Annotated in this window: 112 protein-coding genes and 1 tRNA gene (2 of these 113 only partly in view); 73 read left to right on the top strand and 40 right to left on the bottom strand. The window is 64.8% G+C overall.

Annotated features, from left to right (window positions below):
• A protein-coding gene (locus AC2TZ7_RS17000) for a type I glyceraldehyde-3-phosphate dehydrogenase (protein WP_489865106.1) crosses the window boundary here: on the top strand, positions 1 to 695 show its 3' portion. Its footprint begins 280 nt before the window's first position; only the last 695 of its 975 coding nucleotides appear in the window; the start codon falls outside the window, past its left edge; it ends in the stop codon at positions 693 to 695.
• 57 nt (positions 696 to 752) lie between these two features.
• Here AC2TZ7_RS17000 and AC2TZ7_RS16995 read toward each other — a convergent pair whose 3' ends face one another.
• Complete coding sequence (locus AC2TZ7_RS16995; RefSeq protein WP_078541880.1) at positions 753 to 1,472, bottom strand: Bax inhibitor-1/YccA family protein; 720 nt, start codon at positions 1,470 to 1,472, stop codon at positions 753 to 755.
• 134 nt (positions 1,473 to 1,606) lie between these two features.
• Complete coding sequence (locus AC2TZ7_RS16990) at positions 1,607 to 1,837, bottom strand: DUF1127 domain-containing protein (protein ID WP_489865105.1); 231 nt, start codon at positions 1,835 to 1,837, stop codon at positions 1,607 to 1,609.
• Positions 1,838 to 1,949: 112 nt separating this feature from the next.
• Between AC2TZ7_RS16990 and AC2TZ7_RS16985 the strand changes: the two genes are divergently transcribed.
• On the top strand, positions 1,950 to 2,798 hold the full coding sequence (locus AC2TZ7_RS16985; protein ID WP_489865104.1) for a LysR family transcriptional regulator: 849 nt from the start codon (positions 1,950 to 1,952) through the stop codon (positions 2,796 to 2,798).
• Here AC2TZ7_RS16985 and AC2TZ7_RS16980 read toward each other — a convergent pair.
• Entirely contained in the window at positions 2,789 to 3,757 is a 969-nt protein-coding gene (locus tag AC2TZ7_RS16980) for an NADPH:quinone oxidoreductase family protein (protein ID WP_489865103.1), read from the bottom strand. The two genes, AC2TZ7_RS16985 and AC2TZ7_RS16980, sit on opposite strands and share 10 nt — an antisense overlap.
• Positions 3,758 to 4,152: 395 nt before the next feature.
• Here AC2TZ7_RS16980 and AC2TZ7_RS16975 point away from each other — a divergent pair, with 395 nt between their 5' ends.
• Both AC2TZ7_RS16975 and AC2TZ7_RS16970 read left to right on the top strand, forming a co-directional pair.
• A complete protein-coding gene (locus tag AC2TZ7_RS16975) occupies positions 4,153 to 4,515 on the top strand; it encodes a helix-turn-helix domain-containing protein (RefSeq protein ID WP_098411661.1) in 363 nt (120 codons plus the stop codon).
• Between the two features lie 146 nt (positions 4,516 to 4,661).
• Positions 4,662 to 5,480, top strand: coding sequence for an inositol monophosphatase family protein (locus tag AC2TZ7_RS16970; RefSeq protein ID WP_489865102.1), 819 nt, complete (start codon positions 4,662 to 4,664; stop codon positions 5,478 to 5,480).
• Positions 5,481 to 5,612: 132 nt separating this feature from the next.
• Here AC2TZ7_RS16970 and AC2TZ7_RS16965 read toward each other — a convergent pair whose 3' ends face one another.
• Positions 5,613 to 6,596 (bottom strand): Hint domain-containing protein, encoded by a 984-nt coding sequence (locus AC2TZ7_RS16965; protein WP_489865101.1) that lies wholly within the window; start codon positions 6,594 to 6,596, stop codon positions 5,613 to 5,615.
• A gap of 211 nt (positions 6,597 to 6,807) precedes the next feature.
• Here AC2TZ7_RS16965 and AC2TZ7_RS16960 point away from each other — a divergent pair, with 211 nt between their 5' ends.
• The gene (locus AC2TZ7_RS16960) at positions 6,808 to 7,587 is read left to right on the top strand and encodes an SDR family oxidoreductase (protein ID WP_489865100.1); all 780 of its coding nucleotides are present in this window, start codon (positions 6,808 to 6,810) and stop codon (positions 7,585 to 7,587) included.
• 96 nt (positions 7,588 to 7,683) lie between these two features.
• Positions 7,684 to 8,784: an ABC transporter ATP-binding protein gene (locus AC2TZ7_RS16955; protein ID WP_098411657.1), complete on the top strand. Its 1,101-nt coding sequence runs from the start codon at positions 7,684 to 7,686 to the stop codon at positions 8,782 to 8,784.
• Between the two features lie 4 nt (positions 8,785 to 8,788).
• On the opposite strand, the gene AC2TZ7_RS16950 is transcribed toward AC2TZ7_RS16955, so the two are convergent.
• Genes AC2TZ7_RS16950 through ccmI form a run of 3 tightly spaced genes read right to left on the bottom strand, consistent with a single transcriptional unit; the run spans position 8,789 to position 11,072 of the window.
• Positions 8,789 to 9,034 (bottom strand): DUF1289 domain-containing protein, encoded by a 246-nt coding sequence (locus tag AC2TZ7_RS16950; RefSeq protein ID WP_078520289.1) that lies wholly within the window; start codon positions 9,032 to 9,034, stop codon positions 8,789 to 8,791.
• Positions 9,031 to 9,504, bottom strand: a complete 474-nt coding sequence (gene ruvX / locus AC2TZ7_RS16945) for a Holliday junction resolvase RuvX (protein ID WP_098411656.1) — start codon at positions 9,502 to 9,504, stop codon at positions 9,031 to 9,033. The genes AC2TZ7_RS16950 and ruvX overlap by 4 nt, the downstream gene beginning before the upstream one ends.
• Positions 9,501 to 11,072 carry a c-type cytochrome biogenesis protein CcmI gene (gene ccmI / locus AC2TZ7_RS16940; RefSeq protein WP_489865099.1) on the bottom strand — a complete coding sequence of 524 codons (1,572 nt, stop codon included), beginning with the start codon at positions 11,070 to 11,072 and terminating at the stop codon, positions 9,501 to 9,503. The genes ruvX and ccmI overlap by 4 nt, the downstream gene beginning before the upstream one ends.
• 192 nt (positions 11,073 to 11,264) lie before the next feature.
• Between ccmI and AC2TZ7_RS16935 the strand changes: the two genes are divergently transcribed.
• The 5 genes from AC2TZ7_RS16935 to AC2TZ7_RS16915 all read left to right on the top strand — a co-directional run bounded on the left by AC2TZ7_RS16935 (position 11,265) and on the right by AC2TZ7_RS16915 (position 16,974).
• Positions 11,265 to 12,509, top strand: a complete 1,245-nt coding sequence (locus AC2TZ7_RS16935; protein ID WP_134330696.1) for a sarcosine oxidase subunit beta family protein — start codon at positions 11,265 to 11,267, stop codon at positions 12,507 to 12,509.
• Between the two features lie 91 nt (positions 12,510 to 12,600).
• Complete coding sequence (locus AC2TZ7_RS16930; protein WP_489865098.1) at positions 12,601 to 12,924, top strand: sarcosine oxidase subunit delta; 324 nt, start codon at positions 12,601 to 12,603, stop codon at positions 12,922 to 12,924.
• Positions 12,921 to 15,875 carry a sarcosine oxidase subunit alpha family protein gene (locus AC2TZ7_RS16925; RefSeq protein ID WP_489865097.1) on the top strand — a complete coding sequence of 985 codons (2,955 nt, stop codon included), beginning with the start codon at positions 12,921 to 12,923 and terminating at the stop codon, positions 15,873 to 15,875. The genes AC2TZ7_RS16930 and AC2TZ7_RS16925 overlap by 4 nt, the downstream gene beginning before the upstream one ends.
• Positions 15,868 to 16,419, top strand: a complete 552-nt coding sequence (locus AC2TZ7_RS16920) for a sarcosine oxidase subunit gamma (protein WP_489865096.1) — start codon at positions 15,868 to 15,870, stop codon at positions 16,417 to 16,419. Before AC2TZ7_RS16925 ends, AC2TZ7_RS16920 begins: the two co-directional genes overlap by 8 nt.
• A 63-nt stretch (positions 16,420 to 16,482) precedes the next feature.
• On the top strand, positions 16,483 to 16,974 hold the full coding sequence (locus tag AC2TZ7_RS16915; RefSeq protein WP_489865095.1) for a hypothetical protein: 492 nt from the start codon (positions 16,483 to 16,485) through the stop codon (positions 16,972 to 16,974).
• Between the two features lie 181 nt (positions 16,975 to 17,155).
• Here AC2TZ7_RS16915 and AC2TZ7_RS16910 read toward each other — a convergent pair whose 3' ends face one another.
• Both AC2TZ7_RS16910 and AC2TZ7_RS16905 read right to left on the bottom strand, forming a co-directional pair.
• Positions 17,156 to 18,745 (bottom strand): hypothetical protein, encoded by a 1,590-nt coding sequence (locus AC2TZ7_RS16910; protein ID WP_489865094.1) that lies wholly within the window; start codon positions 18,743 to 18,745, stop codon positions 17,156 to 17,158.
• Positions 18,746 to 18,964: 219 nt separating this feature from the next.
• The gene (locus AC2TZ7_RS16905; RefSeq protein WP_489865093.1) at positions 18,965 to 22,399 is read right to left on the bottom strand and encodes a pyruvate carboxylase; all 3,435 of its coding nucleotides are present in this window, start codon (positions 22,397 to 22,399) and stop codon (positions 18,965 to 18,967) included.
• A gap of 190 nt (positions 22,400 to 22,589) precedes the next feature.
• Between AC2TZ7_RS16905 and AC2TZ7_RS16900 the strand changes: the two genes are divergently transcribed.
• A complete protein-coding gene (locus AC2TZ7_RS16900; RefSeq protein WP_489865092.1) occupies positions 22,590 to 24,038 on the top strand; it encodes a TrkH family potassium uptake protein in 1,449 nt (482 codons plus the stop codon).
• Here the strand turns inward: AC2TZ7_RS16900 and AC2TZ7_RS16895 are convergent, their stop codons facing one another.
• On the bottom strand, positions 24,039 to 25,961 hold the full coding sequence (locus tag AC2TZ7_RS16895; protein WP_489865091.1) for a trypsin-like peptidase domain-containing protein: 1,923 nt from the start codon (positions 25,959 to 25,961) through the stop codon (positions 24,039 to 24,041).
• Between the two features lie 222 nt (positions 25,962 to 26,183).
• Between AC2TZ7_RS16895 and AC2TZ7_RS16890 the strand changes: the two genes are divergently transcribed.
• From AC2TZ7_RS16890 to glmM, 8 genes are all read left to right on the top strand, one after another.
• Complete coding sequence (locus AC2TZ7_RS16890; RefSeq protein WP_489865090.1) at positions 26,184 to 27,131, top strand: glycine--tRNA ligase subunit alpha; 948 nt, start codon at positions 26,184 to 26,186, stop codon at positions 27,129 to 27,131.
• A complete protein-coding gene (locus AC2TZ7_RS16885) occupies positions 27,128 to 27,604 on the top strand; it encodes a DUF6446 family protein (RefSeq protein WP_078541861.1) in 477 nt (158 codons plus the stop codon). The genes AC2TZ7_RS16890 and AC2TZ7_RS16885 overlap by 4 nt, the downstream gene beginning before the upstream one ends.
• A 1-nt stretch (position 27,605) precedes the next feature.
• A complete protein-coding gene (glyS, locus tag AC2TZ7_RS16880; RefSeq protein WP_489865089.1) occupies positions 27,606 to 29,849 on the top strand; it encodes a glycine--tRNA ligase subunit beta in 2,244 nt (747 codons plus the stop codon).
• Positions 29,850 to 30,014: 165 nt separating this feature from the next.
• Entirely contained in the window at positions 30,015 to 32,555 is a 2,541-nt protein-coding gene (locus AC2TZ7_RS16875; protein ID WP_489865088.1) for a putative PEP-binding protein, read from the top strand.
• A 256-nt stretch (positions 32,556 to 32,811) separates the two neighbouring features.
• A complete protein-coding gene (locus AC2TZ7_RS16870; protein ID WP_489865087.1) occupies positions 32,812 to 33,492 on the top strand; it encodes a cell wall hydrolase in 681 nt (226 codons plus the stop codon).
• A gap of 114 nt (positions 33,493 to 33,606) precedes the next feature.
• Positions 33,607 to 34,527, top strand: a complete 921-nt coding sequence (locus tag AC2TZ7_RS16865; protein ID WP_489865086.1) for a dihydroneopterin aldolase — start codon at positions 33,607 to 33,609, stop codon at positions 34,525 to 34,527.
• Between the two features lie 40 nt (positions 34,528 to 34,567).
• Positions 34,568 to 35,587 carry a dihydropteroate synthase gene (gene folP, locus AC2TZ7_RS16860; protein WP_489865085.1) on the top strand — a complete coding sequence of 340 codons (1,020 nt, stop codon included), beginning with the start codon at positions 34,568 to 34,570 and terminating at the stop codon, positions 35,585 to 35,587.
• Positions 35,584 to 36,927, top strand: coding sequence for a phosphoglucosamine mutase (gene glmM, locus AC2TZ7_RS16855; protein ID WP_489865084.1), 1,344 nt, complete (start codon positions 35,584 to 35,586; stop codon positions 36,925 to 36,927). Before folP ends, glmM begins: the two co-directional genes overlap by 4 nt.
• Before the next feature lie 127 nt (positions 36,928 to 37,054).
• Here glmM and AC2TZ7_RS16850 read toward each other — a convergent pair whose 3' ends face one another.
• Positions 37,055 to 37,447, bottom strand: a complete 393-nt coding sequence (locus AC2TZ7_RS16850; RefSeq protein ID WP_489865083.1) for a hypothetical protein — start codon at positions 37,445 to 37,447, stop codon at positions 37,055 to 37,057.
• Positions 37,448 to 37,608: 161 nt separating this feature from the next.
• Here AC2TZ7_RS16850 and AC2TZ7_RS16845 point away from each other — a divergent pair, with 161 nt between their 5' ends.
• Positions 37,609 to 38,214, top strand: coding sequence for a hypothetical protein (locus tag AC2TZ7_RS16845; RefSeq protein ID WP_489865082.1), 606 nt, complete (start codon positions 37,609 to 37,611; stop codon positions 38,212 to 38,214).
• Between the two features lie 64 nt (positions 38,215 to 38,278).
• On the opposite strand, the gene ilvC is transcribed toward AC2TZ7_RS16845, so the two are convergent.
• The gene (ilvC, locus tag AC2TZ7_RS16840; RefSeq protein ID WP_489865081.1) at positions 38,279 to 39,397 is read right to left on the bottom strand and encodes a ketol-acid reductoisomerase; all 1,119 of its coding nucleotides are present in this window, start codon (positions 39,395 to 39,397) and stop codon (positions 38,279 to 38,281) included.
• 29 nt (positions 39,398 to 39,426) lie between these two features.
• Between ilvC and AC2TZ7_RS16835 the strand changes: the two genes are divergently transcribed.
• The 7 genes from AC2TZ7_RS16835 (at position 39,427) to ureC (ending at position 43,873) form a co-directional block, all read left to right on the top strand.
• Positions 39,427 to 39,885, top strand: coding sequence for an Lrp/AsnC family transcriptional regulator (locus tag AC2TZ7_RS16835; RefSeq protein WP_489865080.1), 459 nt, complete (start codon positions 39,427 to 39,429; stop codon positions 39,883 to 39,885).
• Complete coding sequence (locus AC2TZ7_RS16830; protein ID WP_098411635.1) at positions 39,882 to 40,343, top strand: Lrp/AsnC family transcriptional regulator; 462 nt, start codon at positions 39,882 to 39,884, stop codon at positions 40,341 to 40,343. Before AC2TZ7_RS16835 ends, AC2TZ7_RS16830 begins: the two co-directional genes overlap by 4 nt.
• 138 nt (positions 40,344 to 40,481) lie before the next feature.
• Positions 40,482 to 41,306, top strand: coding sequence for an urease accessory protein UreD (locus AC2TZ7_RS16825; protein WP_489865079.1), 825 nt, complete (start codon positions 40,482 to 40,484; stop codon positions 41,304 to 41,306).
• Between the two features lie 9 nt (positions 41,307 to 41,315).
• Positions 41,316 to 41,618: an urease subunit gamma gene (locus AC2TZ7_RS16820; protein ID WP_075776945.1), complete on the top strand. Its 303-nt coding sequence runs from the start codon at positions 41,316 to 41,318 to the stop codon at positions 41,616 to 41,618.
• 59 nt (positions 41,619 to 41,677) lie between these two features.
• The gene (locus AC2TZ7_RS16815) at positions 41,678 to 41,857 is read left to right on the top strand and encodes a hypothetical protein (RefSeq protein WP_152844786.1); all 180 of its coding nucleotides are present in this window, start codon (positions 41,678 to 41,680) and stop codon (positions 41,855 to 41,857) included.
• A gap of 4 nt (positions 41,858 to 41,861) precedes the next feature.
• Positions 41,862 to 42,167 (top strand): urease subunit beta, encoded by a 306-nt coding sequence (locus AC2TZ7_RS16810; RefSeq protein ID WP_078520264.1) that lies wholly within the window; start codon positions 41,862 to 41,864, stop codon positions 42,165 to 42,167.
• On the top strand, positions 42,167 to 43,873 hold the full coding sequence (gene ureC, locus AC2TZ7_RS16805) for an urease subunit alpha (protein ID WP_489865078.1): 1,707 nt from the start codon (positions 42,167 to 42,169) through the stop codon (positions 43,871 to 43,873). The genes AC2TZ7_RS16810 and ureC overlap by 1 nt, the downstream gene beginning before the upstream one ends.
• Positions 43,874 to 43,881: 8 nt before the next feature.
• Here ureC and AC2TZ7_RS16800 read toward each other — a convergent pair whose 3' ends face one another.
• Positions 43,882 to 44,226: a hypothetical protein gene (locus AC2TZ7_RS16800; RefSeq protein ID WP_489865077.1), complete on the bottom strand. Its 345-nt coding sequence runs from the start codon at positions 44,224 to 44,226 to the stop codon at positions 43,882 to 43,884.
• Between the two features lie 70 nt (positions 44,227 to 44,296).
• On the opposite strand from AC2TZ7_RS16800, the gene ureE reads away from it, so the two are divergent.
• The 11 genes from ureE (at position 44,297) to AC2TZ7_RS16745 (ending at position 54,483) form a co-directional block, all read left to right on the top strand.
• Positions 44,297 to 44,827 (top strand): urease accessory protein UreE, encoded by a 531-nt coding sequence (gene ureE, locus AC2TZ7_RS16795; RefSeq protein ID WP_489865076.1) that lies wholly within the window; start codon positions 44,297 to 44,299, stop codon positions 44,825 to 44,827.
• Positions 44,820 to 45,458: an urease accessory protein UreF gene (locus AC2TZ7_RS16790; protein WP_489866837.1), complete on the top strand. Its 639-nt coding sequence runs from the start codon at positions 44,820 to 44,822 to the stop codon at positions 45,456 to 45,458. Before ureE ends, AC2TZ7_RS16790 begins: the two co-directional genes overlap by 8 nt.
• A 9-nt stretch (positions 45,459 to 45,467) precedes the next feature.
• The gene (gene ureG / locus AC2TZ7_RS16785; protein ID WP_098411628.1) at positions 45,468 to 46,094 is read left to right on the top strand and encodes an urease accessory protein UreG; all 627 of its coding nucleotides are present in this window, start codon (positions 45,468 to 45,470) and stop codon (positions 46,092 to 46,094) included.
• A 288-nt stretch (positions 46,095 to 46,382) separates the two neighbouring features.
• Positions 46,383 to 47,663 carry an urea ABC transporter substrate-binding protein gene (urtA, locus tag AC2TZ7_RS16780; protein ID WP_255266562.1) on the top strand — a complete coding sequence of 427 codons (1,281 nt, stop codon included), beginning with the start codon at positions 46,383 to 46,385 and terminating at the stop codon, positions 47,661 to 47,663.
• Positions 47,664 to 47,721: 58 nt separating this feature from the next.
• Positions 47,722 to 49,704: an urea ABC transporter permease subunit UrtB gene (gene urtB, locus AC2TZ7_RS16775; RefSeq protein WP_489865075.1), complete on the top strand. Its 1,983-nt coding sequence runs from the start codon at positions 47,722 to 47,724 to the stop codon at positions 49,702 to 49,704.
• A gap of 94 nt (positions 49,705 to 49,798) precedes the next feature.
• Positions 49,799 to 51,022, top strand: a complete 1,224-nt coding sequence (gene urtC / locus AC2TZ7_RS16770) for an urea ABC transporter permease subunit UrtC (RefSeq protein WP_489865074.1) — start codon at positions 49,799 to 49,801, stop codon at positions 51,020 to 51,022.
• Between the two features lie 26 nt (positions 51,023 to 51,048).
• The gene (gene urtD, locus AC2TZ7_RS16765; RefSeq protein ID WP_489866836.1) at positions 51,049 to 51,789 is read left to right on the top strand and encodes an urea ABC transporter ATP-binding protein UrtD; all 741 of its coding nucleotides are present in this window, start codon (positions 51,049 to 51,051) and stop codon (positions 51,787 to 51,789) included.
• A 16-nt stretch (positions 51,790 to 51,805) separates the two neighbouring features.
• Positions 51,806 to 52,501, top strand: coding sequence for an urea ABC transporter ATP-binding subunit UrtE (urtE, locus tag AC2TZ7_RS16760; protein WP_075776995.1), 696 nt, complete (start codon positions 51,806 to 51,808; stop codon positions 52,499 to 52,501).
• Between the two features lie 195 nt (positions 52,502 to 52,696).
• Positions 52,697 to 53,170, top strand: a complete 474-nt coding sequence (locus AC2TZ7_RS16755) for a c-type cytochrome (protein WP_489865073.1) — start codon at positions 52,697 to 52,699, stop codon at positions 53,168 to 53,170.
• 89 nt (positions 53,171 to 53,259) lie between these two features.
• On the top strand, positions 53,260 to 53,754 hold the full coding sequence (locus AC2TZ7_RS16750; protein ID WP_489865072.1) for a DUF6647 family protein: 495 nt from the start codon (positions 53,260 to 53,262) through the stop codon (positions 53,752 to 53,754).
• A gap of 165 nt (positions 53,755 to 53,919) precedes the next feature.
• Entirely contained in the window at positions 53,920 to 54,483 is a 564-nt protein-coding gene (locus tag AC2TZ7_RS16745) for a CHAP domain-containing protein (RefSeq protein WP_489865071.1), read from the top strand.
• Positions 54,484 to 54,502: 19 nt separating this feature from the next.
• Here the strand turns inward: AC2TZ7_RS16745 and AC2TZ7_RS16740 are convergent, their stop codons facing one another.
• The gene (locus AC2TZ7_RS16740) at positions 54,503 to 54,904 is read right to left on the bottom strand and encodes a hypothetical protein (protein ID WP_152844794.1); all 402 of its coding nucleotides are present in this window, start codon (positions 54,902 to 54,904) and stop codon (positions 54,503 to 54,505) included.
• 27 nt (positions 54,905 to 54,931) lie between these two features.
• A complete protein-coding gene (locus AC2TZ7_RS16735) occupies positions 54,932 to 56,134 on the bottom strand; it encodes a pyridoxal phosphate-dependent aminotransferase (protein ID WP_489865070.1) in 1,203 nt (400 codons plus the stop codon).
• 82 nt (positions 56,135 to 56,216) lie between these two features.
• Here AC2TZ7_RS16735 and AC2TZ7_RS16730 point away from each other — a divergent pair, with 82 nt between their 5' ends.
• The 5 genes from AC2TZ7_RS16730 (at position 56,217) to AC2TZ7_RS16710 (ending at position 59,191) form a co-directional block, all read left to right on the top strand.
• Positions 56,217 to 56,594 (top strand): helix-turn-helix domain-containing protein, encoded by a 378-nt coding sequence (locus AC2TZ7_RS16730; RefSeq protein ID WP_078520249.1) that lies wholly within the window; start codon positions 56,217 to 56,219, stop codon positions 56,592 to 56,594.
• Positions 56,594 to 56,869, top strand: coding sequence for an FAD assembly factor SdhE (locus AC2TZ7_RS16725; protein WP_078601651.1), 276 nt, complete (start codon positions 56,594 to 56,596; stop codon positions 56,867 to 56,869). The genes AC2TZ7_RS16730 and AC2TZ7_RS16725 overlap by 1 nt, the downstream gene beginning before the upstream one ends.
• 131 nt (positions 56,870 to 57,000) lie before the next feature.
• Positions 57,001 to 57,510, top strand: coding sequence for a MarR family winged helix-turn-helix transcriptional regulator (locus AC2TZ7_RS16720; protein ID WP_489865069.1), 510 nt, complete (start codon positions 57,001 to 57,003; stop codon positions 57,508 to 57,510).
• 102 nt (positions 57,511 to 57,612) lie between these two features.
• The gene (locus AC2TZ7_RS16715; RefSeq protein ID WP_489865068.1) at positions 57,613 to 58,785 is read left to right on the top strand and encodes a serine hydrolase domain-containing protein; all 1,173 of its coding nucleotides are present in this window, start codon (positions 57,613 to 57,615) and stop codon (positions 58,783 to 58,785) included.
• A 16-nt stretch (positions 58,786 to 58,801) separates the two neighbouring features.
• Entirely contained in the window at positions 58,802 to 59,191 is a 390-nt protein-coding gene (locus AC2TZ7_RS16710) for a DUF2237 family protein (protein ID WP_489865067.1), read from the top strand.
• A 3-nt stretch (positions 59,192 to 59,194) separates the two neighbouring features.
• Here AC2TZ7_RS16710 and epmA read toward each other — a convergent pair whose 3' ends face one another.
• Positions 59,195 to 60,235 (bottom strand): EF-P lysine aminoacylase EpmA, encoded by a 1,041-nt coding sequence (epmA, locus tag AC2TZ7_RS16705; RefSeq protein WP_489865066.1) that lies wholly within the window; start codon positions 60,233 to 60,235, stop codon positions 59,195 to 59,197.
• Between the two features lie 99 nt (positions 60,236 to 60,334).
• Here epmA and efp point away from each other — a divergent pair, with 99 nt between their 5' ends.
• On the top strand, positions 60,335 to 60,904 hold the full coding sequence (efp, locus tag AC2TZ7_RS16700; RefSeq protein WP_098411617.1) for an elongation factor P: 570 nt from the start codon (positions 60,335 to 60,337) through the stop codon (positions 60,902 to 60,904).
• A 66-nt stretch (positions 60,905 to 60,970) separates the two neighbouring features.
• Here the strand turns inward: efp and AC2TZ7_RS16695 are convergent, their stop codons facing one another.
• Both AC2TZ7_RS16695 and AC2TZ7_RS16690 read right to left on the bottom strand, forming a co-directional pair.
• Positions 60,971 to 61,861, bottom strand: a complete 891-nt coding sequence (locus AC2TZ7_RS16695; protein WP_489865065.1) for a DMT family transporter — start codon at positions 61,859 to 61,861, stop codon at positions 60,971 to 60,973.
• Positions 61,858 to 62,682 (bottom strand): alpha/beta fold hydrolase, encoded by an 825-nt coding sequence (locus AC2TZ7_RS16690; protein WP_489865064.1) that lies wholly within the window; start codon positions 62,680 to 62,682, stop codon positions 61,858 to 61,860. The genes AC2TZ7_RS16695 and AC2TZ7_RS16690 overlap by 4 nt, the downstream gene beginning before the upstream one ends.
• Positions 62,683 to 62,745: 63 nt before the next feature.
• Here AC2TZ7_RS16690 and AC2TZ7_RS16685 point away from each other — a divergent pair, with 63 nt between their 5' ends.
• Positions 62,746 to 63,336 carry a hypothetical protein gene (locus AC2TZ7_RS16685; RefSeq protein ID WP_489865063.1) on the top strand — a complete coding sequence of 197 codons (591 nt, stop codon included), beginning with the start codon at positions 62,746 to 62,748 and terminating at the stop codon, positions 63,334 to 63,336.
• 7 nt (positions 63,337 to 63,343) lie between these two features.
• Here the strand turns inward: AC2TZ7_RS16685 and AC2TZ7_RS16680 are convergent, their stop codons facing one another.
• The 6 genes from AC2TZ7_RS16680 to fabA all read right to left on the bottom strand — a co-directional run bounded on the left by AC2TZ7_RS16680 (position 63,344) and on the right by fabA (position 67,691).
• Complete coding sequence (locus AC2TZ7_RS16680; protein WP_489865062.1) at positions 63,344 to 64,015, bottom strand: haloacid dehalogenase type II; 672 nt, start codon at positions 64,013 to 64,015, stop codon at positions 63,344 to 63,346.
• A 51-nt stretch (positions 64,016 to 64,066) separates the two neighbouring features.
• Positions 64,067 to 64,591, bottom strand: a complete 525-nt coding sequence (locus AC2TZ7_RS16675; RefSeq protein ID WP_489865061.1) for a pyrroline-5-carboxylate reductase family protein — start codon at positions 64,589 to 64,591, stop codon at positions 64,067 to 64,069.
• The gene (locus AC2TZ7_RS16670) at positions 64,588 to 64,836 is read right to left on the bottom strand and encodes an NAD(P)-binding domain-containing protein (RefSeq protein ID WP_489865060.1); all 249 of its coding nucleotides are present in this window, start codon (positions 64,834 to 64,836) and stop codon (positions 64,588 to 64,590) included. Before AC2TZ7_RS16670 ends, AC2TZ7_RS16675 begins: the two co-directional genes overlap by 4 nt.
• Positions 64,837 to 65,103: 267 nt before the next feature.
• Positions 65,104 to 65,892 carry an enoyl-ACP reductase FabI gene (locus AC2TZ7_RS16665; protein ID WP_078547986.1) on the bottom strand — a complete coding sequence of 263 codons (789 nt, stop codon included), beginning with the start codon at positions 65,890 to 65,892 and terminating at the stop codon, positions 65,104 to 65,106.
• A 28-nt stretch (positions 65,893 to 65,920) separates the two neighbouring features.
• Positions 65,921 to 67,150, bottom strand: a complete 1,230-nt coding sequence (gene fabB, locus AC2TZ7_RS16660) for a beta-ketoacyl-ACP synthase I (protein ID WP_489865059.1) — start codon at positions 67,148 to 67,150, stop codon at positions 65,921 to 65,923.
• A 31-nt stretch (positions 67,151 to 67,181) separates the two neighbouring features.
• Positions 67,182 to 67,691: a bifunctional 3-hydroxydecanoyl-ACP dehydratase/trans-2-decenoyl-ACP isomerase gene (gene fabA, locus AC2TZ7_RS16655; RefSeq protein WP_078520236.1), complete on the bottom strand. Its 510-nt coding sequence runs from the start codon at positions 67,689 to 67,691 to the stop codon at positions 67,182 to 67,184.
• A gap of 151 nt (positions 67,692 to 67,842) precedes the next feature.
• Here fabA and irrA point away from each other — a divergent pair, with 151 nt between their 5' ends.
• Positions 67,843 to 68,268, top strand: coding sequence for an iron response transcriptional regulator IrrA (gene irrA / locus AC2TZ7_RS16650; RefSeq protein WP_078520235.1), 426 nt, complete (start codon positions 67,843 to 67,845; stop codon positions 68,266 to 68,268).
• 164 nt (positions 68,269 to 68,432) lie between these two features.
• On the opposite strand, the gene AC2TZ7_RS16645 is transcribed toward irrA, so the two are convergent.
• The 7 genes from AC2TZ7_RS16645 to AC2TZ7_RS16615 form a co-directional block, all read right to left on the bottom strand.
• Entirely contained in the window at positions 68,433 to 69,380 is a 948-nt protein-coding gene (locus tag AC2TZ7_RS16645) for an AEC family transporter (RefSeq protein ID WP_489865058.1), read from the bottom strand.
• Positions 69,380 to 70,183 (bottom strand): MBL fold metallo-hydrolase, encoded by an 804-nt coding sequence (locus AC2TZ7_RS16640; RefSeq protein ID WP_489865057.1) that lies wholly within the window; start codon positions 70,181 to 70,183, stop codon positions 69,380 to 69,382. Before AC2TZ7_RS16640 ends, AC2TZ7_RS16645 begins: the two co-directional genes overlap by 1 nt.
• The gene (locus AC2TZ7_RS16635) at positions 70,180 to 70,998 is read right to left on the bottom strand and encodes a TatD family hydrolase (RefSeq protein WP_489865056.1); all 819 of its coding nucleotides are present in this window, start codon (positions 70,996 to 70,998) and stop codon (positions 70,180 to 70,182) included. The genes AC2TZ7_RS16640 and AC2TZ7_RS16635 overlap by 4 nt, the downstream gene beginning before the upstream one ends.
• A gap of 22 nt (positions 70,999 to 71,020) precedes the next feature.
• A complete protein-coding gene (locus tag AC2TZ7_RS16630; protein WP_489865055.1) occupies positions 71,021 to 72,145 on the bottom strand; it encodes a DNA polymerase III subunit delta' in 1,125 nt (374 codons plus the stop codon).
• A 99-nt stretch (positions 72,146 to 72,244) separates the two neighbouring features.
• Positions 72,245 to 72,859 carry a dTMP kinase gene (gene tmk / locus AC2TZ7_RS16625; protein WP_489865054.1) on the bottom strand — a complete coding sequence of 205 codons (615 nt, stop codon included), beginning with the start codon at positions 72,857 to 72,859 and terminating at the stop codon, positions 72,245 to 72,247.
• Between the two features lie 6 nt (positions 72,860 to 72,865).
• Positions 72,866 to 74,041: a D-alanyl-D-alanine carboxypeptidase family protein gene (locus AC2TZ7_RS16620; protein ID WP_489865053.1), complete on the bottom strand. Its 1,176-nt coding sequence runs from the start codon at positions 74,039 to 74,041 to the stop codon at positions 72,866 to 72,868.
• A 15-nt stretch (positions 74,042 to 74,056) separates the two neighbouring features.
• The gene (locus tag AC2TZ7_RS16615) at positions 74,057 to 75,022 is read right to left on the bottom strand and encodes an SPOR domain-containing protein (RefSeq protein ID WP_489865052.1); all 966 of its coding nucleotides are present in this window, start codon (positions 75,020 to 75,022) and stop codon (positions 74,057 to 74,059) included.
• A 182-nt stretch (positions 75,023 to 75,204) separates the two neighbouring features.
• Between AC2TZ7_RS16615 and AC2TZ7_RS16610 the strand changes: the two genes are divergently transcribed.
• The 11 genes from AC2TZ7_RS16610 to AC2TZ7_RS16560 all read left to right on the top strand — a co-directional run bounded on the left by AC2TZ7_RS16610 (position 75,205) and on the right by AC2TZ7_RS16560 (position 85,578).
• Positions 75,205 to 75,294 (top strand) — tRNA-Ser (locus tag AC2TZ7_RS16610).
• Between the two features lie 372 nt (positions 75,295 to 75,666).
• The gene (locus AC2TZ7_RS16605) at positions 75,667 to 76,827 is read left to right on the top strand and encodes a transporter substrate-binding domain-containing protein (RefSeq protein WP_489865051.1); all 1,161 of its coding nucleotides are present in this window, start codon (positions 75,667 to 75,669) and stop codon (positions 76,825 to 76,827) included.
• Positions 76,824 to 77,480: an ANTAR domain-containing response regulator gene (locus tag AC2TZ7_RS16600; protein ID WP_489865050.1), complete on the top strand. Its 657-nt coding sequence runs from the start codon at positions 76,824 to 76,826 to the stop codon at positions 77,478 to 77,480. Before AC2TZ7_RS16605 ends, AC2TZ7_RS16600 begins: the two co-directional genes overlap by 4 nt.
• A gap of 41 nt (positions 77,481 to 77,521) precedes the next feature.
• Positions 77,522 to 78,757 carry an urea ABC transporter substrate-binding protein gene (locus tag AC2TZ7_RS16595; RefSeq protein WP_098411602.1) on the top strand — a complete coding sequence of 412 codons (1,236 nt, stop codon included), beginning with the start codon at positions 77,522 to 77,524 and terminating at the stop codon, positions 78,755 to 78,757.
• 106 nt (positions 78,758 to 78,863) lie between these two features.
• Positions 78,864 to 79,736 carry an ABC transporter permease subunit gene (locus AC2TZ7_RS16590; protein ID WP_078520226.1) on the top strand — a complete coding sequence of 291 codons (873 nt, stop codon included), beginning with the start codon at positions 78,864 to 78,866 and terminating at the stop codon, positions 79,734 to 79,736.
• A 1-nt stretch (position 79,737) separates the two neighbouring features.
• Positions 79,738 to 80,808: an ABC transporter permease subunit gene (locus AC2TZ7_RS16585; protein WP_489865049.1), complete on the top strand. Its 1,071-nt coding sequence runs from the start codon at positions 79,738 to 79,740 to the stop codon at positions 80,806 to 80,808.
• Entirely contained in the window at positions 80,808 to 81,524 is a 717-nt protein-coding gene (locus tag AC2TZ7_RS16580; protein ID WP_038079765.1) for an ABC transporter ATP-binding protein, read from the top strand. The genes AC2TZ7_RS16585 and AC2TZ7_RS16580 overlap by 1 nt, the downstream gene beginning before the upstream one ends.
• Positions 81,517 to 82,230 (top strand): ABC transporter ATP-binding protein, encoded by a 714-nt coding sequence (locus tag AC2TZ7_RS16575; protein WP_078541793.1) that lies wholly within the window; start codon positions 81,517 to 81,519, stop codon positions 82,228 to 82,230. Before AC2TZ7_RS16580 ends, AC2TZ7_RS16575 begins: the two co-directional genes overlap by 8 nt.
• Positions 82,231 to 82,275: 45 nt before the next feature.
• On the top strand, positions 82,276 to 83,274 hold the full coding sequence (locus AC2TZ7_RS16570) for an acetamidase/formamidase family protein (RefSeq protein ID WP_078570139.1): 999 nt from the start codon (positions 82,276 to 82,278) through the stop codon (positions 83,272 to 83,274).
• Between the two features lie 228 nt (positions 83,275 to 83,502).
• Positions 83,503 to 85,041, top strand: a complete 1,539-nt coding sequence (locus AC2TZ7_RS16565) for an amidase (protein ID WP_489865048.1) — start codon at positions 83,503 to 83,505, stop codon at positions 85,039 to 85,041.
• Between the two features lie 231 nt (positions 85,042 to 85,272).
• Positions 85,273 to 85,578, top strand: a complete 306-nt coding sequence (locus AC2TZ7_RS16560; RefSeq protein ID WP_078520220.1) for a DUF4342 domain-containing protein — start codon at positions 85,273 to 85,275, stop codon at positions 85,576 to 85,578.
• A 75-nt stretch (positions 85,579 to 85,653) separates the two neighbouring features.
• Here the strand turns inward: AC2TZ7_RS16560 and AC2TZ7_RS16555 are convergent, their stop codons facing one another.
• From AC2TZ7_RS16555 to AC2TZ7_RS16535, 5 genes are all read right to left on the bottom strand, one after another.
• Positions 85,654 to 85,788 (bottom strand): zinc-binding dehydrogenase, encoded by a 135-nt coding sequence (locus AC2TZ7_RS16555; protein ID WP_489866835.1) that lies wholly within the window; start codon positions 85,786 to 85,788, stop codon positions 85,654 to 85,656.
• A gap of 24 nt (positions 85,789 to 85,812) precedes the next feature.
• On the bottom strand, positions 85,813 to 86,730 hold the full coding sequence (locus AC2TZ7_RS16550; protein WP_489865047.1) for a zinc-binding dehydrogenase: 918 nt from the start codon (positions 86,728 to 86,730) through the stop codon (positions 85,813 to 85,815).
• Positions 86,731 to 86,836: 106 nt separating this feature from the next.
• The gene (locus AC2TZ7_RS16545) at positions 86,837 to 89,131 is read right to left on the bottom strand and encodes an Orn/Lys/Arg family decarboxylase (RefSeq protein ID WP_489865046.1); all 2,295 of its coding nucleotides are present in this window, start codon (positions 89,129 to 89,131) and stop codon (positions 86,837 to 86,839) included.
• Between the two features lie 129 nt (positions 89,132 to 89,260).
• Positions 89,261 to 89,992, bottom strand: a complete 732-nt coding sequence (locus AC2TZ7_RS16540) for an anti-sigma factor (RefSeq protein WP_489865045.1) — start codon at positions 89,990 to 89,992, stop codon at positions 89,261 to 89,263.
• Positions 89,989 to 90,543 carry a sigma-70 family RNA polymerase sigma factor gene (locus AC2TZ7_RS16535; protein WP_078520217.1) on the bottom strand — a complete coding sequence of 185 codons (555 nt, stop codon included), beginning with the start codon at positions 90,541 to 90,543 and terminating at the stop codon, positions 89,989 to 89,991. The genes AC2TZ7_RS16540 and AC2TZ7_RS16535 overlap by 4 nt, the downstream gene beginning before the upstream one ends.
• Positions 90,544 to 90,803: 260 nt before the next feature.
• Between AC2TZ7_RS16535 and AC2TZ7_RS16530 the strand changes: the two genes are divergently transcribed.
• The 6 genes from AC2TZ7_RS16530 to minE all read left to right on the top strand — a co-directional run bounded on the left by AC2TZ7_RS16530 (position 90,804) and on the right by minE (position 96,071).
• Complete coding sequence (locus tag AC2TZ7_RS16530) at positions 90,804 to 91,583, top strand: DUF4394 domain-containing protein (protein WP_489865044.1); 780 nt, start codon at positions 90,804 to 90,806, stop codon at positions 91,581 to 91,583.
• Positions 91,584 to 91,790: 207 nt separating this feature from the next.
• On the top strand, positions 91,791 to 93,107 hold the full coding sequence (locus AC2TZ7_RS16525) for a hypothetical protein (RefSeq protein ID WP_489865043.1): 1,317 nt from the start codon (positions 91,791 to 91,793) through the stop codon (positions 93,105 to 93,107).
• A gap of 3 nt (positions 93,108 to 93,110) precedes the next feature.
• Positions 93,111 to 93,920 carry a COG3904 family protein gene (locus AC2TZ7_RS16520; protein ID WP_489865042.1) on the top strand — a complete coding sequence of 270 codons (810 nt, stop codon included), beginning with the start codon at positions 93,111 to 93,113 and terminating at the stop codon, positions 93,918 to 93,920.
• A gap of 230 nt (positions 93,921 to 94,150) precedes the next feature.
• On the top strand, positions 94,151 to 94,915 hold the full coding sequence (gene minC, locus AC2TZ7_RS16515; protein ID WP_134330750.1) for a septum site-determining protein MinC: 765 nt from the start codon (positions 94,151 to 94,153) through the stop codon (positions 94,913 to 94,915).
• Positions 94,912 to 95,754, top strand: a complete 843-nt coding sequence (gene minD / locus AC2TZ7_RS16510; protein ID WP_078520208.1) for a septum site-determining protein MinD — start codon at positions 94,912 to 94,914, stop codon at positions 95,752 to 95,754. The genes minC and minD overlap by 4 nt, the downstream gene beginning before the upstream one ends.
• Positions 95,751 to 96,071: a cell division topological specificity factor MinE gene (gene minE, locus AC2TZ7_RS16505; protein ID WP_489865041.1), complete on the top strand. Its 321-nt coding sequence runs from the start codon at positions 95,751 to 95,753 to the stop codon at positions 96,069 to 96,071. Before minD ends, minE begins: the two co-directional genes overlap by 4 nt.
• 7 nt (positions 96,072 to 96,078) lie before the next feature.
• Here the strand turns inward: minE and AC2TZ7_RS16500 are convergent, their stop codons facing one another.
• From AC2TZ7_RS16500 to AC2TZ7_RS16485, 4 genes are all read right to left on the bottom strand, one after another.
• The gene (locus AC2TZ7_RS16500; RefSeq protein ID WP_489865040.1) at positions 96,079 to 97,002 is read right to left on the bottom strand and encodes a DMT family transporter; all 924 of its coding nucleotides are present in this window, start codon (positions 97,000 to 97,002) and stop codon (positions 96,079 to 96,081) included.
• 134 nt (positions 97,003 to 97,136) lie between these two features.
• The gene (locus tag AC2TZ7_RS16495) at positions 97,137 to 97,301 is read right to left on the bottom strand and encodes a hypothetical protein (RefSeq protein ID WP_168173966.1); all 165 of its coding nucleotides are present in this window, start codon (positions 97,299 to 97,301) and stop codon (positions 97,137 to 97,139) included.
• Positions 97,298 to 98,416: a YeeE/YedE thiosulfate transporter family protein gene (locus tag AC2TZ7_RS16490; RefSeq protein WP_489866834.1), complete on the bottom strand. Its 1,119-nt coding sequence runs from the start codon at positions 98,414 to 98,416 to the stop codon at positions 97,298 to 97,300. Before AC2TZ7_RS16490 ends, AC2TZ7_RS16495 begins: the two co-directional genes overlap by 4 nt.
• A 14-nt stretch (positions 98,417 to 98,430) precedes the next feature.
• Entirely contained in the window at positions 98,431 to 99,372 is a 942-nt protein-coding gene (locus AC2TZ7_RS16485; RefSeq protein ID WP_489865039.1) for a sulfurtransferase, read from the bottom strand.
• Between the two features lie 306 nt (positions 99,373 to 99,678).
• Here AC2TZ7_RS16485 and AC2TZ7_RS16480 point away from each other — a divergent pair, with 306 nt between their 5' ends.
• The 9 genes from AC2TZ7_RS16480 to deoC form a co-directional block, all read left to right on the top strand.
• Positions 99,679 to 101,352 carry an FGGY-family carbohydrate kinase gene (locus AC2TZ7_RS16480; RefSeq protein WP_489865038.1) on the top strand — a complete coding sequence of 558 codons (1,674 nt, stop codon included), beginning with the start codon at positions 99,679 to 99,681 and terminating at the stop codon, positions 101,350 to 101,352.
• Positions 101,353 to 101,486: 134 nt separating this feature from the next.
• The gene (locus tag AC2TZ7_RS16475; protein WP_489865037.1) at positions 101,487 to 102,221 is read left to right on the top strand and encodes a DeoR/GlpR family DNA-binding transcription regulator; all 735 of its coding nucleotides are present in this window, start codon (positions 101,487 to 101,489) and stop codon (positions 102,219 to 102,221) included.
• A gap of 132 nt (positions 102,222 to 102,353) precedes the next feature.
• The gene (locus AC2TZ7_RS16470; RefSeq protein WP_098411587.1) at positions 102,354 to 103,409 is read left to right on the top strand and encodes an autoinducer 2 ABC transporter substrate-binding protein; all 1,056 of its coding nucleotides are present in this window, start codon (positions 102,354 to 102,356) and stop codon (positions 103,407 to 103,409) included.
• Between the two features lie 76 nt (positions 103,410 to 103,485).
• Positions 103,486 to 105,000 carry a sugar ABC transporter ATP-binding protein gene (locus AC2TZ7_RS16465; RefSeq protein WP_489865036.1) on the top strand — a complete coding sequence of 505 codons (1,515 nt, stop codon included), beginning with the start codon at positions 103,486 to 103,488 and terminating at the stop codon, positions 104,998 to 105,000.
• Positions 104,997 to 105,974 (top strand): ABC transporter permease, encoded by a 978-nt coding sequence (locus tag AC2TZ7_RS16460; RefSeq protein ID WP_083078192.1) that lies wholly within the window; start codon positions 104,997 to 104,999, stop codon positions 105,972 to 105,974. The genes AC2TZ7_RS16465 and AC2TZ7_RS16460 overlap by 4 nt, the downstream gene beginning before the upstream one ends.
• A gap of 16 nt (positions 105,975 to 105,990) precedes the next feature.
• Positions 105,991 to 107,013 (top strand): ABC transporter permease, encoded by a 1,023-nt coding sequence (locus tag AC2TZ7_RS16455; protein WP_489865035.1) that lies wholly within the window; start codon positions 105,991 to 105,993, stop codon positions 107,011 to 107,013.
• 1 nt (position 107,014) lies between these two features.
• A complete protein-coding gene (locus AC2TZ7_RS16450; RefSeq protein ID WP_489865034.1) occupies positions 107,015 to 108,109 on the top strand; it encodes a DUF4432 family protein in 1,095 nt (364 codons plus the stop codon).
• The gene (rbsK, locus tag AC2TZ7_RS16445; protein WP_489865033.1) at positions 108,102 to 109,034 is read left to right on the top strand and encodes a ribokinase; all 933 of its coding nucleotides are present in this window, start codon (positions 108,102 to 108,104) and stop codon (positions 109,032 to 109,034) included. The genes AC2TZ7_RS16450 and rbsK overlap by 8 nt, the downstream gene beginning before the upstream one ends.
• 104 nt (positions 109,035 to 109,138) lie before the next feature.
• Positions 109,139 to 109,455, top strand: the 5' portion of a protein-coding gene (deoC, locus tag AC2TZ7_RS16440; RefSeq protein ID WP_489866833.1) for a deoxyribose-phosphate aldolase. It continues 691 nt past the right edge of the window; 317 of the gene's 1,008 nt are visible here — the first part of the coding sequence; its start codon is at positions 109,139 to 109,141; its stop codon lies beyond the right edge, outside the window.

Genomic DNA, 109,455 nt, shown 5'->3' with positions numbered 1-109,455 from the left:
TGGAATGCACCGGCCGCGCCGACAGCCCGCAGATCGCAGGGCAGGGGATCGCGGGCGGGGCTACCCGCGTGCTGATCTCGGGACCTGCGAAAGCGGCCGAGATCACAGTGGTTCTGGGCGCGAATGACGCGGCGCTGAACGGGCAGAAGATCGTCTCCAACGCGAGCTGCACGACGAATGCGCTGGCGCCGCTTGCGCGGCTGATCGATGCGGAATTCGGGATCGTCACCGGCTCGATGACCACGGTGCATTGCTATACCGGCTCGCAGCCCACGGTCGACAAACCGCGCGGCCCGATGGAGCGCTCGCGCGCGGCCGCGCTGTCGATGGTGCCGACGACGACCTCGGCGGGCAAACTGATGGAAGAGGTGCTACCCGATCTCGCCGGTCGTCTGATCGCGCAGGCGGTGCGGGTGCCCACGGCCTCTGTCTCGGCGGTCGATCTGGCGGTGACGGTCGAGCGCCCCGCCACGGTTGAACAAGTCAACGCGGTGCTGCAAGGCGCGGGTGGCGTGATCGGCACGACCGGGAAGCCGCTCGTTTCCACCGATTTGCGCGCGCGCCCCGAGAGCATCGTTATGGCACTGCCCGAGACGCGCGCGACCCAGCATGGGCTGATCCGGGTCTTCGGCTGGTATGACAACGAGTGGGGCTTCTCCAACCGGATGCTGGATATGGCGTTGCGGATGGGCTGACACGAAAAAGCCCCGCCGGATGGGCGGGGCTTCGTGTCGTGTTCGCTTGGGCGCGGATCAGTTCCGGTTGCCCATGAATTGCAGCAGGAACATGAACAGGTTCAGGAAGTCCAGATAGAGCTGCAGCGCGCCGATGATGGCGGCTTTGCCCATGAACTCCGAGTCGCTGGCCGCGAGCTGCAGGTAGGTGTTCTTGATGTTCTGCGTGTCGTAAGCCGTGAGGCCCGCGAAGATCAGAACGCCGATCACCGAGATCGCGAAAGCCATCGCCGAGGAGGCGAGGAAGATGTTCACGATCGAGGCGACGATCAGGCCGATCAGACCCATCATCAGGAACGAGCCCATCGCGCTCAGGTTACGCTTCGTGGTGTAGCCGTAAAGCGAAAGACCCGCGAAGGAGATCGCCGTCACGAGGAAGGTCTGTGCGATCGAGATGCCGGTATAGGCGGCGAAGATGAAGCTGATCGACAGCCCCATAAGCGCGGCATAGACGAAGAACACGATCTGCGCCGTGCTGGTCGACATCTTGTTGATCATCGCGCCGAAGGCGAAGACGATCGCCAGCGGAGCCAGCATCACAACCCATTTGAGGCCCGAGCCGAAGATCGCGGCAACGAGCGCCGGGTTCGTACCCACACCAAACGCCACGGCCCCGGTCACCAGCATCGCCAGCGACATAAGCCCGTAGACCTTGTTCATATGTGCGCGAAGACCCTCGTCAATCGCAGCCTGACGCGTGCCCGCCTGGGGGGTCCGCATCGTTTCGAAATCAGCCATCAGCACCTCCAACTATATCTCCCGGTCGTCCCTCGGACCGGTTTCGGTACCGATATTGGCAGAGCGGCCCCGAAATTCAAGATTTGGGGCTGCTCGAAAATGCCTCGTTTCACACTGTTTTTGCGTCTTTTGTCTCAGCGGCCCGCGCGCCAGTGATCGGGGGCGTCCCAAATCCGGCGCCGTGCCTCGAATGCGGCCTCGGTCTTGCTCAGCCCGAGATCGTCGAGAAGCCTTGGCTCAAGGCGCTCGAGTGCCCGGCGCGATCGGTGATAGGCGGCCATGCGGGCGAGGGTCGCAAAGAAGCCGCTCCGGGCGGGACGGGCAGGGGCGCAGCAGGCGGCGTTGCGACGGGTCAGGAAGGTCATCGTCTCATCCTCCGTGGCAGATTTTGTGCAAAGAAGGATGGCGCAAGTTTATTGATGATGAAAACGAATGATTGTGCTAATAAGCATCACGAAACGTGATGGATGGGCGGACATGGCGCAAAACCTCGATATCGCAGCGCTGCGGGCGCTTCTCACGGTTGCCGAGACCGGGTCGGTGACGCAGGCGGCCCGACTTCTGAACCTGACGCAATCGGCGGTCTCGATGCAGATCCGCCGGTTGGAGGAGGCGCTCGACAAGGGGCTCTTCGACCGGGCGAACCGCAAAATGGCGCTGACCCGTGCGGGGCGCTCGCTTCTGGACCACGCCCGCCGCATCTGTGCCGAGAACGATGCGGCGCTGGCGCGGCTGCGCGCGGCGGACGCCGAGGTGACCGTGCGGTTCGGTCTGCCCTATGATCTGGTCAGCCCGCAAATGCCGGGCCTGCTGCGCGCGATGGCCGAGCAATGGCCGATGATGCGCCTGCAGCTTGTCTCGCGCCGTTCGTCAGTGCTGCGCCGGATGTTCGACGCGGGTGAGCTGGATATTATCCTGACCACCGAAGACAATCCCGGACACGAGGCCGAGGTGCTGGCATCCGATGATCTGGTCTGGATCGGCGCGCAGCTCGGGCGGGCCTTTTGCGAGCGCCCGCTGATGCTGTCGATCGAGGAGCGCTGCGCCTTCTACGACGCGGCACTGGGGGCGCTTGAATCGGTCGGGATCGAGGCGAAATCCGCTTTCGAGGGACAATCGGACGAAATGGCGAGCGCAACGGTGGCTGCCGATATGGGCGTCGCGGTGCGTCTGTCGCGGTTTATCCCGCTGGGCTGCGTGGCCTTGGGGCCCGAGAGCGGCCTGCCGGCGATCGGCCGCTCGCGCATCTGTTTCTACGATACGGGCCGATTGACCGGCGACCCGGTCGATGCGTTTCGCGCCATGCTTCGCGAGGCTTATGCCTGAGCGCCGATCTCGATGACCAGCTTGCCGGTGGAGCGGCGCGCGCGCAGATCCTCCAGCGCGTCCGGGATCTGCTCCATCGGATAGGTCGCGCAGATATGCGGGGTGAGGCCACCCTGCGCGAACCAGTCGAACAGCCGCGCCATCGAGCCGGTCAGCACCTGCGGGTCGAGCTTGAGATAGCCACCCCAGTAAAGCCCATGGATCGCGACGTTCTTCACCAGCGCGTGGTTGAGCGGCAGTTTCGGCTGGCTGCCGCTGGCGAACCCGATCACGAGGTAACGCCCGCCGGGCTTCAGCGCGCGGAACGCCGCTTCGCCCGCCGGGCCGCCGATCGCGTCATAGACCACGTCGCAGCCGCCAAGCGCCTTGATGGTGCCCTTGAGGTCGTCGCTCTCGCTGTCGAGCGTCTCATCGGCTCCGGCATCCCGCGCGATTTGCTGCTTCGCCTCGCCGCGCGCGCAGGCGATCACCCGCGCGCCCATCTTCTTGCCGATCTCGACCGCGGTAAGGCCGACACCGCCAGCCGCGCCCAGAACCACCAGCGTCTCGCCCTCGGCGAGGTCTGCGCGCGTCTCCAGCGCCACATGGCTGGTGCCATAGGCGATCTGGAAGGCCGCAGCCTGCGCGTAGCTCATCGCGTCCGGCATCGGGGTGCAGCGGCTTTCCGGGAAATTGCCCGCCTCCGCCAGCCCGCCTTGGCCCGCAAAGACCGCAACGCGCGTGCCCGGGGCGAGGGTGCAGCCTTCGCCCGCCGCGATGACCTCTCCCGCGAGCTCCATTCCGAGCGTGAAGGGCGGGGTGGGGGTGTCTTGGTATTTCCCCTCGATCATCAGCAGGTCGGCGAAGTTCAGGCCGCAGGCCCGGATGGCCACCTGAACCTCGCCCGGCCCCGGCGCGGGCAGGGGGATTTCGATCAGCTCGGGGCGTTGCCCGGGGGCGGTCTGAACATAGGCGCGCATCGAATGCTCCGGCAGGTTGTGTCTCAAGGCAGGGTGGCCATCGAAGCGGACCCTACGTCGCCCGTGATAGACCGGGCGGCCGATCGGGGCCAGCCCGCATGTCTGAGAGCCGGGCGCGACGTTGCGGCCGCCCCGACGATCGAGTTGACTTGCGAATCAATCCTCTGTGAGAGGGCAGTTAGCGCCACAGGTTTCCCTCGCGGCACCTGAGTCGCTGATTTGCAAATCGCAAAACACGCGGAAGGCGAATAGCGAGGGACCTATCCTTTAGGTTAGGTGTGCTGTGGAAAGCCGCAAAATCCCTGTCTTTTTGGACAGGTTTGCGATTTTACCCGCGCAGGCCACACTCAGCGCACGGTAGTTTACGGGTGAAATTGGCTTAAAGGGGAAAGAGTATGAAGCATCCGGTTGATGTCCACGTGGGCAAGCGGATCCGGCACCGGCGCTGGATGATTGGGATGACCCAACAACAGCTCGCGGATAAGGTTGGGATCAAATTCCAGCAGATTCAGAAATACGAAACCGGGATGAACCGCGTTTCGGCATCTCGGCTCTGGGATATCGCGGATGCGCTCGACGTTCCGATCTCGTTCTTCTTCGAGGGGCTCGCGGAAGACAGCGGGATGCAACCGGAAGTGGCGGGGGATATTCTGTCCGACAAGGAAGCGCTCGCGCTCGTGCGCTCCTATTACGCGATCCCGGAGGCGCAGCGCCGCCGGCTGTTCGAATTGGCCAAGGTTCTGTCCGACGCGGCCTGAGCGCCACGCGGACGAGTTTAGGCGCAACTGGCGACCGAATGTGGGGCGGTCGGCAGCTTGACCCGGAGAAGGGGGGCGGTTACCGCTCCCCTTATCTCATTTCTGGGGGTCGGTTGCGGTGACGGCGCGGCCCGGGGAGGACACCGATGCTTGATCTCGATACCGATACCCGCGCGGCGCTCGCCGCGCTGGCCAATGACCTTGCCGATTGCGCCCGTCGCGAGACCCTGGCGCAGTTCCGGCCCGTGGGCGGGATCGGTGCGGATAACAAGCTCGAAGGCGGTTTCGATCCGGTGACCGAGGCCGACCGCTCCGCCGAGGCCGCGATGCGCGCCCTGATCGCGGAGCGCCGCCCGCAAGACGGCATCTACGGTGAAGAGCATGGCGTGACCCGTGGCGAGAGTGGCCTGACCTGGGTGCTCGACCCGATCGACGGCACGCGCGGCTACCTTTCGGGCACTCCGACTTGGGGCGTGTTGATCGCGCTTTGTGCCGAGGAAGCGGATGGCCCCGGCGCGCCGATGATGGGCGTGATCGACCAGCCCTATATCGGAGAGCGTTTCACCGGCGGTTTCGGGCGCGCGACGCTCGAGGGGCCGCATGGCGGGCGCGATCTCGGCGTGCGCTCCGGGCGCGGGCTCGACAGCGCGACGCTTTTCACCACATTCCCCGAAGTCGGCACGCCCGACGAAGGCGCGGCCTTCGCGCGGCTGTCGCAGCAGGTGCGGCTGACGCGCTACGGGATGGATTGCTACGCCTATGCGCTGCTCGCCGCCGGTCAGATCGATCTGGTCGTCGAGGCGGGGCTGCAGCCCTATGACATCGCGGCCCCGATCGCCGTGATCGAGGCGGCGGGCGGTCTTGTGACCAACTGGCAGGGCGGTCCGGCCCATCGCGGCGGACAGGTGCTTGCTGCCGCATCGCCCGAGATTCACGCCGCCGCACTCGACGTGCTGAACGTCTAACGTCTTCCTCTTGGCAAAAATATCCCGGGGGGTGAGGCGGGATCAGCGGCCTTCCGGTGGAAGGACGCCCCGCCGAACGCCCGAAGCGGAAGCGCAGGGCAGAAAAGAGCGGGGGCAGCGCCCCCTCGACCCTCAGTCCTTGCGTTTGCGGAACAGCTTCTCGCGTCCGATCCGGTCCAGCAACTCGCGCGTGGCTTCCGTGCCGAAATGCTGACGATGGGCGAGGTCGGGCAGGCGGTTCGAGATCTCGCGCCCCAGTTCCTCGGGAAGCAGCGAGAGCGTTGCCTCCGAGACCATCAGGCTCTCCACCGGGATGCCCTCGGCATAGATGATTTCGTGCCGGTCGAAGACCAGCGCGTAGTAATCGACGAAACCGCCCTCGCGCTGCCAGACATTCTCGCCATCGACGAGGTGCTTGGCCTGCACGAGGATTTCCGACGTGTCGCCGAGCTTGTGCACGCCGCGGCGATAGAGGAACACGCGGTGATGGGGCGAGATCACCAGATCGCCCTCATTGCCCAGCACACCCGCCGAAATCACGACCGGCGCGAAAGATCCCAGCGCGCGCATCGTCGCCTTCGCCACCAGCTTCACCGGTTGCGGGCCATTGTCGCGGGTCAGCACCCGCGCGCCCGGCGTCAGTTGCTCGATCGGCATCTGCGCGCCACCTGCCAGCGTGATCATCGTCCCGGTGGTGAAGGCCACGCAGACGAGGTCCGACAGCAGCGCCTCGCCGGGATCTTCGCTGGCTTCCAGCAGCGTGTAATCGAAGCGCGCCGCCATCGGCGAAAGCGGCAGCGCATAAAGCGCGTCCGTTGCGTCGTGGCGGATCATCAGGATGTCGACCGTGTCGCCCTCGGGCGTGATCAGCAGGTGCCGCGCGATCAGCGCGAGCGCATCGCCCGGCGCGCCGATCTCGGAGCCTTGCGCCACGGTCGGCGCGGTGCCTTGCTGGGCCAGCACGAGGCGACGCGGTTTGGCGGCGCGATGAAGCTGATAGATGTCGCCGGGTTCGCAGTCTTCGGCAAGACCGAGCGCGTCGCCCTGATTGGCCCCGGAGGTGACCCAGATATCCTCGGCCTCGAAGACGTGAACGATCTGGCTCGGGTTTGACACGCGCTCTTCCTCGCCCTGCCGGGCCGTCTGAAACTGATGGATCGCATCGGCTTACCGCGGGCCGCTCCCGATGGTCAAGCGGCGACAGCGCGCTTGTCCTCCCCCGCGCGCAAGCTACTGTCCGAGGCGAAGCTGGCAGGGTGGCGCGCGGCGTTTCGCGCGCGGGCCCGGCCGGAGCACGCCGGAGAATGACTGAAAAGGAGAGGGCGCGATGGATCTTGGGATCAAGGGCCGCAAGGCGATCGTATGTGCGGGGTCGAAAGGGCTTGGACGGGGCTGCGCGATGGCGCTTGCGCAGGCGGGCGTCGAGATCGTGCTGAACGCGCGCGGCGCTGATGCGCTGGCCGCGACCGCGAACGAGATCATGGCCGCGACCGGCGTGACCGTGACGCCCGTGGCTGCCGACATCACCACGCCCGAGGGCCGGGCGGCGGTGCTGAGCGAAGCGGGCGAGGTCGATATTCTGGTGACCAATGCGGGCGGGCCGCCTCCGGGCAACTGGCGCGACTGGTCGCGTGACGATTTCATCGCGGCACTCGATGCCAATATGCTGGCCCCGATCGCGATGATGCAGGCGGTTCTGCCTGCCATGATCGAGCAGCGCTGGGGCCGGGTGGTCAACATCACCTCGCAATCCGTGCGTGCGCCGATCGCGCAGCTCGGCCTGTCGAACTCTGCGCGGTCGGGCCTGACGGGTTTCGTTGCGGGCACCTCGCGGCAGGTCGCCGAATATGGCGTGAACATCAACAACCTGCTGCCGGGTCTGCACGCGACCGACCGCGCGGTATCGCTCGATACCGGGGCGGCGAAGGCGAAGGGCATCTCGGTCGAGGAGGCGAAGGCGCAGCGCGAGGCGACGATCCCGGCAGGCCGCTACGGCACGCCCGAGGAATTCGGGGCGACCTGCGCTTTCATGTGTTCGGTTCATGCTGGGTTCATGGTCGGGCAGAACGTGATGCTCGATGGCGGGCTGAACAACATCTCGATCTAAGCCGGGTCTGCCGGGCCTACCGGGCTTGCTTGGAGGGCGGGGGGCTGTTATCTCCCGCCCTGCATTGCCTGACACTTTCGGTCGAGATTTCGCTGTATGAGCGCACAATTACCCCCTCCGCGCCTCGAAGTTCGCGCGCTTGGCCGCGTGTTCGACGGGCGGGCCGTCGTCGATGACGTGTCCTTCGCGATCCCCGCAGGGCAGGTGACCTGTCTGCTGGGGCCTTCAGGCTGCGGCAAGTCGACGACGCTGCGGCTGATCGCGGGCGTCGACATGCAGGATACGGGCGAGATCTACGTCGATGGCAAGCTGATCTGCGACACGGTGTTCCGCATCCCGCCCGAGCAACGCGCGATCGGGCTGATGTTTCAGGACTTCGCGCTGTTTCCGCATCTGACGGTGGCCGAGAATATCGCCTTCGGCCTCAAAGGCGATGCGGCGGCGAAGCGCGCCCGCGTGACGGAATTGCTCGAGAAGGTGCGGCTCACGCGGCATCGCGACAGCTATCCGCACGGGCTATCGGGCGGTGAGCAGCAGCGCGTGGCGCTGGCGCGTGCGTTGGCGCCCCGGCCGCGTATCCTTTTGATGGACGAGCCTTTCTCGGGGCTGGACGAGCGCCTGCGCGACGATATCCGCGACGAGACCCTGGCGCTTCTGAAAGAGGAAAACACGGCTGTTCTGCTGGTCACGCATGAGCCGCATGAGGCGATGCGGATGGCCGATGAGATCCTGCTGATGCGCGGCGGGAAGATCGTGCAGCGCGGCGCGCCCTATAACCTTTACAACGCGCCGGTGGACCGGGCTGCGGCGGCGTTCTTCTCGGATGTGAACGTGCTCAAGGGGCAGGTGCAGGACGCGCTGACCGTGACACCCTTTGGCGATTTCCTGACGCCGGGCCATGCGGACGGGACCGAGATCGACATCGTGATCCGCCCGCAGCATCTGAAGATCGATTTCGACCGGGCAGGGCGCGGCCCGGCCCCGACGCCGCAGGACGGCACGCCCGCGCGTGGCGTGGTCGAACGCGCGCGCTTCTTGGGCCGCGAGAGCCTCGTCGAGTTCCGGATGGATTTCGACGGCACGATTCTGCGCGCCAGCGTCCCCAACGTCTTCCTTCCGAAGCCCGGCACGCCGATGTGGTTGATGATCCGCCGCGATCGCTGCTTCGTTTTCCCGGCGAAAGAGGCCGGCGCTTAAGCGCTCAGCGGTCTTGTCGGCCTGCGCGTCCGCCCCGGCGTTTGCGCAGTTGCGGCGCGCGCTCGGGCAGTTCCGCCATCACTTCGCGGCGCGCTTCGGGCGTCATCCGCGACCATGCGCCGATTTCTTCCATCGTGCGGTAGCAGCCGATGCAGATCCGCGCCTCGGGGTGGATCTGGCAGAGCTTGACGCAGGGGCTCTCGATCTCGGCGCGTTTCCAGATGCCGTCGCTGTCGGAAGGATTGTTCATGCCGCCCCCAGATAGCGCAGCCGATCCAGCGCGCCTTGCAGGATGAAGCTGGCCGCGACGTGGTCGATCGCCTCGGCGCGTTTGGCGCGCGACATGTCGGCCTCCAGCATCGCGCGCTCGGCGGCGACCGTGCTCAGCCGTTCGTCCCAGTAGCCGATCGGCAGATCGGTGAGGCGGGTGAGGTTGCGGGCGAAGGCGCGGGTCGATTGGCAGCGCGCGCCCTCGGTCCCGTCCATGTTCTTCGGCAGGCCGAGGATCAGACCCTTCAGCTCGCGCTCCGCCACAATCTTCAGAAGCGCCTCGGCGTCGACGCCGAATTTCTTGCGTTTGATCGTCGAGAGCGGCGTCGCGACCGAGCGCAGCCCGTCGGACACCGCGACGCCGATGGTCTTGGTGCCCAGATCGAGCCCCGCGACCCCGCCCATGCGGGGGATCGCTTCGGCGAACTCTTCGATCGTCTCGCAGATCATTCCGCCACACCTGCCGATTTCGCCGCCGCCTCGACCTGAGCCAGCGCATCCGGGTTGTCGGCCAGCGCCTGCTGCGCCTCGCCCCAGGCTTCCTTGGCGCGGTCCGTTTGACCCAGCGTGGCGAGCGACGAGATCACGCGGGCCCATTCCTGCGGCGTGCCGCCGTCGGTGGTCAGCCGGTCAAATAGACCATCGACCATGCCCTGGATCATCTGCTGACGCTCCTCGGGCGTCATGGACTGCGCGTCCTTCATCTGCTGGGCGCTCGGGCCCGGCAGGGCGGGTGCCGCTTGCGGTGCGCTTTGCCCCGCGGAGGCGCCGCCCATATCCTTGAGCGCCTGGCCGGCCGGGGCCTGATGGGCCGCGTCGATCTTCGCCATATCTTCCGGGCGCGAGCCGAATTTGCCCTTCGCTTCGCCATAGATCGCATCGGCACGGTCGACCTCGCCGATCATGCGCAGCGACGAAATCAGACGTGCCCAATCATCCGCGCTGCCGCCTTCCTGCGCGAGCCGGTCGTTCAGCCGCTCCACCATCGAACGGATCATGTCCTGACGGGCCTCGGGCGACATATCCGCCGCCGCCGCGACATCGGCCTGCGACGGGCCGGGGGCGCCGCGCGGTCTGGGCGGGGTGTAGTCCTTCTCGCCCGCGAGCCAGGCCAGCTCGTTGATGCCCTGCCGCATCATCGGCACCCAAGGGTCGCTATTCTCCGAGTTGCGCAACGCGCTGTCCCAGAAGCGGAACGCCCGGTCGGCACGCCCGTTCTGCAGCATCATCAGGCCGACATAATAGAGCGACAGCCCGTTCTTCGGATCCATCTTCAGCGCGGTCGCGAAGACTTTCTCCGCCTCAGGCGTGATCATCCCGCCTGCGGCCACGGCCATCATGTCGCCCAGCTCGGCGTAATCCTGCGCCGTCGCAGAATCGCCCTTGATCGCGACGAGACGCTGTTGCGCCTTCCACGCGGCATCGAAGTTGCCCAGAGTCGCCTCGTTGCGCGCCAGCAGTTCGAGACCTTTCGGATCGTTGGGCTTTTTCGCCACCGCTTCGCGCAGCTTCTTCATCAGTGCGAGGAATTGCGGATCGGGATTGGATGGGGGGGTCGCACGCGTTTTCGCGACCTTCTCGGCCTCGGCCTGCGAGGGGCGGCTGTCATAGAGCTTGTCGGCATCTGCAAGACGCACGCCGATCGGCTGGTCTTCGTAGCCGCCCTGACCGATGTAATCGTAAAGCGCGAATGCCCCGCCGAAAATCACCACGCCGCCAAGCACGACTGCGATGGTCGCCCCTTTCGGCGCACGGCCCAGATCGGAGCCCGCCTGCGCCTTGCGGTCGGCCTCGAGCATCCGGCGCGAAATTTCCAGCTTGGCGCGGTCAGCTTCCTCGCGAGAGGTGACGCCGCGTTCGACGTCGCGCTCCAGATCGCGCAGCTGGTCACGATAGACCTGCACATCGTAAGCGGCGGCGGGGGCCATCTCGTCCTCGCCGCGCCCGCGCAACAGCGCGAGGGCGAACAAAAGCGCGATGACCGCGACGAGCGCGGCGGCGATAATCCAGAACAGCATGGCGTCTCCTCATCCTTCGTTCCCCATTTAGGCGAGATGAGGCCGCGCCGAAAGGGTCTAGCGCGTGAATGGAACCCGATGTCGCAGGCCCATGTCGCTTTTTTCCCTGCGATGCCGCAACAGGGGGGCTTTCGTCCGCCGCCCCGGTCCATCACAAAGGCGATAGAGTCGAGACTGCTCGGAGGCGCGCTCATGAAACGCTATTCGATGTTTGCCGTTGCGCGTGAGGCGATGCGCTTCCATCGCGGTTGGGAGCGAGCCTGGCGCTCGCCCGAGCCGAAGAAACGCTACAAGGTCATCGTCGTAGGGGCGGGCGGGCATGGCCTCGCCACCGCCTATTACCTCGGCAAGGTGCATGGCATCACCGATGTCGCGGTGATCGAGAAAGGCTGGCTGGGCGGCGGCAATACCGGCCGCAACACCACGATCATCCGCTCGAACTACCTGCAGGATCCCTCGGCCGCGATCTACGAGAAAGCCCGCGCGCTTTACGAGGATCTGAGCCAGGATCTGAACTACAACGTGATGTTCTCGCCGCGCGGTCTTCTGATGCTGGGTCAGACCGAGCATGAGGTGCGCGGCTACAAGCGCACGGTGCACGCCAACCGCCTGCAGGGCATCGACACCGAATGGATCGGACCGCAGCAGGTCAAGGATCTCGTGCCGATCATCAATATCGACGGGCCGCGCTACCCGGTTCTGGGCGCGCTGCTGCAAAAGCGCGGCGGCACGGCACGGCACGATGCGGTGGCCTGGGGCTATGCGCGGGCCTGCTCGGACATGGGTATGGATATCATCCAGAAATGCGAAGTGACCGGCGTGCGCACCGAGGGCGGCAAGGTGCAGGGCATCTCGACCAGCAAGGGCGAGATCGACTGCGAACAGCTCGCCATCGTCGTCGCGGGGCACTCCTCGGTCATGGCCGAAATGGCGGGCTTCCGTCTGCCGATCGAGAGCGTGGCGCTGCAGGCCTGGGTCTCCGAGCCGATCAAGCCCTGCATGGATGTGGTCGTGATGGCCAACACCGTGCATGGCTACATGTCGCAATCCGACAAGGGCGAGATGGTGATCGGCGGCGGCACGGACGGGTTCAACAACTACACCCAACGCGGCTCGTGGCACCATGTCGAGGAAACCACCCGCGCGCTGGTCGAGACCTTCCCGATCATCTCGCGCCTCAAGATGCTGCGCCAATGGGGCGGCATCGTCGACATGACCGGCGACCGCTCGCCCATCCTGTCGAAAACGCCGGTCGAGGGCATCTTCGTCAATTGCGGCTGGGGCACCGGCGGGTTCAAGGCGATCCCGGGCTCGGGCTATGGCATGGCCGAGCTGATCGCGCGCGGCCACTCGCCGCTGACCGACCAATTCGGGCTCGACCGCTTCCGTGAAGGCCGCTTCATCGACGAAAGCGTCGCCGCAGGGGTGGCGCACTGATGACCTCCCTTACTCCTTCCTCTTGGCTCAAATATCCCGGGGGTCCGGGGGCAGAGCCCCCGGCGCTCTCCAACTGCGAGGTGCATCCCAAATGCTGACCCTCACCTGTCCCTGCTGCGGCGTCACCGCCGAGGAAACCGAATTCGCCCCGGGCGGCGAAGCGCATCTCAAGCGCTTCGGGCCGGGCTCGTCGGATGACGAGTTCGAGGGCTACCTGTTCGCCCGCAAGAACCCCAAAGGCGTCCATTTCGAGCGCTGGCGGCATGCCTATGGCTGCGGCAAGTGGTTCCTGGCTGCACGCGACACCAACACGCTCGAGGTTTTCGCCGCCTACAAGGCGCAGACCACCGAGCCCCCCGCCGATGTGATCGCGAAGATCAAAGCGAAACGCCCCGACTGGGAGGGCTATAAATGAGCACGCGTCTTTCCAAGGGTGGTCGTCTGATCGACCGCGCCAAACCGCTCGCCTTCACCTTCAACGGCAAGCCGATGCGTGGCTTTGCGGGCGATACGCTGGCCTCGGCGCTGTTGGGCGGCGGTCAGGTCATGGTGGGCCGGTCGTTCAAGTATCACCGTCCGCGCGGCATCGTGGCGTCCGGCGCGGAAGAGCCGAACGCGCTCGTCGGTCTGGGTCGCAACGCGCGGTTCGAGCCAGATCAGCGCACCACCACGACCGAGCTGTTCGAAGGCGCCGAGACCACCAGCCAGAACCACTGGCCGTCGCTCGACTTCGATATCGGCGAGATCAACAACACCTTCTACAAATTCCTGCCTGCGGGTTTCTACTACAAGACCTTCATGGCGCCGCGCGCTGCGTGGAAACACCTGTTCGAGCCTATCATCCGCAAATCGGCGGGCTTGGGCGGCGTGCCGAAAGAGGCCGACCCGGATCGCTACGAACAGGTCTATGCCCATTGCGACGTGCTCGTCGTGGGCGGCGGCGTGGCGGGTCTCGCCGCGGCGCTGAAAGAGGGCCGCGCGGGCAAGCGGGTCTGGCTGATCGAGCAGACCCCGAACTGGGGCGGGCGCACGCCGGTCGATGGCGGTCAGATCGACGGTCATGACGCGCAGAACTGGATCGACAGCGCGCTGGTCGAGCTGTCCTCGATGAAGAATGTCACGATGCGCACCCGCCTGATGGCAGCGGGTCTGCACGATCATGGCTATGTCATCGGCTACGAGAACCTCGCCGACACCACCCCCGGCGATGGCCGTCCGCGCCACCGTCTCTGGCGCATCCGAGCGGGCCACACGATCACCGCGACCGGCGCGATCGAACGCCCGCTGGCCTTCGCGGGCAATGACGTGCCGGGCGTGATGCTGGCCTCGGCGGTGCGCGACTATATCGTGAACTGGGCGGTCTCGCCCGGCGATCGCACGGTGCTCGTGACCAACAATGACGACGCCTATCGCACGGCGCTCGCGATCCTCGATGCGGGCCTGACGGTCTCGGCCGTGGTCGATGCGCGCGAAGAAACCCATGGCGCGCTGCCCGAAGCCGTGAAGGCGCGCGGCGTGCGCGTGCTCGAAGGGCGCGGCATCGCGAAAGTGCTGGGCCGCAAGGGCGTCTCCGGCGTCGAGATCTGCGCACAGGCAGGCGAGGGCGGTGCGGTCGAGATGATCGACTGCGATTGCGTCGCGATGTCGGGCGGCTGGTCGCCGGTCGTGCATCTGTGGTCCCATTGCGGCGGCAAGCTGACCTGGGACGATGCGCGCGCGATGTTCCGCCCCGATCCCAACCGTCCGCCGACCGGCGCGGACGGAACCGGCATGGCGACGGTCGTGGGGGCCGCCAATGGCGATCTGACGCTCTCCGAGGCGATGGGCGGTCTGGGTATCGGCGCAGCCTCCGAGGAAGAAGCGCCGCTCGCCCCGGTCTGGATGATGCCGGCGGGCGCGCCCGACGCGCTGCGCTTCAAGAGCTTCCTCGACTACCAGAACGACGTGAAGGTCTCCGACGTGCAACTCGCCGCCCGCGAGGGCTACGAGTCGGTCGAACATACCAAGCGCTACACCACGCTCGGCATGGCGACCGATCAGGGGAAACTGAGCAATATCAACGGGCTCGCAATCCTCTCGGATGCGCTTGGCCAACCGATCCCGGCCACTGGCACCACCACCTTCCGCCCGCCCTACACGCCGATCTCGCTCGGCGCTGTGACGGCGGAGGCCAAAGGCGAGCTGTTCCAGCCGCTGCGCCGCACCCCGATCCAGTCCTGGCACGAGGCCAAGGGCGCGCATTGGGAACCGGTTGGCCATTGGCGTCGCCCCTATTGCTACCCGAAATCGGGCGAGAGCCATCGCGACGCGGTCAATCGCGAGATCAGCAATACCCGCAAGAATGTGGGCATGCTCGACGCCTCGACGCTGGGCAAGATCGTGGTGAAAGGGCCCGATGCGGGGAAATTCCTCGACATGCTCTACACCAACATGATGTCGACCCTGCCGGTGGGCAAATGCCGCTACGGGCTGATGTGCAACGAGAACGGCTTCCTGATGGATGACGGGGTCGTGGCGCGGCTCGACGAGGATACGTGGCTGTGCCACACGACCTCGGGCGGGGCCGATCACATCCACGGCTGGATGGAAGACTGGCTGCAATGCGAGTGGTGGGACTGGAAGGTCTATACGGCCAACCTGACCGAGCAATACGCCCAGATCGCCGTCGTCGGCCCGAAATCGCGCGAACTGCTGGAGCGTTTGGGCGGCATGGACCTCTCGAAAGAGGCGTTGCCCTTCATGAAATGGACCGAGGGCAAGCTGGGCGCTTTCGACGCGCGCATCTTCCGCATCTCCTTCTCGGGCGAGCTGAGCTACGAGGTCGCGGTGCCCGCGAGCCAAGGCCTCGCGCTGTGGAAGGCGCTCATGACCGAGGGCGAGGCGCTTGGCGTCATGCCCTACGGCACCGAGGCGCTGCATGTGATGCGCGCCGAGAAGGGCTTCATCATGATCGGCGACGAGACCGACGGCACCGTGATCCCGCAGGATCTGGGGCTGAACTGGGCGCTTTCGAAGAAGAAGGCCGACTATCTGGGCAAGCGCGCGCAAGAGCGCAGCCACATGACCGACCCGAACCGCTGGAAGCTGGTCGGCCTCGAGACGCTCGACGGCTCGGTGATCCCCGATGGCAGCCACGCACCCGCCGACGGGTTCAACGCCAACGGCCAGCGCAACACGCAAGGCCGTGTCACCTCGACCTATTACTCGCCGACGATCGGCAAGGGGATCGCGATGGGGCTGGTGCTGAACGGGCCCGACCGGATGGGCGAGGTGATCGAGTTCACCGGTGAGGGCGAGGAAATGGTCAAGGCGCGGATCGTCGATCCGGTCTTCTACGATAAGGACGGGGAGAAGCAGAATGTCTGAGGCCGTCAGCGCCCTTTCGGGCCAGACCCACGAAGGTTTCGTCACCGTGTCCGAGGCCGGGCTGGTGGGCATGATCTCGATCCGTTCCGACCTGGGGGCCAAGGGGCTCGCCAAGGCGCTTAAAGCCGAGGGACTGCCCGTCCCCGGCCCGCGCCGGATCGAGACTGTCGATGGGCGCTCGATCGCTTGGATGAGCCCGGATGAGCTGTTGCTGATCTGCGCCCATGACGAGGCGCCCGCGCTGACCGACCGGCTGGCCAAGGCGCTTGCCGGGGATCACGCGCTGGTCGTCAACGTCTCCGACGCCCGCGCGATGTTTACCATCCGCGGCCCGAAGGCGGATCAGGTGGTGATGAAGCTCTCGCCCGCCGATATCGCGACCCTGCCAGTAGGCGAGATCCGCCGCTCCCGCACCGCGCAGGTCGCCGCCGCCTTCTGGCGGTCGGACGAGGATGCTCTCTCGCTTGTGTCTTTCCGCTCTGTTGCGGGCTATGTTATGGGATTGCTTGAAGTTTCCGCCCGCGAGGGCAGCGATCTATTTTAATCTCAGGCCAGTGGTTTCGTATGATGCGGGCGGTGCTGCGCCCGTGTCATTTTTTGAGGCCATATGCTCCGTTTCTTCTTTCTTTCTCTTTGCGCAACCTGTCTCAGCGGCCCGGTTCTGGCCCAGAACACGCAGCTAAAACTGCCGGTCGGCACCGAGCTGGTCGACTGCCTTTTCAACACAGGCCACTTGTCGACTTCGACGCCGCACCACCTCGACCTGTTTCGTGAGCCCGGGCAGGATTGGCAGGTCTTCGACCAGTTCCTCAACTATTACCACCTCAAGCCGCAGCCGGTTCAGGTCATGGTCGACAATCCGAAGCGCACGACCTTCGGTTGGACGGTCAAGAGGCTCGAGTCGAAGGTGAACCATTACGCACCGCGGATCGAATTTCGCGTGACCCTCGTCAAGTCCAATCGCCAGGCGTCGATTTCGATGCGCCCGCAGGGGTATCGGGTCGAAACGGCCTGGGGCTCCTGCAAGCCGGTTCAGACGATCCAGGCCGGGGCAGGGGGCGCCGCCTCTTCGCAGCCGAATTGCGACAAGAGATCGTAAAAAGAGGGAGGCACCTCCTTCGCCATCTGAAGAACGTGCAGACGGTTGTCGGTGGCGCATCACGCAAATGACGACGCCTCAAGACTGGACGCGTGCGGAGACCTGTTGTGACGCCGCGAGTGTGAGGTCCAGCCGTCGACAGTGACCTTTGTCCCTCGAGCTTCATGCGCGAGCTTGTCGCTCAGGGCACAAGGACGTCCTCGGACGCCGCCAAATCTGGGTGCTGCGTCCTGAGTGCGACGCGCGTTTCGCTGGCTTTTCGGCGCGCGGCTGTCAGCTCCGCCATCGCCTGTTGGTCCTCGATACGCCCTAGATCGCCACCGCCAAATTCATAATCGAAGGGGATGTCGTGAAGATCAGGATCGACCTGGAAAATAATATCGTTAACGGCAAAGCTGTTTTTGCGATAGCCTTCTTCGATTGAAAGAGACAGGGATATCAAATGTCGACTGTTGAAGGGCGACATGAAGAAATTCCGCGTAAGTGCGGGGAAAATGAGCCCGATTGTCGAGCTGTAGTAAATTTCGAGGAACATAAGGTCGACTTGGCGTTCCGCAGCGTTTTCCGGAAGCGTTTCGACCCAGTTCTGATACTCGGGTAGAAACGTCCTGTATGTCTTGCGGTCGAACGCTTTGCCCGGAACGATCAGTAGACGTTTGACTTGCCAGCGCAGGTTATTTCGTCCGTCCTCGCCCAGCTTGTCGATGAACACGGCACGCAACAAGTCGGTTTGGTGGCCGCGCAGGATCACCATCCTATCCTCGAGGCATTCATGCAGCCCATGAGCGACTTCTCGGGTCAGCTTTTTCTTGAACCCGAGCGCGGCATGGAATTCGGCTTCGAACCGCGAAACATCCTCTTCAGAGACCTTGATAGTCCGCTTGTCGTGGATCTCATGGTCGACCTGCAGGACCTTCGCAAGTGTTCCAGCGATCGTTGCGTCGATCCTGCTCGCGTAATTATGGATATGCGTGAAAAATTGGTCGAAGCCCGCGAGGTTCGTGCGCGATATCGAAGCGAGTAAGCGGCTATCCTGCCCTCCCGATAATGGGAGCGCAGTTTTGAAGTTGGCGTTGATCTCCTCGATAACCTTCGATGTTCGTTGAATTATTTCTCCATAGATTTCATCATGCGATCGATCTGTCGTGAAATCCTCGTCGCGCGGCCAAAAGCGAGTTTCGGAAAAGTCATTGAAATCGAGATAAAAATTCGGATTACCGCGACGGACATCCTTATCGTAAGTGTGGAACAGGCTGTAATTGCCTTCGCCGCGCTCGATGAGAGAATGGTCGTATAGCGGATGAGGTTTCGCATCGCGTTCGATGCAAAGGGCAAGGCTTGAAGCGACCTGTCGCTCTTCACGGTCATAGACCATGCCATTCATGCCGACTGCGTCACTGTAAAACCGTTTTGAAACGCCTTTGGCAATAAACACATTATACCGACCGGAAACGTAAAAGAGCCAGTCTTCGAAATCCTCGAAGAAGCTATCGCGATCCAAATCCAGTAACGCGATTTGGTGAGTGCCCTTCACCAAGGTCTCGTTATCGACACCGATGCCGATGAAAAGGCCGATCGCACGGCCCTTGGCGTCTTCCAGCTTCGAAACGCACACACCGTCGCCGACATGAAGGTGCCAGCCGCCGAAACTGTAACGCTTCAGGAGCGTGTCCGTAATCTCACGTTGTGTCAGGAGATATTGCCAGCGTGAGATTTTTTCGAAATTGACTCCTGCTTTCGCGCAGTCGGACTCCGCTCTAATCGTCGTCATTCACAAATCTTTCTGAAAATAATGAATAGATTAAGATGCCGGTAAGATTCGTTACGATCCTATAATCCCGGACGGCCTTGTCAACGCTGCCCGTAGGGCGGTCGACAAGAAACAGGGGTCTCCGTGTCGCCAACGACGTTCAGGGTCTGATCTGGCCGATGAACGAAACGCGCGCCGGGGCGGGGCCTCGGCGCGCGTTTTTGTTTTGGGGATCGCGGATTACTCCAGCTCGATCAGAAGATCCTTCGCGTCGATCTGGGCGCCCGGCGAGACATGGATCGCCTTCACCGTGGCTTCGCGGTCGGAATGGATGCCCGTCTCCATCTTCATCGCTTCGATGGTCAGGAGCATATCGCCCGGCTTCACCTTCTGGCCGACATTGACCGCGATCGAGGCGATCGAGCCCGGCATCGGCGCGCCGATATGGTTCGCATTGCCCGCCTCGGCCTTCGGCTTCGCTGCCGTCGTCGCCTTCACCGCGCGGTTCGGGACGCGCACGGCGCGGGGCTGGCCGTTGAGTTCGAAATAGACCTTCACCTCGCCCAACTCGTCGGTCTCGCCGGTGGTGAGATAGCGGATTTCGAGCGTCTTGCCGGGGTCGATCTCGGCGGAGATCTCGTCCTGCGGCTCCATCCCGTAGAAGAAGACCGGGGTGGGCAGGGTGCGCACCGGGCCATAGGCTTCGTGGCGGCTCGCGTAATCGGTGAAGACCTTGGGATACATCAGGTAGCCCGCGAGATCCTCATTGTCGATTTCGCGCCCGTCGAGCTGATCGGAGACCTCCTTGCGGGCGGCTTCCAGATCGACCGGGGGCAGGTTCTTGCCGGGGCGCTCGGTCGAGGGACGCTCGCCCTTGAGCACCTTCTTCACAACCCCCTCGGGCCAGCCGCCGGGCGGTTGGCCGAGATTGCCGCGCATCATGTCGATCACCGAATCCGGGAAGGAGACGTCCTTGGCCGGGTCGAGCACGTCTTCCTTCGACAGCCCCTGCGCGACCATCATCAGCGCCATGTCGCCCACGACTTTCGAGGACGGCGTAACCTTCACGATATCGCCGAAGATCTGGTTGGCGTCGGCATAGGCCTGGGCCACCTCGTGCCAGCGCTCTTCCAGCCCCAGCGAGCGCGCCTGCGCCTTGAGGTTGGTGAACTGGCCGCCGGGCATCTCGTGGAGATAGACCTCGGAGGCCGGGGCTTCGAGGCCGCTCTCGAAGGCCGCATATTGGTGGCGCACGGCCTCCCAATAGTTCGACATCATGCGGATCGCGTGGATATCGAGGCCGGTGTCGCGCTCGGTATGGGCCAGCGCCTCCACGATCGAGCCGAGACAGGGTTGCGAGGTGCCGCCCGAGAAGGCGTCCATCGCCGCATCCACCGCGTCGACGCCAGCATCTGCCGCCGCGAGAATGGTCGCGCCCGCGATTCCGCTCGTGTCATGGGTGTGGAAGTGGATCGGGATATCGACCTCTTCCTTCAGCGCCGCGATCAGCTTGCGGGCGGCGGCGGGTTTCAGCAGGCCCGCCATATCCTTGAGACCCAGCACATGCGCGCCCGCGGCCTCCAGCTCTTTCGCCATGCCGATATAGTATTTCAGGTCATACTTGGCGCGGTCGGGATCGAGGATATCGCCGGTGTAGCAGATCGTGCCTTCGCAGATCTTGCCGCTCTCGATCACCGCATCCATCGCGACGCGCATATTCTCGACCCAGTTCAGCGAGTCGAAGACGCGGAACACGTCGACGCCGCTTTCCGCCGCCTGCTTGACGAAGAACTGCACCACGTTGTCGGGGTAGTTCGTGTAGCCCACGCCGTTCGAGGCGCGCAGCAGCATCTGGGTCAGGATGTTGGGCATCTCTTCGCGGATGTCGCGCAGGCGCTGCCACGGGCATTCCTGCAAGAAGCGATAGGCCACGTCGAAGGTCGCGCCGCCCCAGCATTCGACCGAGAACAGGTCGCTGAGGTTCGAGGCATAGGCGGGGGCGGCCTTGATCATGTCGATCGAGCGCATCCGGGTCGCCAGCAGCGACTGATGGCCGTCGCGCATCGTGGTGTCGGTCAGTAGAAGCTTCTTCTGCGCCTTCATCCAATCGGCGACCGCCTTCGCGCCTTCCTTCTCCAGCAGGTTTCGGCTGCCCGGTTTTGCCTCATCCCTGAAGGCGGGCAGGCGCGGCGGTTTCGCCTCGGCATGGGGTTTGTTGCGGCCCGCGGTCTCGGGGTGACCGTTCACGGTGATATCCGCGATATAGGTCAGGATTTTGGTGCCCCGGTCGCGGCGCTGCTTGAAGTCGAACAGCTCCGGCGTCGTGTCGATGAACTTCGTCGTGTAGCTCATGTCGAGGAAGGTCGGGTGCTTGAGCAGGTTGATGACGAAGTCGATATTCGTGCTCACCCCGCGGATACGGAATTCGCGCAGGGCGCGGTCCATCCGGCGGATCGCCTGATCGGGGTCCTGCGCCCAGGCGGTGACCTTCACCAGAAGCGAGTCGTAATAGCGGGTGATGACGCCGCCCGCATAGGCCGTGCCGCCATCGAGGCGGATGCCGTTGCCGGTGGCCGAGCGATAGGCGGTCAGGCGGCCGTAATCGGGGATGAAGTTGTTCTGCGGGTCTTCGGTGGTCACACGGCATTGCAGCGCGTGGCCGGAGAGTTCGATCTCGTCCTGAGACTTGGCGCGGGTGGCTTCGGCCAGCGTCGCGCCCTCGGCGATCTTGATCTGGGCCTGCACGATGTCGATGCCGGTGACCTCTTCGGTCACGGTATGCTCGACCTGAACGCGCGGGTTGACCTCGATGAAGTAGAACTTGTCCGAGTCCATATCCATCAGGAATTCGACCGTGCCGGCACATTCGTAGCCGACCGCCTGACCGATCTTCAGCGCGAGCTGGCAGACCTCTTCGCGCTGTTCGTCCGAGAGATACGGGGCAGGGGCGCGTTCGACGACCTTCTGGTTGCGGCGCTGTACGGTGCAGTCGCGCTCGTAGAGGTGATAGAGATTGCCATGCGTGTCGCCCAGAAGCTGCACCTCGACGTGGCGCGCGCGGATGATCATCTTCTCGAGATAGCCCTCGCCATTGCCGAAGGCGGCTTCGGCCTCGCGACGGCCCTCGCGGACCTTCTCGACCAGTTCGTCCTCGCCCAAGATCGGGCGCATGCCGCGTCCGCCGCCGCCCCAGCTGGCTTTCAGCATCAGCGGGTAGCCGATCTCTGCGGCTTCTTTCTTGATCGCGTCGAAATCCTCGCCCAGCACCTCGGTCGCGGGGATGACCGGCACGTCGGCCTTGATCGCGACCCGACGCGCCGAGGCCTTGTCGCCGAGCGCGCGCATCGTTTCGGCCTTCGGGCCGATGAAGGTGATGCCGGCGGCGTCGCAGGCTTCGACGAAATCGGGGTTTTCCGAGAGCAGGCCATAGCCCGGGTGGATCGCATCGGCGCCGCTTTCCTTGGCGACGCGGATGATTTCCTCGATCGAGAGATAGGCGCCGACGGGGGAGAGGCCCTCACCGATGCGATACGCTTCATCGGCCTTGAAACGGTGCAGGCCCAACTTGTCCTCTTCGGCATAGACGGCGACCGTCTTTTTGCCGAGCTCGTTGGCGGCGCGCATCACTCGGATGGCGATCTCGCCACGGTTGGCCACGAGGATCTTGTTGAACATAGCGTTCTCCCTGTTGTCGAAAGTGGCGCTACGGTAGCGTTGCCGCGCCGCAGCGCAAGGGCCTACCTGCAAAGTTGGGCAAATTTACTGACCAAACCGCTCGGGTTTGCAAAGTCACGCTGCGCCACTGCAAGTCCGTCCCGGCCCGTCTGGGATTGACTAGACCGGCGCTCTGGGCAAGGTGGGGCGCATGATCGATCTGCGCCCGGTTGGATATATCATCGGAATGCTGACATCCGTGCTGGGGCTGACGATGCTTATCCCCGCAGCGGTGGATTTGGGCTATGGTGCCGCGCATTGGCTGGTCTTCGTCGAAAGCGCGGTGCTGACGACCACGGCGGGGGCGCTGCTGGCGCTGGCCTCGCGCGACGGGCTGGCCCGGACGCTGTCGATCCATCAAAGCTTTCTACTGACCTCGCTCGTCTGGCTGACGCTGCCCTTCTTCGGGGCGCTGCCTTTCATGCTGGGTGCGCCGCATCTGTCGCTGGTCGATGCCTATTTCGAGGCGATGTCGGGCCTGACCACGACCGGCACTACCGCGATTCCGCATCTCGACGGGTTGCCGCCGGGGGTGAACCTCTGGCGCGGGCTGCTGCAATGGCTGGGCGGTCTGGGGATCATCATCGTCGCGATGATCTTCCTGCCGGTGATGAAGGTCGGCGGGATGCAGTTCTTCCGCTCGGAAGGGTTTGATACGCTTGGGAAAATCCTGCCGCGTGCGATGGACATCTCGACCGCGCTGATCCGCATCTATGTCGGGCTGACCATCGCCTGCGCGCTGACCTATCTCGGCCTCGGGATGAAGGGGTTCGACGCGATCATGCATGCGCTCACCACGATGAGCACGGGCGGGTTTTCCAATTACGACGCCAGCTTCGCCACCTATAAGGGCGCGCCGGAATACGCGGCCTCGGTCTTTATGGCGCTGGCGGCGATGCCGTTCATCCGCTTCGTTCAGGTGATGCGCGGCGACACGATGCCGCTCTGGCGCGACCCGCAGGTGCGCGCCTTCCTGCGCTGGATGGGCTATGCGATCGCGATCATCGTACTCTACCGGATGATCCGCCATGAGGCGTCCTTCTGGCCGACGCTGCGCGAGGTGACGTTCAACGTGGTCTCGACCTTCACTGGGACGGGCTATGCCTCGGAGGACGTGACCCAATGGGGGCATCTGGCCTTCACGATCCTGCTGATTTCCGGGCTGATCGGGGGCTGCACGGCCTCCACCGCCTGTTCGGTCAAGGTGTTCCGCTACCTGATCCTTCTCGAAGCGATCAAGGCGCAGATCCAGCGGCTCTACTCGCCGCATCGTCTGCTGAAGGTGCAATATGACGGCCGCCCGGTCGAGGATAGCGTGGTCAACTCGGTGATGGCGTTCTTCTCGTTGTTCATCCTGATTTTCGGGATGCTGATTATCGCGCTGACCTTCACCGGCCTCGGGACCGAGACCGCGATGACCGCCGCCTGGACCTCGATCGCGAATATCGGCCCCGCTTGGGGGCCGGAGATCACCGCGAACGGCTCGGTCGCGGATTTCCCCGACAGCGCGAAATGGCTGATGAGTGCGGCAATGTGCCTCGGGCGGCTCGAACTGATGAGCGTGCTCGTGCTGCTGCTGCCGCGCTTCTGGCGGGGCTGATCACTTCCAGCAGGAAATCTGCACCACCATCCCGTCCGCGATCTGCTGCAGGTCTTCGGGGTCGCGGTTGACCGCGATACCTGCCGCTTTCGGGGTGAAACCATTGTCCGACAGGCCCGGCGCCATCGCCTTCGCCTGCAGCGCGACGGTCAGGTTGTCGGGCAGCACGCGGTTGGCGTTGTCATTCGAAGGCAGCAACATCCCCACGACCGCGCCGGAGCCGTCGAGAACCGGTCCGCCCACATCGCCCGCGCGGGTCTGCGCCTCGATCCGGGCCTGATTGTCTTGCCCTTCCAGCCCCTTGAGGGCGGAGAGGGTGCCGAAATTCAGCACCGGCGCGGAGAGCGCTTCGGGATAGGAGAAGCCCGCCACCGCCACTTTGCTCCCGGCCATCGGGGCATCGGGGTTGAACTTCGCGATTTCCTTCGGCGCCAGCGTGTCTTTCGGGGTCAGAACCGCATAGCCCTTGGCGCCGCCGTCGAAGCTGAGCGACGCAGGGTGATCCTCGATGGTGATCCGCCCGCATTGGTCGAGCCCCTCGGCGGCGGTCAGCACATGGCCATCGGCATCGATGAAGAAGCCCGAGCGCGAGAAGATCGGCGCGCGCTTCTCGATGCCTGCCATCAGGGCGGCCCGCGTCACCGACATCGGCTGGCCGAGCGTCGCGTCGAGCGACGAGGTCCCGATGGGCGTGAAGCTCTTTTTCATCGCGTCGAGCACGCGGGCCCTGCGCTTGTCGTTCCCGGCGGGCCAGACCAGCGTGAAACCCTTGATCTGCCCACGCGAGAGTTCCGCATGGGTGTAGGACTGCACCGCGCTGTTCTGGCCTTCGATGGTGAAGCTGTTGCCGCGGATGTTGCGCTCGCCCCCCGTCGGTACGATTTCGAGCGTCTGCATCGCGTCATAGAGGCCGCGCAGCCGCGCCGCATCGCCGGGCTGCGAGATCAGCAGAACCTGCACGCCGCTGCCATCCTTGGGCGTGTAATTCACGAAGGGCGCGTTGTAGCGGTCGAATTTCACCAGCCCCATCGGCAGGTCGATCCGGATGCCGGCCTGATCTTCGGTCACGGTCTGCAGCCCCAGCGCCGCGCGCTCGGAGGCGACCTTGTCCAGAAGCGCCGCCTGCTGGGTCGAGGACAGCACGCCGGTCGGCTCGTAATCGTTCTTCATCTGCCAGTCGGCGATCGAGCTGCGCGTACCGCGGCCGAAAATCCCGTCGATAGCGCCCTGATAGCTGCCTTCCCATTCCAGAGCTGTCTGGATGTCGCGCTTGGTCTGCGGATCGAGCGCAGCCTCCAGTCGACGCGAGTCCCGCAGCGTCTCGACCGGTTCTGGCGCGGGCGTGACCTCTTGCGGGGCGGGGGCGGCGGCTGTGGCGTCGGGGCTCACCGGCTCAGGCGCGGTTGCGGTGTCTTGCGCAGGCGTGTCCGGGGGCGTGGTCTGGCCATCCGATTGCGCGGTCGCATCCGGCCCGTCCAGCGGCTCCACGTCGATCGGGGCGGGCATCGGCGCGCCGCGCACGTCGCTTTGGGTGTCGGCCTGCGGGGCGGGCTGTTCGGGCGCCTGCGCGGGGGCGTTCAGGGTCGCGCCAACCGGCCAGAACTGCTGGCGGAAGTTGTTGCCATCGGCTACGAAACTGTCGCGCGGGATCAGCCCCTCGCGGCGCAGAACCCGGCGGCGCGCATTCGCCTCCGCATCATCGGCAAAGGGGCCGAGCGCGATCGCATACCAACCGGAATCGAGCCGGAAACCGGTCGTGTCGGGGAACATGCCCGCCCAGTCGCGGGCGCGCGCTTCGGCTTGGGCAAGCGAGCTTTTCGCCTCGATCTGCACCCAGGCTTCGGCCCAAGCCGTGCCGGTCCAGAGCATGCCGGTGAGGCTGGCGCCGACGACGATCGAAACTGTCCGTGAAATTGCCCGCATTGCTGCCCCCGTAATACCTGCTTTTCCCTCGACCTTAGCGCAACGAGGGGCGAGGTCACCCCCCGAACGCCCCCGACCGGGTCATGAAATCCGCCGTTGTGGGGCGGGAGCCGCAGCATTGCCCGTCGAGTGGCGCAGATCGTCCGCCCTAATCCTTGCAGGGCGTTGACGCCCCCGCGCCCCTTGCCTAGAGAGAAGGCGCTTCAACGGAAGGTGCGAAATATGGCAAACCCGGACGCCCCGAAATCCTTTCAGGAAATCATCCTGCGCCTGATGAGCTATTGGGCCTCGAAAGGCTGCGCGGTGATGCAGCCTTATGACATGGAAGTGGGGGCAGGCACCTTCCACCCGGCGACGACGCTGCGCGCGCTCGGCTCCAAGCCCTGGGCGGCCGCCTATGTCCAGCCCTCGCGCCGTCCGACCGATGGCCGCTATGGCGAGAACCCGAACCGCCTGCAGCACTACTATCAGTATCAGGTGCTCATCAAACCGAGCCCGCCGGACCTGCAGGAGCTGTATCTCGGCTCGCTCCGCGCGATCGGGATCGACACCGAACTGCACGATATCCGCTTCGTGGAAGACGACTGGGAAAGCCCGACGCTCGGCGCGTGGGGGCTTGGCTGGGAGGTCTGGTGCGACGGTATGGAAGTCAGCCAGTTCACCTATTTCCAGCAGGTCGGCGGCCATGACTGCAAGCCGGTCTCGGGCGAGCTGACCTACGGGCTCGAGCGTCTGGCGATGTATGTGCTGGGCATCGATCACGTCATGGATATGCCCTATAACGACCCGTCCGCGCCGATCGCGCTGAAATACGGCGACGTGTTCCGCCAGACCGAGCAGGAATATTCGCGCTGGAATTTCGACGTGGCCGATACCGAGACGCTGCTGCGCCATTTCGAGGATGCCGAGGCCGAATGCGAACGTATCCTCGCCTCGCCCGAGGCCGACGATGCGGGCCGCAAGATCATCATGGCGCATCCGGCCTACGACCAGTGCATCAAGGCGTCGCATCTCTTCAATCTGCTCGACGCGCGCGGCGTGATTTCGGTCACCGAGCGTCAGGCCTATATCGGTCGCGTCCGTGCGCTGGCCAAGGCCTGCGCCGACGCTTTCGTGCAGACCGAAGCGGGCGGGGCCTCGCAGAATGAAGCCAACGAGGCTGTCGCGTGAATGGTAAGCTCATCGGAGGCGGCATCGTGGTAATCGCGCTCGTCTTCGGCGCGGTGGTCTATTATTCGCAGGAATACGGTTATTACGACGAGATCGCGCCGGGCTCCGACGCGGCGAAAGTCTCGCTGATGGAGCTGGACGGTACGACGCAGGACCCGTTGCAGGCCGAGGGCTACAAGGGGATCGACGCGGACAGCTCGCCCCTGCGCTACCGCGCCTGCTTCGACACCGATCTGTCGATTGCAACGGCGACCGAGACCTATGAGGTCTATGACCGACCGACCCCGCTGATCGGCCCCAAATGGTTCGACTGCTATGACGCGAAAACCATCGGCGCGGACCTCGAGGCAGGCCGTGCGGTGGCCTTCCTGTCGCAACACAACATCCACCCCGGCGTTGACCGCGTCGTGGCTCTTTATCCCGATGGCCGGGCCTATGTCTGGCACCAACTGAACGACGAAGCGGAGAAATGACATGCCCGATCTTCTGATTGAACTGTTCTCCGAAGAAATCCCCGCGCGGATGCAGCCCAAGGCCCGCGAGGATCTGAAGAAACTGATCACCGATGGCGTCGTCGAGGCAGGTCTGACCTATGCCTCCGCCGGCGCTTTCTCGACCCCGCGCCGCCTGACGCTGACCGTCGAGGGGCTGACCGCGAATTCGCCGACCCTGCGCGAAGAGCGCAAGGGCCCGCGCACCGACGCGCCCGAAAAGGCGGTCGAGGGCTTCCTGCGCTCGACCGGGCTCACGATGGATCAGCTCGAGGCGCGCGACGACAAGAAGGGGCAGGTCTATTTCGCCGTGATCGAAAAGCCGGGCCGCCCCGCGACCGAGATCGTGGCCGAGGTGCTCGAGAAAACGATCCGCAACTTCCCCTGGCCGAAATCCATGCGTTGGGGCGAAGGCAGCCTGCGCTGGGTGCGCCCGCTGCATTCGATCCTCGCGATCCTGACCGACGAGGCCGGCGCGACCGTCGTGCCGCTCGACGTGGATGGCATCAAAGCCGGCGACACCACGCGCGGTCACCGCTTCATGGCGCCCGACGTGCTTCAGGTCTCGGGCTACGAGAGCTACGCCAAGCAGTTGAAGGCCGCCAAGGTCATGCTCGACCCCAATGAGCGCGCCGAGGCGATCGACCACGATGCCGCGCAGATGGCCTTCGCCAAGGGCTGGGAAGTGGTGCCGGACAAGGGCCTTCTGGCCGAGGTCTCGGGCCTCGTCGAATGGCCCGTCACCCTGATGGGCGAGATCGACGGCGAATTCCTCGACCTGCCGCCCGAGGTGCTGCAGACCTCGATGAAAGAGCATCAGAAATTCTTCTCGGTGAAGAACCCCAAGACCGGCCGGATCGAGGGTTTCGTCACCGTCGCCAACCGCGAGACCGCCGATCACGGCGCGACCATCCTCGCGGGCAACCAGAAGGTGCTCTCGGCGCGTCTGTCGGATGCCAAGTTCTTCTGGGAAAACGACCTGCGCACCGTTCAGGCCCACGGGCTCGAAGGGATGGGCGCGGGGCTCGACGCCGTGACCTTCCACAACAAGCTGGGCTCGCAGGGCGACCGCATCCGACGCATCGAAAACCTCGCGCGCGAAATCGCGCCCTTGGTCGGCGCGAAGCCGGACCTCGCCGCCGAAGCCGCCCGCGTCGCCAAATCCGATCTGCGCTCGGAAATGGTCTATGAATTCCCCGAGCTGCAGGGCGTGATGGGCCGCTATTACGCGCAAAAAGCGGGGCTGTCCGACGCCGTCGCCGATGCCTGCCGCGACCACTACGCGCCGCTGGGCCCGTCCGATGCTGTGCCGTCCGAACCCGTCTCGGTCGCCGTCGCCTTGGCCGACAAGATCGACACGCTGACCGGCTTCTGGGCGATCGACGAGAAACCCACGGGCTCGAAGGACCCATTCGCGCTGCGTCGCGCCGCGCTGGGTGTGATCCGGTTGGTGCTGGCTAATGAGATTCGAGTGTCGCCTACTGCCATATTCTTTAAAATGATCGCTTCTGGGATTATTGGCCAGAAGGTCAACCAGGATCCTATCGCGAGGGTGGCGCAACAAGAATTCCCCGCCATCGAAAATTCAAAAGTCCAACTTGCGGTTCACGAAATGAAAATCGCAGCGTTTGAAGATGTGATTGAACGATTGGAATCTAAAGATTTTTCTCGTGGGGTGGCGGAGAATGCCGTTCAGAAGGCAAACGACCTCCTCTCCTTCTTCCACGACCGCCTCAAGGTCCACCTGCGCGATGCGGGGATCCGTCACGACGTGATCGACGCCGTGCTCGCCATGCCGGGCAGCGACGATCTCACCCTCGTCGTCAAACGGGCCGAGGCGCTGTCGGACTTTTTCAAGACCGACGATGGCGAGAACCTGATCCAGGGCTTCAAGCGCGCGAACAACATTCTCACGCAGGCCGAGGAAAAGGACGGGGTGGAATACAGCTTCGGCGCCGATCCGAAATTTGCGGAAACGGACGAGGAAAAAGCCCTCTTTGCCGCGCTCGACGCCGCCGAAGCCAAGATCGCCCCAGCGATGGCAGACGAAGATTTCGCCGCCGCGATGTCCGCGATGGCCGACCTGCGCGCGCCGATCGACGCGTTCTTCGAAGCGGTGCAGATCAATGCCGATAACCCGATCCTGCGGCGCAACCGTCTCAACCTGCTTTCGCGCATCCGGCAGATCTGTCTCGATGTGGCTGACCTCACCAAGATCGAAGGCTGATCCTTCCTCTTGGTGGAAATATCCCCGCCGGAGGCGCCCGCACGGCGCCTCCTGTCGCAGGGGTGGGACAGGGCGGGCGTGTGACGCGGCGTATCCTGTCCGAATGTCACACTTGCGAGGGCGGGGAATCAGCCTATCCTGCGTCGAGAGAGAAGGCGCGCTGCAATGCAGAAACCCGTTGAAAACGCTGATTTTGTGACACTTACGCCTTCGGCCTCGGTCGATAAGGCGCGTCACGGCTGGCGCGCGAAATGCCTTCAGCGGCTGATCCGGCTCGAACTTCCCGTCCCGAAAACCGTCGCTCTGCCCGCGGAAACCGTGCGCGCGATCGCGTCGGGACAGGTCTTCGACATGGCGGCGATCGCGGATTGCTTCGGGCCGGAGATGCTGGTCTCGGTCCGGCCGAGCCCGGAAAATCCCGAATGGGGCGGGCCGGGCACGGTGCTCAATGTCGGCATGAATGACGACATGCATGCGGTGCTGTCCAACACGCATGGCAGCGAGGCCGCCGACGCGCTCTATCTGCGCTTCGTACAGCTCTACTCGCTCCATGTGGCGCGGCTCGATCCGGATATGTTCCAGCAGGAGCCCGGGCCAGGCGCGCTGGAAGCGGCGCTCGATGCCTATGAAGAGGAAACCGACGAGCGGTTCCCGCAATCGGGCGCCCAGCAGCTGGCCGAGGTCCTGCGCTCCATGGCGCGGGCCTGGGAGGGCACGACGGCACGGCTCCTGCGGCAGGCCAAGGGCGCGCCACCCGATGCGGTGCTGGGGCTTCTGGTGCAGGAGATGGCGCTGGGGATCGGGCCGGGCCTGTCGGGCTCGGGCACGATGCAATTCGTCGATGGCGTGACCGGGGCGCCGCAGATCACCGGGCGCTTCCGCGGCCAGAGCCAGGGCCGCACCAGCGCGGTCGAGACGCTCTATCTGACGTGCGACCCGCGCGGGGCCTCGCTCGAAGAGGAGGATGGCCGCGTCTTCGACACGCTGAAGGATTACGGCGCGCGCTGCCGGGTGAAGCTGCGCGAAGAGATGCAGATTGAGTTCACCATCGAGAGCGGCAAGGTCCATGTGATCGATGCGGTGCGGGTGCCGCGCTCGTCGCGGGCTGCCGTGCGCATCGCGGTGGCGCTGGCCAATGACGATGTGATCTCGCGCGAGGATGCGCTGCTGCGGGTCGAGCCGCGCGCCATTACCGAGCTTCTGCACTATCAGGTCGATCCGCGTGCGCCGCGCGACGTGCTGGCGCGCGGGATCGCGGCCTCTCCGGGGGCGGCGACCGGCAAGATCGTGTTCTCTGCGGCCGCCGCGCAGGCCTCTGCGGCGCGCGACGAGCCCTGCATCCTCGTGCGCCGCGAAACCTCGCCCGAGGATATCCGCGGCATGCATGCCGCCGTCGCCGTGCTGACCGAACGCGGCGGGATGACCTCCCACGCGGCGGTGATCGCGCGCGGTCTGGGCCTGCCCTGCATCGTCGGCGCGGAGATCGAGATCAACAGCCGCGAGCGTCAGTTCCGCGGTCCCAAGGGGCGGCTGTTCCGCGAGGGCGACACGGTCACGCTCGACGGGACCAATGGCGAGGTGCTGGTGGGGACGGCGGAGATGCTCGCGCCCGCGCTGGATGACGGGTTCCGCACGCTTCTGAGCTGGGCCGATCTGGTGCGCGATATCGGCATCCGCGCCAATGCCGACACGCCGGAGGACGCGCGCACCGCGCTGATGTTCGAGGCGGACGGGATCGGGTTGTGCCGGACCGAGCATATGTTCTTCGACGAAGACCGCCTGACGGTGATGCGCGAGATGATCTTCGCCGACGGGCCGGAGGATCGCCGCGCAGCTCTCGACCGGCTGCTGCCGATGCAGCGGGACGATTTCGGGGCGCTGTTCGAGTTGATGAAGGGGGAGCCGGTCTGTATCCGTCTCTTCGACCCGCCGTTGCACGAATTCCTGCCGCATGACCGCGAGGGGATGCGCGAGCTGGCCGAGGCGCTGGACCGTCCGCTGTCGGAGGTCACGCGCCGGGTGGAGGCCCTCTCGGAGTTCAACCCGATGCTGGGGATGCGCGGCGTGCGCTTGGGCGTGACCGTGCCCGAGATCTACGACATGCAGGCCCGCGCGATCTTCGAGGCCACCGTGGAGGCGCTCCGTCGGGGCGCAGAGGTGGTGCCGGAGATCATGATCCCGCTCGTTTCCGCCTCGCGCGAGGTCGAGATCGTGAAGACACGGGTCGATGCGGTCGCCGCCGCCGTGCGCACCGAGACCAAGGAAGATTTCACCTACCGCCTCGGCGTGATGGTGGAGACGCCCCGAGCGGCCCTGCGCGCCGGTGAGATCGCCGAACACGCGGCCTTCCTGTCCTTCGGGACCAATGACCTCACGCAGATGACCTACGGGCTCTCACGCGATGATGCGGGGCGCTTCATGTCGACCTATGTGAACCAGCAGGTCTATAGCGAAGACCCGTTCCATATCCTCGACGTTGAAGGGGTAGGGGAGTTGCTGCTGATCGGGGCCGCGCGCGGACGCACCGCCCGGCCCGATGTCACGATCTCGGTCTGTGGCGAACATGGCGGAAACCCCGAATCAATCGCCTTCTGCCGGGCTGCGGGCTTCGATTATGTCTCCTGTTCGCCTTTCCGGGTGCCGGTCGCCCGTCTCGCCGCTGCCCATTTCGCACTCCTTGCGCCGCGCGGTCGATCTTTTCCCTAGAGGTAAGGTCACAGAAGCGAAATTTTGGCCGTTTTTCTCAAATACCATTGGCAAATCGGCGCGCGTCGCGCTATGCGATTCGACAGGGACATCGCACGCAAATCACCGTGCATTTTGGCAAGATTCCGCCGTGACTCCGTAGGGGGTCGCGCATTTTTTCGTGAAAACCTAGACATGGATAGCTTCCTCGGGTAAGCGGTGCGCCGTCGCGGCTCAATGGGGGGTGCGCGGCGATTGACCTTATCGGAAGAAAACCATGTCACTGCTGAAAAGCTGGACGGGGGGTGCTGCCATCCTCCTCGCCCTCGCCGGAGGCTTGCGTGCCGAAGTCACGGTAAGCCAGTCGAACGACCCCACCGAGGTCGCCGAACAAGGACTGATGTCGGTCCTGTGGACGGAGCGCTCCGCGATGAGCGCGATCGACAAGCGACGCGTCACCGCGCTCACCATGGCGCCGGAACGGTCCAGGAAACAAGCGACCATGCCGGAAGTCCTGTCTGCCAAATGGCTGTCCGCGCAACCCGCTGCCAAGGGTGGCGAGCAGTTCCAATGCCTCTCGCAGGCGCTTTACTTCGAAGCGCGTGGCGAAGGCGTGAAGGGCCAGCAGGCCGTCGCCGAGGTCATCCTGAACCGTGTCGACGATCCGCGCTTCCCCGGTTCGATCTGCGGCGTTGTCCATCAGGGCAATTCGCGTGCCTGCCAGTTCAGCTGGTATTGCGACGGTCGCTCCGACACCGTCCGCAACAAGGGCGCCTACGCCGAAGTCGCGAAAGTCGCCCGGGCGATGATCGACGGTGCGCCGCGCTCGCTGACCGACGGGGCGACCTACTTCCACACGCACGCCGTGCGCCCGAGCTGGTCGCGCCGCTTCGCGAAAACCGCGTCGATCGGCCATCACATCTTCTATGCCAACCCGATGCGCACCGCCTCGAACTGAGGTCGCGCTTTCAGGGGCTCGCGTCGCGGGCAGGCGATGAAATGACGGTTGAGGGTGGGCTTCGGTCCGCCCTTTTTCTATGCTCGACATGACTGAAAAATTCTCGAGGCGCGCATGAGTTCCGATATTTCCCTCGCCTTTTCGCATCCCGAAGCGCGGGCGGCGGCCTCTGCGCCCACCGACCCCCGGGATCGCATCTCGCTGCGCGACCATGTGGTGGAGGCCGATATCGGCGCCTTCCAGCAGGAGCGCGGCCATACGCAGCGCCTGCAGTTCAACGTGGTGGTAGAGGTGCGGCCCACGCCGGAGCCGCTCGAGGACGATGTGGATCGCATCCTCTCCTATGACCGGATCACCGAGGCGATCGCGGCGGAATTGGCCGAGGAGCGGGTGAACCTGCTGGAGACACTCGCAGCCGGCGTTGCCGAGCGTATCCTTGCCAGCCCGCAGGCGATGCGCGTCTTCGTGCGGATCGAAAAGCTCGACCGCGGCCCCGGTGCGCTCGGCGTCGAGATCGTGCGCTCCCGTGCCTCCGTCCCGGTGAAAAGCGTCGATGAGAGCGGGGTGGAGGAAAGCCTGCACCCGGTCGTCGCCTATCTGTCGAACGCGGCCATCGACGCGCCCGACCTCGCGGCGCGGCTCGACGTGCTGCAGGAGACGGGCCATCCGGTGATCCTTGCCGTGGGGCTGCCCGATGGCGCCGTGCCCGAAAGCGGGCAGGGGCCCACGCAGCGCCGCATCGACCTGCTCGCGATCGAGCAGAACGCATGGCGGCTCGCGGCCCGCGATCCGCGCTGCGTCGTGGTGGCGACCCGCACCGAGATCGACTGGGCGATGCGCCACGGCCAGATGGTCGTCTGGGCCCCTTCCAAGATCGTGCTGGACGCGACCGACGGCCCGAAAAGCCCCGCGCGCGACGCGATGGCGCTGGCGCTGTGGCTGGCCGAGCAGATGGCAGCGACCCGGCTGGAAGTTCACGGGACTGTTTCAGCCCGGGCAGGAAGCCGCGTGCCGGTCGAGGTGCGCCCGCTCTGAACGGCTTGAACTCTCGGGCGCAATCGGGTGAATGGTGCGCATGGAGAAGCTCTATTATCGACCCGTCGCCCGAACCGACTCCGCCCGTCCCGACACGGCCCTGACCCTCGCCGGGGGCTGGTGCTGGTTCGATGAGGTGGAGATTCTGCGCCGCGATGGCGGGCCCGAGATCATCCCCGCAGCCCATCTGCCCGAAGAGGTGATGGAGCGGCTGTGCACCCCGCGCACCCCGGTCGCCGGGATCACGCTCGATGCGCCCCGGATCATGGGCATCCTGAACGTCACCCCCGACAGCTTCTCCGATGGCGGACGCTTCGACGTCGAGGACGCCGCGATCGAGCGCGCCGTCGCGCTGCGCAAGATGGGTGCCGACATTCTCGATATCGGCGGCGAGTCGACGCGTCCCGGCGCCACTGAGGTCGAGGAAGACGAAGAGATTGCCCGTACCGCACCCGTGATCGCGGCGCTGCGCGATGCCGATTTCGACGCGCCGATCTCCATCGACACCCGCAAGTCGCTGGTCGCCGATCAGGCGCTGGAGGCGGGGGCCGCGATGCTCAACGACGTCTCCGCGATGGAATTCGATCCGGCGATGGTCGAGGTCGCGCAGGTCTCCGGCGCGCCGATCTGCCTGATGCACGCGCAGGGCCTGCCCGAGACGATGCAGGACGATCCGCGCTACACGGATGTTCTGCTCGACGTCTACGACTATCTCGAAGACCGCATCGCGCTGGCCGAGGATTACGGCATCGCGCGGGAGGCGATCATCGCCGATCCCGGCATCGGCTTCGGCAAGACCGCGCAGCACAATCTCGCCCTGATCCGCGGTCTCAGCCTGTTTCACGGGCTGGGCTGCCCCGTCCTGCTCGGCGTGTCGCGCAAGCGCTTCATCGGGGCCGTGGGCGGTGCCGAGGAGGCCGATAGCCGCGCCCCCGGCACTTTGGCCGTGACGCTCGCCGGGCTCGATCAGGGCATTCAAATTCACCGCGTCCACGATGTGGCCGAGATCGCCCAAGGCATCCGGCTCTGGGACGCGATCAAAAGAGGTTTTGAGGAATGAGCAGGAAGCTTTTTGGCACCGATGGTGTCCGCGGCGAGGCCAATTCCGGCAACATGACCGCCGAGATGGCACTGAAACTGGGCGCTGCCGCGGGTCGCTATTTCCGGCAGGACGACTCGCGCGGCCACCGCGTGGTGATCGGCAAGGACACGCGGCTCTCGGGCTACATGTTCGAGAACGCGCTGACGGCGGGTCTGACCTCGACGGGGATGAACGTGCTGCTGCTCGGCCCGGTGCCGACGCCCGCGGTGGGCTACCTGACCCGCTCGATGCGCGCCGATATGGGCATCATGATCTCCGCCAGCCACAACCCGGCCAAGGATAACGGGATCAAGTTCTTCGGCCCCGACGGGTTCAAGCTTAGCGATGAGGCCGAGACCGAGATCGAGGCGATGCTGGACACCGATATCCGCCTCGCGCGTCCCGAGAATATCGGCCGCGCCAAGCGGATCGACGACGGTCTGGGGCGCTATGTCGAATATGCCAAGACCACCTTCCCGAAACTGCGCAAGCCCGACCTGAAAGTGGTCGTCGATTGCGCCAATGGGGCGGCCTATCGCGCGGCGCCGGCGGTTCTGTGGGAGCTGGGCTGCGAAGTGATCCCGGTCGGTGTCTCGCCCGACGGGCGCAACATCAACGATGGCTGCGGCTCGACGCATGTCAGCACCTGCGCCGAGGCCGTGGTGGCGCATGGCGCCGATCTTGGCATCTCGCTCGACGGCGACGCGGACCGGGTGATGATCATCGACGAGACTGGCCATGTCGCCGATGGCGATCAGATCATGGCGCTGTTCGCGAAACGCTGGGCCGAATCCGGTCAACTGTCCGGCGGCGCGCTGGTGGCGACCGTGATGTCCAACCTTGGTCTGGAGCGTTTCCTTGAGGCCGAGGGGCTGCGGCTCGAGCGGACCAAGGTCGGCGACCGCTACGTGGTCGAGCGGATGCGTGAAGGCGGCTTCAATCTGGGCGGCGAGCAATCGGGCCATATCGTCATGACCGATTACGCCACGACCGGCGACGGTCTGATGGCGGGGCTGCAGTTCCTCGCCGCGATGGTCGAGACCGATCAACGCGCCTCCGACCTCGTGCGGCAATTCGAGACCGTGCCGCAAATGTTGAAAAACGTAAGGTATCAGGCGGGGCAGGAGCCCCTGAGCGCCGATAATGTTGCAAAAGCGATATTGGACGCGGAGAATCGTCTGAATGGTCAGGGTCGTCTTCTGATCCGCAAATCCGGCACCGAGCCGCTGATCCGCGTGATGGCGGAATGCGAGGACGAGGGCCTGCTGGAAGCGACCGTCGACAGCATCGTCGCCGCCGTCGAGGCCGAAACCGCGTAAGGGGGCTCTGCCCCCGTCGCCGTAGGGCGACAATCAACCGAGAATGAGGGGGCTCTGCCCCCGGCCTGCGGCCGTCCCCGGGATATTTTGAAAGAGCGAAGCAGGGGGCCGCGCGCCCCCTTTTTGCTCAGCCGCCGTAGAGCCGCAGCCCCAGCCAGATCAGGGCGACCGCCTCGAACACCGTCCAGAGCACGCCGACCCAACGCCAGAATGTCGGCCCCGCCTCCGCGCGCCAGACCGAGCGGACCAGACCGATCAGCACTGCGATCCGGTAGATCCCGGCGGCCACGGCGAAGCTTCCGAAGAACGCGCCAAGATGGCCCGGCGAGATCAGCGCGGTGAACAGCGCAAGGATCACGATCAACGGCACCACCACCAGCGCGGGCCCATAATTGCCCGCCCAGAACGTATCCCCCGGCGCGAGCCGCCCGGCGAAAAGATCGCCGAACCATTTCGGGGTGAAGAATTTTGCGCGCTCCTCGAAGATCGCTTCGAGTTCCTCGTGGTCGGGTTCGGCCATCTGCTTCCCTTTCAATTCGCGGAACTGTGACAAGAAACCCGTAGACCCGCAAGGCGGCGCGCTGCCGCGGTCAGCGTCTGGAGTGACCAAAACGTGACTGAACTTCAAGGCCTTCCGCTGCTTTGGAGCAATGGAGGGGCGATATTTACCGGAGGTGCGTCATGGACCAATCATCCATTTTTCCCACATCAGATTTCTGGCCGCTCGCGATCGGCTTCTTATCGCTCTCGATCAACTATTTCGTCCAAGGCGGCGCAGCGGTCGCGAACGGCCCGAGTTGGTCCGGCGACCCGCTGGCGCAGGAGCGTACCTTGGGCCTCTGGGGGATATTCCTTGGCGGGTTCGGCCAGCTTCTGACCGGCATCTACCTGATGGTCGGCCTGACTTGGTTTCCGGTCTTCGCCAATGCCGCGCCGCTCTACATGGCGGCCGTCGCCTTCTCGCTCTACGGCATCCACTGGTTCGTCATCGGCCTGCGCCGCTACACCCATTCCGATCCCGGGCCCGAGGCGTGGATGGCGATCCCGCTGTTCGGGTTGAGCGCGATGGGCACGATCTCGTTCTGGGGCAATGGCGACATCCCCGCCGCGATCCTCTTCATCGGCCTGATGCTGATCTATCTCGCCGAATTCGGCGCGCGCTGGACCAATAGCGAGGCGGCGGAAAAAGCGGGCGGCGTGTTCCAGCTGCTGACCGGCGTCTGGCTCTTCTACCTTGCCTGGGGCGTGACGATGAACATGGCCAACGGCGCGAGCTACTGGGTGTAGCCCCGATCAAAAAAGAACCCCCGGCGCATAGGCCGGGGGTCCGATCTCGTCACTGTCGTGCAGATCAGTTGCGCGACTTGTCGACCATCTTGCCCTTGGAGATCCAGGGCATCATGGCGCGCAGCTTCTCGCCGACTTGCTCGATTTCGTGCTCGTCGTTGATGCGACGGGTCGCCTTGAAGAAGGGCTGGCCGACGGCGTTTTCCTGCATGAAGTCACGCACGAACTTGCCGGTCTGGATGTCGGTCAGGACGTCCTTCATGCGCTTCTTGGTTTCCTCGTAGGGGAGGATGCGCGGACCCGAGACATACTCGCCATATTCGGCGGTGTTCGAGATCGAGTAGTTCATGTTCGCGATGCCGCCTTCATAGATCAGGTCGACGATCAGCTTCACTTCGTGGAGGCACTCGAAATAGGCCATTTCCGGCTCGTAACCGGCTTCCACGAGGGTCTCGAAGCCCATGCGGATCAGTTCGACGAGGCCGCCGCAGAGAACTGCCTGCTCGCCGAAGAGGTCGGTTTCGCATTCCTGACGGAAGTTGGTCTCGATGATGCCCGAGCGGCCGCCACCGATGGCCGAGCAGTAGCTCAGCGCGATGTCCTGCGCCTTGCCGGTCGCGTCGTTCTCGACCGCGAAGAGGCACGGCACGCCGCCGCCCTTGGTGTATTCGCCGCGCACGGTGTGACCCGGGCCTTTCGGCGCCATCATGATCACGTCGATGCCGGGCTTCGGCTCGATCAGGCCGAAATGCACGTTCAGGCCGTGGGCGAACGCGATCGCCGAGCCGTCTTTCAGGTTGTCATGGACGTACTTCTTGTAGGTCTCGGCCTGAAGTTCGTCGGGCATGGTGAACATGATCACGTCGCACCAGGCAGCCGCTTCGGCGATACCCATCACCTGCAGGCCTTCGCCTTCGGCTTTCGTTTTCGAGGGCGAGCCGTCGCGCAGCGCCACGGCCACGTTCTTCGCACCCGAGTCGCGCAGGTTCAGCGCGTGGGCGTGGCCCTGCGAGCCATAGCCGAGAATGGCGACTTTCTTGTCCTTGATCAGGTTCACATCGCAATCGCGATCATAATAGACGCGCATGGCGTTCCTCCTTTTTGTCTGAGGGTGAGAATAGGAGGTTCTGCGGAAATATGCGTTCAGAAGTTGAGCGTATCCGCTATAGAGGATAAAAGTCATTCGCGATTGTGGGTAAAATCGGAAAATTCATGCAGATCGACGATACGGACCGCCGGATATTGCGTCAGATGATGGCGGAGCCGGGTCTTCCCTCCGCCGAACTGGCCGAGCGCGCGGGCGTCACGCCCGCGACCTGTTGGCGCCGGATCGAGAAGCTGCGCGAAGGCGGGGTGATCCGTGGCGAAGAGGCTTTGATCGACTGGCACACGCTCGGCTGGGCGGTCGAGGTGTCTCTGCGCTTCACCTTGGATAAGACCAACCCCCGCGCTTTCGACGAATTCACCGCAGCCGCGCGCGAGGTCCCGGAAGTGATTGAAATTCAAAGCTTCCTCGGGTCCACCGATATGCGCCTGCAGGTCATCGCCCGCGACATGGCGCATTATCAGGAGATCTACCGCAACCGCATCCTGACCTTGCCGCATATCGCCGAACTCGACGCCCTGATGCTGATCTCGACGATCAAATCCAGCGCGGAGCTGCCGATATGAGCCTTGATCTCGACGATTTCGACCGCCTGCTGCTGCGGGCGCTGAGCCGCGATTCCACACAGAGCGCGGGCGCGTTGGGGCGCAAGCTCGGGCTCTCTCAGCCCGCGACATGGCGCCGAATCCGCCGGATGCAGGAGGCGGGCGTGATCGCGGGGCGCCGCGTGATCGTCGATCCCGAGGCGCTGGGGTTCGGCGTGACGGTGTTTCTGGGCGTGAAGCTCGCCGCGAAAGGTCGCGTCAGTCTTGAGGATTTCGAACGCGCGGTGACCGCGATCCCGGAGGTGCAGCTCGTGCAGCACGTCCTCGGGCTCTTCGATTACCGGCTGCGCGTCACTGCCCGCGATCTGCCCGATTTCGAACGGGTTTTGCGGCGTCGGATCATGACCTTGCCCGGGGTCGGGCAGGTCGAGGCGAATGTGCTGCTCAACGAAGAACGTCGTCCCGGCCCCTTGGGCTGATTCATTACAGTTGAAAAATTGGGCAAACTGCGCGTGAAATGGGCGCAGCTGCCGTTGTGCTTTGGTCAAAGCCAAATCTGCGCGAGCAAGGCATGGACCGCTCCGTTGGTGCGGTTTTGGATCGGGAGGGAGGGACCCATGTTCGACGCGAAAATACAGACTACGGCTGCAGTCGAGATGCAGCGTTCGCGCGGCGTGGCGCGGGCCGCCTTCTCCGGTGCACGGCTGACCGGCCTCCATCAAAGCGGGTCCGCGAAAGCCATTCTGCCGCGCGTTCCGGGCGCGGCAGAAGTGGTTTTCCTGAATACTTCCGGTGGCTTGGCCTCTGTGGACCGGCTTTCCTACAAGACCGAACTGGAAGATGGCGCGAAGCTCGTGGCGACGACCCAAGCCGCCGAGCGCGCCTATCGCGCCGACGGTGATCAGGCGCAGGTCGAGGTGCATCACAATGTCGGCGCCGGGTGCCATCTCGACTGGCTGCCGCAGGAGACGATCCTGTTCGATCGCTCGAAACTTGCGCGCGACACGACGATTTCGCTGGCCGCCGATGCGTCCTGCCTGATGCTCGAGGCGGTGGTTCTGGGCCGGATCGCGATGGGCGAGCGAGTGCAGGACTTGCAGTTTTTCGACATGCGCCGGATCGATCGCGCCGGAAAGCCTGTGTTTTTCGAGCCCTTCTTGCTGAATTCCAACATTTTGGCCAAGGGCGCGCGCAGCGCGGTGCTGGGCGAAGCGCGCGCTTTCGCGACGCTCGTTCTGTGCCAGCAAGGTGCGGAAGACGCGGTGGAGCCCCTGCGCGCGGTGCTCGATGAGCCGGGCGTCGAAGGGGCGGCTTCAGGGTTCGACGGGAAATGCGTCATTCGCCTTCTCGCACGGGATGGCTGGCCGATGCGGCGACAAATTCTACGACTTTTCAATACGTTGCGACGCGGTGAAGCGGCGCCGCGCGTGTGGCAGATCTGAGGAAATACGATGAACCTGACACCGAGGGAAAAGGATAAGCTGCTGATCAGCGTTGCTGCGATGGTCGCGCGCAATCGGCTGGAACGCGGCGTGAAGCTCAATCACCCGGAAGCCATTGCAATCATTTCGGATTTCGTCGTCGAGGGAGCCCGCGAAGGGCGCTCCGTCGCCGATCTGATGGAGGCGGGGGCAGGGGTGATCTCGGCCGATCAGTGCATGGAGGGCATCCCCGAGATGATCCATTCCATTCAGGTCGAAGCGACCTTCCCGGACGGCACGAAGCTCGTCACCGTCCATCATCCGATCCGCTGAGATAAGCTCAGCTTATACAGACCGACCCGAAATAAGTTTTTCTAATGAAAGGCCGTCCGATGAAACTTGTAGCTGCTCTCGCCGTCCTCGCGCCCACTGCCGCGCTGGCCCATCCCGGCCACAGCGCTGGGAGCACATGGTTCTTCCATGACGGTCCGCTGATCGGGCTCCTTGCGCTCGCAGCGGTCGCCTATGTCGGGCCGGAACTGGCGCGCGCCCTGCGTCGCAACAAGGAGTGAGCCGATGATCCCCGGAGAAATCCTGCCCGCGGCGGGCGAGATCACGCTGAATGAGGGCTGCGAGGCGATCACGCTGATGGTCGCCAATACCGGCGACCGCCCGGTGCAGGTCGGCTCGCATTACCATTTCGCGGAGACCAATCCGGGGTTGGAGTTCGACCGGGACGCCGCGCGCGGCTATCGTCTGGACATCGCAGCCGGAACGGCGGTGCGGTTCGAGCCGGGCCAGAGCCGCGAAGTGCGGCTGGTGCCCTATCGCGGCTCGCGTGAAGTCTATGGATTCAATCAGAAAGTTATGGGGGCGCTCTGATGCCGGCCACGATCTCGCGTAGCACCTATGCCGATATGTTCGGCCCCACCACCGGCGACCGGGTGCGGCTCGCCGATACCGATCTGATCATCGAGGTCGAGCGCGACCTGACCACCTATGGCGAAGAGGTCAAGTTCGGCGGCGGCAAGGTGATCCGCGACGGCATGGGACAGAGCCAGATCTCCCGCGCGGGCGGCGCGGTCGATACGGTCCTCACCAATGCGCTGATCGTGGACCATTCGGGGATCTACAAGGCGGATGTCGGCCTTAGGGCTGGGCAGATCGTGGCGATCGGCAAGGCGGGCAATCCCGACACGCAGCCGAATGTCGACATCATCATCGGGCCGGGGACGGAAGTCATTGCCGCGGAAGGGAAAATCCTGACGGCTGGCGGGTTCGATGCGCACATCCACTTCATCTGCCCGCAGCAGATCGAGGATGCGCTGGCGTCGGGGATGACGACGATGCTGGGCGGCGGCACGGGCCCCGCGCATGGCACGCTGGCCACGACCTGCACGCCGGGGCCGTGGCATATCGCGCGGATGCTGCAGAGCTTCGACGCGCTGCCGGTCAATCTCGCGCTGTCGGGCAAGGGCAATGCCTCGCGCCCCGAGGCGCTGGTCGAGATGGTCGAGGGCGGCGCCTGTGCGCTGAAACTGCACGAGGATTGGGGCACGACGCCGGGCGCGATCGATTGCTGTCTGTCGGTGGCCGACGACATGGACGTGCAGGTGATGATCCACACCGACACGCTCAACGAGAGCGGCTTCGTGGAGAATACGCTGGCCGCGATCAAGGGCCGCACGATCCACGCCTTCCACACCGAAGGGGCGGGGGGCGGCCATGCGCCGGACATCCTGAAGGTGGTGAGCGCGCCGAACGTGATCCCGTCTTCGACCAACCCGACGCGGCCCTATACCGGTAACACGATCGAAGAGCATCTCGATATGCTGATGGTGTGTCACCACCTCGATAACAAGGTGCCCGAGGATGTGGCCTTCGCCGAAAGCCGTATCCGGAAAGAGACGATCGCGGCCGAGGATATCCTGCATGACATGGGCGCGATGTCGATCATCAGCTCGGACAGTCAGGCGATGGGGCGCGTGGGCGAGGTGATCATTCGCTGCTGGCAGACGGCGGACAAGATGCGCAAACAGCGCGGGCGTCTGCCGGAAGAGCAGGGCGATAATGACAACGTGCGGGTGAAGCGGTTCATCGCGAAATACACGATCAACCCGGCGATCACCCACGGGATGAGACAGCATATCGGCTCGATCGAAGTGGGTAAGCGTGCCGATCTGGTGCTGTGGAACCCGGCTTTCTTCGGCGCGAAGCCCGATATGGTGCTGATCGGCGGGTCGATCGTCTCGGCGCAGATGGGCGATCCGAACGGGTCGATCCCGGCGCAGCCCTTCTACACGCGCGACATGTTCGGGGCGCTGGGTGGCGCGCGGCATGCGAGTTCCGTCACCTTCATCAGTCAGGCGGCGCAGGCCAATGGGCTGGCGGCGAGCCTGGGGCTGCAGAAACAGACGCTCGCCGTCGAGGGCACGCGCGGCATCGGCAAGGCGCAGATGATCCACAATGCGGCGACGCCCGAGATCGACGTGCATCCCGAGACCTACGAGGTGCGCGCGGATGGCGAATTGCTGACCTGCGCACCGGCGGAGGTTCTGCCGCTGGCGCAGCGTTACTTCCTCTTCTGAGGATGGCGTCAGCCGCCGGATACGAGGCGCAGCCCGCGATCCGTGTCCCTGACGAGTTCGGGCAGGCGGTGCCGCGTCGGATCATGCGGTCGGGTTTGCAGCGTGCGGGTCACTTTCTCGCGCTGAAAGGCCGGGTCGGAGCGGATTTCGGGCGGCAGCAGGCGCGGCTCCAGCACCTGGCGGCGGCTGGTGACGATCTCCACCTTCGTCCAGCGGCCGAGACAGGGCATGTCGGGCTGGGTAAGATAGGCCTCGCGCAGCTCTGCCTCGCGGCGTTTGAGTTGTGCGATCTGCGCGCGGATTTGGGCCAGCTCGTCCGCGGGAGTGCGCGGTTCGAAGCAATGGTGGAACATTGAAAGACTCCTTTGCTGCGGAGCAGTCTGCGGTCGGAGGTTTGAGAAAGCGTTAAGGAGAGCCGAGAGAATGAGCGATTATCCGAAGGCCGAAAAAGTAGCGCCGAAGGGCGCCTGGCAGGCGGCGGTCGACTATGTGGCGCTGGATTACGAGGGGCGTTTCCTGCGCCGCAAACGGCTGGTTGCGGGCTCGGGCGCGGGATTTCTCGTGGATCTGCCGGAGGTGACGAACCTCACGGGCGGTGAGGCCTTCGTGCTGGAGGACGGTCGTTTCATCGAGGTGCGCCCGGCGCTGGAGCCGGTGCTGGTGATGACGGGCGATCTGACACGGCTGGCCTGGCATATCGGCAACCGTCACACGCCCTGCCAGATCGAGGCGGAGCGGCTGGTGATCCGCGCCGATCATGTGCTGGAAGCGATGCTGAAGCAGTTGGGCGCCGGGGTGTCGCCTGCGGTCGAGACCTTCCAACCCGAGGGCGGCGCCTACGGGATGGGGCGCACGATGGGGCATGAGCACGGGCATTCGCATGGCCATGGGCATTCCCATTCGCATGACCACGACCATTCGCACAGCCACGACCATCATCACGACCATGCCTGATCCGACCGCGCCCCTGTCCCTGATGCAATGGCTCTCCCCGGCCTTTCCGACCGGGGCGTTCGCCTATTCACACGGGCTGGAGCAGGCGGTGGCGGCGGGTGAGATCGGGGATGCGGCGGGGTTCGCCATTTGGCTGGGGGATGTGCTGGAGCACGGCGCGGGCTGGTCCGATGCGGTGCTGCTGGCCTGCGGGCTGCGCGGTGGCGATCTAGATGAGCTGGATGCGCTGGGCCGTGCGATGGCGGGTTCGGCCGAGCGGCTGCGCGAGACGGCGGAGCAGGGGGCGGCCTTCACGCTGGCGCAGGCGGGGTTGCGGGGCGTCGAGCTGCCGCCGCGGATCTTGCCGGTCGCACTGGCCGAGGCGGCGCGCGATCTGGACCTGCCGGCCGCGCAGGTGATTTCCCTCTTCCAGCATTCTTTCGCGTCGAACCTCGTCTCTGCGGCGATCCGGCTTGTCCCTTTGGGGCAAATCGCGGGACAAACGGTTCTGAGCGACCTGCACGGAAAAATCGCCGAGATCGCGGCACGCGCGGCGCAGGCGGAACTGACGGACCTGAGCTTCAGCGCCTTTCGCGCCGAGGTCTCGGCCATGAAGCACGAGACGCTCGATGTGCGTCTCTTCAAGACTTGAGGTGAGGATATGGGCAACGGACCTTTGCGCGTGGGTATTGGCGGACCGGTGGGCGTGGGCAAGACCACGCTGACCGAGCAGCTGGCGCGGGCCTTGGCGTCGCGCGTGTCGATGGCGGTGGTGACGAACGACATCTATACGCGCGAGGATGCAGAGGCGTTGATGCGCGCGCAGGTGCTGCCGGGCGAGCGGATCCGCGGCGTCGAGACGGGCGGCTGCCCGCATACGGCGATCCGCGAGGATGCGTCGATCAACCTCGCGGCCATTGCCGATCTGACCGCGAAACTGCCCGATCTGGAACTGGTGCTGATTGAGAGCGGCGGTGACAATCTGGCCGCGACCTTTTCGCCGGAACTGGCCGATTTGACGATCTATGTGATCGACACGGCGGCGGGGCAGGATATCCCGCGCAAGCGCGGTCCGGGGCTGACGAAGTCCGACCTTCTGGTGGTGAACAAGGTGGACCTCGCGCCGCATGTCGGCGTCGATCTGGCGCAGCTGGAGGCCGATACGCAGAGCGCGCGCGGGTCGAAGCCCTATGTCATGGCGCGGCTGCGCCAAGGTGCGGGCATCGAGGAGATCGTCGCATTTCTCGAGCGTGAGGGTGGTTTGGCGCTGAAACCGATTCCAGCCTGATAACGAAATAGTTGCCCGTTTATTGGGCGAAAAGTCACAATTTGTGCGAAAACTTCGGCAGACCCGCCCATTCGGCGGGTTTTTTGCTGCGTGGTGCCGGAATTTTTTGCCGCATCGCAGCATGAGGGCTTGGATATCGGAGGCGCCCGGCTATGCGCCCTGGTCGGAGGAATGGCCCCGACCGTTACCAATAGTGGAGGTTCGGCACCTGCAGAATGAGCCCATCAAGGGCCGCGCAGGGTCGACGCTAACGAGGGAAATGAAATGATCAATCGGCGTAAACTTATGATGTCTGCGGCTCTGGCCGGGGCCATGTCGATGAGCGGGGGCCTCGCCTTCGCGCAGGAGGACGACAAGATCAAAGTTGGCGTTCTGCACTCGCTGTCGGGCACGATGGCGATCTCGGAAACCACGCTGAAGGACACGGTCCTGATGCTGGTCGAAGAGCAGAACAAGAAAGGCGGCATCAACGGCAAGATGCTGGAAGCGGTCGTGGTCGACCCGGCCTCCGACTGGCCGCTGTTCGCCGAAAAGGCGCGCGAGCTGATCACTGTGGACAATGTCGACGTGATCTTCGGCTGCTGGACCTCCGTGTCGCGCAAATCGGTGCTGCCGGTTCTCGAAGAACTCAACGGCCTGCTGTTCTACCCGGTGCAATACGAGGGCGAGGAAAGCTCGCGCAACGTGTTCTACACCGGTGCGGCACCGAACCAGCAGGCGATCCCGGCGGTGGATTACTTCCTCGAAGAGCTTGGCGTCGAGAAATTCGCGCTGCTGGGCACCGACTATGTCTATCCGCGCACCACGAACAACATTCTCGAAGCCTATCTGCAGGACAAGGGCATCGCGAAGGAAGATATCTTCGTGAACTACACTCCCTTCGGTCAGTCGGACTGGTCGAAGATCGTCTCCGACGTGAAGGCGCTGGGCGCGGACGGCAAGAAGGTCGGCGTGATCTCGACGATCAACGGCGACGCGAATATCGGCTTCTACAAGGAGCTGGCGGCGTCGGGCATCACCGCCGAGGACATCCCCGTCGTGGCCTTCTCGGTCGGCGAAGAGGAACTGTCCGGTCTGGGTGAGGCGGATCTCAAGAACCTCGTCGGTCAGCTGGCCGCGTGGAACTACTTCGAGAGCGCCGATACGCCGGAAAATGCGGCCTTCATCGAGCAGTGGCATGCCTTCACCGGCGACGACAGCCGCGTAACCAACGACCCGATGGAAGCCACCTATATCGGCTTCAACATGTGGGTGCAGGCGGTCGAGCAGGTCGGCTCCACCGATGTCGACGAAGTCATCGCCGCAATGCCGGGGCAGGAATTCCCGAACCTCACCGGCTCCACCGCGAAGATGCTGCCGAACCACCACCTGACCAAGCCGGTCCTCATCGGCGAGATCATGGAAGACGGTCAGTTCGACATCATCTCGCAGACCGACCCCGTGCCGGGCGACGCCTGGACCGACTTCCTGCCGGAATCGGCGGTGCTCAAGTCGGATTGGCCGGGTCTCGATTGCGGCATGTACAACACCGAGACCGAAACCTGCGTTCAGAAGAAATCGAACTACTGATCGTGTCTTGGCCGGGAGGGGTGCGCCTCTCCCGGCCGTTTCATCCTAAGGGGACGGGATGCGCAAGTTTTTGATCGCGCTCGGGATTGTGCTGGCATTGGCCGTGCCGGGGCTGGCGCAGGACGCCGGCAGCGCGCCGCAGGCGGAGGCCACGCAAAGCGAAGCCACGGGGCTGCGCGCCGTGCTGAAGGACTATGCCAAGCAGGTCGCCAAGCCGTCGCGTCGCACGATCGGCCCGGTGATCGAGGCGATCGCGGCGTCGGGCGAGGGGGCCTCGCGCTTCCTGCAGGCCTGGTCCGACAAGCGCGTGGGGCTGCGCGAAAGCGATGGCGCCTTCTTCATCGTGAAGAAATCCGGCAGCGACTATGAGCTGAGCGATCCGGTCACCGGAGAACCCGCCGGCACCGCGCCGAAATCCGACATCAAGGAAGTGAAGCCGAATTCCGGCGTGCGGGCCGAGATCGGCGTGGCGCTGGTGCGGTTTCTGCTGAGCGATCCCGATCCAAAGAAACGCCGCGAGGCGCTGACCGCGATCGACCGCAATGGCGAGGCCTCGCATCTGGAGCCTCTGCGCGCCTCGATCCCCGACGAACCCGATCCCGGGATCAAGGCGGAAAAACAGCGGCTGGAGCGCCTGCTGACGATCCGCTTCGGCGAGGATGCCGCAGAGCGCGTCGCGGCGATCGACAGTTTCGGCGCCGATCTGGGGCTGGATTTCCGGGCGACGCTGAACCCGCTGGTGGCGACGACCCGCAGGGTTTTCGAGGGCGCGCCCGAGGGCAATGTCGCGGAAACGCTCAAGCCGGGCCGCGATATCCCCGAGGATGAGGCCTATGCGATGCTGGTGAGCGCCGATTTGGCGCCCGCGCGGATATCGGCCTCTCAGATGCAGCAGGCCTTGGCCGCGCATGTCGAGAACGGTCAGGTGGGCGGGCTGCCGCTGGCGGCGATGGCCGACCCGGCCAAGCGCGAGGAAGCCTATGCGACGCTGGCTGCCGCTGGCGAGGTGCCGCAGCGGCTGACCGACGCAGAGGCCGCCGCGCTCGTCGCCGATCACCAATTCGCCGATATCTATGCCGAGCCCGACCCGGAGGTGACCACCGCCGCCGAAGCCGCGCTGACCCGCGTGAGCCGCACGGTGGCGGGGATGCAGACGGTCGATCTCGGCCTCGATGCGCTCTCGCTGGCCTCGATCTATTTCCTCGCCGCCATCGGGCTGGCGATCACCTTCGGGGTGATGGGCGTGATCAACATGGCGCATGGCGAGTTCATCACGATGGGCGCCTATACGGGCTATGTCGTGCAGCTTTTCGTGCCCGATTATACGCTGTCGATCCTGATCGCGCTGCCTCTGGCATTTGCGATCACCTTCGGGGCTGGCGTCGCAATGGAGCGGCTGGTGATCCGGTACCTCTACAAACGTCCGCTGGAGACGCTGCTGGCCACGTTCGGCATCTCCATCGCGCTGCAGCAGCTATTCAAGAATATCTTCGGCACGCAAGCCCGTCCGCTGACCTCGCCGCCGTGGCTGGAAGGTGCGTGGACGCTCAACGACGTGGTGTCGATCAGCTATATTCGCATCGCGATCTTCGTCTTGGCGCTCGTATTCCTCGCCCTCTACCTTTGGGTGATGCGCAAGACGCGCCTCGGGCTGGAAGTCCGCGCGGTCACGCAGAACCCGTCGATGGCGGCTTCGATGGGCATCAACCCAGATCGCATCAACATGCTCGCCTTCGGGTTTGGGTCGGGCATCGCCGGGATCGCGGGCGTGGCGATCGGGCTTTTCGCGAAAGTCACCTCCGAGATGGGGCAGGACTATATCGTTCAGAGTTTCATGACGGTCGTGGTGGGCGGCGTTGGCTCGATCTTCGGCACGCTTGCAGGTGCCACGCTGATCGGCGTGCTGCAAAAGGGGATCGAGTGGCTCAACCCATCGAATACGCTCGCGGCGCAGACCTACATGATCCTCTTCATCATCATCTTCATCCAGTTCCGCCCGCGCGGCATCATCGCGCTCAAGGGCCGGGCCGCGGGGGATTGAGCATGCAACGCACTCTTATCCCTTCCTCTTGGTCCAAATATCCCGCGGGGGTGCGGGGGTGCGAAACCCCCGCCGCAACCTTGGAGGTCCGCGCATGAAATCCGGATTTCTCGCCAAGAACCCGTCCGTCTTGTGGTTCCTGCTGATCCTCGCGGTCTTCACGTTGGGCGTCACCTTCCTCTCCCATGCCTACGGGCCGGGGGCGATCTCGACCTCGATGGTCAAGACGCTGGGCAAGACGCTGTGCCTGTGCCTGATCGCCATCGCGATGGATCTGGTTTGGGGTTATACGGGCATCCTGTCGCTCGGCCATTTCGCCTTCTTCGGGCTGGGCGGCTACATGATCGGCATGTGGCTGATGTATGAGCGCACCCGCGACATCGTGCTGAAATCCGCAGGCGAGTTCCCGATGACGCCGCAGGAAGTCAATGACGCGATCGGCACGCAGATTTTCGGCGTGGTGGGCGGGTCCGATCTGCCCGCGATCTGGACTTTCGCGGGCAACCTGCCGATGCAGCTTTTGTTCGTGGTGTTGGTGCCGGGGCTCTTGGCGCTGGTTTTCGGCTGGCTCGCGTTCCGCTCGCGCGTGACGGGCGTGTATCTGTCGATCCTGACGCAGGCGATGACGCTGGCGCTGTCGCTCTACCTGTTCCAAAACGAGAGCGGGCTGCGCGGCAATAACGGGCTTTCGGGGCTGCAGAACATTCCGGGCGTGAGCGCGGGGCAGGATCATCTGTCCATCTGGTTCCTCTGGGCCTCGGCTTTGGCGCTGGGGCTGGGCTATATCGCGGCGTCGCTGATCGTCTCGGGCAAGTTCGGCTCGGTCATCCGTGGCATCCGCGACGACGAGGCGCGGGTGCGCTTCCTTGGGTATTCGGTCGAGGGCTACAAGCTGTTCGTCTTCACCCTGACGGCGGTGATCGCGGCCATTGCGGGGGCGCTCTATTACCCTCAGGCGGGGATCATCAATCCGGGCGAGATGGCGCCCATCGCGTCGATCTACCTCGCGGTCTGGGTTGCGATTGGCGGGCGCGGGCGGCTTTACGGTGCGGTGATGGGGGCGGCCTTCGTCTCCATCGTCTCGAGCTGGTTCACCGGGGGGCGCGTGCCCGATCTGCCGCTGGGCTTCTACACGATCGACTGGGTCGACTGGTGGCAGGTGCTGTTGGGGCTCGCCTTCGTGCTGGTGACCTTGTTCGCACCGAAAGGGCTGTCGGGGCTTGTCGACCTCTTCGAGGGTATTCGCCGTCCGAACCGTCATGGCGCGCCGCTCGGGCCGGATAAGGGCTCCTTCCGGGAAGAGGAGGCGCAGGAATGACGACGGCGGTCAAACCGGGAGCAGGGGTGCAGACCCTGCTGGAGGTCTCCGGCATCTCCGTCAGCTTCGACGGGTTCAAGGCGATCAATAACCTGAGCTTCAATATCGGCCCGACCGAACTGCGCGCGGTGATCGGGCCGAACGGGGCGGGCAAGACGACCTTCATGGATATCGTGACCGGCAAGACGCGCCCCGATGAGGGCTCGGTGCTGTGGGGCGAAAGCTCGACCAACCTGCTGCGGCTCAACGAGGCGAAGATCGCGCGGATCGGGATCGGGCGGAAATTCCAGAAGCCCACGGTTTTCGAGGATCAGACCGTGACCGAGAACCTGATGATGGCGCTCAAGGCCAATCGCAGCCCCTTTGCGGTGCTGGGCTGGAAGGCGGGGGCTGCCGATCGGGCGCGCGTCGAAGAGATCGCGGCGCAGGTGGGTCTCGCCAATCAGCTGCCGCGCAAATCGGGCGAGCTGAGCCACGGGCAGAAGCAATGGCTGGAGATCGGGATGCTCTTGGCGCAGGAGCCGAAACTGCTGCTGGTCGACGAACCCGCCGCCGGGATGACCTTGGCCGAGCGCGAGCAGACCACCGCGCTGCTGGTCGATCTGGCGCGCGATCATGCCGTGGTCGTGGTCGAGCATGACATGGAATTCGTGCGCCGTCTGAACTGCAAGGTGACGGTGCTGCATGAGGGGTCGGTTCTGGCGGAAGGCTCGCTTGACCATGTGACCGCCGATAAACGCGTGATCGAGGTGTATCTTGGCCGCTGATCTGACAAAACCCGCGATGCTGAAGACCGAGGGGCTGACGCTCCATTACGGGGGCAGCCAGATCCTGCACGGGATCGACATGGTGGCGCGTGCGGGCGAGGTGACCTGCATCATGGGCACCAACGGGGTGGGCAAGACCTCGCTGCTGAAGGCGATCTCGGGGACGCATCTGCGTTCGGGTGGGTCTGTCACGCTCGATGGTGCCGAGATGGGCCGGGTGCCGCCGCAGGCGATGGCGAAGGCGGGCTTGGGCTATGTGCCGCAGGGCCGGATGATCTTCCCGCTGCTGACCGTGCGCGAGAATATGGAGACGGCTTTCGCCTGCCTGCCGAAATCCGAGCATGTCATCCCGGATGAGATTTACGAGCTCTTCCCGATCCTGAAGGATTTTCTCAATCGCCGGGGCGGGGACCTCTCGGGCGGGCAGCAGCAGCAATTGGCGATTGCCCGCGCGATGCTGATGAAGCCGAAGCTGTTGTTGCTGGATGAGCCCACCGAGGGCATTCAGCCCAACATCATCCAGCAGATCGGGCGGGTGATCTCCTACCTGCGCGAGAAGGGCGATATGGCGATCGTGCTGGTCGAGCAGTATTTCGACTTCGCGCATGATCTGGGCGATAGCTTCTACGTGCTCAAACGCGGCGCGGTCGCGATGGAGGGCACGAAAGAGACCCTGACGCGCGAGGCGTTGCGCGAGGTGGTCAGCGTCTGAGGTGCAGGGCGCGGCCCGCTGCGCGATTACTGCCCGTCGCCTGAGCATGGCCGCGAGGGTCCATCTTTTTTCTAATTGCCCGACTCGCCCCTGTGGGCGCATCCTTTCCGCAAGGTCAGGTCTGTTTGGACGTAAGGCCGGACCTCAGGGAGAGACGGGCCGGGAGGGGCGCGTCTGTTAGGGAGGGAGAAACCCATGAAACGCGTTCTTATTCTGGCCGCGCTTGGCGCGCTGGCCAGCTCTTCGGCTGTTGTGGCTCAGGAGGTCTCGGTGGAGCGGGGCAAACTGGTCTCGATCACCTCGGGATGCCACGACTGCCACACGGCCGGTTACAACGAGTCCGGCGGCAAGATCGATCCGGAGGCGGCGCTCAAAGGCGTGCCGCTTGGCTGGCAGGGGCCATGGGGCACGACCTACGCGGTCAATCTGCGCGATGAGATCAAGGACATGGACGAGGACGGTTTCGTGAAATACGCGCAGACCTTCACCGCCAAGCCGCCGATGCCGTTCTACAACGTGCATGCGATGCCCGAGAGCGATCTGCGCTCGCTCTACCAGTATATCAAATCGCTCGGAGACCCGGGGGAGCCGATGCCCGAGGCCTTGCCGCCCGGGGAGGCCCCCACGACGCCCTATATCGTGATGGCGCCGCCGATGATGCCGAAATAGGGCGGCGCGGCTTGCGCCATCGGTCCTTATGACCGGCGTCATTTTCGTGATCGCCGCTTGCCTGCTATCCTGTCTGGGAAGGAGGCGTGATGATCCGAGCCATCGTCATAGGGCTTGCACTGTTATGTCCGGCAGCGGTCGGGGCCTGTCCCGCGCCGCTGCCGATGTCCGTGCCCGATGCGGTGACGGAAGCGCTCGCCGCGTGGATCGAGGCGCATAGCGACTACACGGTGCCGCAGGGCGCGCCTGCGATCTTCATGTGCCAGAGCGGGGAGGTCATCACCTATGAGGGGCATGACCTTCTGGTCGATCCCGATCTTCGCGCGGCCTATGATCTGATGGAGGATCGAATCTTCCTTGTCGGGCCGTGGTCCGAAGACGATCCGATGCGGCTTTCCTCGCTGCTGCATGAGTTGATCCACCGCGCGCAGTTCCACGCGCGCGACTGGCCCTGTCCGGCGGCGGCCGAGCCGGAGGCCTACCGGTTGCAGGAGGCGTGGCTGGCCGAGCGGGGGATCGATCCGGGCTTCGCCTGGGCCGAAATCTACCTCCATGCGCGCTGTCCCTCGGACCGTCACCCGTAGAATGCGCATCGTGAGATCCGACAAGGTTCCCTACATTACATTTCTGTAAGCGGATTGTTGCCAACCCGCTGACGTGTGGCGAAATTCTCCTTCGGCGAAGGGGGTATTCGCGGCTATGGAGGTGGTAACGAAGACGCAACAATTCGACATCGACAGTGATCGCCCATGCTCTCCATCTCTGATCTTGCGGGCCGTGCGGCCCCTCTCTCGCTTGTTTTGATCGCGGCGCTGACCGTCTCGGCCTGCAGCCCGACCAGCGGCGACAGGATGGGCTTTGCCAGCGCGCGGGATCAGGCGAGCTCCGTCAATCTCGAACGCCGCGCCTATGCCGTCGAAGTGGCCAAGCAGATGCGTGCCAAGCGGCAGCGCGTCTGGTGCGTGCCGTTTGCGCGCAACGCCTCGGGCATCGACATTCGCGGCAATGCCAAGACGTGGTGGTCGCAGGCCAAGGGGCTTTATGCGCGCGGTCATCAGCCGAAGGTCGGCTCGGTGATGGCCTTCTCGGCGACCCGTCGCAATCCGCTGGGGCATATCGCGGTGGTGTCGGGCGTCGACTCGCCGCGTCAGATCCGCGTCGATCATGCGAATTGGGAGCGTAACAAGGTGTCGCTCGACATGGTCGTGGTGGATGTCTCGGAAAAGAACGACTGGAGCCGCGTGCGCGTCATGAGCAATCCCGGCGCGCTGGGCCGCGTCTATCCGATCACCGGGTTCATCTCGAAAGGCTGAGGCCGGAGGAGGCGGGGGCTCAGCCCTCGCTGGTCAGCCGTTCGGCCTTTTTGCGCACCAGGACGCTGCGCAGGTCGTGCATCGTCAGCAATAAGGTATCCGTAATCTCTTCGAGCTGCGCGTCGGTCGCTTTCGACTGCGCCCATTGCGCGACGAGATTGAGGTGATCGACCGCGCGCAGGATGTCGTCGACATCGCGCTGGGCGAGCACCTCGCGGCGATGCGCCATCCACGCCTCGATCTCGGCGCGGTCTTCCTCGGTCAGAACCCGGTCGCCCTGCGGTTTGATCTCGCCGTTGCGGATGTTGATATTGGCGATCGGGTCCATCTCGATCCGGCGCTGACGGTTCTCGGTGTCGACGCGAAACACCGTCGCGCCGTTTTCCTTCACCCGGAAGTAATACTCGGGCAAGTCAGTCATTCGCCAGTCTCCCTCGGCCGTTCCGCCTTATGACAGCCCTTCGCAGAAGGCCTTGATCCGGGCGCAGGCCTCGGTCAGGGCCGCGTCCGATGTAGCGTAGCTGATGCGGAAATTCGGTGAAAGCCCGAAGGCCGCGCCGAAGACCACGGCGACGTTGTTTTCTTCCAGCAGCGCATTGGCGAAATCCTCGTCGCTCTCGATCTTGCGCCCGCCTGCGGAGGTCTTGCCGATGCAGTCCTTGATCGAGGGGTAGACGTAGAACGCGCCCTCGGGCGTCGGGCAGGAGATGCCGGGGCAGGCGTTGAGCCCGGCCACCACCAGATCGCGCCGCCGCTTGAAGGCGGTGCGGAAGGTGTCGATGAAATCCTGCGGGCCGTTGAGCGCCTCGACGGCGGCCCATTGCGAGATCGAGCAGGGGTTCGAGGTGGATTGCGATTGCACCTTGCGCATCGCCGCGATCAGCTCTTTCGGGCCCGCCGCATAGCCGATCCGCCAGCCGGTCATCGCATAGGCCTTGGAGACGCCGTTGACCGTCAGCGTGCGATCATAGAGCGCGGGTTCGACCTGCGCGGGCGTGGTGAATTCGAACCCGTCGAAGGTGAGATGTTCATACATGTCGTCGGTTATCACCCAGACATGCGGATGACGCATCAGCACCTCCGTCAGCGCCTTGAGCTCCTCACGCGAATAGGCCGCGCCCGAGGGGTTCGAGGGCGAGTTGAAGAGGAACCATTTGGTGTTCGGCGTGATCGCCGCTTCCAGGGCCTCGGGGCTGATCTTGTAGCCCGTCGCGGGATCGCCAGGCACGAAGACAGGCGTGCCGCCGCCGATCAGCACCATATCGGGGTAGCTGACCCAGTAAGGCGTCGGGATCACCACCTCGTCGCCGGGATTGAGCGTCGCCATCAGCGCGTTGAACAACACCTGCTTGCCGCCCGAGGAGACGGAGACCTGCTCGGGCGTGTAGGACAGGCCGTTTTCGCCGGCGAACTTGGCGCAGACCGCCTGTTTCAGCTCGGCGATGCCGTCCACCGCGGTGTATTTCGTGCGGCCTGCGTCGATCGCTTCTTTCGCGGCGTCCTTGATCGACTCGGGCGTGTCGAAATCGGGCTCGCCCGCCGAAAGGCCGATCACATCGCGGCCTTGGGCGCGCAATTCGGCCACCTTTCCGGTCATCGCGACCGTCGGCGAAGGTTTCACCCGTGCAAGCGTGTCGGAAAGGAATGCCATCGCGTCGCCCTTGATTTGTAACTCGTTCGGCAAACTTCTAGGCTCGGCACCAGAAGCGTTCAAGCGAAAGCGGGAGAGAGACATGGTCGACGATTGGTATGGCGAGGCGAGCGCAACGTTCGGCGACCGGCTTGCGGGCGCGCGCGAAGCGGCAGGGTTGAGCCAGGAGGATCTGGCAACGCAGCTGGGCGTCCGGCTCGAGACGCTGCAGGCCTGGGAAGAAGACGTGCTTGAGCCGCGCGCGAACCGGCTGCAGATGCTGTCGGGGATGCTCAACGTGACGCTGATGTGGCTGCTGACCGGATCGGGCGAGGGGCTTGACGGCCCGCCCGAACAGGGAGAAGAGGCAAAGGCGGAACGCGCCCTCGTGCGCGAAATCCGGGAAGTGCGGTCCGGGCTCGAAGATCTCGATGTGCGGCTGGCACGGCTGGAGAAGCGCTTGGTGGCAGGAGAGAGTTGATGACAGAGACGCGAGAGGCGCGGCTGAAACGGATGAAGATGCGCAGCTGGCGGCGCGGGATCAAGGAAATGGACCTGATCCTCGGGCCTTACGCCGATGCGTGCCTGCCCGATCTGGATGCCGCCACTCTCGATCTCTATGACCAGCTTCTCGAAGAGAACGATCAGGACCTGTATCCGTGGGTCTCGGGCGCGCAGCCTTGCCCGCCGAAATACCTCGATCTGCTCTCCGTAATCGGCCAGTTCGCGCGCGAGCGCCACATTACGAAAACCTGAAAACGGCGCGGAAGCCCCGGATTTCATAGGGTTTTGCGCGAATTTTCGAAGAATTCGGGCCGCTTAACGGTATCTTTGCCATTTCCCGCCACTGTCTTGCGTCAGGGGCAGCGAAACTGGCGGAGAATGCTATGACCGTGCAGAAATCTGCAAGAGACATGACGCCCGTCCCGGCGATGCCGGGGCTGATGGCGGGATATCTGGACAGCCTCTCGCTGCTGGAGCGGCTGCATCGCTTGCTGCTCGACGTCATCAAGGACGAGTTCGAGCGGCTGGGCATCCTCGAGATCAACCCGGTGCAGGCGCTTTTGCTGTTCAACGTGGGCGAGAACGAGGTGACCGCGGGGGAGCTGAAGACCCGCGGCTATTATCAGGGGTCGAACGTCTCCTACAATCTCAAGAAGCTGGTGGAGGCGGGCTACATGCACCATCAGCGCTGCGAGATCGATCGCCGCTCGGTGCGGGTGCGCCTGACCGCGAAGGGGCGCGAACTGCGCGAGAACGTGGCGACCCTGTTCGAGCGCCACGCCTGCGGGATGGAGACGCGCGGCGTCATCACCTTCGACGCGATGGAAGAGATGAACCACACGCTGCGCCGGATGGAGCGCTACTGGACCGACCAGATCCGCTATATCTACTGACCTTGGGCGCATCGCATCTGCGCGATGACGCCCGGTTCTCCTTGCCGCAACGGCGTGGGGCGTGCTTCCTTGCCGTGAAGATATGCGGCGAGGGGACGCGCGATGAAACAGCTTGGACAAAAGGCGATGCGGGGCGCGATCCGGGTCGGCATGGCGGCGGCGCTGCCGATTGCGGGGCTCGCATGGTGGAAGCGCGACGAGATCGCGCGGCTGCGCGCGGTGAACCGCCTGTTCGAGCCCGACCGGATCGTCGGCAATTTCTCCAATATGCCCGCGCTGTTTCATTCGCGCGAGATCGCGCGCGGCGACGGGCCGGTGTCGGAGTTGGCCCGCGGCGCGGAGGAGGCGCTGCCCGAGGGCGTCGAGGATTGGATCGACCGGCGCTGGGTCACCGCGCTGGTGAAGCTGCGTCACGGCCAGATCACCCATGAACGCTATTTCCGCGGCACCGCGCCGGAAGATCTGCGCATCTCCTGGTCGATGGCGAAGAGCTTCCTCTCGGCCACGCTGGGCATCCTGCACCATCAGGGCGTGATCCCCGATCTCGACGCGCCGCTCACCCGCTTTGCGCCGCAGCTGAAGGGCTCGGGCTATGAGGGCGTGACGATCCGCGATGCGCTGGTGATGTCCTCGGGCGTGGCCTTCAACGAGGACTATCTGGATTTCCATTCGGATATCAACAAGATGGGCCGTGTTCTCGCGATGGGACGGTCGATGGACGCCTTCGCTGCCTCGCTCAAGATCCGCGAAGCGGAGCCGGGCGCGCGGATGCTCTATGTCTCGATCGATACGCATGTTCTGGGGATGGTGATCGCGGGTGCGACCGGGGCCGATCCGGCGGAGGTGATGAGCGAATTGCTGATCGCGCCGATGGGGCTGGAGGCCGCTCCGGTGATGCTGACCGACGGGCTGGGCGTCAGCTTCGTCCTTGGCGGGCTGAACCTGCGGACGCGGGACTATGCGCGCTTCGGCCAGATGTTCCTGCAAAAGGGATTCTGGAACGGTCGCCAGATCGTGCCCGAGGACTGGGTTGCGCAATCCACCGCGCTGCAGGCGCCGAAGGGCGAGGGCTACGGCTATCAATGGTGGGTGCCCGTCGATACGGCGGATCACGGCGGCGATTATTTCGCGCGCGGCATCTATGGTCAGCATATCTATGTCAGCCCCGCGACCGACACGGTGATCGCGATCAACGCCGCCGATTGGCGCTTCAAGGAGGAGGGCGTCGAGGAGGAAAACCTTGCCATGTTGCGCCGCATCGCAGAGGTTTCCTGACAGGGAGGGCTGCGCGATGCAGATGTATGAGGCGATCAACGTGCTGGGCGGCGCCTTGCAGCCCTGTTCGCTCAAGCCCCGCACCGGGTTCTTCCGCGATGGCAAGTGCAACACCTGCTGGGAGGATGGCGGCTCGCATACGGTTTGCGCGGTGATGACGGCGGAGTTTCTCGCCTTCTCGAAATATCTCGGCAACGACCTGAGCACGCCGCGCCCGGAATATGATTTTCCGGGGCTGAAACCGGGCGACCAATGGTGCCTGTGCGCCTCGCGCTTCTTGCAGGCGGTGCAGGAGGGCTGCGCGCCCGAGGTGATGCTGGCCTCGACCCATCGCGATGCGCTGCGGGTGGTGCCGTTCAAGATGCTGGCCGATCATGCCGCCGAGAAGAAGGGCGGGAAGGGCTGAGCCTCAGCCCGTCGCGCCGCCCACCGGCACCCAGAGCACATCCTCGATCTTCGGCGCGCCGGTCGCGAGCATCACCAACCGGTCGAAGCCAAGCGCGATGCCCGAGGCCTCGGGCATGATCTCGAGGGCGGCGAGGAAATCTTCGTCGATCGGGTAACGCTCGTCGTAGAGTTCTTCCTTCAGATCCATATCGCCCTCGAAGCGGCGGCGCTGCTCGGCCGGATCGGTCAGCTCGCCAAAGCCGTTCGCGAGTTCGACCCCGCAGGCGTAAAGCTCGAACCGTTCGGCGACACGTCCGTCATCGGGGGCCGGGCGGGCCAGCGCGGCCTCGGCCAGCGGATAGCGATCCAGAATCGTCGCGCGGCCGTGGCCCAGATGCGGCTCGACCTTCGCGACCAGCAGTTTCGAGACGATGTCGGACCAGCTGTCGCCCGGCGCCACGGCAAAGTCGATCGCCTCGCATTGCGCGCGCAGGGCTTCCGCGTCGGTCTTGGCGCCGTCGCAGGTGGCGAGCAGGTCGATCCCGGCATGGCGCTGGAAGGCGTCGGCGACCGACAGCCGCTCGGGTTCGGCAAAGGGGTCGCATTCGGCGGTGCCATAGCGCAGCAACGTCGATCCCGCGGCCTCGGCTGCCAGCCGCAGCAGCGCCGCGCAATCGGCCATCAGTGCGGTATAGTCTTCGCCCGCGCGATACCATTCCAGCATGGTGAATTCGGGCGAATGACGCTTGCCCGCCTCGCGGTTGCGCCAGACATGGGCGAAGGCGGCGATGCGCGGCTCGCCCGCCGCCAGCAGTTTCTTCATCGCGAATTCGGGCGAGGTGTGCAGATACATCCGCCGCGCCGCGCCGTCATTGCCGATCATCTCGGTGGCGAAGGCGTGCAGATGCGCCTCGTTGCCGGGCGAGACCTGAAGAGCGCAGGGATCGACCTCGACGAAATCCTCTGTCGCCAGCCAGCCGCGGATCGCCGCCTGAATGCGGTTGCGCGCGAGAAGGGCGGGGCGGCGGTCGGCGTGGCGCTCGGGCGTCCAGAACGGGGGCATGACAGGCCTTTCAGGCTGGAAATCGGGCCGCAAATGGTTTAGGCGACCAGCAACCCGGGCGCCAGAGCCTGTTTCATCCGAATTCAAAGGGGTCCTTTCATGGCGAAAGTCATCGCTTCCTCTGTCCGCAAGGGCAACGTGCTTGAAATCGACGACAAGCTCTACGTCGTGATCACCGCGCAGAACATCCATCCCGGCAAGGGCACGCCTGTCACGCAGGTCGATATGCGCCGCATCTCGGACGGCACGAAGGTGTCGGAGCGCTGGCGCACGACCGAGCAGGTCGAGCGTGCCCATGTCGAAGAGCGCGAATACGATTTCCTCTATGAGGATGGCGAAGGCTATCACTTCATGGACCCCGAGACCTATGAGCAGCTCGCAGTGCAGGAAGACGTGATCGGCGACGCGAAAGTGTTCCTGCGCGACGGTATCCGCGTTCACCTCAAGACCTTCCAGGAGAACGCGATCGCGATCGACCTGCCGCAGAAAGTCACCGTCGAAGTCGAAGAGACCGAGCCGGTCGTGAAAGGTCAGACCGCCTCGTCGAGCTACAAGCCCTCGCTCTGCACCGGCGGGATCCGCGTGATGGTGCCGCCGCATATCGGCGTGGGCACCCGCATCGTGATCAATACCGAAGACACCACCTATGTGGAGCGTGCGAAGGACTGATCCTCGCCGCGATCTTATGAAAAAGGCGCCCTGCGGGGCGCCTTTTTTGTTTGCGGATGGGGTGGGTCAGGCGGCGCGCTGCGTAGGGCGCGCAGGCCAGACCTCCAGCAGCCCTGCGCCCAGCACCAGCGCGCCGCCTGCGATCTCCAGCGCGGCGAGCTGTTCGCCCGCGATCAGCGCGGCGGAGACCGCGCCGACCAGCACCTCGCTCATCAGCAAGATTCCGATCCGCGCCGGTTCGAGCCGCACGGTCGCCCACATCAGCGCGGCGGTCGCAGCGCCCCACCAGAACACCCCGGCGGAGAGGGTCAGGCCGAGTGCTGCGGCCCAATCGACCCCGCTTGCGGGCAGCGGCGCAAGGAGCGGCGCGAGGCAAAGCGCGGTGAGGGCCGCGCCGAGCGCGAAGACGAAGGTGGCGGGGCCGGGGGAGAGCGTCGACTTGGTGCGCATCCCCGTGGTCGCGACCGACCAGATCACGCCACCTACGAGCGTCATCCATTCGCCCAAGCTGCTGGGTAGCGGCAGGCCACCGCTTGCGCCCAGCATCAGGCCGAGCCCCGACAGGCCGATGACGATCGCGGCCAGTCGCAGGCGCGAGACCGGCCAGCCCAGTACGAACCGTCCGATCAGCACCGACCAGACCGGGGTGAGAAACCACAGCAGGATCACCAGCGCGACGCGGCCATAGAGAAAGCCGATCGAATAGAGCGCGAAGGCCGCCCCGCCAAGCGCGACCGAGATCAGCGCGGCTGGCGTGGCGGTAGCGAGTTCGTGCCGCTTGGCCCAGGCGACGGGCGCAAGGGCGAGGCAGGCGACCAGAGTGATCGCGACCGTGCCCCACGCGCCCGCCAGACCATGCCCGTCCAGCGCGCGCACCGGGAGCCAGTAAAGCCCCCAGAGCGCGCCCGTGATCAGCGTGATCGCGCTGGCGACAAGGGTGACACGGGCCTCGCTCACCCTTGGATCCGCTCGATCCACGCTTCGAGCGCGGCCAGCGCCTCGGGCTCGTCGAGGAAGGGGATATGGGCGCGGTCGGCGACGCGGGCATAGATCATGTCCGGGCGGCGGCGCTGCATCTCTTCTGCGGTGGCGTCGCTCAGCAGATCGGAATTCACGCCGTGGATCAGGACGATTGGCAGTCCCTCGGTCGCCTCGAAGAGCGGCCAGGCTGGCTCCACGCCGCCCTTGAAGGCGCCGAGGAAGGCATCGCGAAGCGCCGGGTCGTAATTAATCTTCAATCCGTCATCGGTCTCGACGTAGTGGTGGCGGACCTCCATCGCCCAGCGATTGGGCGGCACCTTGTCGAAACCGATCATCGCCTCGGGCAGCTTTTCGGCCATTTCTGCGTAGCTCTTCGCCGCCGGGTTGCGCCCGATATAGTCGAAAATCTTGTTCAGCCCCTTCTCGTCAAGAACAGGCCCGACATCGTTCAGCGCGAGCCCGGCCATGCGCTCTTTCGAGGTCAGCGCCAGATACATTCCCACGAGGCCGCCGCGCGACGTGCCGAGTATCGCGGCCTTCTCGATCCCCAGATGATCGAGCAGTTGCAGCGCATCCGCCGCTTCGCGCGGCACGGTATAGGTTTTCTCGCCGGTCCAGTCGCTCTCGCCACGACCGCGATAGTCCATGCAGATCAGCCGCACGTCCTTGAGATGCGGCGCGACGTAGTCGAAATCGCGGGTGTTCCGCGTCAGCCCGGACAGGGCCAAAACCGGCACGCCGCTGCCACTGTCGCGATACGCGATCTTCGCGCCATCATCCGCGGTAAAGAACTCCATTACGCCGCTCCTCTCTAGATTGCTGACCTGTCAGCGATCATAGTGCCTTAGAGGGAGATCGCCATGGCTGACACGCTGGATAGATTACACGAAAAACTGAGTGCGCTCGAAGACGAAATCGAAGCGGAATGGGAGCGCAGACGGGACAAGATGGCGTTCCGGCTCGACCATAACCGGGTGGTCTTCGAGGCGGGCGTGCGCGATGCGCATCGGCGCGCGCGGGTGGGGCTGTTTCGCTTCCTGTCCTATGCGCGCCCGATGGTCATTCTGACCGCCCCGGTGATCTATTCGCTGATCGTGCCCTTCGTGCTGCTCGACCTTTTCGTGAGCCTCTATCAGGCGATCTGTTTTCCGATCTACCGCATCGCCAAGGTGAAGCGCGCCGATCATATCGTGATCGACCGTCAGCATCTGGCCTATCTCAATGCGCTGCAGAAGCTGAACTGCGTCTATTGCGGCTATTGCAACGGGCTTCTGAGCTATGTGCGCGAGATCGCGGGCCGGACCGAGCAATTCTGGTGCCCGATCAAGCACGCGCATCGGGTGAAGGGGGCGCATATGCGGTATCGCGATTTCGTGGAATACACGGATGCGGAAGGGTTTCAGGCGCAGACGATGCGGCTGCGGCGCGCGCTGCGCGAGATGAAGGAGTGAGCGCGGCTCAGAGGTGGTCGGGCACCGCGCGCAGGTCCGTCAGGATCGCCGCGGGTTTGTAGGGCAGCCGTTCGACCGGGGCGTTTGCGCGGTTGACCCACAGCACCCGGAAGCCCGCCTTGGCCGCGCCAGCCGCATCCCAGCCGTTCGACGAGACGAAGCAGGTTTTCGCCGGTTCGACGCCCATCTTCTGCGCGATCATGTCGTAGACGGCGGCGCGGGGTTTGTAATGGCCGATCTCGTGGATCGAGAGCACCTCGTCGAGTAGATGCCCCACGCCCGCCGCATGGACCGCAGCGCCCAGCATTTCCGGCGCGCCGTTCGACAGGATCGCGCGCCCGACGCCGCGATGGTGCAGCGCGTCGAGCATCGCGGGCACTTCGGGGAAGGCGGGCAATTCGCGGTAAAGCGCCATCAGCCGCTCGGCCAGATCGGGATCGTCGAGATCCTGCGCCGCCATCGCCCAATCGAGCCCGTCGCGGGTCAGCTGCCAGAAATCGACGTAATCGCCCATCACCTCGCGCAGCCAGCTATATTCGAGCTGCTTGCGCCGCCAATCGGCAGCAAGGCGCGGCCAGATCTCGGTCAGGCGCGGCTCCTCGGCGGCCAGATTTCGCGCGGCGGCGTCGACGTCGAAAAGCGTGCCGTAAGCGTCGAAGACGCAAAGCTGAATGGACATGATATTTCCTCCCGGGCCACAGCCTAGCGTCGGCGGGGCGGGGTGCAAGGGTCAGTAGATCTCGCGCGAGGCTTGCGTCGCGGCGCGCAGCCCTTCGGCCAGACGCTCGGCAAAGCCATTGTCGCGCAGCGTCGTCAGGCCCTTGGCCGTCGTGCCCGCATAGTCGATCATCTCCTGCACATGGGCCTGAGGGGTCGGGCCCTCGGCCATCATCTGCCCGGCCGAGAGGAACAGTTGCCGCACCGCGCGATCTGCGATCTCGGGCGGGACGCCCTGCTCTTCGGCGTGGCGCGCCATTGCGGCGGCGCAGGCGGCGACGAAGCCCGGCACCGGGCCCGTCATTGCGGTGAAGAGGTCGATCTGGGCCCCGTCGGTGAGTTCGTCTGTCTGCCCGCAGGCCTCAAACAGGGCGCGGGTGCGGGCGCGGTCGTCTTCGGTCACGGCATCGCTCGCGAACCACGGCGAATAGGCGAGGCCCTTTGCGGCGGCCGGGCTCGACATGGCGCGGATCACGCGGGGGCTGGCGCTGATGCGGGTGAGGTCGGCCAGCGGCACGCCCGCCATGACGGAGATCACCAGCTTGTCGTTTGCATCGACGGTGAGGGTCCGGGCGGCACGCAGAGGATCACCACGTCGCAAGCCTCCGCCAGCGCCTGCGGATCGGTCAGCACGTTCTGGGGTGGGAAGCCGTCAATGTCGGGCCTCGCACCGGAGCGGTTGGCCGTCAGAAGCGACTTGGGTTCTGCGCGCCAGAGCGCCTCGGCGATCGCTGCGCCGAGCATCCCTGAGCCGATGATGCCGATGGAGAAACCGAGTGCCATGCGTGCCTCCCTGTGTGTTCGGGAAAGCCTAACGCGGGGCAGGGGATGGGGGAAGGGATGGACGTCCGCTTCAAGCACGAGACCGCGCCCGGAACGCGGCGAAGCCGCAGGGCGCGCGCCGGCCCGTCCCTGCGGGCTGGCGCCTTGGCCAACCGCGCGAGACGCAGCCACGTTCGAGGTATGTGGCTTGGATAAAGCGCTGCCGCACAGAGCGTGGACCGCGCCACCCCACGGGCCGGCGCGCGCCCTGCTTGCGATTGGCTGAGCTTACAGGTTCTCCGCCGCGGGCATGCCCATGACGTGATAGCCGCTATCGACCGAGATGATCTCGCCGGAGGTGCAAGCGCCATAGTCCGAGAGCAGATAAACGGCCGTGCCGCCGATCGCTTCCAGCGTCGCGTTGTGGCGCAGGGGCGAATTGTGCTCGGTATGGCGGAAGGTCTTGCGCGCGCCACCGATCGCGGCACCGGCCAGCGTCTTCATCGGGCCGGGCGAGATCGCGTTCACGCGGATGCCGTCGGGGCCCAGATCGGCCGCCAGATAGCGCACCGCCGATTCCAGCGCCGCCTTGGCTACGCCCATCACGTTGTAATAGGGCGTAACGCGCTGCGAGCCCATATAGGTCAGCGTGATCATCGAACCGCCTTCGTTCATCAGTTCCGAGGCGCGCTTGGCCACGTCGATGAAGCTGTAGCAGGAGATCGTCAGCGAGTTCTTGAAGTTCTCGCGGGTGGTGTTGATGAACCGGCCCGCGAGTTCGCTCTTGTCGGAATAGGCGATGGCGTGAACGACGAAATCGATCGAGCCCCATTCCTCTTTCAGCTTGGCGAAGGCGGCGTCCATCGAGGCGTCGTCATTCACGTCCACATCCAGCAGGAAGCTGGAGCCCACGCTCTCGGCCAGCGGCTCGACCCGTTTGCCGAAGGCTTCGCCCTGATAGGAGAACGCCAGTTCCGCGCCTTGCTCGGCCAGTGCCTTCGCGATCCCCCAAGCGATTGAGCGCTCGTTGGCGACCCCCATCACGAGGCCGCGCTTACCCTTCATCAGTTCCGCCATTCCCGTCCCTGCCGCCGTTTTAAATTCGTTAGTCCAAATATTTGCTCATCACGAGCGACGCGTTGGTGCCGCCGAAGCCGAAGCTGTTCGACAGGACCGAGTCGAAATCGACATTGTCGATCCGCTCCATCGCGATCTCTTCGGGTTTGATCGCCGGGTCGAGCTCGGTGATGTTGGCCGAGGCCGTGATGAAATTGTTCTGCATCATCAGGAGCGAATAGATCGCCTCATGCACACCGGTCGCGCCGAGCGAGTGCCCGGTGAGCGATTTGGTCGAGGAGATCTTCGGCACGTTTTCCTCGCCGAAGACGCGGCGCACGGCCTGCACTTCGGTCACGTCGCCTGCGGGCGTCGAGGTGCCATGCGCGTTGATGTAGGAAACCTTGCGGCCTTCGGGCAGGGTGCCGACCGCGAGCTTCATCGACCGCTTGCCGCCTTCGCCCGACGGCGCCACCATGTCGTGGCCGTCCGAGGTCGCGCCGTAACCGGTGACTTCCGCGTAGATCTTCGCGCCGCGCGCCTTGGCGTGCTCGAGTTCCTCCAGCACGACGACGCCGCCGCCGCCTGCGATGACGAACCCGTCGCGGGTCGCGTCGAAGGCGCGCGAGGCCAGCTCGGGCGTGTCGTTATATTTCGACGACATCGCGCCCATCGCGTCGAACAGGCAGCTCAGCGTCCAGTCCAGTTCCTCGCCGCCACCGGCGAAGACGATGTCCTGCTTGCCCATCTGGATCAGCTCGGTGCCGTTGCCGATGCAATGCGCCGAGGTCGAGCAGGCCGAGGTGATCGAGTAGTTCACGCCCTTGATCTTGAACGGCGTGGCCAGACAGGCCGAGTTCGTCGAGCTCATGCAGCGGGTGACCATGAACGGCCCCATCCGCTTGGGCGAGCCCTTCTCCATGACGATGCGATGCGCCTCGAAGAAGTTCGAGGTCGACGGACCGCCCGAGCCCATGATCAGGCCGCTGCGCGGGTTCGAGATGTCGCTCTCTTCGAGACCGCTATCGGCCAGCGCCTGCTCCATCGCGATGAAGTTATAGGCCGCGCCCGGACCCATGAAGCGCAGGTTGCGCTTGTCGATATGGTCCTCGAGCGTGATCTTCGGCTGGCCTTTGACCTGGCTGCGGAAGCCGCGCTCGGCGTAATCCTCGGCGAATACGATGCCGGATTTGCCGGCCTTCAGGCTGGCGGTGACTTCTTCGGCATTGTTGCCGATGGGCGAGACGATGCCCAAACCGGTGATGACGACGCGGCGCATGCGGGCCTCCTGTCTTGTCTGTCTATGGGGGTCAGCTCTCGGAGAGCGCGACCTTCATGTCCTTGACCTCGTAGATCACATCGCCATCGGCCTCGACGATCCCGTCGGCGACACCCATGGTCAGGCGACGGGTCTGAATGGCCTTGGTGAAATCGACCTTGTAGGTCAGCATTTTACGATCCGGGCGGACCATGCCGGTGAGCTTAACTTCGCCCACGCCAAGCGCATAGCCGCGACCCTGCCAGCCACGCCACCCGAGGTTGAAGCCGGTCAGCTGCCACAACCCGTCGAGGCCGAGGCAGCCCGGCATGATCGGATTGCCGGGGAAATGGCATTCGAAGAACCACAGGTCCGGGGTGATGTCGAACTCGGCGACCACATGGCCCTTGCCGTGCTTGCCGCCATCGCCCGAGATGTCGGTGATGCGATCCATCATCAGCATCGGCGGCGCCGGAAGCTGTGCATTGCCGGGGCCAAACAGCTCCCCGCGTGCACATTTCAGAAGATCTTCTTTCCCGAAGCTCGTCGGAAACCCAGCCATCGGCGCTCCTTCCCGGTTTTGGCGTGCTTTTGCATCCCTCTATCACCGCGTGGCCGCGTGGCGCAAGGGCGACGGTGACAGGCCGCGCCCCTGCGCGGTTGCATTGAAACCTGAGTGGAAAAGTCTCATATAGGTACCGAGGAGACATGACATGGCTGTGACGAATTCGACCGAACAGCGCCGCGGGCAGGACTGGCTGAGCCGTGGCGGGCTGCGCCCCACCCGTCAGCGACTGGCGCTGGCCACATTGCTCGTGGGCGATGGGGAAAATCGTCATGTCACGGCCGAAAGCCTCTACGCGGCCGCCTGCGATGCGGGCGAGAAAGTCTCGCTCGCCACCGTCTACAACACGCTCAAGGCGTTTTGCGATGCCGGGCTGATGCATGAGATAACGGTGGATGGCGCGCGCAGCTATTTCGACACGCGCATGGACGATCACCCGCATTTCTTCTGGGAAGACGATAACCGTTTGTCGGACGCCCCGGCCGAGGAGCTGAAACTCGCTTCGATCCCGCAGGCCCCCGAAGGCGCCGAGATCACCCGCGTCGACGTGGTGATCCGCGTCCGCAAGGCCTGATCGCCGCTTCCTCTTGGCGAAAATATCCCGGGGTGAATGGCCGGAGGCCAAAGGGGCAGAGCCCCTTTTTACCTTGTCTTGTCGCCCTCCGGCGCCAGAGGGGCAGAGCCCCTCGACACGTCAATCTTGTCGCCCTCCGGCGACGGGGGCAGAGCCCCCAAACCTCATGGCAGGATCGCAAGCCAGCCCCAGATCGTCAGAATCGACAGCGCCGTCGCGATCAGCACGGCCGAGGCCGCGACCCTGCGCGCCACCCCGTAGATATTCGCAAACAGATAGGCATTCACCCCCGGCGCCATCGCCGCCGTCAGCGTGGCCGAACGCAGCGCAGTCGTGTCCACCTTGAAGGCGAAATGCGCGAGGCCATAGGTGATCGCCGGATGCAGCATCAGCGACAGGCCCGTGACCATCGCGATCGCTTTCGCATCGCCCTCGGGACGATAGCGATAGAGCACGCCACCCAGCCCGAACAGGGCCGCAGGCAGCGCCGCGCGCGCCATCATGTCCATCCCCTCGCGGATCGGATGGGGCAGGGGCTGGCCGGTCAGCGTGGTGAGGATCTTGATCGCGAAGCCCGTCAGGATGCCGATCACCAGCGGGGTCCGCAGCACGCCGATCAGCGCGTTGAGCCCGACACGCCCCAGCGAGGTGCCGGTGCCCGACGAGCGCACCATCTCCATCGCGAGGATGCCGATCGTGTAGAGGAAGGGCGAATGCACCGAGATGATCGCGAAATTGCCCGACAGCGCATCGGTGCCATAGGCGCGTTCGGTGATCGGCACGCCCAGCAGCAGCGAATTCGAGAACAGGCAGGCGAAGCCGATGGCGACGCTCTCCGGCCCATTGCGCCCCATCGCGCGCGCGCCGGTGATCCCGATCGCGAAAGAGATCAGCGCGCCTGCGTAGAAGGACGCCATCATCGCCCAGTTGTAGCTCTGCGTCAGGTCCAGATTGGCAATGGAGCGCGCCAGCAGCACCGGCACCGCGAAGTTCTGCGCAAACCGCATCAGCCCGTCGATTGCACCCTCGGAAAACAGCCCGCGCCAGGCCACGACGTAGCCGAAGCCGATCACCAGAAAGACCGGCAGGATGACGTCGATCAGAACGCTCATTAGAGGCCGAAATCCAGAACCATCCCGTCATGGGCAGGGCGAATGTGGTCCGGCGTTTCCTCGGCGACCGTGTCGTGGTCGAGGTCGATATGCATGTTGGTCAGCACCGCGCTTGCGGGCTGCGCACGCTCGATCCATTCCAGCGCGCGGGCCAGATGCGCGTGGGTGGGGTGCGGCGTGCGGCGCAGCGCGTCGAGCACCCAGCAATCGAGGCCTTCGAGATAGGCCCATGCCTCTTCGGGAATGTCCGAGACGTCCGGCAGATAGGCCAGCCCGCCGATCCGGAAGCCGAGCGCGTCGATATTGCCATGCTCGACCAGAAAGGGCTGAAACTCGATCGAGCCGCCCGCGCCGGTGATCTGGAAGGGCCGCTCGCGATGGATCGATTTCAGCTCGCAGATCGGTTTGTAATTGCTGTCCGAGGGCTGGACGAAAGCATAGGCGAAACGGTCCAGAAGGGCGGCCTCGGTATCGGCATCGGCCCAGACGGGTAGGCGGGTGTGCATGTTGAAGACGATCTGGCGCAGGTCGTCGAGCCCGTGCACGTGATCGGCATGGCTATGGGTGTAGACCACCGCGTCCAGCTCGCCCACGCCCGCGGTCAGCAGCTGCTGGCGCATGTCGGGCGTGGTGTCGATCAGAACGCGTGTGGTGCCCGACTGGGCGACCCGCTCGACCAGCATCGAACAGCGCAGCCGATGGTTCTTCGGGTTCGCCGGGTCGCAGTCGCCCCAATTGTTGCCGATGCGCGGCACGCCCCCCGAGGAGCCGCAGCCGAGGATCGTGAAGCGCATCCGACTCATGCAGCGATGCTCCCGCGCTCGCCATGCTCGGCGGCTTTCCAGAACAGGCGGTCGAAATTGGCCTGCGTCGCGGCGGCGAATTCCTCCAGCGGCAGGCCGAAGACATCGGCGCCGACCTTGGCGGTGTGGGCCGTATAGGCAGGTTCGTTGCGCTTGCCGCGATAGGGCGGCGGCGCGAGATAGGGGCTGTCGGTTTCCACGAGTATCCGCTCGAGCGGCGCGGCGGCGAAGATGTCGCGCACTTCCTGCGATTTCGGGAAGGTCGCGATGCCGGACATCGAAAGGTAAAAGCCCAGATCGACCGAGACCTGCGCGAGGCGCGGCCCCGAGGAATAGCAATGCATGACGCAGGAATAGGGCTTGGCCTTCATCCCCTCGGTCAGGATCGCTTCCATGTCCTCGTCGGCGTCGCGCGAATGGATGATCAGCGGCAGACCGGTCTCTTGGGCGGCTTCGATATGCAGGCGCAGCGAGGTTTTCTGAACCTCGGCGCTCTCGGCGGTGTAGTGATAGTCGAGCCCGGTCTCGCCCAGCCCTACGAATTTCGGGTGCTTCGCCAGCGCCACCAGCTCGTCCACAGTGGCCATCGGCTCTTCGGCCACGCTCATCGGGTGCGTGCCTGCCGCGTAGAACACGCCGCGATGCGCCTCGGCGATGGCGCGCACGGAGGGCTCGTTCTTCAGCTTGGTGCAGATCGTCACCATCCGCGTCACCCCGGCGGCATTGGCACGGGCGATGATGTCGTCGCGCTCACCGTCGAAATCGGGGAAATCGAGATGGCAATGGCTGTCTGTGATCTCGGGCGGGAGGGTCAAAATCGGCTCCTTTCGCGCCGCATCAGGAGGCGGCGGCTGTGATCTCCAAGACGATATCCATCACGAGCGCGGCAGGGTCAAGGTTGACCGCCCGGCCGTGGGCTGCCCGCGCGCCCATGCTCTGATGGAGGGCAGCCCATTTCATCGCTGCCTGATCGTCAGGCGACAATCGAGCGAGAAGCTGCGCCTCGCCGGGGGCCGCCTCGGGATGGGGCGGTCCCATGACGCCCGCGCGTGCGGCGCGTGACAGGAAGAGGTCGATCAGGTTGAGCACGAGGATGAAACGGTTCTCATTCGCCTTGCCCACGCAGCTTTCGGCCAGCGCCAGCGCGCCCAGACGGTCGAGCCGGGGCAGGGTGCCCATCAGATCGACGAGCTTGGCATAGGTCGTCATGCCGTCCTGATTGATCAGCCGGATCGCGGCGCCCACGGAGCCCCCCGACAGCGCGGCCAGCGCGTGGTGATCGAGCTCCGGCGGCTCGCCTTCCTCTTCGGCGGCGGCGATGGCAGCTTCCATCTGATCGGGCGTGAGCGTGCCCAGCCGCAATTCGCGACAGCGCGAGCGGATCGTCGGTAGGAGCCGCGCCGGCTGATGCGCGATTAGCAGGAAGGTGACGCGCGGCGGCGGCTCTTCGAGCAGTTTCAGCACCGCGTTGGCGGCCTGGGTGTTCATCTCGTCGGCGGCGTCGATGATCACCACACGCCGCCCGCCCTCGGCAGCAGACAGATGCAGGAAGGAGCGTAGCTTGCGCACCTCATCGACGCGAATGTCCTGCGACAGCGCGGATTCGGTGGCGTTCGCGCCGCGCTTGAGCACGAAGATGCCGGGCTCCGATCCGGCATGGATACGGCTGAGCGCCGGGTGGTTCGGATCGGGATCGAGGCTGGTGGGCTGTTCCGGCTCGCCAAAGAGGCCGGGGCCGTCGTCCTCGGACCGTGTCATCAGGAAGCGCGTGATCCGCCAAGCCAGCGTCGCCTTGCCCACGCCGCGCGGCCCGGTCAGCAGCCAGCCGTGATGCAGCCGCCCCAAATTGAACGCGTCGAGGAAGTCCTCTTCGGCCCGCGTCTGACCGACCAGACGCAGCGTGTCGCGCGGGTGTCGCGCACCGGGCGCAAGGGTTGGATCGGGTAGGTCGGCGAGGCTCATGGCGGCACTCTAGTTGCGCGCGCGGGCGGTTTCCAGCGGGGTTTTTGCGGAAGGCTGTCGGCGCGGGGCGACCAGCCCCGGGCCGCGCCTGTCCGGCGCCTAGCTCTGCAGTTCCGCCTGCACGGCACTCAGCACATCGGCGGCAATCGCATCGGCCTCGCGCGCACCGTCGATTACCCGGAAGCGGGGCGCGAATTCTTTCGCCAGCGACAGGAACCCCGCGCGCATCTTTTCCTGCAGGCCGACGCCGAAATCCTCGAACCGCTCCTCGGTGCCCTGACGCCCCTTGGCGCGGGCGAGGCCGGTGGCCGGGTCGATGTCGATCAGGACGGTCAGGTCCGGTTCGCGCCCGATCATCAGGGTGTGCAGCTGATCGACCACGTCGCGCAGATCGCCGCGCGAGAGGCCCTGATACATCCGGGTCGAATCCGCGAAACGGTCGCAGATCACCACTTTGCCAGCGGCGAGCGCCGGTTCGATCACGCGCTCCAGATGGTCGCGGCGCGCGGCGGTGAACAGAAGGATCTCGGTCTCTGCCGACCAGCGGTCGGGATCGCCCTCAAGCACCAGACGACGGATTTCCTCGGCCCCCGGAGAGCCGCCGGGTTCGCGCGTCAGAACGACCTCGCGCCCCGCGTCCCGCAGGGTTTCGGCCAGCATCCGCGCCTGTGTGGATTTACCCGATCCGTCGATCCCCTCGAAGCTGATGAACATGCGCGCTTAGCTGTTCACCCGTTCCATCGCGGCCTCGAACGCCTTGCCCGACAGCCGCGCCAGCGCCGCTTTCACGCGCACGACAAAGCCGCCTTTCTTGACGTCCTCGGTGGCGACGAGCGGCACTTCATTGGCATTGTCGAGACCCGGCACGGTGATCACCAGCTTGCCGACTTCCTGACCCTGCTTGATCGGGGCCTGCAGCGGGCCTTTGAACACGGCCTCGGCGGTCACCTTGTCCTTCGCGCCCGCGGGGACCAGCAGCGACAGATCGGTTTTCGGCGCAAGGCCGACGGTGGATTTGCCGCCCAGCCAGACCGGCGCTTCGGCGAGCTGGGTGCCCGCCTTCGCCACGTCCTTCATCACGAACTGACGGAAGGCCCAGTTCGCGACCGCTTCGCCTTCCGAGCGGCGCGCCTGCTCGGAGGGCATGCCTGCCAGCACGAAGACGATGCGGCGCTCGCCCATCACGGCGGAGCCCACGAGACCGTAGCCCGCTTCCTGCGTGTGGCCGGTCTTCATGCCATCGGCCTTCCAGTCGGCGGCGCGGATGTCCAGCAGCGGATTGCGGTTCTCGGCATTGGCCGGGGCGCGGTCCTTGTAGTTGAAATGGGTCTCGCTGAAGAAGTGATAATATTGCGGGAAATGGGTGATGATCCGGCTTGCGACGATGCCGAGATCATGGACCGACATGCGTTGGCCGGGGTCGGGCCAGCCGTTCGAGTTGGCGAACATCGAGTTCTTCATGCCCAGCTCGTGCGCGCGCTCGGTCATCAGTTCGGCGAAGGAGGACTCGGAGCCCGCCAGCCCCTCGGCCACCACGACACAGGCGTCGTTGCCCGAGTTGATGATGATGCCCTGGATCAGATCGCGCACGGTCGGCCGGTCGGTCGTGTTGAGGAACATCGTCGAGCCGCCCATCGACTGCGCATGTTCCGAGACCGGGAAGGTCGTGTCCATCGTGACCCGGCCATCTTCCAGCGCCTCGAACAGCAGATCGAGCGTCATCAGCTTCGACATCGAGGCCGGGGGCAGCGGGATATCCGCGTTCTTCGCCATCAGGACGGTCTTGGTCGACAGGTCATAGACCCAAGCCGCATGGGCCTTGGTGTCGAAGGCGGCGGCGGGCAGGGCGAACAGGCAAGCTGCAAGCGTGGCGGCGATCAGGCGAATGAAGGTCATATCTTCTGCGTAGTCCTATTTCGAGACGGGGTAGGCGTCAGGATAGCCCAGCCCGTGAATTTTGGTCTTGAGCGCGTCGAGATCGGATTTCGTGGGCGCAGGGCCCGCGATCACGCGCCAGAAGGTCTTGGAATGGCTTTTTTCCTTCCTGATCTCGGCGATCACGCCCGCCTTGGCCATCTGGCTCTGGGCGCGTTTCGCGTTCGCCTCGACGGAGAAGATGCCGATCTGGATATAGCCTGCGCCGGTGCCCATTTTCGGCGTACTCGGCTGCGGAGCCGCTGCAGCCACCGGGGCTGCGGGGGCGGGCGCCGGGGCAGGGGCCGCGCCGATTGCGGGCTTGACCGGTTTCGCCGTGGGTTTCGGCGTGCCTTGCGCCTTCGCGATCCCCGCTTCGGCGGTAGCGGTCACCTCGTCGAGCGACTTCTGCTCGACCGTTTCGGTGGCTGCGATCACCGGCTTGTCGACGAGCGGCGCGGGCTTGTCTTCCTTGACCGGCACCGTCTCGCGGCGCAGCGCCACGACGGAGAGCTCGGTCGGCGCGCCCGCCAGCAGCCCCAGCGCATCGGCCGCGTCCGAGCTGACCTGCAGTTTCGGCCCGGGATTGTCGGTCTCGCGCTTGAACAGCGCGCCGATGACGAATTTGCCGTTCGACGGGTTGCGGATGATCACCCGCTCGGGGTCTTTCACGTCCGGATGCGCGACCCAGACACCGCCCAGCGAAGGACGCCCGTCCCACAGGCCCTTTTCGTCGACCGAGAAGACCTGCGGCGCTTCGACGTCGCGCTCGATCATCTTCTGGCCGTTTTCGGTGGCGGTCTCGGCATCGCCGGGGCTTGCGGTCTCGTCCGCAGGTTTCTTCTTGAACATCCCGAACGGGGAGCCGCCGCTTTCTTGACAGCCCGCCAGCGCGATCCCCGCGCCCAGCATCAGGGCAAAGCCCGTCACCCGCTTGCGCGTCATCTTCTTCTGCTCAGTCATCCTGTGCCCCTCTTCGCGCGGTTTGCCCGCCTCTTGCCTGCGCGTCTGCACCGCTTGCGCCATGCGTTACGCGCGATCCTAGCGATTTGCAGAGCCCGTGAAAAGCTGCCCCAACGCCCACGCGCGGAAATCGGCGCGCAAGACTTTCAGAATCGCGTGAAGCGGTCTAAGCGAAGCCGGTCGGAGGAGTGGCAGAGTGGTTTAATGCACCGGTCTTGAAAACCGACGTAGGTGAAAGCCTACCGTGGGTTCGAATCCCACCTCCTCCGCCAGCGCGTCGCTTCCATGCCCAAGAACGAACCCGTCGCACGCCGGCGAAGCCTCCGTCCGCAGGGGATGACCGCTCACTCTCCGGACCTCACAGCTTCAGGGAAGGCGAGACCTGCCTGAGCGTCCGGGTTGCGCTCAATTTGCAGGCAGTCCGCTTTGGGAACAGCTTCAATTGCGTGCATATGTGGGCTTGAGAAGGGGGCGGTCACGGCGAAGTCACAAGCCTATTGACAGGTTCGTGAACGATTCCCTAGCGTGAGGTAAGCGCCGAGCAAATGTGCTCGTCATGGCGCGTTGAACCCTCAGATATGTCGGCAATTCCGCCTCCAAAGCAGTTTCTGCTTCTGGGGGTTTTTGTCGTTGGAAGATCGAAAATGACACGTCTCGACCTACAGATCGGCCTGCTTTTCTCGACCACCGGCGCGTACGGTAGAGTGGCGCATACGCAGCTCAACGGCGCGCAGCTTGCCTGTGACGAGATCAACGCGGACCCGAACGCGGCGGTCACGTTCCATCCCGTGCATATCGACCCCGAGAGTGATCTGCACAAATACGCGCCGGCGGTTCAGAGCATGTTCGATCGCGGCATCCGCCATATCTGCGGCTGCTACACCTCGTCGAGCCGCAAGGAAGTGATCCCGCTCTTCGAGAAGCATGACGCGCTGTTGTGGTATCCGACGCATTACGAAGGTTTCGAGAGCTCGACCAACGTCATCTATACCGGTGCGGCGCCGAACCATCACATGTCGCCGCTCATCGATTTCCTCTGCGCCCGCTTCGGTCGCCGCGCCTATTGCATCGGCTCGAACTATATCTGGGGCTGGGAAAGCAACCGCGTGATGCGCGAAGAGCTGCAGCGGCGCCGCGGCGAAGTGGTGGCGGAGCGGTATCTGCCGGTCGGCGAGACCGATATGGCCGCCATCATCGAGGAGATCCTCGAGACCAAGCCCGATTTCGTCTTCAACGCGCTGATCGGCGACTCCTCTTACGCGTTCTTCCGCGCCTTCCGCGAGACCTGCGAGGCGCGCGGGATCGAGCAGACCACGCGCTTCCCGATCGCGAGCTGTAACCTGTCGGAGCCCGAGCTTCGCGCGATCGGGCCGGTGGGAGCCGACGGGCAGATCAGCTCCAGCGTCTATTTCTCGTCCCTCGCGGGCGAGCGCAACACGCGCTTCGTCGAGGCCTATGGCAAAGCCTTCCCCGAGGGGCCTGTCGTCTCCGCCGAAGCCGAAGCCGCCTATATCGCCATTCATATGCTCGCGAAATCCATCGCCGATGCGGGCACCGCGTCGGTAGGGGCGGTTCTCGAAGCGGCTGCGGGTCAGGTTTTCGACGCACCGCAGGGCCGGGTCACGATCGACCCCGAAACCTACCATGCCTCGCTCACGCCCCGGATCGGACTGTCGCGCGCCGATTTCGAATTCGACATCCTGCTCGAAGCGCCCGAACCCATCGCGGCCGACCCTTACCTCGTGTCCTCGACGACGGCGTTCGAGCCGTCGGAGCGGCGCAAGAACGTGAGGGTCGTACAATGAAGGCACCCCGGATCGCGCAAAACTTCCGCGGCCGCAGGGCCGTCATCTTCACCACCGAGGGCCGCTCGCTGGGTATTCTCGAAGCCACGCTGCGCAGGCTCGGGCTGGAGCCGGATACCCGTCCGCTCCCGCTGCGCCAGGATTTCGAGCTGCCCGAAGACCTCAGCCCGGAGGCCGACCTCGTCATCATCGACGGCGACCTGAACCTGCCGCCTGCATGGCCCGACAGCTACAACCTGTCGCCCCAGCATGCGCCGTGTCCGACGGTCGGGCTGGTCGGCACGGAAGCGCCGAGCCGTCTCAAGGCGATGCTCCAGCTCGGGGCCGCGTCCTTCTTGCAAAAACCGATCCATAGCGGCGCTGTCTACTCCGCCCTCTATCTGGGCGTGAACGCGTTCGAGCAAATCGACGGCCTCAAGGCGAGCCTCGACGATATGGGCGAACGCCGCCGCAAACGGATTTACGTCATCAAGGCCGTCGCGGCGCTCATGCGCCAGCGCGGACTTAACGAAGATGCCGCATATGACCTTCTGCGAAAGGACAGCATGCGCGCGCGCGTCAGCGTCGAGGACCACTGCGAGTCCCTGATGCTGGCAAACCCGGACAGCGATCTCGATCGCGGTGAAACGAAAAAGAGGTGTCAGGCGCGCTAGCCCAGCAAGGCACCCAGGAAAACCTCAACAAGGAGTTGAAAATGAACAGGAAACTGATCAGCACCGCTTCGGTGCTCGCTACCCTATTGTCTTTTGCCGGCCCTGTGGCGGCTCAGGATGCGGAGCCGATCAAGATCGGTGTGCTCGAAGACCAGTCGGGGGACTTCGCCCTCGCAACCATCGGCAAGGTGCATGGCATCCAGCTGGCCACCAAGGAAATCAACGACGCGGGCGGCATCGCCGGTCGTCCGATCGAGCTGGTGACCTACGACACCCAGTCGGACAACACGCGCTATCAGGAATTCATGCGCCGCGTGCTGCAGCGCGACAAGGTGGACGTGGTCTTCGCGGGCTTCTCCTCGGCCTCGCGTGAAGCTTACCGTCCGATCGTCAACCAGTTCGACGGGCTGGCCTTCTACAACAACCAGTATGAAGGCGGCGTCTGCGACGCGAACATGATCGTCACCGGCGCGGTGCCGGAGCAGCAGTTCTCGACGCTGATCCCCTACATGATGGAGAAGTACGGCAAGAACGTCTACACCATCGCCGCCGACTACAACTTCGGTCAGATCTCGGCCGAATGGGTGCGCAACATCGTCAAGGACAATGGCGGCGAGATGGTGGGCGAAGAGTTCATCCCGCTCGGCGTGTCGCAGTTCTCGCAGACCATCCAGAACATTCAGGCCGCCAAGCCCGACTTCGTGGTGACGCTGCTCGTGGGCACGGCGCAGTCGTCCTATTACGAGCAGGCCGGTTCGGCGAATGTCGACCTGCCGATGGCGTCGTCCGTGAACGTGGGTCAGGGCTACGAGCATAAGCGCTTCACGCCCCCGAGCCTGAAGGACATGTATGCGACGGTGAACTATGTCGAGGAAATCGACACGCCGGAAAGCAAGGCCTTCGTCGAGAAGTTCCACGCGATGTTCCCCGACGAGCCCTACATCAACCAGGAAGCCGAGAACTCCTACGCGGCGGTCTATCTCTACAAGGAGATGGTCGAGAAAGCCGGCGGCTCCACCGCTCTGGAAGATGTGCGCGCGACGCTCGCCGATGGCAACCTGTGCTACGACGCGCCCGAGGGCGAGATGTGCATCGATCCGAAGAGCCAGCACACCTCGCACACGATCTATCTGGCCCATGTGCTCGAAGATCACTCGATCGAGTTCCCGAAGAAATGGGATGACATCAAGCCCTACTGGCTGGGCGATGTCGGCTGCGATCTGACCCAGAACGATCCGAGCGACCAGTACACCCCGTCGCACCTGCCGACGGAGTAATCCGACGCATCGCGGATGCGGGGCCCCCGTGGCTCCGCATCCGTCCCCTCCCGGATTTTCCTGCCCGGATTTCCCTGAACGACGGCCACCAAGAAAGGGACGGTCTATGGAGTTCCTCTACTCTCTTTTCAGCTTCTTCTATCAGTTCGGAGACGCGTTCGCCTTCCTCGTGCTCAGCGCCTGCGGCCTCGCGGTGATCTTCGGCATGATGGGCGTGATCAACCTCGCGCATGGCGAGTTCATCCTCTGCGGCGCCTATGTCTCGACGAGCGCCACCCATATGGGCGTGCCCCTTCCGATCGCGATCGCGCTGGGCTCTCTGGCCGCCGGTATCGCCGGGATGATCGTCGAGGTCGTGGTGATCCGCCCGCTCTACAAACGTCCCCTCGATACGATCGTGGCCACCTGGGGGATCTCGATGATCGTCACCCAAGGCACGCTGATCGTGCTGGGCACGACGATGGCCGGCAGCGGCACGCCCTTCGGCAGCTTCACCGTCGGCGACTATTCCTATTCGATCTACCGCATCGTGCTCGTGGTGATGGCGCTCGCGACGCTGGCCGCCTTGTGGCTGATGTTTACCAAGACGCGCTTCGGCATCCTTGCCCGCGCCACGATCCAGGTGCCGCATGTGGCCGAGGCGCTCGGGGTCAACACCAACCTGATCTACAGCCTAACCTTCGGTCTGGGCGCGGCGCTCGCGGGGCTTGCCGGTGGGCTTTACGCGCCGACGATGACGCTCGTGCCGACGATGGGGGCCGCCTTCATGGTCGAGGCTTTCGTGACCGTCGTCGTGGGCGGCGCAGACATCTTCCTCGGGACGGCGCCTGCCGCGGTCGTGCTTGGCTTCATCAAAGCGTCGCTGACCTCCTGGCAGGGCCAGCTTGCCGGTCAGATCGGCATGCTCATCGCCGTCATCATCGTGATCCGCATCCTGCCGCGCGGCATCAGCGGCAAGATCCTGAAAGAAAGGGCCTGACGTGAGCAGCGCATCCCGTTTCACTTCCATTCTGAAGCTCATCGAGGGACCGCAAACCCTCGGCAAGGGACCGAAATTCTGGTCGGGCTTCAGCGTCGTCCTGCTGGCCGCCTGCGCCTATCCGGCCTTCGCGGACAGCTACGACGTCGGCAATAACGTCTACTTCTTCAACTGGCTCTTCATGGCGATGGGGCTCAGCCTGATCTGGGGCTATGGCGGGGCGCTCAGCTTCGGCCAGACCGCCTTCTTCGGGGTCGCGGGCTACGCCTACGGGGTCCTGACGATCAACCTGGGCGACGCCTACGGCCTGACGCTGCTCTCGCTGGTGCTGGCGGTTGGCCTGAGCGCACTCTTCGCGGCGATCTTGGGCTACTTCCTGTTCTTCGGGCGCATCAGCGGCGTGTTCCTCGGCATCGTGACGCTTTCGGTGACGCTGGTGCTCGAACGCTTCATGGCGCAGACGGCGGGGCCCGAATGGGCGATCGGCAAGGCGCGTCTGAACGGCTTCAACGGCATGGGGGCGATGCCCTCGCTGACGATCCCGTGGCCGGGCGGCAATATCGTGCTCTATCCGGACGTGACCCTCTACTACGTCACGCTGGTGCTGCTGCTGGTCTGCTATCTGGGCCTGCGCATCCTCGTGAATTCGCGCTTCGGCAATGTCATCGTGGCGATCCGCGAGAACCCGATGCGCGCCGAGATGCTGGGCTACGACGTGCGCAAGTATCAGCTTGCGACCTTCGTGATCGGCTCCGCGCTCGCCGGGCTGTCGGGCGTGCTCTACACCTCCTGGGGCAACTACATCACGCCTGCTTCGATGGGGATGACGGCGGCCTCGCTGCCCATCGTCTGGGTCGCGGTCGGCGGACGCACGGACCTCACGACCACGGTCATCGGCACGCTCGCAGTGCTCATGGTGTTCCAGTCGCTCACGATCTACGGCAGCCAATACGCGCTGATCGTGATGGGGACGCTTCTGGTGATCACCGTTCTGATCGCCCCGCGTGGCATCGTGATCGCGCTGCTCTCGCCCTTCATGCGCCGGAAATCCAAACTGGAAGGAGAGCGGTGATGGCCATTCTCGAAACACGCCAGCTCAACAAGCATTTCGGCGGGCTCCACGTCACGGGCAATGTCGATTTCGCGCTTCAGCCCGGAGAGATGCACTGCCTGATCGGCCCCAACGGGGCGGGCAAGAGCACCTTCTTCAAGCTGATCCTGGGCGAGCATCTGCCCGATAGCGGAGAGATCCTCTATGACGGCGAGGAGATCACCCGCGCGAAGCCCTTCGAGCGCATCCGCAAGGGGATCAGCGTGAAGTTCCAGGTGCCCGGCATCTTCAAGGAGCTGAGCGTCCAGCAGAACCTGACGATCGCGCTTCAGCACCATGTCGCGCCCGAGATCCTGCAAGAAGAGATCGACCGGCTGCTGGAGTTCCTCAAACTCTCGCAGGACCGCAAGCAGCTCGCGGGCAATCTCAGCCACGGTCAGAAGCAGTGGCTCGAGATCGGCATGGCGGTGGCGCTGAAACCGCGTCTGCTGCTGCTGGACGAGCCGACTGCGGGGATGACGCCCGACGAGACTTTCGCCACCGGCGAGATGCTTCAGGAGCTCAACCGCGAGGGCATGACCCTGCTGGCGGTGGAGCACGACATGGCCTTCGTGCGCCAGATCGCCCACCAGGTCACCGTGCTCCATTTCGGCAAGATTTTCGCGCAGGGCACCATCGACGAGATCGTCGCCGATGAACGTGTCGCCGCCATTTATCTGGGAGAAGTCGATGCGTAAGGAAGTCCTTCTCGACGTGATCGAACTCAATGCGGGCTACGGCGGCAAGCCGGTGCTGCAAGGCGTCGATTTTCAGGTCCGCGAGGGCGAGATCGTCGCGGTGATCGGGCGCAACGGGGTCGGCAAATCGACCCTTATGAAGACGCTGATCGGGCTGCTGTCGACCGACAAGGGGTCGATCAACCTCGACGGCGCGTCGATCGATCTGCTCTCGGCGCATAAACGGGCGCGCAAGGGCATCGGCTATGTGCCGCAGGGCCGCGACGTCTTCCCGCGCATGACCGTGCTGGAAAATCTGCTCGTCGGCGAAAGCATCGCGGGCAAGTCCACGCCCGGAAAGGTCGACGAGATTTTCCGCTATTTCCCGATCCTCAAGGAGCGCGCGGATCAGCGCGCGGGCACGATGTCGGGCGGTCAGCAGCAGCAGCTCGCCATCGGGCGCGTACTGATGGGCGATCCGTCGATGATCCTGCTCGACGAGCCGTCCGAGGGGATCCAGCCGAACATCGTGCAGGACATCGCGCGCATCATGGTCGAGCTGAACCGCGAGACCGGCGTGACCGTCGTCTTCGTGGAGCAGAACGTCGACATGATCCGGGCGATGGCGCAGCGCTGCTACGTCATGGACAAGGGCCGGATCGTCGCCGAGCTCGACCGTGAGATGCTGCAGGACCGCGACACGATCCGACGATACCTGTCGGTCTGATCTCCCCGGAACAATCATGGAATTTGCAAGTAAAAGGAGCAACTTATGAGCTGGTTTGAAGAATCCATCATGGCGCGCAAGGGCGTGGCGAAAGGTCAGACCCTCGAGAAACGCACGATCACCGAGGAAGAGCAGGGAAGCTATCCCTACATCTACACCGCCGGGATCGAGCCGGTCCTGACCGTCGATCCGGGCACCGTCGTCAGCGCCGAGACCCACGACGCGTTCGAAGGCGCGATCAAGTCGGAGACCGACAAGCCGACCGAGATCCTGAACTTCCCGTTCCTGAACCCGCAAAACGGCCCGATCTACGTGAACGGCGCCGAGAAGGGCGACACGATCGCGGTCTATATCGAGAGCATCGTGCCGCGCGGGCCGCAGCCGCGGGGCACCACGGTGATCATGCCCGAATTCGGCGGTCTGGTTCCCACCTTCGAGACGGCGCTCCTGACCGCGCCGCTGCCCGAGGTGGTGCGCAAGCTCGACATCACCGTCGAGGAGGGCACGAAGTGGAACGACAAGATCAGCCTGCCGTATGAGCCCTTCATCGGCACGATCGGCACGGCGCCGATTGCCGAGGCGATCTCCTCGCTGGTACCGGATTATTACGGCGGCAACATGGACCTTCCCGATGTCGCACCGGGCGCGGTCGTCTATCTGCCGGTGCAGACCGAGGGCGGGTATCTGTTCCTCGGGGATTGCCACGCAGCCCAGGGCGACGGTGAGCTTTGCGGCGTTGCGGTCGAGCACCCGACCGTGACCACCGTGCGCATCGACCTGATCAAGAACTGGACGATCAGCACGCCGCGTCTGGAGAACGAAGAGTTCTACATGACGGTCGGCTCGGCACGCCCGATGGAAGACGCCGCGCGCGGTGCTTACCGCGAGCTGATCCGCTGGATGGCCGCCGATTTCGGCTTCGACGAGATCGACGCCTACATGCTGCTGACCCAATGCGGGCGCGTGCGCCTCGGCAACATGGTCGACCCGAAATACACGGTCGGGGCTTCGGTCCTGAAGTCGATCGTCGGCATCGCTGAATGAGCTTAGGGCCGCGCCCCTATCCCTTGTTGCGCGGTCTTTAACCTGTCGCCTCTGCCTCGGAGGGCAGCTTCTTGGGTGGAGGCGACCTTTTTCTTCCCGGCTTCGACCGTCCCTGCGGCCTCATCGGTTCGCGCCACGGGTCGAGCTTCGTCACTTTCGATCCACCCCGCCCGGCTCCGGCTCGGGCGATGGCGGCACCATGCCCGCCAAACGGAAAAGGAGTCTCTCATGTCCGCTCAAACGAAACCCGATCTGCCCGATCTCGGAACACTCACCGTCGCCGCCGTTCAGGAGGGGCTGGCCTCGGGGGCGTTCACCGCAGAGGCGCTGACCGAAGCCTGCATGGCTCAGGTCAAGGCGCTGAACGGCAAATACAACGCGATCATCTTCGAGAATGAGGCCGCCCTCGAGACCGCCCGCGACATCGACCGGCGGCGCGCTGCGGGCGAGGCGCTGGGGCCGCTGGCCGGGGTGCCGATCGTCGTGAAGGATCCGATGGACATGGCGGGCATTCCCACCACGGCGGGCTGGCGGCTTCTCTATTCCGGGACGGGCGGCGTCGATCTGATGCCCGAACGCGACAGCCCGGTCGTGGCCCGGATGCGCGCGGCCGACGCGGTCATCCTCGGCAAGACCAACGTGCCGATCCTCAGCTGGACCGGAACGCATGCCAATGACAGCTGGGCCGGTCCCACGATCAACCCCGCGATCGAGGATCGTGCCCCGGGCGGATCGAGCGCAGGCACGGCGGCCGCCGTCGCCACCCATATGTGCGTCATGGGGCTCGCCGAGGAAACCGGCGGCTCGATCCAGAACCCGGCCTCGGCGCAGGGGCTGGTGGGCATCAAGCCGACCATCGGGCTGGTGCCGAATGCCGGTGTCGTGCCGCTGTCGGGCAATCGCGACGTGGTCGGGCCGATTGCCCGCACCGTCACCGATGCGGCGCTCGGCCTCGATGTGCTGGCGGGGTTCACCACCGAAGATCCCAAGACGCTGGCTTGCGTCGACAAGATTCCCACGGGTGGCTACGCCTCGGGCCTGTCGAAGGACGGCCTGAAGGGCAAGCGGCTCGGGCTGTACGGGCCGGGCTGGCGGAAGAACGAACTCTCCCACGAGGCGGCGGATCTCTACGATCGCGCGAAGAGCGAGCTTGAAGACCTCGGCGCGGTTCTGGTCGAGGATCCCTTCGCGGGCACCGATTTCGCAAGCTACCGGGAGATCACGCCGGGCACGCCTTTCTTCGACGGGCGGGGGCTGGAATCCATCCCCTATGACATGACGAAATATCTCGAACGGCTGGGCCCGAACGCGGCGATCAAGACGTGGGAGGAGTTCGTCGAGGCCACGAAGGAGGAAAACGTGCTCGCGAAGGGGGCGATCCTCGGCTTCCTCAACGAGCTGCCCGATTTCGTCGAAGCGGTGAAATCCCCGACCACGCCGCCCGTGCTGCCCGCATTCACGGCCTTGAAGCGGACCTATCTGCTGCTGATGGAGGAAGTCTTCGCTCGGCACGAACTGGACGCGCTCGTCTATCCGCAGATGCTCTGCGAATTGCCGGGCCTGCATTCGGGCGACGCGATCCTCGAGACCACCGTCGGGGAGCTGAACATCGCGGGCATTCCGGGCGTCACCGTGCCCGCGGGCTACTACGCCTCCGGCGCGCCGTTCGAGCTGATCTTCCTCGGCCAGCAGTGGAGCGAGCACGCCTTGATCCAATGCGCCTATGCCTATGAGCAGGGCACGCTGCACCGCAAACCTGCGGTCTGATCGGGGCCAATCGGCGTCACAGCATCTTCTGGCCGTTGCGGTGTGAACTCGGCTTTTGCCCGGGCGCGCACCGCAGCGGTCCGTTTGTCCTGTGCCTGACGAAGATCAAGGCGCGGGCTTTGGAAGCATGTTCCTTTCCATCTGTGCAGCGCGCCGTGGCAAAGCGACGTGCCCGACGCGCGCTGCCGTAGTTACCTCCGTGTTTACCCCCAAATCGAGAGGAACAGTTCGATGGAAGACGACAAGAAACCCGAGCGCACCGTTTGGGAAGAAATCGAGGTCGCAGGTAACCAACTCGTCGATCGCGTCAAGGAATTGGCGCAAGAGGGGAGCGTGCGCCAGCTGCGTATCAGCTCCGCCGGCGGGGACCCCTTCGTCGAGGCGCCCCTCAATCTCAGCCTCGTCGTCAGCGGGGTCGTGGTGCTCGCAGCACCTTGGCTGGCCGTCCTCGGCGTGATCGCCGGATTGGCCACCCGGGTGAAGGTGGAAATCGAACGGGTCGAGGAACCTGGCGACGACGATAAGAAGGACGAGTAGGCCCCGGGACGGGCGGAGCGGGAGCGCCCTTCGCGTGGTGCTTGCGCTCCGACCTAGATATCCGGCGCCAACGCCTCAGGTCGGCGGGATCAGCACGATCTTCCCGGCGTGGCGTTTTTCCTGAAACACCTTCTGCGCCTCGGCGATCTGATCGAGCGGAGATATGGCGGCCAGCAGGGGCCGGATTTCGCCCTTCTCGACATAGGAGATCAGGTTGCCGAAGATCGGCGCGTCCTATGCGGTGCAGCCGATCAGCGTGATGTCCTTGAGATATAGGTCGCGCATGTCCAGCTCCACGATCGGTCCGGCAATCGCGCCCGACGAGGCATAGCGCCCGCCGCGCCGGAGCAGTTTCAGCATCGTCCCGAAACCCGGCCCGGCGACGTTGTCGATCACCACATCCACGCTGTTCTCGCCGATCGCCGCTACGGGGTCGTCTTCGCGGCAGAGCACCTGATCCGCGCCGATCTCCAGCACGATCTCGCGCTTGGCGGCGCTGGTGATGGCGATCACCTCCGCGCCGCGCCGTTTGAGAAGCTGGATCAGCGCCGAGCCCACGCCGCCCGAGGCGCCCGGCACCAGCACGCGCTCGCCCGCAGTGACTCCTGCGCGGTGGATCATGTTCTCGGCGGTGCCGTAAGCGCAGGGCAGGGTGGCGAGTTCGGCGTCGCTCCAATCGCTGTCGATGGCGAAGACCTCGCCTGCGGGCACTTTCACATATTGCGCGAAGGCCCCGTCGAAATTGGAGCCGAGCCAGACCGTGTCCATCGATGAGAAATCGCGCTCGCGCATGCAGGAGCGCACCAGAATGCGGGTGCCGATTAGTGCCGCATCGCCACCGTCGCCCACCGCGACGACCCGGCTGCAGCAATCGGTGCCTTGGATGAGCGGGAAGGGCGTGGCCCCGCTCCAGCCGCCATCGGTGTGTTCCGTGTCCTCGCGCGAGTCCTGCGTGCCGGATTTGACCTCGGAAGAATACCAGCCCAGCCGGGTGTTGATGTCGGTATTGTTGATGCCCGCCGCGAGCACCTGCAGCAGCACCTCGCCGGGCCCCGGTTCGGGCATTGCGACCTCGCGGTAGTCGAGCCGCTCGTAGCCGCCCGTCCCGGTCGTGACCACGGCCATCATCGTGCCTTTGGGCCTGTCGCTCATGCCGCTTTCCTCCCGAAACCGATCCATTCGTGAAATGAGTTAGGGCGCGGTCGGGATAAACCGAACCGCGCCCTGAGAATGATAGCCGAACAGGGGGCGCGCAGGCTCAGCGCGCCACGCAATCCGCGAAGTAATACGTCTTACCGTCCTCGCCCGTCTCCGTCACGAGGCCGTGGATATCGGTCTCGAAGCCGGGGCATTCGCTGGCGAATTCGCGGTTGAAGCGCAGGTAATCCACGATCTTCGCGTTGAAGACCTCACCCGGGATCAAGAGCGGGATGCCCGGCGGGTAGGGGGTCACGAGGCTCGTCGTGATCCGGCCTTCCAGCTCGTCGATCGAGACCCGCTCGGTCTTGCGCCGCGCGATATGCGAGAACGCCTCCGACGGGGTCATCTCGGGGTGATGGTCGGTCAGGTAGATCTCGGTCGAGAGCCGCGCGACGTCGTATTTCGCGTAAAGCGAATGGACGTGCTGGCTGAGATCTTTCAGCCCCATGCGCTCGTAGCGCGGGAATTTCGCCGAAAATTCCGGCATCACGCGCCATAGCGGCTGGTTCTTGTCGTAATGGTCCTTGAACTGCTGCAGCGCGGCCAGCAGCGTGTTCCAGCGGCCCTTGGTGATGCCGATCGTGAACAGGATGAAGAAGCTGTAAAGCCCGGTCTTCTCGACCACGACGCCATGCTCGGCGAGGTATTTCGACACGATCGACGCCGGGATGCCGCTGTCGTCGAAACGCCCCTCGATATCGAGGCCGGGGGTGATGATCGTGGCCTTGATCGGGTCGAGCATGTTGAAGCCCGGCGCCATGTCGCCAAAGCCGTGCCAGCTATCCGAGCCGGTGGTCTCGACGCCCTCGGCATCGGTCTTCTTGAGAACCCAGTCGCGGGTCTCGGCCATGCCGTCGCCATCGGCGCGGAAATCGGTCGGACCCCAGACCTGGAACCACCAATCCTCGGGGCCGTATTCCTCTTCGACCTTCACCATCGCGCGGCGGAAATCGAGCGCCTCGACGATGCTTTCCTCCACGAGCGCGGTGCCGCCCGGAGGCTCCATCATCGCCGCCGCCACATCGCAGCTCGCAATGATCGAGTATTGCGGGCTCGTGGAGGTGTGCATCAGGTAGCTCTCGTTGAAGAGATGCCGGTCGAGCTTCTCTTCCTTGCTGTCCTGCACGAGCACATGGCTCGCCTGCGAAATCCCGGCGAGCAGTTTATGCACGGACTGCGTCGCATAGGTGATCGACTTGGTCGTGCGCTCGCGCTTGCGACCCATCGCGTGATACTGGCCGTAGAACGGGTGGAAGGCGGCATGGGGGATCCACGCCTCGTCGAAATGCAGGTTGTCGACCCAGCCGTCGAGCATCCCCTTGATGACTTCGGTATTGTAGAGCACGCCGTCATAGGTCGACTGCGTCAGCGTCATGATGCGCGGCTGCACCGCGTCGATATCGTAATCGGCCAGAAGCGGGTTCGCGCGCATCTTCGCCTTGATCGCCTCGGGTTCGAATTCCGAACGCTGGATCGGCCCGATGATGCCCCAGTGGTTGCGCGTGGGCTTCAGGAAGACCGGGATCGCACCGGTCATGATGATCGCGTGCAGGATCGACTTGTGGCAGTTGCGGTCCACGACGACCACGTCGCCCGGGGCCACCGTGTGGTGCCAGACCATCTTGTTCGAGGTCGAGGTGCCATTGGTCACGAAAAAGCAGTGATCGGAGTTGAAGATCCGCGCGGCATTGCGCTCGGACGCGCCGATCGCGCCGTTATGATCGAGGAGCTGGCCCAGTTCCTCCACCGCGTTGCAGACGTCGGCGCGCAGCATGTTCTCACCGTAGAACTGGTGATACATCTGCCCGATCGGCGATTTCAGGAAGGCGACGCCGCCGGAATGGCCCGGGCAGTGCCACGAATAGGAGCCGTCCTCGGCATAGTCGAGAAGCTGCTTGAAGAAGGGCGGTTGGATGCTTTCGAGATAGCTCTTCGCCTCGCGGATGATGTGCTTGGCGACGAATTCGGGCGTATCCTCGAACATGTGGATGAAGCCGTGCAGCTCGCGCAGGATGTCGTTGGGCAGGTGGCGCGAGGTCTTGGTCTCGCCATGCAGGAAGATCGGCACATCGGCGTTTTTCCAGCGCACTTCCTCGATGAAGGCGCGCAGCTTCTCGACCGCCGGGTCCAGTTCGGGACCGGAGGAGAATTCCTCGTCGTCGATCGCCAGCACGAAGGCCGAGGCGCGGCTTTGCTGTTGGGCGAATTGCGACAGGTCGCCGTAGCTGGTGACGCCGAGCACTTCGAACCCGTCGGCCTCGATGGCTTGCGCGAGTGCCCGGATGCCGAGACCGGAGGTATTCTCGGAGCGAAAATCCTCGTCGATGATGACAATCGGGAAGCGAAATTTCATCAGGGGGTCCTCTCTCGGGCCTGTCTGGGTCGGGCGAATGGGGCGCGTGCGCCGCGCCCTGTTCATTTCAGCCGAATATAGGCAAGGTCAAGCCCGTGCGGGAGCCCCTCCCGCACGGGCAAGGCCGGATCAGCTCTGGATATGGGCGAAGCCCTTGCCGAGGATCGGGCCGGTCGGGCGTCCTGTGGGCGAGCCGCCCGCGGGTTCCAGCGTGATCTCGTAGAGCTGCTGCGGCGCAGGTGCGGGCAGGTCAGGGCCGGTCAACACCGCAGGCGCCACCCGGTCGAGCGTGCCGAGCGACACCGGCCCCGTCTCTGGCGAGGGAAGGGTCCAGGCCTGGATCGTTTTGCCCGAGGGCAGCGTCACATCGGCCACGAAGCGGATCTTGGCGTCGCGATTGCCGTAATCCTCGATCACGGCCTGCGGCTCGCCCGACGCATTCATCAGAACGGCGACCACGCGCGGCTCTGGCGTCGGGCGCAACGTGCCGGTGCCCAGCCCCACCGCGAGGCCGATGATCCCCGCCGCGATCAACCAGCGCCGCTTCGTACGCGGGGCCTGTGGCAGGTTGTCGGCTTGCGGCGGGACCGGCGTGATCGTCACCCCCCGCGGGGTTTCGTCTTCGCGCGCAGGTTCCGCCGAGATGCGTTCGCGCAGGCGATCCATGAAATCGTCGGGAAGCTCGGCCTTGGGCGCGGAGAGGTCGAGCGGGAGCAACCCGTCGCGCAGCGCCGCCACGCGAGCCTCCAGCGCAGGGTCGCGCGCCAGCAGTTCCTCGAACAACTCGGCTTCGGTTTCCCCAAGCAGGCCAAGGACGTAATCATCTGCGATGGCGTTGAGGTCGGTCCGGTTCAGGCTCATGACAGGCACTCCCTCAGGCTGGCCAATCCGCGCCGGATCCAGCTTTTCGCCGTGCCCAGCGGCACCGATTGGCGCGCGGCGATCTCGCCATGGCTGAACCCGCCGACATGGGCGAGCAGGATCGAATGGCGGCTGGCCGGGTCGAGCGCCTCCAGGCAATCGCGCAGGCGGCTGGAGCCTGCGAGCATCTGCCAGCCCTCTTCGGGCACGCTTTGCTCGCGCGCATCCTGCAACGCCCCCAATTCCTCGGGCGAGAGCAGGCTCAGCCGTTTGCCGTCGCGCAGAATGTTCAGGCAGCGGCTGCGCAGGACGGTATAGACCCAGCCTTTGGCCGAGCCGGGATTGCCGCTGAATTGCCCGGCCTTGCGCCAGATGCGCACCAGCGCCTCCTGCAAGGCTTCCTCGGCCAGATCGGTGCGGCCCAGGATGCGCTTGGCCACGCCCAGCATCCGTCCGCCTTCCAGCGCCACCAACCGCTCAAGCGCGCCCGCATCGCCTTCGGCGCAATCGTGCAGCGCCTGCGCCACGGGGCAGCTTTCCGCTTTCGTCATAAACGCTCCCATGTTCCGCCTGCCGCGCGGCGGTCTCTCCCGGACCAAGTTCTTCACGATTTTCTCCCGTTTCCAAGCTCTAGACCCGCGAAACGCTCGATTGGATGAAATTTATTTTGCGGACGGCCGATAAAAGCGCGGGGCACGACCTCGCAGAAAAAATTTCGTTTTCCTGCATCCGATCCGCATCTGGCCGGGTCTAGGGGGCATGGACGGCGCGAAAGGCGCTTGCCGCGAACAGGGAAACGAAAGGAATAACCATGCTGAAACTGACCCTCTCGACCGCTCTCGTCACCGCAATGGGCGCAAGCGGCGCCTTGGCGGCCTCGGCCATCGGCCTCGTGGGCGACAAGACGCTCGTGATGTTCGATACCGACACGCTCGAAGTCACCGGAACGATGGATGTCACCGGCACCGCGAAGCTGCACGGGATCGATCTGCGCCCGTCGAACAAGACGCTGGTCGCGGTGGATGCCGATCAGGCGCTCTACACGATCGACATGGAAAGCGGCGCTGCGACGAAACTCTCGCAGATGGACAAGATGCTGCCCGTGGACGGGCCGGTGATTGTCGATTTCAACCCGAAGGCCGACAAGCTGCGCTTCATGTCGGGCACCACCAATCACCGCGTGAACGTGGAAACCGGCGAAGTGACCGTCGATGGCAGCCTCGCTTATGAGGAAAAAGACATGCATGCCGGTGAAGCGCCCGCGATTGCGGCCGCCGCCTATGCCAACAGCTACGGGATGCCCGACAGCACCGCGATGTATGACGTGGATTCCACCATCGTCGCGTTGATCCAGCAGACCTCGCCCAATGACGGCACGCTGGCCGCGATCGGTAAGTTCGGGATCGACATGCCCGGCGAAGGCTATGCGTTCGATATCCAGACCACCGAAGACATGACGAACACGGCGTGGCTCGCCACCGGGAACATGCTCTACACCGTCGACCTCGAGACCGGGGCCGCGACGGGCAAGGGCATGGTCGAAGGGGCCGGAGGCGACATCCGTGACTTGACGATCCTGCCGGCGATGTAAGTGGGGCGCCGGAAGCGGCCGGTTCGTCAAGATGGGGCCATCCGGAGTCTTCCCGGGTGGCCTCAGTTTTTCCGCGATAAGGGCCTGTGTTGGACGTGACGTTGCGGGGGAACGACGTAAACTATTCTGTCCAAACCCTTAAAATTCACGTCGCCGTGCCCCAATTGTGATCAATTCCGATCCCATTCCCGAGAAGGGCGAGCGCAGATGACAGATCCTAGCAAAAGACTGAGCGCGGCCGAGACCAAGGGCCTGCGCACCGCCAAGGAATTGGAGGGCCATCTTGCCTGGCTCGACACGATCACACCGGCGGCGCTGGGCGTGCTGGCGATCGCCTCGGGGATCTACACCTATCTCGGCGTGTCCTCGATCCTCGAGGATAACGGCGCGATGAGCTTCTTCGCGGCGCTGGCCTATTCCATCGCCGTCTCGGTCGGGATCTTCGTCTTCTGGAGCTACATGCTGCGGCTCTTACCCGCGATGCGCACGGCCAGCGGCTTTGTCGGGCTGACGGTGTCGACCATCGTGGGCTCTCTCGCCATCGTCGCGATGTCGAGCTGGCTCAATGCGGCGGCGCTGGCGGGGTCGGCTGCGGTCGAGCAGCATCTGGACACCACCGTGCGCGACTACCAATCCGCGCTGGAGCAGGCCCATGATATCGCGCTCTCGGCGCAGGCGCTGGGCCGCGAGGTCGAACGCGCGCGTGCCGCCTTCGAGGCGTTGGCGGATCAGGAACAATCGGGCCAGCTTTCGGGCACGGCCGGGCGGGGCGCGGTGTTCCGCGTTCTGACCCAGAAGACCGAGGAACTGGCCAATCTCGAAGAGCAGATCCGCGCGCAGCAGCCGCTGATCGACGACTCCTTCGAGACCGGAAACCAGATTCTCGGGCGGATGCGCGCGCTGATCGTGGCGCCCGGCCCGGTGGAGAAACGCTCGGTCGAATTCGCCGAGCAAAGCGTGCGGCTGGCGGGCGTGATCGCGCGGCTCGATCAGCTGTCTGTCGCGCCGCTGGTGGCCCGTGCGGCACAGGATCTGCCCGCCTCGGTCGTGCTGCCGGAACTCGACGGGCGCACGACGAATGTCCGCGATGCGCAGTCTTCGACCATCGACTCCGTGCTGGAGGCGCTCGATCAACGGGGCCGCACGCTCGAGCGCGCCGCAGACGAGGTTCTGGCCCGCGATCCGCCGATCCAGACCGCCTATAACCCGATCACCAGCGCCGAGGCCGTGATCCGCTATGCGGGTAGTTTCGTGCCCTCCTGGGCTGGCGCGATCGCGATCGACCTGCTGCCCGCCGTGCTGGTCTTCGTGTTGGCGGTGACGCAGGCCGCGATCCGCTCGGGCCGCGACGGGCTGCCGATCGAGGAGACGCTGACGCTGGCCGATTTGAAGGCCGCGCTGAACGCGATGCGCGATGTCGAGCAGACGATGAGTGGCGCGGATGCCGAGATGCTCAAGCGGGTGTCCGAGAAGGTGGAGCCGCCTGCGCCTGCGGATCCGCCGCCGCGCCCTGCGGAGAGCTGAGCGATGCGCCTGTCGCTGCCAAACTTCGACCGGTTCGACGTGCGCCGCTGGCTGCGCGTCGTGTTGCTGGTGCAGGTCGGCATCGCCGTGGTGATGATCGCGGGCGACTGGCTGGGGCGCTATCGCCCGCAACCGCCCTCTGCCGTGCCCGAGATGACCGAGCCGGTCGCGCCGGGCGATCAGCGCCGCCGCTTCGATCCCGCGCGCCCGACGCCGCGCCGCGATGCGCCCGCGCTGCCACCGGGGATCGAACTGCCGTCGAACTATCCCGACCGGCTGACCTTCGCGCGCGAAGAGGTCGAGGGGATCGGCACGGTGCTGCTGCTGAACGGAGCCATCGCGCCGGGCGATGCGGATCGGCTGGAAACCTATCTCGGGCGTTTTGCCGAAGGCGACGCGACCGAGGAAACCCCCACGACAGTCGCGCTGAGCAGCCCCGGCGGCGAAGTGACCGAGGCGCTGGCGATTGGTCGTGTGCTGCGCGAGGCCGAGAAGAACACCGTGATCCTGCCTGGCATGGCCTGCATGTCGGCCTGTCCCTATGTCCTGGCGGCCGGTCAGGAACGTCGTGTCTCGCCCGACGGATATGTCGGGATGCACCAGCATTACTACGACGAGAACCTCTACATGCCCGCCTATTTCGCGGTCGAGGAAATCCAGCGCGGGCAGGGGCGGACGATGGAATATCTGATCGACATGGGCGTCGATCCCGGCGTGATGATCTATTCGCTGACGACCCCGCCGGAAGATATCTACATCCTGCTGCCCGAAGAGCTTCTCGACAGCCAGCTCGCGACGGCGATGCTCGAGTGATCCGGCGCGGTGACACCGCCTGACGACGCTGGGTCAACCTGCGATCCGGGCCCGTCCCTGCGCCTGAACACGAAAACTTCGTCTACTTCCGGTTGACGGCAGGATTTAGCCGAGTAGAGAGGCCATCGCGATTTTGTGCTGGCGTTTGCAGTGCGTGATCCGACACAACAAAGAAAAACAACGCGGGTGCACGATGCGCCCCGACTCCTGAGCAGAAGCGAGCTACCCTCGTGTCAGATACCCTATCTCCGACCGGGCAGAAGCCTGCGCCGGTCTCGGTTCAGCCCTTTCAATTCCGCGGTCTGTTCCTGACCGCCATCGCGCTACGGCTCGAGACCGACGCGCCCGATGACGTGTTCTATGCAGCACTCGATGCGCAGCTTGCGAAAACGCCGCATCTGTTGGCCGGAGCGCCGATGGTGCTCGATTTCGCGCAGGTGCCGGAGTTCTCGAAACCGGCCGATGTCCGCGACATGATCGATAACCTCTTCGCGCGCGATCTGCAGATCTTCGGGGCGCAAAACGCCACCGAGGCGCAGCTAAATGCCGTGAAAGGCTACGGAATTATCCCGATCAAGGTGGGCCGCGAGACCGCGATGCCCGAGCCGAAGCCGCCAAAACCGCAAAAGCCGCAGCCCGCGGCGAAGCGGGCGGCGCCGCCGGCCCCGCGCAACAAGGTCGTGCGGACGCCGGTGCGTTCGGGGCAGATGATCGTGGCCGAACATGGCGATCTGACGGTGATCGGCTCGGTCGCGTCAGGCGCGGAACTGGTCGCGGCAGGCAATATCCATGTCTATGGCGCGCTGCGTGGTCGGGCCATGGCCGGCGCGCATGGTGATGAGAGCGCACGCATCTTCTGCCGCCAGCTCGACGCTGAATTGCTCGCGATCGCGGGCCTTTACAAAACGAGCGAAACCATCCCCGCGGAGCTTCGTCGCAAGCCCGTGCAGGTTTTCCTCGACGATGACAAACTCTGTGTGGAGGCGTTCGAATGACGCAACTCAAGGACGATTCGCCGCTCGGCAAGGTGATCGTGATCACCTCGGGCAAGGGGGGCGTGGGCAAAACCACTTCCGCCGCCGCAATCTCTGCCGGTCTCGCCAAGCGCGGCCATAAGACCGTCGTGATCGATTTCGACGTGGGCCTGCGCAACCTCGACATGATCATGGGCTGCGAGCGCCGCGTGGTGTTCGACTTCATCAACGTCATTCAGGGTGATGCGCGGCTCAAGCAGGCGCTGATCAAGGACAAGCGGGTCGAGACGCTCTCGATCCTGCCGACCTCGCAGACGCGCGACAAGGATGCGCTGACGCAAGAGGGCGTCGAGAAGGTGCTCGACGAGCTGCGTCAGGAATTCGATTACATCATCTGCGACAGCCCTGCCGGGATCGAGCGTGGCGCGCAGCTCGCGATGTTCTTCGCCGACGAGGCGGTCGTCGTGACCAACCCCGAAGTTTCCTCGGTGCGCGACAGCGACCGGGTGCTGGGCCTTCTGTCCTCGAAAACCCGCCGCGCCGAAAGCGATGGCGAGCCGGTCAAGGCGCAGGTGCTTCTGACCCGTCACGATCAGTCGCGCATTGACAAGGGCGAGATGATGACGGTCGAGGACGTGCTGGAGCTTCTGGCGGTGCCGCTGATCGGTATCGTGCCCGAAAGCACCGCCGTTCTGCGCGCGTCGAACACCGGTATGCCGGTCGTGCTCGACGAGCCGTCCAGCGCCTCGGCGGCCTATGACGACGCGGTCTCGCGCCTGCTGGGCGAGGATATTCCGATGCGCATTCCGGGCGAGAAGCGTCCCGGCTTCATCGGTCGTCTCTTCGGGCGGTCCGCATGAGCCTGTTCGGTTTCTCGCTCAAACCCCGCCGCGCGAAATCGGCGCAGACGGCCAAGGACCGTTTGCAGATCCTGCTCGCGCATGAACGCGGAAGCGGGTCGGCGCAGGCCGACTACCTTCCCGATCTGCAACGCGACATCCTCGCGGTGATCCGCAAATACATACAGATCGAAGAGGATGGCGTCGATATCCGGATGGAGCGCAACGACGATATCTCGAGCCTCGAGATCAATATCGAGATGCCCTCGGATGCGGAGAAAACCGCCAAATCCGCGAAGCCCGCAAAACCGGCTGCGAAGCCGGCGGGCCGGAAATAAGCGACCTCTAGAGATGCTCCGGCGCGGCGGATTGGCTGCGCCGGAGAACGCTTTGCCAATGGCCCGCGTGCCAAAGATAGAGCGCCAGGCTCCCGATCACGATCGCCCCGCCGATCAGCATCGCGCGGCTCGGGGCCTCGCCCGTTCCCCACCAGACCCAGATCGGCCCGAGGATCGTCTCGAGCAGCATCAGCAGGCTGACATTCGAGGCCGAGGTGTAGCGCGAGGCGAAGGACAGCGACATGAAGGAGATCGGCAGCACCACGCCGCCCGCGAGGACGATCGCCCAGACCTGACCGCTGGCGATACCGCCGCCGAGACCGAAACCGCCCGTCCAGATCAGCGCGGCGATCCCTGCGAGGCCCGCGCCCGTGCCGACCGCGAGAAGGATCGGCAGATGCGGATTGCGCCGGATCGTGACGAAGGTCAGCGACAGGCACAGCGCGACTCCGAGCCCCGCAAGCGCGCCGTAGATGGGATTGCCGCCCACGCTCGCCGGGGCAGGGCCGAAGACGGCCAGCCCGATCCCGCTGAGAACGGCGGCAATGGCGAGCCATGTCGACCAATGGGTTTTCTCGCGCAGGATCAGCCGGGACAGCAGTGCGGCGAAAACCGGGACGGTCGAGATGCTGAACAGCACGACCGAGACCGGGGCGGCGGCGATCCCCACGGCAAACAGCGTCATGTTCGAGAAATGGCAGGCGACCAGCACGAGCCCCGCGCCGCTGGCGAGCGCGCGCAGGTCGCGCTTCAGGTGGCGTCTGCGCAGGACGATCGAGGTCAGCCACATCGCGCCGCCCATCAGCAAGCCGCGCCACATCACCATCTGCGCGCCGCTCATCTCGGACCAGCGCATCAGCAGCGTGTCGGGCGAAATCGCCAACGCGCCGAACAGCGCGAGCAAAATCCCGAACATCGGATGTCTGGTCATGATGGGGCTCCCAGTGCGCGGATCGCGCGTCTGGCGATCTCTACCGGGCTACGCGCGCGGTTCCAAGGCCGGGCAAGAGAACACCGGCCCGAGGGAAGCGGGCCGGTGTCCCAGATCGCAAGGATTTTGGGAGATCAGTTCGGCAAGGCTCCGCAGAACCCGCCGCTTGCGACCTGACCGGATCCGAAGGCAAAGGCCGGAGGGGCTTGGTAGGGATTGAGCGGCGCTCCGATCAGATCGGCGCCGATCAGAAGAAGCAGCCCCGCGAGGGCGGTGAAGGCAGTCGCTTTCCGGGTCATGCGCGCGCCTCCAATCCAAGGAGGGGCCGCAGGCGGATGCCGACGAAGGCGCCCGCGAAAGCGGAGGCGAACCAGACCCAGCCGTGCAGGCTGCCCGTCGAGATCCCCGAGAAGAAAGCGCCCAAGTTGCACCCGAAGGCCAGCCGCGAGGAATAGCCCAGCAGGAAGCCTGCGATGATCGTCGCGACCCAGGCACGGGCCGGGTAGCTCGGCAGTTTCTGCGACAGTCCGCCCTGACGCCATGCGGCGACGCCGAATGCGCCCGCGATCAGGCCGATATCGGTGAGCGAGGTGTAATCCGTCAGCAGGCTTTCCTGCACACGGGTGATCGAGCCGGGCGCTGCGTAGAAGGCCGATTGCGTGAGGTCGAAGCCCATCCCGTTGACGCCTTTCGCGACCCAGAGGCCCAGCCCGTAGACGACGCCCCAAGGCTGCCCCGCGACCAGCAGGTTCGCGATGGCGAGCGCTGCGAGGACGAGGGCTGCGATCACGTAGCGCCGCGGCAGGCTCCGCGAGCCGCGCTTGCCGAGGAAGAACACGGTGGCTGCGACCAGTGCCAGCAGGACCAGCGTCACCGTCAGCCCGCTCGTGCCACGCAGCGTCAGGATCGGCAGCGCGCCGAGATTGGTCCACCAGATCAGCCCGTAAGCGCCGAAGAAGCTGCCGATGGCGAAGAACGGCAGCGCGAGCAGCCCGATCGGGTTGCCCGAGCCCGCATTGACCAGCGTGCCCGAGCCGCAGCCCATCACGACCTGCATCGCCGCGCCGAAGACGAACGCGCCGCCGACCATCGCGAAGCCGATCGGGGCCTGCGCGCCGGTCAGCTCGCCCGGATGGCTCGAGATCGCCGGGATCGCGACGATGGAGACGAGGGCAATGGCCAGAAGCTGCGCGAGAATGCCCGCAGGCTCACGCCGCACGATCATCGCGCGCCAGGGACCTGCAAAGCCGAAGCGCAGCCCTTCGAGCGCGATGCCGAAGCCCAGCCCGATCGCCAGCATGAAGCCGTAGCGCGCGCCGCCGAACAGCGCGAGGGCCGCGACCGCAGCAAGGGCCGCGAGGATCAAAGCACTGCGCCGGGCGATACCGCCCGACGCTGCCTGCCGTTCAAGAATGGCAGTATTCATCGTCAGCCTCCGGTGAGCTGGTTCAGCAGGTTGCGCAACAGGCCGGGCGTGTTCGCCATCTCACCGTCGGTCTTGGAATATTCCACCATCGACCCGGGATAGAGCTTCACGTTCTCGATGCCTGCGAGTTCGGACATGGCGAACCAGTCGGTCGCCGCCCAATGCCCGGTATTGCAGAAGGACACGACCTCTTCGCCATCCTTGATGCCCAGCTTCTCTTTCAGAGCCGCGGCATCGGCTTTCGCGTCGATCACCGTCGCGCCGGAGCGGAAGAAGCTGGTGTAGGGCAGGTTCTCGGCGCCGGGCAGGGTGCCGGGACGCGCTGCGGCGGAGTGGGCTTTCTTGCCCTCGAAGAAGGCGGGCGGACGCGCATCGACGAGCACAGCTTTGCCCTTGCCGTTGACGAGATCGCTCACGGCGGGTGTCTCCGCCGTCCAGCGGTCGTTCCACGTCAGATCGAGATCGGTCGGCATCAGGCTCTCGGTCACGTCCGACATCGGCAGGCCTGCATTGGCCCAGGCGGTCGTGCCGCCGTTGAGGATCGACAGATCGGTGAAGCCAGTGCTTTTCAGCGTCCAGTAGACGCGTGCGGCGGCCCCGAAATCGGTGTCCGTATCGCCCTGCGCGATGATCACGACGGGACGGTCGGGCTCGAGACCGATCTGCTCGAAGGAAGCCTCCAGTTTGGCAATCGGCGGCACCTGACCGGGATTGTCATCCGGGCCGCGGAACAGCGAATAGGGCGCGTAGACGGCCCCGTCGATATGGCCTTTTTCATAGCTGCCGGTGCGGATGTCGAGCAGCACCGGATCGAGCGTGTCGATCTCGGCGCTCAGCTCGCTCGGGGTGACGAGCGGACCGAGGTCGCTGGCCATCGCGGCACTGGCGGCGAAGAGAGCAGCGCCGGTCGCGGCGGCTGCGGAAATACGTGCGAGACGGGTCATGGGAAACCTCGCTGGTTAGGGATTTTGTCCCAAATTGTTCAGGATTTCCGTGATGGCAAGCTTGTGCCGGTCGCTGATCCTATTGCGCGGAAGGAAAATATTCCGGTATCGGCGTGGCTCGCGAGATTTGCGTCCCGTTCCGGAGGGCAGGTTGGACGCGCGGTCCGTTGCGGTGCTGAAGGGCGCGACCGCGTTTTTATTCGCAGCGGAACGCCTTTCGGCCCCGGTAGCCGGGATTTCGGCAGTGGGCCCGCTCCACGCCGTGAGAATCGCCTGCCGCGCCCCCGGGTTGGCAGTCGCCGCCCGATGCCGTTAAGGATTGGGCAAGGTGCGCGTCTGGGGAGGATCAACGTGAGCAAGTTATTTGTCGGTGTCGATGTCGGAACCGGTTCGGCGCGCGCAGGGATTTTCGATCGGGAGGGCACGCTTCTCGGCGTCGGCAAGCACCCGTTGGAGATGTGGCAGGACGATCATGGCCATGTCGAGCAATCGAGCGCCCAGATCTGGCAGGCGGTTTGCGATGCGGTGAGAGGGGCCTTGGCGGCCTCGGGGGCCGACCCGCGCGATGTCGCGGGGATCGGGTTCGACGCGACATGTTCGCTCGCCGTGATCGGCCCGGAGGGCGGGCTGCCCGTGGGCGATCCTGATGCGCCCGAGCGCGATGTCATCGTCTGGATGGATCACCGCGCCCGCGATCAAGCGGCGCGGATCAATGCGGGCGATCATGACGTGCTTCGCTATGTGGGCGGCCGGATCTCGCCGGAGATGCAGACGCCGAAACTGATGTGGCTGCGCGAGGAGCGCCCCGAGATCTACGCGCAGGCCGTGCAGTTCTTCGATCTTGCCGATTTCCTGACATGGAAGGCGAGCGGCGCGCTGGAGCGCTCCGCCTGCACGGTCACCTGCAAATGGACCTATCTCGCCCATGAGGGCCGCTGGGATCCGGCCTATTTCCACGCGATCGGCCTTGGCGATCTGGCGGCGGACGGGTTCAAACGGATCGGCGCGCGCATCGTCGATCCAGGCACGCCGCTTGGGGCAGGGCTTACCGGGGAGGCCGCTGCGCAGATGGGCCTGCCGCCCGGCACGCCGGTCGCGGCCGGGCTGATCGACGCCCATGCGGGCGGGATCGGCACCGTGGCGGCGCAGGGCGGGTCGGGCGATCCGGCGCACTGTCTGGGCTATGTCTTCGGCACGTCCTCCTGCACGATGACCTCGACGCGCGAGCCTGCCTTCGTTCCTGGCGTCTGGGGGCCGTATTTCTCGGCGATGATCCCGGGGATGTGGCTCAATGAGGGCGGGCAATCGGGCGCGGGGGCGGCGATTGCGCAGCTCGTGCAGCTGCATCCGGCCGCAGCGGAGGCGCGTGACCGGGCAGAGGCCGCAGGCAAATCCGTGCCCGAATTCCTCGCCGATCTCGCGCTCAAGACGGCGGGTTCGCCCTCGGAGGTGGCAACACTTGCCGAGGCGCTGCACGTGGTGCCGGAATTCCTTGGCAACCGCGCGCCCTTTGCCGATCCCGACGCGCGCGCGGTGATCGTGGGGCAGGGGATGGAGACCGGGTTGGACTCGCTCGTGGCGCTTTATGTCGCGGGGGTGTGCGGGCTGGCCTATGGGCTGCGCCAGATCATCGAGGTGCAGGCCGAACATGGCGCGCCGATCTCGGAGATTTCGATCTCGGGCGGGGCGGGGGCGCATCCCGTCACCCGCCAGATCATCGCGGATGCGACCGGGCGCGACGTCGTGGTCACGCGCTGCGAGGAACCGGTGCTGCTGGGGGCTGCGATGCTTGGTGCGGTCGCTGCGCAAGGCTTCGACGATCTGCAAGCCGCGATGGGGGCGATGTCGCAGGTCGCGTCCCAGTTTGCGCCCGCAGGCGGCGCGGTGGAGCGTTTGCACGCGGCGCGGTTCAACGCCTTCCTGACGCTGCAATCGAGTGCGCGATCCGTGCGCGAGACGATGGCCAAGGCGGCCGAGTGACGAGATTGGGTAACAAGGTGTGACGCTGCGGCGCAGTCTTGGTTGGAACGCAGTGCTTGCTTTCGCAGGTCCGGTTTCGGACACTCTGCGGATTATAGAATGCGTTTCGAAACCCAAATCTTGAAAGCCAAATCGTGACCAGACCCAGCCGCCAACAAGAGCGGATCGACCAGATAACCGCCTTGCTCGATGTCTCGCCCGCCCTGCGTTTGCGCGACCTGTCCGAGCAGATGGGCGTGACCGAGATGACCCTGCGGCGCGACGCGGCGCAGCCCGAAGCGGGGTTTGCCTGCCGGGGCGGCTATATCGTCACCACTCGCACGACCGAGCATTACGACTTCGATGCGCAGATGAACCGCGCCATCGACGCCAAGCGCGCGGCGGCGGGTCATGCGCTGGAGCTGGTGCCCGAGGGGGCTGTCGTGTTCCTCGATACCGGGACGACGCTGCCCCATCTCGCGCGGCTTCTGGCGCAGGGCAAAGCGCGGCGAATCATCACCCATTGTCTGACCACGGCGGAGATCCTGCAGGGGCGCAGCAGCGTCCCGGTCGAGTTTCTGGGCGGCGAAATCAAGTCGAGCACACGGTCCTGTCATGCCGGAAATCCGCAGGGCCGATTGGCGCCTTTGGGTATTGATGTGGCGTTCCTGTCGGCGGGCGGGCTCGATTCCGACGGGGCGCTGAGCTGTTCGCACGAGTACGAAGTCCCCTTGAAACGTGCGGCGATAGAGCTTTCAAAACAATGTTTTGTGGTGATGGACGCCAGCAAGATCGGCCAGCGAAAGCCCGTCGTTTTCGCCACGCTCGACGAGGTTTCGGGCGTCGTTACCGAGGCCGGGCTCCTCGCTGCAGCGCAGCTTAAGATGTAGTTGACACTTCTCTTCACGACCTAGATGGTCCCGAGTTATGTTGCGATCGTAACAATACTTGGAGGGCCGGTTTCGGCATGTGCCTGGACCGGGAATTGCGGACGAGGAGGTCCGCGTGAAGGGAGAATTATCATGAAGTTCGGATTCATTCCGGCGGCTGCGCTCGCGGTTGCTGTCGCTACCCCCGCGCTCGCTCAGCAGGTTGTCGATACGAGCAATGTCGACAAGGAAATGCTCAGCTCCGACAAGACCTACCACATCGCGACCGTTGTGAAGGTGGATGGTATCGCGTGGTTCGACCGGATGCGTGACGGCGTGAAACAGTTCGGCGACGACACCGGCAGCGACACCTGGATGGTCGGCCCCTCGCAGGCGGATGCGGCCGCGCAGGTGCAGCTGATCGAGAACCTGATCGCGCAGGGCGTGGACGCCATCGCCGTGGTGCCGTTCTCGGTGGAAGCGGTCGAGCCGGTGCTCAAGAAGGCCCGTGATCGCGGTATCGTCGTGGTCAGCCACGAAGCCTCGAACATCAAGAATGTCGATTACGACATCGAAGCCTTCGACAACAAAGCCTATGGCGCGGAGCTGATGGACCACCTCGCCAAGCAGATGGGCGAGAAGGGCAAATATGTCGCCACCGTCGGCTCGCTGACCTCGAAGTCGCAAAACGAGTGGATCGACGGCGCGATTGAGCGTCAGAAGCAAGCCTATCCGGACATGTCGCTCGCGACCGATCGTCTGGAGACCTATGACGACGCCAACACCGACTACAACAAGCTGAAAGAGGCGCTGACCGCGCATCCCGACATCACCGGTGTCGTGGGTGGTCCGATGCCGACCTCGGCAGGCGCCGGTCGTCTGATCGCGGAAGGTGGTCTTCAGGGCAAGCTGCACTTCGCGGGCACCGGTCTTCCGTCGGTCGCGGGTCAGTACATCTCGCAGGGCGATATCAGCTACATCCAGTTCTGGGATCCGGCGGTTGCTGGCTACGCGATGAACATGATCGCACTGGCCGAGCTGAAAGCGCGTGATGCGGGCAAGGACCATGCCGATATCAAGGCGGGCACCAACCTCGGTCTCGAAGGCTATACCAACCTCAAGGAAGCCGATAGCGCGGACGCGAAAGTGCTCTACGGGGCTGGCTGGGTCGGCGTGACCAAGGACAACATGGATCAATACAACTTCTGATCCCTGACGGTTCTCAAGCTCGGGTGGCGCGCGCGGTCGCGCCACCCGTTGCCGACCTGCCTGCGAGGAGACCCCCATGGCCACCGCTCCCCTGATCGAGCTGCGCAACATCTCGAAGCGCTTCGGCGGCGTGCGCGCGCTCGATGACGTGTCGCTGACGCTCGACGCCGCCCGCATCCACTGCCTCGCCGGCGAAAACGGCTCGGGCAAATCCACCCTTATCAAGATCGTCTCGGGCGTCTATCAGCCCGACGAGGGCGAGATCCTGATCGACGGCAAGCCGGTCGGCAAGCTCGACCCCGCAACCTCGATCGCCCATGGCGTGCAGGTCATCTACCAGGATTTCTCGCTGTTCCCGACGCTGACGGTCGTCGAAAACCTCGCGCTCAACACCTTCCTGCGCGAAGGCAAGACCCGGATCGACTGGCGCCGGGCGCGCAAGATGGCGCGCGACGTGCTGGAGCGGCTCGATGTGACGCTCGATCTCGATGCGACCGTCGAGACGCTGCCCGCCGCAGGCCGTCAGATCGTGGCGATTGCCCGCGCGATGCTCGCCGATGCGCGGCTGATCATCATGGACGAACCCACGACGACGCTCACGGGGCGCGAAGTCGAACGCCTCTTCCGCATCGTGCGGGATTTGCAGGCCGACGGTATCGCCACGCTCTTCGTCAGTCACAAGATGCGCGAGATGCTGGAAATCTCCGAGCGTCTCACCGTCTTCCGCAATGGCAAGAAGGTCACCGAAGGCCCGATCTCGGACTATGACGAACGCTCGATCACCCGCGCGATGACCGGGCGCGACCTGCATCAGGGACATTTCATGGCCCCCGATGTCAGCGGGCGCGAACCGCGGCTGGAGCTGCGCAACGTGACCGTCGGAGACAAGGCGCAGGACATCAACCTGACGCTGATGCCGGGCGAGATCGTTGGCATGTCCGGCCTGATCGGCGCGGGGCGCAAGGCCATCGCGCAGGCGATCTTCGGTCTGCGCAGCGACATGAGCGGCGAGATGCTGGTCGACGGCAAACCCGTGATGCCGAAGAACGTCCCCGAAGCGATCGCGGCGGGCATCGCCTATGTGCCCGAAGATCGCCTGTCGGAGGGGCTCTTCCTGACCCGCTCGATCCGCGACAACGCGATCGTCTCCTCGCTGAGCCGCTTCGCGCCGCATCTGTGGCTCGATGCCGAGAAGGCGGGGGAGGAGACCCACAAGATGTTCGGCGAGATGGCGATTTCCGCGCCGGGGATCGACGTGCCGGTGGGCACGCTGTCGGGCGGGAACGCGCAGCGCGTTATGATCGGGCGCTGGCTGATGACCGATGCGCGCGTGCTGATCCTGAACGGCCCGACCGTGGGCGTCGATGTCGGCTCGAAGGAGCAGATCCACGGCATCATTCAGGACCTGACCCGCAATAACGATCTGGCGGTGCTGATGATCTCGGACGACCTGCCGGAGCTGGCGGCGAACTGCAATCGCGTGCTGTGCATGACCGAGGGTCGCATCACCGGAGAACTCGCGGGCGACGCGCTGACCGAAGAGGCGCTCGACGCGGCGCTGTCCAATGAGAAACAAGGAGAGCCCGCATGAGATTCCTGCGCAGCTCCGACGCGATCATCCTGGCGATCCTTGCGGTCGCGATGATCTTCATCGGGTTGGTGAACCCGGCCTTCTGGCAAATGTCCAACCTGTTCAGCCTGCTCAAGGAAAACGTCGTCATCGGCATCATGGCGCTTGGTGTGCTGCTGGTGATGATCTCGGGCGGGATCGACGTGTCCTTCACCGCCTTCGCGGTCGCGGGGATGTATCTCGTGGTCCGCTCGATGGTGGCGCTCGACTATAACGGGCTGGTGCTGCCCTTCGCCTCGGCGATCGTGATCGGCGGGCTTCTGGGCCTGATGAACGCGGGCATCATCCACAAGTTCAAGATGATCCCGCTGATTGTGACGCTCGGCACGGCCTCGGTCGTGCGCGGGTTGGTGCTGGGCTTCGTGGGCACATCGAACGTGAACATCAACAAGATGCCCGAGGCGCTGGTGAATTTCGGCAAGACCGATCTCTTCGTGCTCGAGCGCGCGAACGGCTCGACCTACGGGCTGACCGCGATGATCGTGATCTATCTCGGCCTCGCCGTGGCGCTGCATCTGGTGCTGAAGCACACGATGATCGGACGCTCGGTCTATGCCTATGGCGCGGACCCGGAAGCGGCGAAACGCGTGGGTTTCTCGACCGGCCGCACGATGATCTTCGTCTATGTCACGGCGGGCGCGCTGGCGGGCTTTGCAGGGCTGTTGCACAGCTCGATGATTTGGCTCGCCAATCCGCGCGACTTCGTGGGGCTGGAGCTCGATGTGATCGCGGCGGTGGTGCTGGGCGGCGCGTCGATCTTCGGCGGGCGCGGCACGGTGCTTGGCACGGTGCTGGGCGTGTTCATCCTCGTGATGATCCAGAATTCGCTGATCCTGATGGGGATCGATACGACATGGCAGCGGGTCGTCGTGGGCGCGATGCTGGTTGCGGCTGTGACCGTGACGGCGCTGCGCGACCGCCGGGCATTGGTGTGAGGCAGGGGAGATGATGATGAGCGAGACCAAGACCAACGCTACCTCCCGGCCCGGCCTGCGCGGCTGGCTCAAGGGCGAGGCGGCACAGACCAACGTGATGCTGGCCGTGACCTGCGTGCTGGTGCTGATCGCGATGACGGCGCTGCGGCCCTCGATGTTCCTGTCGTCTTACAACTTCGAGTCGATGGCCTTCTTCATGCCGGAGCTCGGGATCCTGTCGATCGCGATGATGATCGCGATGCTGACCGGGGGGATCGACCTGTCCATCGTGGGCGTCGCGAACCTCGCGGGCATCACCGCGGGCACGCTCTTCGGCGCGATGGCGGGCGATGGCGGCTCTGGCGCATTGGGCCTAGGCCCGGTGACGCTGGGCGTGAGCGCAGCCCTGATCGTGGGGCTGCTGGCGGGGCTGCTGAACGGCTTCCTGATTTCGGTGCTGAAGATCACGCCGATCCTCGCGACGCTGGGCACCGGACAGGTGTTCATCGGGATGTGCCTCGTGCTGACGGGCGGGCCTGCGATCGTCGGTTTCCCGCCGGGCTGGAACGCGATTGGCAACGGCAAACTGCTGGGCATCCCGGTGCCGCTGGTGATCTTCGTGCTGGTCTGCATCGCGCTGTCGCTGCTGCTCGCGCGGACCTCCTTCGGGCTGCGGCTCAAGCTGATCGGTACCAATCCGAAAGCTGCGGTCTATGCGGGGGTCAAGCGGGGTCAGATGATCCTCTATTCCTACATGCTGACGGGGATGCTGGCCGCGATGGCGGGAATCCTGCTGTCGGCGCGGACCAATGCGGCGAAGTCGGATTACGGCGCGTCCTACCTGCTGCAGGCGGTGCTGATCGCAGTGCTGGGCGGGACCAACCCGGCAGGCGGTCGCGGCAATGTGCTGGGCGTGGCCCTTGCACTGATCTCGCTGACGCTGTTGTCCTCGGGCTTCCAGATGATGCGGGTCTCGAACCACCTGATCGAATTCGTCTGGGGCGCCTTCCTGATCGGGGTGATTGCCCTCAATTCCTGGCGCCGCCGGAAAGGAGCGTAAGATGAGCGTGATCATTCCTCTTCCGCGTGAGCGGTTCGGCCCGGCCCCGAGCGTGCTCGCCAAGACCGACAGTTTCACCGTCACCGGCTGGCGCACCGCGCTTGGCATCGAGATGATCGGCGTGGACACCCCGCGCGGCCGGGTCGAGATGCTGCCCTACATGGGTCAGATGCTCTGGGATGCGGTGTTCGACGGCGTGCGTCTGACGATGGACAGCGCCTTTGCCGAGCCGCGCCCCGCGCAGGTGATCGTCGAGACCTATGGCTGTCTTGCCTATCACTCGGGGCTGCTGCGCAACGGCTGCCCCGGTCCGCAGGACGACCATCCGCTGCATGGCGAGATGGCCTGCGCCACGATGGACGCGGCCCATCTGGAGATCGGCGAAGACGGGCAGGGCGCGTTTGTGCGCCTTGGCGGTCACGTCGATTACATCCGTGGTTTCGGGCCGCATTACCGGGCGATGCCCTCGATCACGGTGCGGGAAAACACGCTGATCGAGATGGCGATGGCGGTCGAGAACCGCTCCGCCCTGCCGATGGACCTGATGTATATGTGCCATGTGAACTTCGCCTTCGTCGAAGCCGGGCGCATCCATCAGGCGGCCCCCTTCACGCCCGAGCGCACCCGCGTCCGCCGCGACGTGCCCGCCCATGTGCAGCCGACGAGAGCCTATACCGATTTCATCGAACGGCTGGCCGAAGCGCCCGAAGACAGCGCTACGCTGGACGCGCCCGAGAAGTGGAACCCCGAGCAGGTTCTCTATATCGAGCGTCCAGCCGCCGATGCATCGGGCGAAAGCCATGCGCTTCTGGAGCGGCCCGCGGGCGACGGGTTCGCGATGAGCTGGCGGCCCGATCAGTTCGACCACCTCGCGCGCTGGATCCTGAACGGCGAGGACGCCTCGGTCGCGGCCTTCGCGCTGCCGTCCACCTGCGAGCCCGAGGGCTACACGGCGGAGAAGGCGAAGGGCCATGTCCGCAGCCTCGCAGCCGGAGAGACCGCGCATTTCGCGACCCGCTTCGGCTATACTGACAAGTCCGAGACCACCGCGCTCGCCAAGACGATTTCCGACCTGACGGAGAAAGAGAATGCCTGAGAAGATAGCCGTCGTCGGCTCGAACATGATGGATCTGGTGACCTATATCGACCGGATGCCGGGACGCGGCGAAACCTTGGAAGCCCCCGATTTCGCGATGGGGTTCGGGGGCAAGGGCGCGAACCAGGCGGTTGCCGCCGCGCGTCTGGGCTCGGATGTGGCGATGGTCACCTGCGTGGGCGATGACGGGTTCGGCCCGCAGGTTCGCGCCAATCTGGAAACCAACGGGATCGACACGACCCATGTGCGCACCGTCGAAGGCTCTGCCTCGGGTGTGGCGCCGATCTTCGTCGAGCGCGATGGCGAGAACGCGATCCTGATCGTGAAAGGGGCCAATGCGGCGCTGGCCCCTTCGGATGTCGATGCGGCGGCAGAGACGTTGCGCGCAGCCTCCGCGATCCTGATGCAGCTCGAGGTCGATCTGGAAACCGTCTATCACACCGTGGCCTTCGGGGCGCGCGAGGGCGTGACGACGATCCTCAACCCCGCACCTGCGCATCCTGATCTGGATATCGCGCGGCTCGACGGGCTCGACTGGTTCTGCCCGAACGAGAGCGAGCTGGCGATGCTCTCGGGTCTGCCCACCGGCACCGATGACGAGGTGATCGCGGCTGCGCGCAGCCTGATCGAACGCGGCATTCACAACGTGGTGGTGACGCTCGGCGGGCGCGGCGCGCGCCGGATCACCGCGGACACCGTCGAAGAGATCGCTCCGGTCTCGGTAAACCCGGTCGATACCACCGGCGCGGGCGACGCTTTCATCGGCAGCTTCGCGCATTTCCTTGGCCAAGGGATGGAGCCCACCGCGGCGCTGACCCGCGCCGCGCGCTATGCCGCATTGTCGATCACCCGTCGCGGCACGCAAACAAGCTACGCGACGCCCGCCGAATTCGACGACTTTCTTTCCGAGCATGGGCTCGGCTGACTTATGCTGATCTTGTCCCGATCGCGCACGCCCGGGAATTACTCCGGACGTGGCGGCGAGGCTGTGACGAGTCCCGATTTAGGAGACACGCAATGAAGACCGAAATGAAAACCGAGACGCGCGCGGAAGGGGCTTTGGTGCCCACTGCCGCTGCCGCAGGGGAGCATGCGCGCAACCCCGGCATGGCGCTCGATGTGGGCATGTTCGAGGCCCACCGGGTCAACCGCGCCGCCGCCGAGCGCCGCTGCGCGACGCTCACCACCCGGCGCAGCGTGAAGAAGGCGCATCAGGCGGCGTGGCTGGTCAACGCGGTGCGCTGCGTCGATCTGACGACGCTTGCGGGCGACGATACCGAGGGCCGGGTGAAGCGGCTCTGCGCGAAGGCGCGCAAGCCCTTGGCTTCGCATATCGAGGCGGGGCT

It is taken from the genome of Thioclava sp. ISO4, from assembly GCF_058105145.1.
The sequence above is the reverse complement of the archived record's forward strand: the minus strand, read 5'-3'. Positions and strand labels throughout refer to the sequence as shown.

What these genes read in the sequence shown, in the direction of transcription:
- ccmI (WP_489865099.1), bottom strand. Translation starts at nt 11,072, where the DNA reads ATGCTGTTCTGGATTATCGCCGCCGCGCTCGTCGCGGTCATCGCGCTT.
- AC2TZ7_RS16545 (WP_489865046.1), bottom strand. Translation starts at nt 89,131, where the DNA reads ATGAAATTTCGCTTCCCGATTGTCATCATCGACGAGGATTTTCGCTCC.
- urtB (WP_489865075.1), top strand. Translation starts at nt 47,722, where the DNA reads ATGCGCAAGTTTTTGATCGCGCTCGGGATTGTGCTGGCATTGGCCGTG.
- AC2TZ7_RS16485 (WP_489865039.1), bottom strand. Translation starts at nt 99,372, where the DNA reads ATGACCCGTCTCGCACGTATTTCCGCAGCCGCCGCGACCGGCGCTGCT.
- urtC (WP_489865074.1), top strand. Translation starts at nt 49,799, where the DNA reads ATGAAATCCGGATTTCTCGCCAAGAACCCGTCCGTCTTGTGGTTCCTG.
- efp (WP_098411617.1), top strand. Translation starts at nt 60,335, where the DNA reads ATGGCGAAAGTCATCGCTTCCTCTGTCCGCAAGGGCAACGTGCTTGAA.
- glmM (WP_489865084.1), top strand. Translation starts at nt 35,584, where the DNA reads ATGAGCAGGAAGCTTTTTGGCACCGATGGTGTCCGCGGCGAGGCCAAT.
- AC2TZ7_RS16810 (WP_078520264.1), top strand. Translation starts at nt 41,862, where the DNA reads ATGATCCCCGGAGAAATCCTGCCCGCGGCGGGCGAGATCACGCTGAAT.
- ilvC (WP_489865081.1), bottom strand. Translation starts at nt 39,397, where the DNA reads ATGACTTTTATCCTCTATAGCGGATACGCTCAACTTCTGAACGCATAT.
- urtE (WP_075776995.1), top strand. Translation starts at nt 51,806, where the DNA reads ATGCTGAAGACCGAGGGGCTGACGCTCCATTACGGGGGCAGCCAGATC.
- AC2TZ7_RS16745 (WP_489865071.1), top strand. Translation starts at nt 53,920, where the DNA reads ATGCTCTCCATCTCTGATCTTGCGGGCCGTGCGGCCCCTCTCTCGCTT.
- AC2TZ7_RS16850 (WP_489865083.1), bottom strand. Translation starts at nt 37,447, where the DNA reads ATGGCCGAACCCGACCACGAGGAACTCGAAGCGATCTTCGAGGAGCGC.
- folP (WP_489865085.1), top strand. Translation starts at nt 34,568, where the DNA reads ATGGAGAAGCTCTATTATCGACCCGTCGCCCGAACCGACTCCGCCCGT.
- AC2TZ7_RS16530 (WP_489865044.1), top strand. Translation starts at nt 90,804, where the DNA reads ATGCTGAAACTGACCCTCTCGACCGCTCTCGTCACCGCAATGGGCGCA.
- AC2TZ7_RS16830 (WP_098411635.1), top strand. Translation starts at nt 39,882, where the DNA reads ATGAGCCTTGATCTCGACGATTTCGACCGCCTGCTGCTGCGGGCGCTG.
- AC2TZ7_RS16755 (WP_489865073.1), top strand. Translation starts at nt 52,697, where the DNA reads ATGAAACGCGTTCTTATTCTGGCCGCGCTTGGCGCGCTGGCCAGCTCT.
- AC2TZ7_RS16620 (WP_489865053.1), bottom strand. Translation starts at nt 74,041, where the DNA reads ATGACCTTCATTCGCCTGATCGCCGCCACGCTTGCAGCTTGCCTGTTC.
- rbsK (WP_489865033.1), top strand. Translation starts at nt 108,102, where the DNA reads ATGCCTGAGAAGATAGCCGTCGTCGGCTCGAACATGATGGATCTGGTG.
- AC2TZ7_RS16680 (WP_489865062.1), bottom strand. Translation starts at nt 64,015, where the DNA reads ATGTCCATTCAGCTTTGCGTCTTCGACGCTTACGGCACGCTTTTCGAC.
- AC2TZ7_RS16470 (WP_098411587.1), top strand. Translation starts at nt 102,354, where the DNA reads ATGAAGTTCGGATTCATTCCGGCGGCTGCGCTCGCGGTTGCTGTCGCT.
- minD (WP_078520208.1), top strand. Translation starts at nt 94,912, where the DNA reads ATGACGCAACTCAAGGACGATTCGCCGCTCGGCAAGGTGATCGTGATC.
- AC2TZ7_RS16915 (WP_489865095.1), top strand. Translation starts at nt 16,483, where the DNA reads ATGCTCCGTTTCTTCTTTCTTTCTCTTTGCGCAACCTGTCTCAGCGGC.
- AC2TZ7_RS16995 (WP_078541880.1), bottom strand. Translation starts at nt 1,472, where the DNA reads ATGGCTGATTTCGAAACGATGCGGACCCCCCAGGCGGGCACGCGTCAG.
- AC2TZ7_RS16820 (WP_075776945.1), top strand. Translation starts at nt 41,316, where the DNA reads ATGAACCTGACACCGAGGGAAAAGGATAAGCTGCTGATCAGCGTTGCT.
- epmA (WP_489865066.1), bottom strand. Translation starts at nt 60,235, where the DNA reads ATGCCCCCGTTCTGGACGCCCGAGCGCCACGCCGACCGCCGCCCCGCC.
- AC2TZ7_RS16690 (WP_489865064.1), bottom strand. Translation starts at nt 62,682, where the DNA reads ATGGAGTTCTTTACCGCGGATGATGGCGCGAAGATCGCGTATCGCGAC.
- AC2TZ7_RS16480 (WP_489865038.1), top strand. Translation starts at nt 99,679, where the DNA reads ATGCCGTTAAGGATTGGGCAAGGTGCGCGTCTGGGGAGGATCAACGTG.
- tmk (WP_489865054.1), bottom strand. Translation starts at nt 72,859, where the DNA reads ATGTTCATCAGCTTCGAGGGGATCGACGGATCGGGTAAATCCACACAG.
- AC2TZ7_RS16720 (WP_489865069.1), top strand. Translation starts at nt 57,001, where the DNA reads ATGACCGTGCAGAAATCTGCAAGAGACATGACGCCCGTCCCGGCGATG.
- AC2TZ7_RS16460 (WP_083078192.1), top strand. Translation starts at nt 104,997, where the DNA reads ATGAGATTCCTGCGCAGCTCCGACGCGATCATCCTGGCGATCCTTGCG.
- AC2TZ7_RS16725 (WP_078601651.1), top strand. Translation starts at nt 56,594, where the DNA reads ATGACAGAGACGCGAGAGGCGCGGCTGAAACGGATGAAGATGCGCAGC.
- AC2TZ7_RS16605 (WP_489865051.1), top strand. Translation starts at nt 75,667, where the DNA reads ATGACACGTCTCGACCTACAGATCGGCCTGCTTTTCTCGACCACCGGC.
- AC2TZ7_RS16905 (WP_489865093.1), bottom strand. Translation starts at nt 22,399, where the DNA reads ATGTTCAACAAGATCCTCGTGGCCAACCGTGGCGAGATCGCCATCCGA.
- AC2TZ7_RS16715 (WP_489865068.1), top strand. Translation starts at nt 57,613, where the DNA reads ATGAAACAGCTTGGACAAAAGGCGATGCGGGGCGCGATCCGGGTCGGC.
- ureG (WP_098411628.1), top strand. Translation starts at nt 45,468, where the DNA reads ATGGGCAACGGACCTTTGCGCGTGGGTATTGGCGGACCGGTGGGCGTG.
- AC2TZ7_RS16835 (WP_489865080.1), top strand. Translation starts at nt 39,427, where the DNA reads ATGCAGATCGACGATACGGACCGCCGGATATTGCGTCAGATGATGGCG.
- AC2TZ7_RS16930 (WP_489865098.1), top strand. Translation starts at nt 12,601, where the DNA reads ATGCTGACCCTCACCTGTCCCTGCTGCGGCGTCACCGCCGAGGAAACC.
- AC2TZ7_RS16990 (WP_489865105.1), bottom strand. Translation starts at nt 1,837, where the DNA reads ATGACCTTCCTGACCCGTCGCAACGCCGCCTGCTGCGCCCCTGCCCGT.
- AC2TZ7_RS16520 (WP_489865042.1), top strand. Translation starts at nt 93,111, where the DNA reads ATGCGCCTGTCGCTGCCAAACTTCGACCGGTTCGACGTGCGCCGCTGG.
- AC2TZ7_RS16740 (WP_152844794.1), bottom strand. Translation starts at nt 54,904, where the DNA reads ATGACTGACTTGCCCGAGTATTACTTCCGGGTGAAGGAAAACGGCGCG.
- urtA (WP_255266562.1), top strand. Translation starts at nt 46,383, where the DNA reads ATGTCTGCGGCTCTGGCCGGGGCCATGTCGATGAGCGGGGGCCTCGCC.
- AC2TZ7_RS16870 (WP_489865087.1), top strand. Translation starts at nt 32,812, where the DNA reads ATGTCACTGCTGAAAAGCTGGACGGGGGGTGCTGCCATCCTCCTCGCC.
- AC2TZ7_RS16495 (WP_168173966.1), bottom strand. Translation starts at nt 97,301, where the DNA reads ATGACCCGGAAAGCGACTGCCTTCACCGCCCTCGCGGGGCTGCTTCTT.
- AC2TZ7_RS16535 (WP_078520217.1), bottom strand. Translation starts at nt 90,543, where the DNA reads ATGACGAAAGCGGAAAGCTGCCCCGTGGCGCAGGCGCTGCACGATTGC.
- AC2TZ7_RS16500 (WP_489865040.1), bottom strand. Translation starts at nt 97,002, where the DNA reads ATGACCAGACATCCGATGTTCGGGATTTTGCTCGCGCTGTTCGGCGCG.
- AC2TZ7_RS16685 (WP_489865063.1), top strand. Translation starts at nt 62,746, where the DNA reads ATGGCTGACACGCTGGATAGATTACACGAAAAACTGAGTGCGCTCGAA.
- AC2TZ7_RS16730 (WP_078520249.1), top strand. Translation starts at nt 56,217, where the DNA reads ATGGTCGACGATTGGTATGGCGAGGCGAGCGCAACGTTCGGCGACCGG.
- minE (WP_489865041.1), top strand. Translation starts at nt 95,751, where the DNA reads ATGAGCCTGTTCGGTTTCTCGCTCAAACCCCGCCGCGCGAAATCGGCG.
- AC2TZ7_RS16875 (WP_489865088.1), top strand. Translation starts at nt 30,015, where the DNA reads ATGCAGAAACCCGTTGAAAACGCTGATTTTGTGACACTTACGCCTTCG.
- AC2TZ7_RS16550 (WP_489865047.1), bottom strand. Translation starts at nt 86,730, where the DNA reads ATGAGCGACAGGCCCAAAGGCACGATGATGGCCGTGGTCACGACCGGG.
- AC2TZ7_RS16570 (WP_078570139.1), top strand. Translation starts at nt 82,276, where the DNA reads ATGAGCTGGTTTGAAGAATCCATCATGGCGCGCAAGGGCGTGGCGAAA.
- glyS (WP_489865089.1), top strand. Translation starts at nt 27,606, where the DNA reads ATGCCCGATCTTCTGATTGAACTGTTCTCCGAAGAAATCCCCGCGCGG.
- AC2TZ7_RS16465 (WP_489865036.1), top strand. Translation starts at nt 103,486, where the DNA reads ATGGCCACCGCTCCCCTGATCGAGCTGCGCAACATCTCGAAGCGCTTC.
- ureC (WP_489865078.1), top strand. Translation starts at nt 42,167, where the DNA reads ATGCCGGCCACGATCTCGCGTAGCACCTATGCCGATATGTTCGGCCCC.
- AC2TZ7_RS16525 (WP_489865043.1), top strand. Translation starts at nt 91,791, where the DNA reads ATGACAGATCCTAGCAAAAGACTGAGCGCGGCCGAGACCAAGGGCCTG.
- ureE (WP_489865076.1), top strand. Translation starts at nt 44,297, where the DNA reads ATGAGCGATTATCCGAAGGCCGAAAAAGTAGCGCCGAAGGGCGCCTGG.
- AC2TZ7_RS16845 (WP_489865082.1), top strand. Translation starts at nt 37,609, where the DNA reads ATGGACCAATCATCCATTTTTCCCACATCAGATTTCTGGCCGCTCGCG.
- AC2TZ7_RS16560 (WP_078520220.1), top strand. Translation starts at nt 85,273, where the DNA reads ATGGAAGACGACAAGAAACCCGAGCGCACCGTTTGGGAAGAAATCGAG.
- AC2TZ7_RS16975 (WP_098411661.1), top strand. Translation starts at nt 4,153, where the DNA reads ATGAAGCATCCGGTTGATGTCCACGTGGGCAAGCGGATCCGGCACCGG.
- AC2TZ7_RS16815 (WP_152844786.1), top strand. Translation starts at nt 41,678, where the DNA reads ATGAAACTTGTAGCTGCTCTCGCCGTCCTCGCGCCCACTGCCGCGCTG.
- AC2TZ7_RS16970 (WP_489865102.1), top strand. Translation starts at nt 4,662, where the DNA reads ATGCTTGATCTCGATACCGATACCCGCGCGGCGCTCGCCGCGCTGGCC.
- AC2TZ7_RS16960 (WP_489865100.1), top strand. Translation starts at nt 6,808, where the DNA reads ATGGATCTTGGGATCAAGGGCCGCAAGGCGATCGTATGTGCGGGGTCG.
- AC2TZ7_RS16955 (WP_098411657.1), top strand. Translation starts at nt 7,684, where the DNA reads ATGAGCGCACAATTACCCCCTCCGCGCCTCGAAGTTCGCGCGCTTGGC.
- AC2TZ7_RS16590 (WP_078520226.1), top strand. Translation starts at nt 78,864, where the DNA reads ATGGAGTTCCTCTACTCTCTTTTCAGCTTCTTCTATCAGTTCGGAGAC.
- fabA (WP_078520236.1), bottom strand. Translation starts at nt 67,691, where the DNA reads ATGGCTGGGTTTCCGACGAGCTTCGGGAAAGAAGATCTTCTGAAATGT.
- AC2TZ7_RS16790 (WP_489866837.1), top strand. Translation starts at nt 44,820, where the DNA reads ATGCCTGATCCGACCGCGCCCCTGTCCCTGATGCAATGGCTCTCCCCG.
- AC2TZ7_RS16925 (WP_489865097.1), top strand. Translation starts at nt 12,921, where the DNA reads ATGAGCACGCGTCTTTCCAAGGGTGGTCGTCTGATCGACCGCGCCAAA.
- AC2TZ7_RS16985 (WP_489865104.1), top strand. Translation starts at nt 1,950, where the DNA reads ATGGCGCAAAACCTCGATATCGCAGCGCTGCGGGCGCTTCTCACGGTT.
- AC2TZ7_RS16595 (WP_098411602.1), top strand. Translation starts at nt 77,522, where the DNA reads ATGAACAGGAAACTGATCAGCACCGCTTCGGTGCTCGCTACCCTATTG.
- AC2TZ7_RS16800 (WP_489865077.1), bottom strand. Translation starts at nt 44,226, where the DNA reads ATGTTCCACCATTGCTTCGAACCGCGCACTCCCGCGGACGAGCTGGCC.
- irrA (WP_078520235.1), top strand. Translation starts at nt 67,843, where the DNA reads ATGGCTGTGACGAATTCGACCGAACAGCGCCGCGGGCAGGACTGGCTG.
- AC2TZ7_RS16750 (WP_489865072.1), top strand. Translation starts at nt 53,260, where the DNA reads ATGATCCGAGCCATCGTCATAGGGCTTGCACTGTTATGTCCGGCAGCG.
- AC2TZ7_RS16665 (WP_078547986.1), bottom strand. Translation starts at nt 65,892, where the DNA reads ATGGCGGAACTGATGAAGGGTAAGCGCGGCCTCGTGATGGGGGTCGCC.
- AC2TZ7_RS16920 (WP_489865096.1), top strand. Translation starts at nt 15,868, where the DNA reads ATGTCTGAGGCCGTCAGCGCCCTTTCGGGCCAGACCCACGAAGGTTTC.
- AC2TZ7_RS16565 (WP_489865048.1), top strand. Translation starts at nt 83,503, where the DNA reads ATGTCCGCTCAAACGAAACCCGATCTGCCCGATCTCGGAACACTCACC.
- AC2TZ7_RS16615 (WP_489865052.1), bottom strand. Translation starts at nt 75,022, where the DNA reads ATGACTGAGCAGAAGAAGATGACGCGCAAGCGGGTGACGGGCTTTGCC.
- AC2TZ7_RS16540 (WP_489865045.1), bottom strand. Translation starts at nt 89,992, where the DNA reads ATGAGCCTGAACCGGACCGACCTCAACGCCATCGCAGATGATTACGTC.
- AC2TZ7_RS16575 (WP_078541793.1), top strand. Translation starts at nt 81,517, where the DNA reads ATGCGTAAGGAAGTCCTTCTCGACGTGATCGAACTCAATGCGGGCTAC.
- AC2TZ7_RS16645 (WP_489865058.1), bottom strand. Translation starts at nt 69,380, where the DNA reads ATGAGCGTTCTGATCGACGTCATCCTGCCGGTCTTTCTGGTGATCGGC.
- AC2TZ7_RS16865 (WP_489865086.1), top strand. Translation starts at nt 33,607, where the DNA reads ATGAGTTCCGATATTTCCCTCGCCTTTTCGCATCCCGAAGCGCGGGCG.
- AC2TZ7_RS16450 (WP_489865034.1), top strand. Translation starts at nt 107,015, where the DNA reads ATGAGCGTGATCATTCCTCTTCCGCGTGAGCGGTTCGGCCCGGCCCCG.
- AC2TZ7_RS16455 (WP_489865035.1), top strand. Translation starts at nt 105,991, where the DNA reads ATGAGCGAGACCAAGACCAACGCTACCTCCCGGCCCGGCCTGCGCGGC.
- AC2TZ7_RS16910 (WP_489865094.1), bottom strand. Translation starts at nt 18,745, where the DNA reads ATGACGACGATTAGAGCGGAGTCCGACTGCGCGAAAGCAGGAGTCAAT.
- ruvX (WP_098411656.1), bottom strand. Translation starts at nt 9,504, where the DNA reads ATGATCTGCGAGACGATCGAAGAGTTCGCCGAAGCGATCCCCCGCATG.
- AC2TZ7_RS16710 (WP_489865067.1), top strand. Translation starts at nt 58,802, where the DNA reads ATGCAGATGTATGAGGCGATCAACGTGCTGGGCGGCGCCTTGCAGCCC.
- AC2TZ7_RS16825 (WP_489865079.1), top strand. Translation starts at nt 40,482, where the DNA reads ATGTTCGACGCGAAAATACAGACTACGGCTGCAGTCGAGATGCAGCGT.
- fabB (WP_489865059.1), bottom strand. Translation starts at nt 67,150, where the DNA reads ATGCGCCGCGTCGTCATCACCGGTTTGGGCATCGTCTCGCCCATCGGC.
- AC2TZ7_RS16640 (WP_489865057.1), bottom strand. Translation starts at nt 70,183, where the DNA reads ATGAGTCGGATGCGCTTCACGATCCTCGGCTGCGGCTCCTCGGGGGGC.
- AC2TZ7_RS16980 (WP_489865103.1), bottom strand. Translation starts at nt 3,757, where the DNA reads ATGCGCGCCTATGTTCAGACCGCCCCCGGGCAACGCCCCGAGCTGATC.
- AC2TZ7_RS16600 (WP_489865050.1), top strand. Translation starts at nt 76,824, where the DNA reads ATGAAGGCACCCCGGATCGCGCAAAACTTCCGCGGCCGCAGGGCCGTC.
- AC2TZ7_RS16735 (WP_489865070.1), bottom strand. Translation starts at nt 56,134, where the DNA reads ATGGCATTCCTTTCCGACACGCTTGCACGGGTGAAACCTTCGCCGACG.
- AC2TZ7_RS16950 (WP_078520289.1), bottom strand. Translation starts at nt 9,034, where the DNA reads ATGAACAATCCTTCCGACAGCGACGGCATCTGGAAACGCGCCGAGATC.
- AC2TZ7_RS16630 (WP_489865055.1), bottom strand. Translation starts at nt 72,145, where the DNA reads ATGAGCCTCGCCGACCTACCCGATCCAACCCTTGCGCCCGGTGCGCGA.
- AC2TZ7_RS16890 (WP_489865090.1), top strand. Translation starts at nt 26,184, where the DNA reads ATGGCAAACCCGGACGCCCCGAAATCCTTTCAGGAAATCATCCTGCGC.
- AC2TZ7_RS16900 (WP_489865092.1), top strand. Translation starts at nt 22,590, where the DNA reads ATGATCGATCTGCGCCCGGTTGGATATATCATCGGAATGCTGACATCC.
- AC2TZ7_RS16670 (WP_489865060.1), bottom strand. Translation starts at nt 64,836, where the DNA reads ATGGCACTCGGTTTCTCCATCGGCATCATCGGCTCAGGGATGCTCGGC.
- AC2TZ7_RS16580 (WP_038079765.1), top strand. Translation starts at nt 80,808, where the DNA reads ATGGCCATTCTCGAAACACGCCAGCTCAACAAGCATTTCGGCGGGCTC.
- AC2TZ7_RS16895 (WP_489865091.1), bottom strand. Translation starts at nt 25,961, where the DNA reads ATGCGGGCAATTTCACGGACAGTTTCGATCGTCGTCGGCGCCAGCCTC.
- AC2TZ7_RS16935 (WP_134330696.1), top strand. Translation starts at nt 11,265, where the DNA reads ATGAAACGCTATTCGATGTTTGCCGTTGCGCGTGAGGCGATGCGCTTC.